Genomic DNA, 115,343 nt, shown 5'->3' with positions numbered 1-115,343 from the left:
TCACCTGCGGAAGTGAATTTAAAATTCCTGTATTAAAGTTTTTTGAGGCACTTGCATGCAATACATTACTATTAGCAGAGGCCAATCAAGATATTTATGAATTGGGTTTTAAGGATGGGGTGCATTTTGTAGCATGTAATAAAAGTAATTTTTTGGAAAAAGCAATGTATTATAAAGAAAATAGGGATGAACGAAGAAGAATTTCGAAAAAAGGATATAAATTTGTTCAGAAGTATCATACAAATAATGTTCGAGCGAAACAATTTGTTCAATATATCAAAGACTTTATTAAAGAGAATAAGAAAAATTAATGTTAGAATAAAGAGGTAGTGAAGTATGTGGCTATCAGAAATTGAATCACTAAAAAATTATGTAAGTAAAGATTGCGAAATAGATAACTTAGGCCCCCTTGATTCTACTTTGCCGAATTGTCTCACTTTTGCTGAAAAAGATTTTCAGATCAATCGTGCAATACGTAATCCAAATGTAGCGGCTATCATCATCTCACAAAATCATAAATTTTTTATGGACGAATACCCTTCAACAAGTTGGATCGTCCACCCTGATCCTAGAATGTTGTTTTTTAAAACACACAATTTTCTAGCTAAAATGACCGATTTTTATAATTTTGGAAGTAAGTTGCCGCAAATATCGGCAAAAGCGCTGATCGATCCCACCGCCTATATATCCAATATTGGTGTTGTAATTGAGGATGATGTTATCATTGAGCCTAAGGCTGTCATTTTAGATAATGTGACTATAAGACGGGGAAGCATTATAAGGGCAGGGGCAGTGATAGGTTCAGAAGGATTTCAACATATCCGTGGGAGCAATGACATTTTAACGGTTCGCCATGCGGGAAGAGTAGAAATCGGACATGAAGTTGAGATCGGGTACTCCTCATGTATTGATAAGGGATTATATCGAGAGACAACCCTAATTCAGGATCAAACTAAAATCCATAATTTAGTACAAATAGGTCATTCCGTACGAATCGGGGAAGGAACTTTGATCGCGTCAAATGTTGTTATAGCAGGAAGGGCTGTTATTGGAGATCATGCATGGATAGGACCAAGCGCATGTATAAGTAACCGAATAACAATCGGAGATCATTCAAACATCCATCTGGGTTCGGTTGTGATTAGTAATGTAAAAGATGGAGAGCATGTCTCAGGTAATTATGCCATTCCACATCAAAAATTTTTAAGCTTTATGAAATCCATTTTATAACATCCGATAAAATGCCCTTACTTGATTGATATACAAATATAAAGACACTGACCGTGTTAGGGTAGTGTCTTTACTTTTGTCATTTTTTCAATAGATATCTTTTTATTTTCCCGGAGTTTGTCTTAGGAATACTATCAACCCATTCGAATATTTGTGGTATCTTATAGGATTCAATTTTCCCTTTTAAAAAATAGGCGATTTCTTTCACTGAAATTTTTTCGGAATCTCCAACCAAACAGGCTTTAACAACTTCTCCTGAGAAGCCGTCAGGATCTGCTACACCTATACAAGCACAATCAAGAATATGAGGGTGTTTTATTAATGCTTCTTCCACTTCTGCAGGAGAGACCTTTCTTCCTCCAACATTAATGATATCCGTTTTTCTGCCAAATAGATAAAAGAATCCTTCTTTGTTTTTGAAACCCATATCTCCTGTCAAAAACCAACCATCTACAAAAGATTCCTTAGTTAATCGATCGTTATTAAAATATTCCTTCATTACGTTACTTCCTTGAATCGCAATATGCCCAACTTTGTTATCCGGTAGAATGTTGCCCTTATCATCTAAAATCTCCATCTTGATGGAGCCGACAGGTTTTCCAATGGAATCAAGATCTTTTGAAGAAGAATGAAACTCAATAAATGCTGATCGCGAAGCTTCCGTTAGACCATAATGCATACAAATACGTGTAGTCGGCAGTAAACGCATTAACTCTTTCTTAAAGTCAACGGTCATTGGAGAACTGCCAATTTCTATATAATTAAGATTCCTTAGTAATTCGCCTGCTCGATCACCCATCATATTAAATAAAAGAGACAAGCCGGTAGGAACGGAGCTGAAACCGGTGGCATTCCACTTGTTGATAGCCATAATAATGGATTGAAGGTCCAAAAAACCATCTGTTATTATCAATGTTGACCCGCTTAACATATTGCATCGTAACCTTCCTAGACCAAAAGAATGACTTAAAGGAAGAGGTACAACTTCAACATCTTCTGCTCCATTACCAATAAACATATTAATATTTTTGGCAGTGGAAATAATACTGCTATGAGTTAGGACAACACCTTTGGGTTTACCTGTCGTGCCTGTAGTAAACATGATATCAGCAACAGTATCACAATCAGGAAAATTTTGCTTATCCCTTATTTTAGGTGTTTGTTCAACAACAAGATCTTCAATTGACCTTGAGTTTGAAATTGGTTGTGACATAAAAATAGCTTGAGGCAGAACAGTGCGTATAATGTAATCGAAATTGTCCTTTGTAATATTGGGATCAATGGGTACCGATATTGCTCCCAATAAATGAGTTGCAAAATATCCATATATAAAAGAAAGTGAATTAGAAGCCGAAAGAACAATCTTAGCTCCTGGGTAGACTCCAATACTTGTAAGGAATAATGACGCCGATACTATATTCTTATAAAGTTCACAGTAAGTTATTGTCTTCTCTCCTTTAATTAAAGCCACTTTATGCGGATTATGTTTTGAATGAATGTATATCGCTTGTATTACAGTAAGTGGTTCTTTCAAGATACCTCCACTCCTTTATTTCCTAAAAGCTTTTTTATATCTAAAACCGTTTTAATTATCATTATTTCTTCAAAGGCTATTGATATTTGATATGTTTTTTCTATTGCAATGAATAAACGCATATTCCCTAATGAATCCCATCCATCCAGTTGTCCAGGACCGTGTGTATCCAAAACATTTATATCGTCTTTTAAATTAAACGTATTTTTAATAAGGGATTCTAGTTTCATTCCGATAACCCCCTGATATCAAAGATTATAAAAAAACAGTTAACATATGAATACAATTGAATGTGAAAAAGCCATTTATTAACTGTCTTTATCCACTTGTTAATAGTCAGCCAGAATAAATTAGCCATTCGACAAAACCTAACAACCCGGTATCGCCCACTTATTTTTAAATGGACTGAAACTTTGCTTTTAATAACCTACCGCCGAACTGGCCGCAAATTTCTCCGTTCGGATTTTGGATCGTGCGAACATTAACGTAGGCATTACCTCGCTCGAATTCACGGATCAGGTCTCGAATCGTTCTGATAAGTCTTCACTCCCTTTCATCGTATTACCTGTAGTTTATGCGTTGAGAAAGATAGCGGTATGTTCGATGGTCCATGGACGTTTTATTTCGGTGTAAGGTACGAACGCCGTTACAGTAAATAAACCTATACATAAAATGAGGAGGAAGTGTTCTTAATCCCAACTTGGCAGGTGAGAAACATGTCGAAACGAAGTCCTGCGAGTCCCGTTAACAGAAAAAAGAGGAGAGGATCCTTGTCCCCGATCATAAATGCCGAGTTTCCGAAGGTATCCGTCATCATTCCTGCCATGAACGAAGCGAAGACCATTGCGGCAGTCATTCGGCAAGCCAACCAAGTGCACGCCAACACAGAGGTTATCGTTGTTGCCAATGGTTCAACGGACGGTACGGCAGAAATTGCTCAGAGCACCGGAGCGAGGGTGATCCACCTGCCGTTTCCGCTCGGTCATGACGTGGGACGAAGTATCGGCGCTGCAGCGGCTAGAGGAGACATCTTGCTGTTTACCGATGCAGACATCGTAATCAAAGCAAGTGATATGACCCCTTTGACAAAAGCCGTAGAAGAGGGGGTGGACGTGGCTTTGAACAAGTATTTGGGTCCGACCGATAAACATCACGTTCACAGCGTTATCCTCGCTAAGCATACGTTAAACATTTTGGTATCCAATCCCGATTTGAAAGGAGCTTCACTTACAACCATTCCACATGCAATGAGCCGAAAAGCGGTAAATCTGATTGGTATCGACAATTTGGCCGTTCCTCCGAAAGCTCAAGCAATGGCCATTTATAATGGCTTGAAGGTACGGGGGATTCATTACGTGGATGTAGGAAAAAGAAATCCCAGGAGGGGTAGAACCAGAGGGAATGATCCCCTTGAAACCCTGATTGTGGGGGATCATTTGGAAGCAATAGATTGGTTAATCTCTCAATCCGGCATGCGGGGAAATCGATCGGATCTCGCACGAAAAAGAGAAAGCGTGTGGTGATGAGATGGTGCGAAGAAAGCGGAGACGAGGTATGATACCCGCCTCAAGTTCTTTAAGGAGAGCAATGAAACGCATAAATAAAAGAGCAAGGACCAAGAGAAAACGGAGCGGTCATAAATTAGGGGCTCTTATGTTCAAGAATCGCCGGATTTCAAACGGAGCGGTCGACAATTGGAATGAGAGAGCTTATGCTGCCGGTTATCAGCAAGCGGCCCATGAAGTTTCAACAACGGCGGATACACCCCCACATATCAAAGTGAACGAGAGCTGGAATCGCTGGTACCATTCAGTCAAACCGCTGCCATGGACGGTTTACCACGCAGCGGCGTCCAAATTTGTGGAAGGACACAGTAAGCATTCCGGAATATATCTAGGAAATGCCGTTCTCCTGCCGACGGACAAAAGGGTAGCGGCGATCGTCTTGGTGATGAACGAGAAAGACACGATTATTAAATTGCTGGAGCAGCTTCATCGGCTGCCGCTTCATGAAATCATTTTTGTGGTGAACGGATCCACCGATGAAAGCTTTGAAATGATCCGAAACCAATCGAAAGCCATCATTGTACACTACCAACAAGCTTTGGGACACGATGTTGGCAGAGCGGTCGGGGCGAAGTTAGCCGATTCTGAAATTCTGCTGTTCCTTGATGGAGATGTTCCGATATTAGCAGAGCATCTCGTACCTTTCATTGATGCCATTGAACAGGGTAGCGATATTGCCTTAAATGATATTTCTCCATTGATCGGGATGTTTTCCAGCAGAGACTACGTAACCATAGTGAAGGAGTTTATTAACCGATCCATGGGCAGGGCGGATCTCGAAGCCAATTCGCTTACCGCGGTACCTCACGCGATAAGGAAGGAAGCTGCCCAAATCATCGGATACGCCAATTTATCTGTCCCACCGAAAGCGCAAGTCATCGCCCTTGAAAAGGGTTTGAAAATAAATGCACCAGCCAGCGTAGACGTGATTACGAAAAATCGGCTCCGAGCTCGAAATGTCGGACAACAAAATGCAGTTGCCGATTTGATCATCGGAGACCACATCGAAGCTCTCAAAACGGTATTCGACATAAAGGGGCCGCGGCTATCTTTTATGGATCAGATTAGACAAAGGCAGCTAACCAAGGTTTAGAAGGTGGTAGCTATGAAAAAAACAAGCATCATTATTCCGACTTTCAATGGCAGGGAGCTGCTAAAGGATTGCATTTATTCCATTAAACGCCATACGAATGAGCCTTACGAGATCATCGTTGTTGATAATGGTTCCTCCGACGGCACCGTTGACATCTGCCGTCAGGAGGGGATTACCTTCATTTCGTTGGCAAACAACATTGGCTTTCCAGCTGCATGCAACAAGGGTTTGAAAATTGCAACCGGCGATACGCTGCTCCTGCTGAATAATGATGTCATCGTCACCCGCAATTGGTTGCAGAATATGTTGAATTGTTTGAACAGCGAAACCAAGATCGGAATCGTCGGGCCGCTTACCAACTATGCAAGCGGAAAACAACAGATCGATATGCCTTATACCAGCTTAGAAGAGATGTCGAACCAGCTGAATGAGCCGGATGCCAGTAAGTGGCTTCAAGTGGATCGAATCGTAGGCTTATGTTTCCTGTTTAAACGGGAATTGATGGATCGCATCGGACTGCTGGACGAACGATATTCACCAGGTCATTTTGAAGACGATGACTATTGTTACCGGGCCAGGAATGCGGGGTATACGTTCAGGATCGCGGGCGATGTTTTCGTTTTTCATCATGGGAGTGCCAGCTTTGCCAAGCAGGACATGAGCCAAGTGAAGCATCTTATCGATACAAACAAACAAAAATTCATGGATAAATGGGGCGTCGATCCAACGATCTATGTATAATCATCTATTTTGCGAAAGGAAGGATTATATGAAGGGCGTCATTCTGGCAGGAGGTACGGGTACCCGGCTTTATCCACTGACCAAAGTCATAAATAAACATCTGCTGCCTGTCGGGAAGGTTCCGATGATATGTCACGGAATCGAGAAATTCAAAAAAGCGGGCATCGAGGAAATTCTCATCGTGATCGGCAAGCAATCGGCTGGTCTGTATACAGACCTGATCGGCAGCGGAAAAGAATGGGGAGTAAGCGTCACATTTAAAATCCAGGAAGAAGCCGGGGGGATTGCCCAAGCATTATACCTTGCCGAACCGTTCATAACACCTGGCGAAAAGTTCGTTGTGCTTCTTGGCGATAATCTGTTTGAGGATCATCTAATCACCTTTGTGCAAGCTTTTGAAAAACAGGCCGCTGGAGCGCGCGTGCTTCTGAAGAAAGTTCTTGATCCGAAGAGATACGGTGTTCCCGTCTTGGAGAAAGACAACATCGTCATGATCGAAGAGAAGCCGGAGGAGCCTAAATCCGATTATTGCGTAACCGGTATTTATATGTATGATTCGACGGTGTTTGAAACGATCCGAACCATAAAACCATCGGCACGAGGCGAATTGGAAATTACCGACGTGAACAATGTGTATGCATCGAAGGGGCAGCTTACCTATGACATATTAGACGGATGGTGGACGGACGCCGGAACCTTCCAGTCCTTGTACCAAGCCAGTGGCCGATTGTGGTGAACCCTATTTCGGGAATGAATAAATCCGGAGGCCTGACCGCATGAGAACAATGAATGAGCATTTGCTGCTTCAGGGGGGAGAGCAATCCGCCCAGTTGGAAGGATACAGAAATGGTTACTCAGTGGGACGGAGAGAGGGATACAGGCTCGGTTTTTCCGATGCGGTAATAAGGTCCTTACCCAAGGAAGAGGAGCAGGTCCGCGATCTCCGTATTCTTTATGTCACTGCAGGCATTGGCGTTCCTTATCCTGCGCTGGATCAGGCGGTGACTGACGCATTAAAGGGACTGGTCAGAAGTCTCTCGGTTGCGAGCCCTTCAGAAGATATCGTCCTTTTGGCTAAGAAATTCCAGCCGGACCTAGTACTTGCTTTAAACGGTGTCGTTTTGGAAGCCGATACGCTCAAAGCGCTCCGGGATAGCGGATTTAAAACGGCGATTTGGTTTACGGATGACCCGTACTATACGGACTGGACGGTTTCGATCGCTCCCCGTTACGATTATATCTTTACGCTTGAATCCAACTGCGTATCATTTTATCGCGATTTAGGTTGTCAGCATGTGTATCACTTGCCTTTTGCAGTCAATCCGAACGTATTTTATCCGAAGCATGTGCCGACCTCCAATCAGACCGATATTTGTTTTATCGGAACGGCCTATTGGAACAGAGTGGAGTTAATGGATCATCTGGCCCCGATATTGAATAATAAAAAAGTCGTCATTTCCGGATGGTGGTGGGACCGGATGAAACATTACGCCCAGCTGTCCGACAAGATTAAGCTCGGCGATTGGATGACGCCGGAGGACACGGCAACGTACTACAATGGAGCCAAGATCGTCATCAACCATCACCGTTCATCCGATGACGATACAATCAACGCCAACAGCAGAAAGGTAAAGGCGCTTTCCGTCAATCCCCGCACGTTTGAAATATCCGGCTGTGGCACGCTTCAGTTATCGGATATCCGCCACGATATGGATCAGTTATATTCCCCAGGTACGGAAATAGAAACCTACGGCTCTTATGATGAACTGATGGATAAAATCGACTATTACTTGCGTCATGAGGAAGAGCGACAGCGAATTGCTTTAAATGGCTTGATAAGAACAAGAAAGGATCATACCTACCATAAACGATTGAGCACGATGCTTCGTATCATTTTTCCTTGAGTCAAGCCAAATTGGATTGTTATACCCGTTTCCTAATGAGTTCCAAAGAATATATTGTGCGTAAGACGGGGTGATCATCATACGGCAGCACTTAGAGAAAAGAAGACACAGGCCGGTAAAGAGGCGACATAAGCGAAAAGTTATTCTTCAGAGAACAAAAGGCCAAACGCCAAGCGACTGTACCCAGAAATTGCTGGAACAAGCGGCAGCTTCGTTTAATGAAGGCTTTGATACCGGCTACGACCAGGCGATGATGAGGTCGCGGCCTTCGGAACCCGAAACGATGGCAAAACCAAGCTCGGGAGAGGAGTACGCGAAGGGATTATATGAAGGAGGAGAAGGGATCGTGGACTCGATACTCCCGGAGCTAGAGATTCTTCCTGAAATTTCGGTTCGCCAGATTATCGAAGCTGGTATGGAACAAATGAGTTCTCAATATTATCGTCTTCTAAGCGCGGCGGAGGTTGCAAGGAGGCTTAACGAAGCTTTGGATTCAAGCTCCCCGTTGTCCGTTATCCGCTTAGGGGATGGGGAACTGCTTACGCTTGCGCAGGAGTTGGTTTTGAACACGGACGAAGTGCGTAAAGAAGGACATTTTTTAAGTTATGCCGGTGTTCGTTTACCTGATCTAAAAGCAAGAGATATGTTGGCAGCCTCCGTGAGAAAGGCCGATATCGTTGGCATTCCCAAACTAAGATTGCCGAACTTTCAACCTCTGGGCTTTTCGGTTTTTAAAGCGCATGGCATTGATTATCGAAAGTTGCAACTAACGTTATCGACGGTCAACTATGCATTGCATTTGGAAGGTTTACTGGGAGGGATCCTTGCAGGACGTCGAGTTCTCGTGGTGGGCAATTCCGCTCCCGGTCTTTCACGGGTGCTGTCGGGCCGCGGAATCAAGGTGGCGGGCACGGTGGCCCCCGTGGAAGGTATCCACGATATTCCCAGAATCATGGATGAAATTCGAGGGCATCCATTCGACATCGCGCTGGTGGGCGCCGGCATTCCGGCTGTTATCATTACAGAGCGAATTGCCTCCGAGCTCGGAAAGGTCGCTGTCGATTTCGGGCATCTGGCTGATTCCTTAGCAAGCGGGGAAGCAACCTTATGAACCGTATCAGCCATCATAAAACGGACGGTTACAACGACGGGTTTAACAAAGGCTTCCATTCCGGCTACAAGGATGGATACAGCCGGGGGCGGCATATGGGAATATCCCAATTCAGGAATGTTTTTGAGGGTACAAGTATCATTATACCGACCTATAATCAGCTTCCTTATTTAAAAGAATGCATTGAAAGTATCGCTCAATATACCGGCACGCCGTATGAACTCATTATTATTGATAATGCATCCGATGACGGAACTGCGGAATTTCTCAAATCTTCCCAAGGGCTTCGCTTTCGAATCAATGAAGAAAATTTAGGCTTTGCAGGAGCTGTAAATCAGGGACTGATGATGGCAAAAGGAACAACGTTGATGATCTTAAATAATGATTCCGTTGTAACGACCAACTGGCTCACGAATTTACTCGTCTGTCTGCACAGCGACCCGCAGTTCGGGATTGTCGGTCCGGTGACAAATTATATCAGCGGAGAGCAACTTATTCATGTAAGCTACCACGATACCGCGGAGATGCAGCAATTCTCCAAATCATACAATCACTCTAATGCGCACAGCTGGACCGTTACAGAACGCTTGACAGGTTTTTGCATGTTGATTCGGCGTGATGATTTTTACCGATTGGGTTATTTTGACGAGGGCTTTGAGATCGGCAACTGTGAAGATGACGATTATGGGCTGCGTGCCCGTCTTCTTGGAATGCAGCTCATTATCGCCAAGGATACGTTTATTCACCATTATGGCAGCGTCAGCATGAAGACGTTAAATTCCAGATTCGAACAAGTGTATGCGAATAATCTTACTTTCTACTCCAGCAAGTGGGAAGATCCTCATGAGATGTTGTCCCTGAAGTGGCAGCGGAGCTTAAACCGGGACATGAAGCTGCGGACCGTTGATATGTATCCGACGTGTGTCTTCGTGACAGGGGCAGACTCGGTAATCTATTGGATTGAGAACGGAATCAGGCATACGATTCATGGAGCCGTCGGCATTCAGGCAGTACGGGTTTCACAGGTTGATCTCCGCTGCTGGCCGCTCGGGGATCCCATGGCTGCGGAGGAAGCCGTTGGGCGTATGAGGACTGTGTATTTTCCATCCACGGAATCTTGGGAGCAAGAAGGCAAACTGATCAAGCATAAGAACGGCAGCGTTTATCAGTACAAGGGGAATCGGCTGCAGCGATTCCTGAATCGGCTCGTCTTAGCGGCTTGGCGCCTTGATTTTTACGAGCCGCTGCTAGTGAACGAGCACGAAATCCAGCAATATGGGGAGGAAATTCCAATCATTTCTCCTCCGGTGATTAAGGCGGATAACATTTAATTAAAGAGAAAAGGGTGAGACGGATGAGAGCAAGGAAAAAAAATGGCGGTGCTGCGTTGAAGAGAAAAGGAATCCGTGGAAGAGGCTTAAGAGGGAAGGGGGCGAATCGAGTTTTTGGGGGAAAGAGAAGAAAAGGTCCAGGAAGAATAGCTCCGCGACAAACGGCTGCCGAATACAATCAATCCTATGATGCGGGGTTTGATAAAGCGTATAACGAAGGATTTAACGTTGGTTATGCGGAGGGTATGGAGGCCGGTCATCAAGAAGCTTATAAAGGAGAAGGATAAGATGGCTTTAAGAAAAAAAATAAGGCCTCGAAAGCGAGCTGGAAAACGAAAACACCATCCTGTTCGTCTTAGCGCATATCAAAAGGGCAGTTTAGACGGTTTCCAGCGGGGAAAAGAGGAAGGGCTCGCTCAAGGGCGCGCCGATGCCCAGAAAAGGTCCCAAACCGCTGTTGCCGTCATCGAGACGGCTCTGCCCAAGATGGACGTTCTGGTTATCGCGGCAGGCATGATACCGTCGCTTGAAATCGGCGTTATCCAGCCCCTCCAAACGCTGAATAAACAAGAGAACCTGCAATTCGACGTGAAACTGGAAACCGACGTGACCCACGAAATGATTGCGGCCGCGAACACGATTGTATTCGTTCGCAATGTGGAACCGGCGGCCTATGCATTACTAGAGCTGGCCCATCAGCTGAATAAAAGGACGGTCTATGTTATTGACGATAATTTCCTGGAGATTCAGCCAACAACTCCGGTGGGCGAATATTACAACGATCCGATCCGTCGAGAGACGTTTATTAAGTTTTTGAAAAATACGCAAATCATTAAAGTCGATGCTCCTGATCTCGGCACCTATATTCATGAGCGGTACAATAGACACGTGATTTACTTCCCTGCCAGCATCGATTTCGAGTGGCTGGACCAGAACGAGAAGGCGGATAAGGATCAGGGGCAAGTGGTCATCGGTTATGCAGGAGGGGACAAAGAGGAAGATTTCGTGCCCGTCATTTCAGCGTTGAACAAAATTTTGGATTATTACGGGGGGTTCGTGAGATTAGAATTTTACGGCTACCTTCCGCCTTCGCTGGCTGATCATCCAAGCGTCAAATATGAAGGCGGGGGGATGGAATACAAGGAGTTTTTGAAAAAGCTTAATAAGAGCAACTGGAACATCGGGATTGCGCCGCTTGCCAACAATTCATTTAACAAGGGAAAAACGAATACCAAATTCCGTGAATACGGTGCCTGCGGCATTCCGGGCATATACTCGAAGTCTCCTGTTTATACGCATTGGGTCGAGCAGGGCGAAACCGGCTACTTGGTTGAGCATACCGAGCAGCATTGGTATGAGGGAATCAAGGCCATGATTGAAGATCCGACGATGCGGCAGAGAATCAAGGAGAATGCGCATAGGTCAGCCCGGCAGCATTTTTCGCTTCAGACATGCATCGATAATTGGAAGAGATATATCTTCAAAACGTAAAATCGGGGGAGAGAGCGGGAACATGGGGAAAAGAGGGAAAAGAGGGGATATAAACGTACTCATCGTCGGATCGGAAAAAATCGCATCCTATAAAATCGGCATTGAGCAGCCCCTCCGCCATCTGGAGAAGATGGGAGTTTGCGACTTTGACGTCAGATCCGATGATGAGATGGACAGATCAAGGCTGGCTGAAGCGGATATCGTCCTCTTCTTCCGAACGGTTCAGCCCGAAGCTTATAAGTATCTGGAGATGGCCCGGGAGATGGGGAAAAAGACGGTGTACGTGATCGACGACCATTTTATCGCGATGTCTCCGGGTTCGGATATGGGACGATATTATCATGATTCTTCACGAAGAAAGACGTATGTTAAATTTCTGAAAAACGCCCAAAGCGTAAAGGTTGCTTCCAGTTTTTTTGCCAAACATCTTGAAACGCATTTTAGTCCCCAAAAAATAATCTATTTTCCGGGAAGCGTTGATTTCTCCGTTTTTTCCGGTTTGAAAAAGAACCGTAAAGAAGAAGGGAAAGTCGTAATCGGGTATGAAGGCGGAAAAAAACAAGTGGCTTTTGAACCCGTTATCGGGGCATTGCACAAAATCATTGGGAAATACGGGGATAAACTCAGAATCGAGTTCTGCGGGTATGTTCCCGATGAACTCAGGGAGAAGCCGCAGGTGTTTACGGAATCCTACGATGAGAACTATAAAAACTTTCTGAAGCGCCTTTACCGTTCCAACTGGGATATCGGGTTAGCGCCGTTGGAGCGAACGCTGCTGCATGATTGCAAAAGCAACAATAAATTTCGCGAATATTCCGCTTGCAGGATTCCGGGCATCTATACATCTTCTCCGGCCTACGATGAATGGGTTGCCGGGAAGGAAAACGGCCTGATTGTTTCCGGTGAGAGCGATGATTGGTACGAAGCCATGGTCCAACTGATCGAACAGCCGGAACTACGGCAGAGCATCGCGGAGCGTGCGGAACAAGTAGCATGGGCGAATTTTTCAGTGGAAGCTTGCGCCGAACGATGGCGTTCACAAATTCTAATGTCGGAATGACGTGGGATTATGAAAGGAGAGGTTCACTTGGACCATAAGCTGATACCCGTTCTTCAACCGAGTATAGGTCAAGAGGAGATCGACGCTGTAGCAGATGTTTTACGGTCAGGATGGCTTGGACTTGGCCCCAAAACGGAACAGTTCGAGCAGGAATTTGCCAAGTATGTCGGCAGCCGTTTCGCGGTTGCGCTCAATTCCGGTACGGCCGCGCTCCATCTGGCCATGGACATTTTGGGTATTGGGCCGGGTGACGAGGTCATCGTGCCTTCCATCACGTTCATATCCACAGTCCATGCGGTTAGCTATGTGGGAGCAACGCCGGTTTTTGCGGATATTGAACCCGATACGATGAACATATCGCCGGAAGATATCAAGCGGAAGATAACAGATAAAACCAAGGCAATTATCGTCGTTCACATGGGCGGGCATCCCTGCGATATGGATACCATCCATGAGTTGGCGCATGCCAATGGAATCAAGGTAGTAGAAGATGCTGCGCATGCATGCGGCGCGGAATATAAAGGCAAAAAGATCGGCTCCGTCAGCGATATTACCTGCTTCAGCTTTCATGCCGTCAAAAATTTGACGAGTGGTGAAGGCGGCGCAATTACCTGCAATACCGAGTGGATGAACCGTAAGCTGCGTGAGAAGAGGTGGGTAGGCATTTCCCGCGATACGTGGATACGGTCGTCACATGAGAAGGTGTATGCCTGGCAGTATTTCGTTGATGACGTAGGATACAAATATCATATGAACGACATGCAGGCTGCCATCGGGCTCGTTCAGTTAAATAAGCTGAGCCAATTGAACGGAAGACGAAAAGAAATAGCGGCTCGTTACCAATCCGAACTGAAGGATTTGGAATGGCTGGAACTTCCTCGTGAACAGCCGTATGCTCAAAGCTCCTGGCATTTGTTCCAGGTTAAATTCAGCAAGGAAAGCCAGAGGGACCGTATGATTGGACACTTGCAGGAACACAATATCGCGACGGGCGTCCATTATTATCCGTGCCATCTGCATCCGAGCTACCTGCATCTCAAAGCGATCGTGCCGCTCTCCTCGGAGATCTGGAAAAGAATTCTGACCCTTCCTATTCATCCGAACATTACGGAGGAGGACTTGGATCGGATCATAACCCGTATAAGGGAGTTTAAGCCATGAGAAAACTGTTGGTTCTAGGTGCGGGAATCTCCCAGCTCCCATTAATTGAAACCGCGAAAAGAATGGGATTATACGTTATTGTTGTGAGTCGACAAGGAAACTATCCCGGGTTTGCCAAGGCAGACAAGGTTTACTACGAGGATACGACCCATATGGATAAGATTGTCGAAATCGCCCGGCATGAAGGAATTCATGGAATCTGTACAACGGGTACGGACGTGGCCGTCAAGTCGATCGGCAGAGTCGTGGATGAATTGGGAGTAAGCGGATTGAGTTATGAATCCGCTCTACTCTCCTCAAATAAATGGAAGATGAAACAGGCTTTTATGAAACATGGCGTACGAACGGCACGATTTCTGAAAGTCCAAACCTTGCAGGAAGCTTACAGCGCTTTCGAAGTATTGTCGCCGCCGCTTATCTTTAAGGCAGTGGACGGGGGAGCAAGCAAGGGCATTGTGAAGGTTGCCGATATGGCCCATGTGGAATACGCATTTGAAACCGTGCGCAAGGATACGAAACTGGATTTTTTCATCGTTGAAGAGTTTATTGAAGGAACCGAGTTTGGCGCACAGGCATTCGTCTACGATAACCAAATTCAATTCATCATGCCGCACGGGGATTTCGTCTTTTATGGGGATACCGGTGTTCCCATCGGTCACTATGTCCCATATGAATTGCCCGAAGAAGTGCAGCAAGATCTGTTTTCCCAGTTGAAACAAAGTATCGAAGCGTTGGAATTAAATCATTGCGCAATCAATGCGGATTTTATTTTGAAAGACGGGCATGTGTATGTTCTTGAAATCGGAGGCAGAGCAGGAGCTACATGCTTGCCCGAACTGGTGTCCACTTTCTATGGATTCGATTACTATGAGCAGATCATCAAGGCTGCTCTTCGCATGAATCCGTCATTTCCCTCTCATACTTCACAGCCTTGTGCGTGTGAATTACTGATCTCCGATAAAGATGGGGATATTACTGGACTTGAGAACGGAAATGAACAGCATGAGAATATTATTCAAATATCATTTGATTATCATATAGGCGAGAAGGTAAATAAATTCAGGGTTGGCACTGACCGAATCGGCCAGATCATCGTGAAAGGGGACCGTTTGGAAGAAGTGCTGAGCCTGCTGGAAGAAGTTAAAGAGAAGATAAGAATCGATTTAGGTTAGATCTTATATATATCATTGCGAAATCTCGATCTGCAGCGGCGATCGGGATTTTTGCATGGGGGAGCGTATGCCTATATCCTAATTGGGGATTAGACATATAAATAATCGAGAGAGCGGCAACCGATGTTTTCGGTAAAGCTCTCTCAAATCCATGTACCGGAGGCAGCAGATGAAAATCACGGATACAAAGCTCCAAGGCGTGAAACGGATTGAACCGGCCGTTCACCAAGACCATCGGGGATTTTTTATGGAAAGTTTCAATGATCGAGTTCTTAAAGGATGCGGCATTAACGACCATTTTATTCAGGACAATCACTCGATGTCACGTGAGGCAGGTGTTATTAGAGGGCTGCATTACCAACTGTCTCCCGAGGGACAGACGAAATTGATCCGCGTTGTAAGCGGGGCGATCTATGATGTGGTCGTTGATATTCGGTCGGGCTCCCCTACCTATGGACAATGGCAAGGTTTTATCTTATCCGCAGCCAATTTCATTCAACTTCTCGTTCCCAAAGGGTTTGCCCATGGTTTCTGTACCCTTGTTCACGATACGGAGGTCATATACAAGGTCGATGCTTACTATTCGCCAGAGCATGATCGGGGAATAGCCTGGAACGATCCGGATCTCAATATCGATTGGCCTGTGAACAAACCTGTTCTCTCTGAGAAAGATTCAAAGCATCCTCGATTGGCTTTGGCAGAAAATAACTATATATACGAGGGGTGAGGTCGCATGAAGATCGTTGTCACAGGCGGTGCGGGATTTATAGGCAGTAACTTTATACGATATATGCTGTCTCAACATCCGAATGACGAATTTATTAATGTGGATAAACTAACGTATGCCGGCAATTCAGGAAATCTGAGCGAGGTGCGGACGAATCCCAAATATCGTTTTGTGAAAGCGGATATCAGAGACCGGGCAGCTTTAGAACCCCTCTTTAAGGAGGGGGTTGATGCGGTCGTTAATTTTGCGGCTGAGTCCCATGTCGACCGCAGCATTTTGCAGCCTGAATTGTTTGTCTTGACGAATGTGGCAGGAACTCAGACGCTCCTCGATCTGTCGAGGCAATATGGAGTCGTCAAGTTTGTCCAGGTCTCTACTGATGAAGTCTATGGCACGCTGGGAGCCACCGGCCTATTTACCGAAGAATCACCGCTTCAACCGAACAGTCCGTATTCTGCAAGCAAAGCAGGCGCCGATTTGATGGTTCGAGCTTATTATGAAACGTTTGGATTACCGATCAATATCACGCGCTGTTCAAATAATTACGGCCCATATCAGTATCCAGAAAAGCTAATACCGCTTATCATTTACAATGCTTTGCATAACAAGCCCCTTCCGGTATACGGCGACGGTTTGAACGTTCGCGATTGGCTGTACGTGGAAGATCATTGTCGAGCTGTTGACCTGGTTTTGCGCCAGGGCGTCGACGGCGAAATATATAATATCGGAGGACATAATGAACGGAATAATTTGCAGGTTATTCGAACGATCCTGTCTGAACTGAACAAACCCGAAACCTTGATTCAGCATATCCAAGATCGTCCCGGACATGACCGCCGTTATGCGATAAATGCAGATAAGATAAGGAAGGAACTCGGTTGGGCTCCTCAATATCATTACGAAAGCGGCATTCGTGAGACGATTCGATGGTATCAGGAGAACATGGCTTGGGTGGAACAAGTGCTTGAAAAGTCAGCAGACAGCGGTCATTAAGAAGGACTTCTTTAATTGAATGATTAGTTAATGAAATGATCGCCGATGATTCCATCGGCGTTTTTTGTGCATAAATGGCCTGTAGCGCATTTTTCTCCATGTTAAAACCTTTCAGCATACCGCCTCTGCCGCAAGGTCATCCTATACGATGTTAACACACTCATTATAGAGATGGAGGATGAAACATGATTAAATCCAAGGCCCTCAACCTGACCGTCTCCGCGGCATTACTGCTTAGTATGGCTGCAGTAGCAGGATGCGGTAACGCCAATGACGGCAACACCACACGTACGAACAATGTGGACGGTGGCCGTGTCGGTGTGAAATCCGTGCGCAATAATAACCTGCAAGTGCGAAACACGCAGCAGCATGACCTGACGAACCTGAAGTACAGCAAAACGCTGTCCAAAAAAGTGTCGGATATCAGTGGCGTGGGACCTGCGCATGTTTTCGTGACGAATCACACTGCCTACGTTTCGCTGTCCAAAGATGGCGCAAACACCAACAGTATTGACGGGCATGTCACAGGCTTGAGCACTCCAAACCGTTATACAGACGGCCGGACGACGACAGGCATGAACAGAACAAATGTTAGGAACCGTACGTTCGGAACTTCGAGCACGGGCAGCGTGGGCCTGCTGAACAACATAGCTAGGGGTACAGAACGTGTCGTGGGAAATACCACGCGTGCTGTAGAAAACACAACAGGGCTTGGTCGCACGGCTGATAACCGTGGTTTCGGCGTTAATGGAACGACAACCCATGGCGGATTTGGCGGCAGCAATTATAATACGTTAAACGGAACACGCACGAATGGACTTATGGGTACTAACGGCACACGTACTGATGGACTTATGGGTACACGCACTGATGGACTTACGGGTACTGACGGTTTACGAACCAACAGCCTTACAGGAACTAGGGGAACGACTAATGACACCTATATGGGAACAGGCATCAATGGCGTTCCTTATGGAACTTACAACAATAACAACATGGGTATGATGAGCACTCGTGAAGAGGTTCCTCAGCATGTTCATAATGAAATAACGAACAAAATTCGCAAAACCGCTCCACATATCAGTCAAGTATATGTTTCCGCAGATGAAGGATTTTATCAGCATGCCCGTCGTTTTGGAACGGATGGTCATGCAGCGAACACGGTTGGTACGCTTTCGCGTGATTTCGGCTCTTGGATCAACCGCGTTTTCCCGTTGAACCTTGGCGGCCGAAACGGCATGAACGACACCCGCGGCAACCTGATGAAGAACGATACGGACGACGGTTGGTTTGGCGGCAATCGAAACAGCCGGTAAAACCCTTATACCAAAAGGAGCTGCCCATTAGGATTGAAGTCATCCTAACTAAGGCAGCTCCTTTGCTTATTTGCAATGCGTGTTAAGGTAGCGGATTAATGCTTGCGTACTCCTTGAATCCAAACGCCTTGCAGCTCCAAGTCGCTGGAGAGCACCAGGACGTCGGCAAGTTTGCCGGACTCAAGGGATCCGGTGCAGTCATCGATGCCGATTTTTCTGGCGGGATTGAGGCTTCCGACCCGGGAGGCCTGCTCAATGCTCAAACCGACCTCTCGGACCAGCAGCTGGAATCCTTTGATCATCGTCAGCGTACTCCCAGCCAGGCTATCCCTGTTGCTCTTAAGCGTGGCGATGCCGTTCTCGACAACGACCGGCAAATCGCCAATCGTATATTCGCCGTCAGCCATTCCGGTAGCGGACATTGCATCGGTGATCAGAATCAGGTTGTCGTCCTGTTTCATGCGGGCCAGAATCCGAATGGCAGCCGGGTGAACATGGATGCCGTCGGCGATGATTTCGCAGCTTAGGCGATCATCGCCCAGCATCGCACCCACCACGCCAGGCTTGCGGTGATGCAGCCCTGTCATCGCATTAAACGTATGCACGCCATGGCTCAGTCCTGCCTCCACGGCGGCCTCCACTTCTTCGTAAGTGGCATCCGTATGACCCAGTGCGGCCACGATCCCGTGGCTGCTGAGCCAGGAGATGGCCTCCAGCGCTCCTTCGCGCTCCGGTGCCAGGGTCACCTGCCGGATCAGATCCGGGTATGTGGACACCCATTCTTCCAGCCAGTCGATATTGGCATGGACGATATGCTCCGGATTTTGTGCGCCTGGCCATTTCGGACTGATGAAAGGGCCTTCCAGATGTGCGCCTACCAGCTTGGTATAAGGCATGCCTTGGCTGCGGTACTCGTTAACTTCGCGAAGCACGTGGTCGATGGCTGCCTTCGGCGCCGTCATCGTGGTGGCGAGCATGGACGTGGTTCCCTGGGAGCTGTGGAACGACGTGATTTTATCCAGGACATCCTTGCTTGCATCCATGAAATCTTCGCCGTTGCCGCCGTGCACGTGGATATCAATAAATCCGGGAATAATGTAGCCGCCGGGTTGGTTGATCACTTCCGCTGCAGCCTGCTTAAGCTCGGCTGGGAGCCCGGAAACATCTCCGGCGTAAGCAATGTCCTCACCTTTGATCGCCAGCACGCCGTCTGCACAGAAGCCGTCTGGCGTCAAGACTTGACCGTACAACAATTGGACCGAATCTTTGCGTTCGCTGCTCATACCAGCAGTCTCCCTGCGCCTTGATCCAGAAGGACGACTACGTTCGGATGACATTGAAGCAGCGATGCCGGACACTCTGTGGTAATCGGCCCCGTCAATGCGCGGTGTACGATTTCCGCTTTATCCTCTCCTCGAACGAGCAGGAGAATTTGGCGGGCCTTCATGATGGTGGCAACGCCCATGGTAATCGCGTGGGTCGGTACATCGTCCAGGGTCGGGAAGAATCTTGCATTGGCGTTGCGTGTTTTCTCTTGCAGCTCAACCACATGGGTACCGCCGCTTAAGGAGTCCCCAGGCTCGTTGAAACCGATATGTCCGTTATGTCCAAGGCCGAGGAGCTGAAGATCAACCGGGCCGTATTCTTCGAGCATTTTGTCGTAATTCAGGCATTCTGCTTCCGGATCGGCAGCATTGCCGTTCGGCACATGGGTGCGATCCATCTGGATGTCGACATGATTGAAGAACTTCTCATTCATGAAAGTGCGGTAGCTCTCGGGATGATTCTCCGGAAGGCCTACATATTCGTCCAGATTATACGTCGTGGTTTGGGCGAAGCTGACCAGCCCCTGACGGTTCATTTCAATCAGCTTGGCATAGAGCCCGACCGGCGTGCTTCCCGTAGCCAATCCAAGCGTGGCGCGCGGATTGGTGTGCAGCAGGCTGGAAATCAGGTTAGCGCCTGTTTGCACGAATTGTTCTTCGTCGCGGAATGTGTAAATATTCATTGGTTATTGTCCTCCTCGGCTTTTGCGATAATTTTGAACATTAAGATATGATTGCTCCAGACGGGGGACATACGTGGAGAAGTCCCGGCTGGCCATTCCCATGAACAGGATGTCTATAATGTGAAGCTGAGCGATACGCGAAGCCATATCACCCCGGCGCATACCTTCCTCGAGCGACGATGAATACAGCGTAATATCCGCCAGGGCGGAGATCGCGCTGCTCCGGTAAGAGGTGATGCTGATCGTGAAGGCGCCGGCGTCTTTGGCACAGGCCAATGCATCGATGGTCTCCGGCGTTTCACCGGAGTAAGAAACGGCAACGGCCACATCGCTAGAGGTCAGTGTAGAGGCTGACGTGATCTGCATATGGGAATCCGCAAAAGCGGTGCAGTTTTTTCCGATCCGGATCAGCTTCTGGTAAAAGTCCTGCGCCACGATGGAAGAGGTCGCCACGCCGTACAGATCAATGCGTTTCGCGCGGCACAGGGCATCCACGGCGCGCTCCAGCTGACCCAGATCAAGCAGCTCCGTCGTATCGCGGATGGAAGTCAGATGATTGGATTCGATCGCCTCGACGATCCCGGCCAGCGGGTTGCCCGCCACGATGTCCTGATAGCGCGTGTTTCCCGTGCGCGAGGCCATTTCGGCATGAGCGATCTCGGCCGCAAGCTTGAGCTTAAAATCAGGATACCCCTTACACTGAAAATTCTTACAAAAACGGGTTACGGTGGCAGCGCTGACCTCGCACTGATCGGCAAGATCCTTAATGCCCATATGCACAATCTCGGATGGGGCTGTCAAAATGAATTCCGCGAGCCGTCGTTCCTGACGGGGCAGACTTTCCTTTTCGACAGAAATAATATGCAAGATTGGTGTCATCACAAGCCTCCTTCAAGGTTCCCGGTGAGCTTATTGCCTGGGCATAACGAATGGGATTCCGTTCTGAAAATTATTTTTAAAAATATGAAAAAATGAAGAAAATAATTTTAACACCCCCATCATAGACCAACAAGCGGTGGGAAGCAAGGATAAAAATCGCTGATACGGGCCAAACGCCCAATTTATTCGCCTCTTTCGCACCTTCCCCCCTGATCTGACATAAGATGAGTTGACTGTATCCCTTAACCTTGTTAGACCACACATACCCGGGCAAGGAGGGGTGACACCATTGAAGGGGACCGACCATAACAGCAAGTTCTTGTTAACCCACCGTGAACGCGAAGTGTTTGAATTGCTTGTGCAGGACAAAACGACTCGCGATATCGCCGGGCAGTTGTTTATTAGCGAAAAGACGGTGCGTAACCACATCTCCAATGTCATGCAGAAATTAAACGTCAAGGGCCGTTCGCAAGCTGTCGTTGAGTTGATAAAACTCGGTGAGTTGAAGATCTGACACCATGCCGGTTGCATGAACGAAAGCACAGCGAAAGCCTTCCTTCCCGTTAGCTCGGGAGTGAGAAGGCTTTTTTGTGTTTTGGCTCCAAGAATCCGGTTATCGATGGTGACGGATAATGAGCAGGAACCTCTATTAACAATGAAGATATGGTAAAATGTTCGCAGTTGGTATTGGAGGCAGTACGATCGTTTGGGTCGAGCTTGGAATGCAAACCTGCATTTCGTTTTGTAGCTGTTTTGTACAAATAGCCTGCACATGTCGGAGGTGGAATAAACATGGGGTGGATGATCGGGATTACGGCCGGCGCCGTTTTGGTCCTCTTGGTATTGATTGGGTTTGGACGCAAGCGAAGCAGCGGAAGAAAGGGCAATGTCATCCAGCTGAAATCCAAAACGCGAGCGAGCAGCGGGCAGCGTGGACAAGCCTGCAGCAAGTGCCGCCGCAAGCGCCCGCTGACTTTTTATGCGGATGATTCCGGTGCCGTAAGAGGGCTGTGCACCGATTGCAAAAAGGAGCTGGTTCGTCATCAGGAATTGTATCCCGTATAGCGGAAGTTTCAGCGGTATATAAGAGGAAGTGCGAGGGAAAAATAACCTGCCCGCACTTCCTCTTTTTATAGTAATAAAGTACATATAGCTTCCGCCCCTGCAGATGAGCGAGGACTCCCTAACTTCTTCAAGATTGTGTATAGTGAATTACAGTTCCAAGCGAAAGGGAGGGTAAGAACGTGAACAGGTTTGGCAGGCTGAATACGCTGCGGAATCAAATCTTCCTCGGGTTTATGCTGGTGATGATCATCGTGTTGGCATTAGTCGGGGTTTTTGTATATGACCAGGTTTCCGCCCTTCTGCGCAACAGTGCCGAGAAACATATCCAGCAGACGGCCGTGCAGGCCACGGGCAAGCTGGATGCGCTGCTTAAGCAGGTGGATACGCTGACGGCCCAAGTGTCCACGAACGCAACGGTTCAGCGTTATCTCGCGCAGGAGACCGCAGGTCATCCGATTACCTTCGGAGAGCGGCAGTCCCTGCAGCAGGAAGTGCGCAAGTATGAGGCATACGCTACGGGCATCCGGTCGCTTGAATTGTATACAACGGATTATCGGCGGCTGTTCCCGCTCGACGAAGGCAGTCTGACCAGCCGGGTCGGGGTCGATTGGATTATAGCGGCTGACAAGGGCATGGGGAAGCTGGTATGGTTCGGCCAGGATCCCCGGGATCCGGACGTGGTGGTAGCGGTACGCCGAATCCGGCTGATCGACCATTCTTTTGCGCATGGCGGATACCTGCTCGTGAAGCTGGAGAAGGACTATTTTGCGCTAACGGATTCTGCCGGCGGCATGGGCAGCGATTCGCGTGAAACGATGGGGCTGTTTGATCAGGCGGGCCATGAAATCTCGTCGGATTTTGCGACGGCGGTGGATTCGAGGGCGGTTCTGCACCGCGAAGGAGAGACCGTTACGGTCGGCGACGAGGACTATATCGCCGTACAGAGGCAGTCTGCGGCAACGGGCTGGAATTTGGTCATCCTGACGCCAGTAGACTATACGACCGAAGGGATATCGGTGCTGCGGACCGCGATTATCGTATCCGGAGCCGTCGGTGCGCTGCTGTTTCTGATCTTGAGCTTTATACTGACGACGATGATCATCCGGCCGATTCTGAATTTGATCAAAGCCATGCGCGGCGTGAGGCTGGGAACGCTGAAGCCCATTGCCGTCACCTCGAAGACGATGGAGATCAATGAGCTTAACAATTCGTATAACCAGATGGTGGATTCCCTGAACGAATTAATCGAGGTCGTGTATCAGAAGGAGATCATACAGAGCCGGACGGAGCTTAAAGCGCTGCAGGCGCAGATCAATCCGCATTTTCTTTTTAACACCTTGGAAGCGTTTTACTGGGCGCTCGACGATCAAGGCGAAGAGGAACTGGCCCAGATCGTGGTTGCCATGTCGGGATTATTCCGCTACGTGATCAACCGCAAAGACGAGGATGAATGGGTATCGGTGCGGGACGAGCTGGATCATGCCGAACGTTATTTGATGATTATGAAAATGCGGATGCTCGACCGGTTATCCTGGAGAATCGAGGCGGACGAAGCCAGCAAGAACGTGCCGATTCCGAAGCTGCTGATCCAGCCGATCGTGGAAAATGCGATCCTGCACGGCGTTGAGCAGCGACTGGGACCAGGCACCGTCATTGTGCGCGCGCAAGCCTCCGATCAACCGGGTTACACGGTTGTTTCGATTGCCGACGACGGGCCCGGGATGGACGAGGAGACCGTAGCCTCGTTATATTCCTCCATGGAAAAAGGGTATGCGGAATCCGCTAAAAAAAGCGGCGTCGGCATAGCCAATGTCGAGCAGAGAATCAGGCTGTATTACGCTTCCGAGCAGGCCGGCCTGCGCATTCACAGCGTGGTCGGTCAGGGGACGACCATTTCATTTCAAATACCGAACGATTTCCCGGCTATCGACGGGGAGGGGGAAAAGCATGAAAACGATACTGATCGTGGATGATGAACCAAGAACGAGGGAAGGGGTAAGAAAGACCCTGGAGGCGTGGTCGTCCGGCCGATGCAAAATCGTGACGGCTACAAGCGGCGTAGAGGCGCTGGAGTGGCTGCAGGAGCAGGTGGCGCATCTGGTGGTAACGGATATCCGCATGCCGGAAATCGGGGGGCTGGAGCTGATTGAGCGATTGCATGAACTGGAGCATCCGCCAGTCATTATCGTCATATCCGGCTACTCGGAGTTCGACTATGCCCGCAAAGCGCTGCAATACGGGGTCGTGGATTATCTGCTGAAGCCGCTGGATAAGCGGAAGCTGGTAACCGCGGTTGAATCGGCGCTGGAACGGCGGGAAAAGATCGATCGGATTGAGCGGATGGAGAAACTGGTCGACCCCAAGCTGCTGGAGGCGGCGCAGCAGGATAAGGGATACAGCGTCCAGGTGCAGGAAGCGCTGAAGTACGTGGATCAGCATCTTCAGGAACCGGTATCGCTGAAGGAAGTGGCGGAAGTGCTTCATCTGAATTCCAGTTATTTCAGCGTGCTGTTCAAAGAGCAGACCGGGCTCACGTTCAGCGAGTATCTGACGCGTCGCAGGGTGCAGCGGGCCAAGGAACTGCTGGCGGGGACGCCGCTGCCGATCTCGGAAATTGCGGAGAAGGTCGGATATCAGACGGCGAAATATTTCGTGAAAGTGTTCCGGGACCTTGAGGAAGTAAGCCCGAGCCAATATCGCCAAAGCGTATCCGATAACGGAGAGGAAATCCAATAAAAGTGGAATTAGTCCCAATCATTATGACCTTATACAATCTTCCCCTCACTGATAAAATTTGATTAAAGCGGTTTCATAACGCGAACAGCATACTAGAAAAGGGGTTGTAAACGTGTTCAATAAAAAATGGACGGTTCTGCTTTTGACATTGTGTCTCGCTCTGGTTGCAGCCGGCTGCGGATCGAACAGCAGCAGCACGGGAGAATCGGGCAGCGGCGCTAGCGAAGGCGATAAAGTTACGGTAAACTTCATGCACTTGTGGCCGGCGGGCGTCTCCGCGGGACAGAACAAAATCGTGAATCAGATCATCGAAGAATATCAAAAAGAGAATCCGAACGTGACGATCAAACAGGAAGTTCTGGATAATGAGCAATACAAAAACAAACTGAAGGTGCTTTCCGCATCGAACGAGCTTCCGGACGTAGGCGTGACCTGGGCAGCCGGATTCCTGAAGCCGTACGTGGAAGGCAACCTGTTTGCACCGGTCGACGATTTGCTGGACGGCCAGCTGGGCGACAAGTTCGTGGCGGGCACGACCGAGGCTTATGCGATTGACGGCAAAACGTATGCGCTTCCACTCGAGTTCAATATCGCTCCGGTTTACTACAACAAGGCGATATTCGAACAACACAACCTGGAGATTCCGCAAACCTACGAAGAATTCAAGACGGTCGTGAAAACGCTGTCCGATAACGGAATTGCTCCGATCGCGCTCGGCAACAAGGATCGCTGGACCGGTTCGCTCTGGTACATGTACCTGGCAGACCGGATCGGCGGACAAGAAACGCTGGCCGGTGCAATCAGCGGCTCTGGCTCGTTTAAGGACGAATCGCTCGTCAAGGCAGCCGCCGAAGTTCAATCGCTGGTCGATGGCAACGCGTTTGTCAAAGGCTTCAACGGCTTGTCCAACGAGGAAGCGAAGTCGGAATTCCTGAACGGCAAAGCGGCCATGTACATGATGGGTACCTGGGAGCTGCCGAACTTCACGACGAATGAAGAGATTCCGCAAGAATTCCGCGACAGCGTCGGATTCTTCAAATTCCCGACCGTCGAAGGCGGCAAGGGCGATATTAACAGCTGGGTAGGCGGACCGGGCGTCGGCTTGTTCATCGGCGAAAACTCGAAGGTGAAGGAAGAGTCCAAGAAATTCGTGGAGTATTTCGTGACCAAGTGGGGCGAGCAGTCGGTAACGGGTGCCGGCGTCATCCCGGCAACCAAGGTGGATACCTCGGCGCTTGAGCTTCCACAGTTGTACATCGATCTGTTCGATGAAATGAACAAAGCTAGCAGCATTACCTTGTTCGCGGATGTGCAAATGCAGGCGAATGCCGCCGAAACGCATCTGAACATGATCCAGGCGCTCTTCGGCAAAGCCGTCACACCTGAGAAATTCTCCGAAGAGCATGACGCAGCGATTTCCAAAGGGAACTAAGACTCGGGACAACGATGAAACAGGATGCGATTTATCCGGCAGCGATGCCGGATAAATCTTTCCTCAAGACCATAGGAAGAAAGGAGTCGGACACTTTGGATAAAGTGATGTCCAACAAAAAAATCATCGCGCTGTATGTTCTGCCTGCACTGCTTGTGATCATGGCTGTCGTGTATATCCCGATCATGCTAACCGCCTATTACGGACTGAACGAATGGAACGGAATCGGTGCGATGACCTTTATCGGGCTGGATAATTACCAGGCCCTGCTCTCGGACGGCAAGTTCTGGGACAGTGCGTGGCACTCCCTGCTGTTAGCCGTATTCTCGGCTGCAAGCCTGATGATTTACCTGGCCGTGGCGATGGTGCTGGCCTCCAAGATCAAAGGCGCCAACCTGTTCCGCAAAATCTATCTCATTCCGATGCTGCTGTCCTCCGTTGCCATCGCGCAGCTTTGGCTGCGCATCTATCACCCGACGAACGGGATCGTGAACAGCTTCCTGGAGTCCATCGGGATCACGAACCCGCCCGCATGGCTTGCCGAGCCGTCGCTTGTATTATTTGCATTGTTTATTCCGATTTTGTGGCAGTATGCCGGTTTTTATATCTTGATCTATTATGCAGCCTTGAAGAATATCCCGGCCTCGCTGGTTGAAGCAGCTAAAATCGATGGGGCAACCTCCTTCCAAATAGCGTTCCGAATCAAGCTTCCGCTCATCATGGAAGTGATCAAGGTGACGATCGTGCTGGCGGTGGTAGGTTCTTTGAAATACTTCGACCTCATCTTCGTCATGACGGACGGGGGGCCTAACGGCGCGAGTGAAGTTATGGCGTCCTACATGTATCATACGGCTTTCCGCGCTTATGATTTCGGTTACGGCAGCGCGATCGGGTTCTTCCTGCTTGTGATCTGTCTGATCGTAACGTGGGTCATTCGGAAATTAACGGCATCGAAAGAAACGATCCAATATTCATAAGGAGGGATGCTTCATGATATCCGGAGCCACAGGACAGCTCCAAGAAGGGCGCGCCCGTTCCGGAAACGGAGCGGGAGGCAGGATTGGATACGCGCTGTTGTACATCGTGCTGATCGGCGTAGCCGTATTCCAGCTGTTCCCGCTCGTATGGCTGCTGCTGTTCTCTTTGAAAAACAATCAGGAAGTATTCGATCTTCCGCCTCTGTCCCTTCCGATGAATCCGCGCTGGGAGAATTACGAGAAGGTATGGAGCGCCGGCAACATCAGCGTTTATTTTCTGAACAGCGTGTGGATCACAGTTGTCGCGACTGCGCTTACGGTCATTCTGGGAAGTCTCGTCACCTTCGCGATTACGAGAATGAAATGGAAGGGCAGCTCATTCGTGCTCGGGTTGTTTATGGTGGCCATGATGATTCCGGTTCACTCTACCTTGATTCCGCTGTTCAGCATTTTTAACAAGGTCGGTTTGACCGATCATCCGGTTTCTTTGATATTGTCGTACGTGGCTTTCAATATGCCGATCACGATCATGATTCTGCTCGGATTCTATTACACGCTGCCGAAGGAAGTGGAAGAGGCGGCGGTCATGGACGGCTGTTCGGTTCACCGGGTCTTCTTCCGGATCGTGCTTCCGATGACGGGCTCGGTGCTGGCGACGACTGCCATCATTAACATGATTTATAACTGGAACGAATTTATCTTCGTGAACACGTTCATCAGCTCGGATATGTTCAAGACGCTGACCGTCGGCGTCCAGAACTTTATCGGTCAGTACACGACCGATTGGGGCGCTATCGGCGCAACCCTGATGATCAGCATTTTGCCGATCCTGCTGATGTTCCTTTTCCTCAGCGATCGTATCGTGGAGGGCATTGCGGCGGGTTCTGTTAAAGGTTAAGTTTCTTCGAACTCATTAATATTCGGATAAAAAAACGAGCCGATTCAAGGGATTTCTTGGAGCGGCTCGTTTTCTATTGCATAATGTTTGGCTTGCAGGGCCGCTTGCCATAAAAAAGGCATCCAAGGTTGGATTAACCTTGCGGATGCCCCGTACATGATGAAACTAACTTTTGCCTGCCGAAGCCTGTCGTTTAAACCCATCCCAATGCCCGCGCCGCCTGGGCGACCAGGAAGGTCACGCCGATGGCGATGGCCGTCGGAATGGCAAAGGACAGGAACGTCCACTTCGCGCTTTTCGTTTCCTTCCAGATGTTGACGAGCGTGGTTCCGCAGGGGTAATGGAGCAGCGAGAACAGCATCATGTTCAGCGCGGTCAGCCAGGTCCAGCCTTGGTCCAGGAAGATTTGCTTGAGGGCAAACATATCCTCCACCTCCGTCAGGGAGCCTGTTGCCAAATATCCCATCAGCAGGATCGGCAGCACGATCTCGTTCGCGGGAAGCCCGATGATAAAGGCCATCAGAATGAAGCCGTCAAGTCCGAGCGCGCGTGCAAACGGGTCAAGGAAGCTTACAAAGTGAATCAGGATGCTGGAATCCCCGACGTAGATATTGGCCAAAATCCAGGTCAGCACGCCTGCGGGCGCTGCGACGATGATGGCTCTGCGCAGGACATAAATCGTTTTGTCGAGCGTAGACCGGAGTATGGTATTCAGGATTTTCGGTTTGCGGTATGGCGGCAGCTCCAGCGTGTAGTGGGAAGGAACGCCTTTCAATGCCGTCTTCGATAATCCCCATGACACCGTAAGCGTGACAACGACGCCGATCAACACCATGCCCATGACAACGGAGGCGGTCACGAGCGTCTGGGCTCCTCCCGAAAAGCCGGCCGCCATGAACAAGGAAGCCAGCAGGATCAAAGTCGGCCAACGACCGTTGCAGGGCACGAAGTTGTTGGTCAGAATGGCGAGCATCCGCTCCCGCGGCGATTCGATAATCCGTGTCGACATAATGGCGGCCGCATTACAGCCGAATCCCATCGCCATGGTGAGGGACTGCTTGCCGTGCGCTCCCGTTTTTTTGAACAGTCGGTCCAGGTTAAAGGCTACCCGCGGCAAATAGCCGTAGTTCTCGAGCAGCGCGAAGGCCGGGAAGAAGATGGCCATGGGTGGCAGCATCACGCTGACAACCCAAGCGGTTCCCCGGAACAACCCGAGTATCAGCACGCCATGGAGCCAGTCGGGAGCATGGATGGCCTGAAAAGCCATGGTCAGGTATCCTTCAACCCAGCCAAAGAAACTGGCCAGCATGGAAGAGGGCACGTTTGCCCCGGCGATCGTCAAGTAAAAAATAACGCCGAGCATGGCCAGCATGATCGGGAATCCCCACAGCTTGGAGGTGAAGATGCGGTCCAGCCGCTCGGAACGGTACAGCAGCTCCCGGTTGGTTACGGTGACGGCGTCGCTGCACAGCTCCCGGGATTTTTTGAATAACTCGCCCACGATGTCTTCCCGGACATCCTCAACCTGATCAGAAGGAATGGCCGCTGTTAGAGCTTCCAAGCGCTTTAGCTGTTCCAAGTGAAATCCCCCCTTTATCCGCGGCCTCTAATCTCTCTTTCAACGTCGCAATCAGCTTGCGGTCTCCGTCGAGAAAGCGGATGGCCAGCCATCTGGCCGGATATTCGTCTCCGACAACGTCTCGTAATTGGGACTCTAATCCCGAAATTTGCGCCTCCAGCTGTTCGTTGTATTTCATCCGGTAGGGCTTAGTCGGAGTCTGTCCCGAGGACATCAGCAGCAGCTGTTCGGACAATACGTCCAGCCCCTCGTTGTTTCTGGCCGATATGGGAATGACGGGAACGCCGAGCTGATCCGCCAGCTTGCGCGCGTTAACCTGAATTCCTTTTTTCTTCGCTTCGTCCATCAGATTCAGGCAAACGATGACGCGGTCGGTCATTTCCAGCACTTGAAGGGCCAGGTTAAGGCTGCGCTCCAGCGCGGTTGCATCCAGGACCAGAAGGGTGACGTCCGGTTTCTCGAAAATAATATAATCGCGCGCCACTTCTTCATCGGCCGAGTTGGAGAACAAGGAGTACGTCCCGGGCAGATCGATGAACTGGAAGCGGGCGTCTTTGTATTCGTAATGGCCGCTCGCGAGACTGACCGTTTTGCCGGACCAGTTGCCGGTATGCTGCTTCAAGCCGGTGAGCGCATTGAAAAGCGTGCTTTTTCCCGTGTTCGGGTTGCCCGCCAGCGCGACGGTATACGTTCTCATGATGATATCACCTTACCCCATATTAACTGGCTCTCTTCTTTTCTTAACGCAATGACGGTGCCTGCTACTCTATAAGAGGTAGGATCTCCGAGCGGGCTGGCCTTCAACACTTCGATGACGGAACCCGGAACGAAACCGAGGTCCAGAAGCCGCCGTTTATGTTCGCCGCGGATATCCACCTGTTCAATCAAAAATCGCTCTCCGAGAGCTGCCTGATGCAGATGCTGCCGATGTTTTGTCTCATCCATAAAGTTTAACCTCTCCCTAATAAATTGGGCCGAGCATATATTGTTTCCTTGAAGCAACTTTATGCCTATAGTATGACCGAATGCGTGTATTGTCAACTGGATTCATCAGATATTTATTCCAGTTTCATGCGGATGGTCCCCATGCAGCTTCCCTTGGAACTTCCATTTTATGCTTGAAAGGGAAGCAAGATGCGAGTAATATGTATATATGAGCAACTATTCATATAAATAAGGGGGATTCCTATATGGTTTGGGATGTTATCGTAATCGGAGCGGGACAGGCGGGATTGGCATCCGGCTATTGGCTGCAGCAGGCGGGGATGAAGTTTCTGATGCTGGATCGGGGATCGGAGGCGGGGGAGGTTTGGAAGACGCGGTATGATTCCCTGAAATTGTTCACGCCCAGAACGCATAGCGCGCTATATGGGATGACTTTAGAGGGGGATCCGCACGGGTTCCCGGATAAAGATGAAGTGGCTTCCTATTTGAAATCCTATGCGGCACGGTTCAGGCTGCCCATTCAGTTCGCGACGAATGTAACATCGGTCCGCAAGGAAGGTGGAATGTTTATCGTCGATACCGATCGCAAAAGCTTCCATACCAAGGCGCTTATTATCGCAACCGGACCGTTTCAGCAGCCTAGAATCCCTGCGTTTGCAGCCTCTGTTCCGGGGGATGTTCTCCAGCTGCACTCGTCCGAGTACAAGAGGCCTTCCCAGCTTCAAGAGGGCGATGTGCTTGTCGTTGGCGGCGGAAACAGCGGGGCCCAGATCGCGGTGGAATTGTCCGGGGACCGGGAGACGTATTTGGCGCTTGGGCAGCCGCCGCGGTATTTGCCAATGACTCTTTGGGGGAAGGGGATGTTCTGGTGGCTGGACAGGCTCGGCGTTCTCTCAGCCAGCAGTTCCTCCTGGGTGGGACGCAAGCTGAGGGGCATGGGGGACCCGATTTTCGGATATGAATTGAAACAAGCGGTCAAGTGCGGTAAAGTGGTGTTGAAAACGAGAGCCGTTGGTGCCGGCGCTTCCGGCATGCGATTCGAGGATGGGACGGCGCTCAAGGTCCGGAACATCGTCTGGGCTACCGGCTTTGCTGCCGGCTATGATTGGCTTTATATAGAGCAAGCGTTGGATCGCAAGAAGGCACTTATTCATACACGCGGCATCAGTCCGGTGAAGGGGCTGTATTATGTAGGTTTGCCTTGGCAGACGCATCGGGGCTCCGCGCTGCTGGCAGGAGTTTCACGGGATGCCCGCGAAATCGTTCAAGCCATTATGGAGAAGAGGGGATAAGTTTATGGAAAAAGAACACCATGAGCTGCTGCACGAAGACCAGGCCATGGAAGCGTCACGACTCCTGAAGGCCATTTCGGATCCGACGCGGATCCGGATTCTTCATTTGCTCTCACAGGAAGAATGCCCTGTTGGCCATATTGCCGAGGTGCTTGGCATGAGTCAGTCGGCGGTATCCCATCAGCTTGGCTATCTGCGAAGTTTGAGACTGGTCAAATACCGAAGGGACGGAAATATATATTATTACACGTATGAAGATGAGCATGTTATCGGGATTTTGCAGCAGGTGCTGGACCATATCGCTCATTAGAACATCCCGTCCTATTGAGGCTTGACATTCCGGCCGCACGGCTGTAATGTATTGGAAAATGAAATTCCGTGAATAACCATCATCAAGGACATGAGAATGCAAGATTCGGCGAGACAGAGAGGAAGCCCACGGCTGAAAGGCTTCTCCCCGCCAGGCTGCATTCTTCCTACCTTGTAGTTGCCCGCCGTAACCAAGCGGCGCCGGTTTGGCCCGTTACCGCCGCATGAAGCATCTTGCTAGAAGCGTCCAGACGGTCTGCAAGATGGAATCAGGGTGGTACCACGAGCACATTCGTCCCTAGGAGGCGAATGTGCTTTTTTTGCGTGCGGCTGGTGCTTATTCATGGATAGTAGAAGAAGGAGTATGAGGAAGATGCGGCAAAGCCAATTATTGATGACCACGATGCGCGATGTGCCGTCCGAGGCGGAAGCACTGAGCCATCAATGGATGCTCCGCGGCGGATATATCCGTCAAACGGCGGCAGGGATCTATTCGTACCTGCCGCTGGGCTGGCGGGTCTTGCGGAAGATCGAAGCGATCATCCGGCAGGAAATGGACGCAGCAGGCGGGCAGGAGCTTCTCATGCCCGCTGTCCAGCCCGCCGAGCTGTGGAAGGAATCGGGCAGATACGACGTATACGGCGCGGAGCTGATCAGGCTCCATGACCGCCATGACCGTGAATTCGTGCTTGGACCAACCCATGAAGAAGTGATTACGTCCATCGTACGCCAGGAGATTTCCTCGTACCGGAAGCTGCCGGTCAACCTGTACCAGATTCAGAGCAAATACCGGGATGAGCGACGCCCTCGTTTTGGCCTGCTCCGGGGCCGGGAATTCCTGATGAAGGACGCGTATTCCTTCGATCGGGACTGGGAGGGACTGAACGCGTCCTACCGGAACATGTATGACACGTATGAGCGAATCTTTAGCCGCTGCGGTCTGATGTTCAGGGCGGTGGAAGCCGATGCCGGCGCGATTGGCGGACAAGGGGAGACCCATGAGTTCATGGCGCTGGCCGACATAGGGGAGGATACCGTTGTATCCTGCAGCGATTGCCGTTATGCGGCGAATTTGGAACGTGCGGAGTCTGCGTCTCCGGGAGAGCCTGATGCCATGCGGGATTCCGTAAAAACCGGCGGCAGCTCAGCTATGGAGCGCATATTCACTCCTGGAGTGAAGAGCATTCAGGAACTGACGGATTTCCTCCAGGTCGGTGCGGAGCAATTGATGAAGACGCTGATTTACCGCGTGGACGGTGAACTGGTTGCAGTGCTTGTCCGTGGGGACAGGGAAGCAAACGAGACCAAGGTGAAGTCCTACTTGGGAGCAGAAGCTGCGGAAATGGCGAGTGCCGAAGAGGTCAAACAGGCGACAGGAGCACCTGTCGGGTTTGCGGGACCGGTTGGCTTACAACTAAAGATCATGGTCGATCATGAAGTGGCCGCCATGAAGGAGGGCATTACCGGTGCCAATCAGGAGGACACCCATCTGAAGGGGGTCCGTCCGGGACTTGATTTCTCGCTGGATTACGTCGGCGATTTCCGGAATGTGACGGAAGGAGAGCCTTGCCCGCGCTGTGGAGCACCGCTGCAGTTTCATCGCGGGATTGAGCTCGGGCATGTTTTTAAGCTGGGAACCAAATATAGTGACGCCATGAACGGCAAGTACCTGGATGCCGACGGCCGGGAAAAACCTCTGATCATGGGATGCTACGGTATCGGCGTTTCCCGCGTCATGGCGGCCATTGCCGAACAGCGAATTTCGGATGGACGTTTGGTCTGGCCGATGTCCGTCGCTCCGTTCAGGGTCCACATCATCCCGGTTGCGGTGAAGGATGAGACCCAGATGCAACTGGCCGAGCACATCTACCGCGAGCTGAGCGGTGCTGGTCTTGAGCCTCTTTTGGACGACCGGGACGAACGGGCCGGGGTCAAGTTTAAGGATGCCGACCTTGCGGGCGCTCCGCTGCGCATCATCGTCGGGCGCGGTGCGGCTTCGGGGGAGGTTGAATGGATGGGCGAGGATGGAATCAAGTTTAGCATGCTTGCCGAGGAAGCAATCCAGCGTTCCCGCGAGGAGGCAGACCGTCAGCTGAAGTGAATGCTGTAGAGCCTCTAAGTATGAGGCCAAGTATTCATGAAGTTGGAGGATGATGAGAAGGAATGAACTTGGAAGATCATGAAGTTGCAGAACGTGCAATTCCCGGAGAGGGATTTCGTGAATCGAAAACAGAAAGTGCACATCTTTCAAGTCTCTAATAACGACTTACAGGATGGATAATGGAGCGTACGCAGCTAGCTCTAGAGAACCTACGGTTTCCGTAAATGGAGAAGGCCTCCTCAAGGTTGTATGACCTTAGGGGATGCTTTTTCGTTTATGAAGATGGTTCGTTTGATGAACAAGCACGAAGCAGCGGAGCGGACGAATCGATTCCGGAAAAGCGGCAGCGGTCGCCTTTGCCATCGGATTTTTACAATAGATATATACAGTAAGAAAAATCCGAGGGCAACAGCGATTGGAGGAACGATACGTACGCGCAGCGTCCTTTATTGGAACATACTAGCTCACTCAATTCATAATGCGGCACGCTAGCAATCTATCATTCAAAAGGCACAGATTGTCGATAGCCCCCGCAAACAAACCACCGCAGCCTTCTATACATATCCCGATTACAAGCTTATGATGAAGGAGTCGGATAATAAGTCATACTGCGGACGGAGGTTACATCTACGATGAATCAGGAAGAGAAGGGCTCCAGCCCGGATATTCATTATATAGAAGAGCATCAGCTCAGTCAGGTGAAAATTGCACTGTCCAACCCGTTACGATGGGTGAACAGCTATGTGCTGCGGGGAGATGACGGGGTGACCGTCATCGATCCGGGGCCGCGCACGGCTTCCTCGGAGCGGGAATGGTTGGCGGCGATGGAGCAGTTGGAGATGGATTTCAGCGACATCGTCTCCGTCGTGCTGACCCATCATCACCCGGACCACTACGGGCTTGCCGGGTGGTTTCAGGAACGCTCGGGCGCGAAGGTGTGGATGTCAGAGCGGGCGCATCGGGAAGCGATGCTGATGTGGGGAGCGGATTCCTCGATGGATCGTGCGCTCCCCGCGTTCTTTCGGCAGCATGGCATGCCGGAAACCAAGCTTGCCCTGCTGCCGGAGCATCTGAACAGCTTCTTTCCCCAAGTCACGCCGCAGCCGGAGATCTCGTTCATCGGGGAGGACCTGCCGTTCCGGATGGGGAACCGGATCTGGATGCCGGTGCAAACGGCCGGCCATGCTCCGGGGCATCTGTCATTCTTCCATGCGGACAGCGGCGTCCTGTTATGCGGCGATGCCGTGCTGCCGCAAATCTCGCCTAACGTGAGCCTGGTGCCCGGCAGCGACGCCGAGCCGCTGGCACTCTTCCTTGCAGGGCTGCGCCGCCTGCGGGAACTGCATGTCCGGACGGCGTATCCCGGACACCGCCACCCGTTCACGCATTTCCGTGAACGGATCGACGCGCTCCTCCTCCATCACGAGGAGCGCCTGACCACCATCGCCGGCATGCTGAGCGCTGCCGGACGGCTCACCGCCTACGAGGTCTGCACCGCCCTCTTCGGCGATAAGCTCGGCATCCACCAGCTGCGCTTCGCCATGTGCGAAGCGCTGGCCCATCTCGCCGAGCTGGCCCGGCGCGGAGAAGCCGCGATGATCGAAACCGGGGACGGAATGTGCTATTTTTCTGTACGGAAACCGCCGCATTCCTGATATAATCAAGACATGAATAAAACCGTCTTCTTGTACGTTGGCTTCCATCATGCGTAGAAAGGGCGGTTTTTTGTTTAATAGATTCAGAAGGCTACATAATGGAGCATCCGATATTTTGAAGTGGCCCTTAGGCTGCTGGCGTAACGGCCGCGATCAGGATGCTTGGCAAGTGTCTCCACGGCCTTTTTTTAGAGAAGAGAAGGCAGGAATACCTAAGATGGGGGCGGCCTTCCCTCATTCGAGTCAGAGTTTCTCTCTACCCCGCATATAGTTGATGTACCTTTGCTGTTTGGCAAGGCATTCCCTCAAGCGCTTTTTTCTTTAACACTGATCACCATGATCCACCCGCCATTTTTCGTATCGAAGCGTTCCCTTGGTTCACTCTGCAATTTTCATGTTATAGGATTCGTATCTCATTAAGCCCCTCAAAGGAGAATCTGTCATGAAGAAAAAAGAAGTAGTCGCGATGCTGCTCGCAGGAGGTCAAGGCAAACGGCTGAAGGGCCTGACCAAGACGCTGGCCAAACCGGCCGTTTATTTTGGGGGTACATACCGGATCATTGATTTTCCGCTGAGTAACTGCTCCCATTCGGGAATCGACACGGTCGGGGTACTCACCCAGTATGAGCCTCTGGTTCTGCATTCCTACATTGGCGTAGGAAGCGATTGGGATATGGATCGGCTGAATGGGGGCGTTTTCGTGCTCCCGCCGCATGAACGCGAGGACGGGACGACCTGGTACCGCGGGACGGCGGATGCGATCTTCCGGAATCTCAAGTTTATCGACCAGTACGATCCCGAGCACGTTTTGATTTTGTCGGGTGATCACATCTATAAGATGGATTACGACCGCATGCTGGCTTACCACAAGGAGAAAGATGCCGATTGCACCATCTCCGTCATCGAAGTAAGCCTGGACGAAGCGAAACGGTTCGGCATGGTGAACACGGATGAGGACTACCGGATTTTCGAGTTCGAGGAGAAGCCGACGCATCCGAAGAGCACAACGGCTTCCATGGGCGTTTATCTGTTTCGCTGGAAGCTGCTGCGTTCTTATTTACTGCAGAATGCGGACCTTCCGGATACGAGCCATGATTTCGGCAACGACATTCTGCCGAGGATGCTCACGGACGGCAAAACGCTGTATGCTTATCCGTTCGAAGGGTACTGGAAGGACGTCGGCACCATCGAGAGCTTGTGGGAAGCCAATATGGATCTGCTGAGCGAGCAGCCCAAGCTGGATCTGAACGATCCGCTGTGGCGCATTTACACCCGGAATCCGAATCAGCCGGCAGAGTATATTTCTCCGAACGGCGTCGTCCGGAACAGCATGATCAACGAAGGCTGCACCGTGTGCGGCGAGGTCGAGCATTCGGTCCTCTTTTATGGCGTGGAGGTGGGGGAAGGCAGCGTCATTACCGATTCCGTCATCATGCCCAAGGTACGCATCGGCAGCCATGTTCGCATTCACCGGGCGATCGTGACCGAGGACATGGTCATTCAAGATCATGCCCGGATCGGTCCGCCGCCGGAAGATCCATCCCAGATTGTGCTTGTAAGCGGTCATGATGAAGACGTCCTGAAGCTGCTTCAATCGTCTTCGTCCCACAATAATCAAGGTTAGGACGGGTGCGCAGATGAGAGAACTCATGGGTATTATAAATTTGGAGCATGAACGGGATGTGCTGAGTGAATTGACGTATTACCGGTGCGGGGCCGCCGTCCCTTTCGCGGGAAGGTATCGTCTGATCGACTTTGTGATGTCCAATATGATGCATGCGGGCATTGAGGATATCGCCCTGTTCGTTCGCAGGAAATACCGCTCCTTGATGGATCATCTGGGCGAAGGCCGGCCGTGGGATATGCATCGCAAACGGGGCGGCCTGTTCATTCTTCCGCCGGATTGGAACGATGAAACGGATGTGTCCGCCGGCGAGCTGCGGCATATTTATAACAATCTCGATTTTTTTGAGCGGGGGGCGGCGAAGTTTATCGTGCATTCCGGCAGCCAGCATATCAGCACGGTGGATTTGAACGAGGTGTACGAGTACCATCTGGAGCAAGGCGCCGACGTAACGCTCGTGTATACCAGGGTGAATGCACCGAGGGAGGAGCATCGTTCCTGCGCCCGCCTGGAAGTTGACGAGGACGGCATGGTCACGGACATTCATTATGAACACAAGCATGATGCGGTATACATGGAGATGTTCGTGATGGAGAAATCGCGCTTTCTCGAGATGGCCGATCATTGCATCGCCCATGGCGGCAACAACTTTTTTCGGGACGCGATCATGCAAAACCGGCACAAGCTGAACATTGCGGGATATGAATACCTCGGATATCACGCAGTGATCAACTCCCTGGAAAGCTATTACCGCACGAGCATGAACCTCCTGAATCCGAAGGCGTATAACAGCTTGTTCCGCAAGCAGGCGGTCCACACCAAGATCAAGTACGAGGTTCCCGCCAAATACCTGAATTCGGCCGATGTAAGCAATGCGCTGGTTGCCAACGGATGCCAGATCGACGGGGAAGTGAAGAACAGCATTCTGTTCCGCGGGGTCCAGGTGAAGCGGGGCGCAAGCATCCATAACTCCATCATTATGCAAAAATGCGTCATCGGCGAAAACGTAAGGCTCGAGAACGTCATACTCGATAAAGATGTGTTCATCTCTCGCGATCATAAGCTCCAAGGCGATTTTCGCAAACCTTTTGTCATTGCCAAGGACATTTCGATCTGATCCTAAAATAAAACGATCCGTCAGGAGGAACTTTCTTTTGTTTAACAACAAGGAAACATTCAAGCAGGTCTTTACGGAGCAATTGGTGAGTCGGTTGGGGAAGGGACTTGAGGAAGCAACGGCTGAGGATGTTTACAAAATCATCGGCGGCATGATCCGGGAATATGTCGGACGGGAATGGGCCGATGCCAACCGGATATACCGGGATACCGGGCAGAAGCAGGTGTATTATTTCTCGCTTGAATTTTTGATCGGCCGGCTGATGGGCAACAATCTGCTGAACCTGGGCGTGCTGGATATGGTCCGCAGCGGCCTTATGGAACTGGGATGGAATTTGAATGAGATCGAGGAGCAGGAGCCGGACGCGGGCCTAGGCAACGGGGGGCTCGGACGCCTTGCAGCGTGTTTTCTCGATTCGTTGGCATCGCTTAGCTATGCAGGCCATGGCTGCGGCATCCGGTATAAGTACGGCCTGTTCGAACAGAAGATCATCGACGGCCATCAAGTGGAGCTGCCCGACAACTGGCTCCAGCGGGGGAACGTCTGGGAAGAACGTCGGGCAGACAAGGCGGTGGAAGTTCGCTTCTGGGGCCGCGTGGAGGTGGACGTGCAGGAGGGGCGGACCGTGTTTCGCACGGCGGACTACGAACGGGTCCTGGCCGTGCCTTATGACGTGCCGGTCATCGGTTACGGCGAGGGGCAGGTGAACACGCTGCGGCTGTGGAGCGCCGAGTCCGCCTCGGATATATCCAGAATCCGTTCGGCCCATCATCATAACAGCTATTATAAATTTTTGGAATACAACCGTTCGGTCGAATCGATATCGGAGTTTTTGTACCCGGATGATTCGGCATACGAAGGCAAGCTCCTTCGCCTCAAGCAGCAGTACTTCCTCTGTTCGGCCGGCGTTCAGAGCATTCTTAGAACGTTCGACAAGCTGGGCAAAACCTATCATGAGCTTCCCGAACATGTTGCCATTCATATCAATGATACCCACCCGACCTTGGTGATTCCGGAGCTGATGCGAATTCTGATCGACGACAAGGGCTTCGGCTGGGATGAGGCGTGGGACATCACGAGCCGGACCGTATCGTATACGAACCATACGCTGCTTAGCGAAGCGTTGGAGAAATGGCCTGCCGGCATGGTCCGTGAGCTGCTGCCGCGCATTTACATGATCATCGAAGAGATCAACAAGCGCTTCTGCGGCATGCTGCTGGACCGTTATCCTGGCGATCATGAGCGCATCTTCCAGCTCGCCATCTTGGAAAGCGACCAGATCCGCATGGCCAATTTGGCGATCGTGGGCAGCTATCACGTGAACGGCGTGGCCGCACTGCACACGGAGCTGCTGAAGACGCAGGTCATGAAACCATTCTATGAGCTGTATCCGGAGCGTTTCAGCAACAAAACGAACGGGATTACCCACCGGCGCTGGCTGATGCACAGCAACCCCGGCCTGAGTCAATGGATCTGCGATGGTATCGGCGATTCATGGATTACGGATCCGCGTCGATTAATTCAGCTCAAGGGACTGAAGAACGACTCCGCCTTCCAGCAGGGCATTCAGCGGATCAAACGGAGCAATAAAGAGCGGCTTGCCGATTATATCGCGAATAAACAAGGGATCGCGGTCAATCCCGATTCCATATTCGATGTGCACGTGAAGCGGCTGCACGGCTATAAGCGGCAATTGCTGAATATTTTACGCGTCATGCATGTGTATAACGAGATTAAGGATCAGCCGGGCATGGATCGCGTTCCCCGTACCGTCATTTTTGGCGCGAAGGCAGCGCCGGGTTACTATCTGGCCAAAAGCATCATCAAACTCATTAACGTCGTTGCGGATGTCGTGAATAAGGATCCGCAGGTCAATGACAAACTGCAGGTGCTGTTTCTTGAAAATTATTCGGTCTCACTCGCGGAGAAGATTATTCCGGCAGCCGATGTAAGCGAGCAGATTTCCACGGCCGGCAAGGAAGCCTCCGGCACGGGAAACATGAAGTTCATGATGAACGGCGCGTTGACCATCGGAACGCTGGATGGGGCTAACGTGGAAATGTTCGAGCTGCTCGGCAGAGAGAATATGTTCCTCTTCGGATTGGAGCTGGAGGACGTGTTAGCGTATTACAGGACGGGGGCTTATGTATCCAGGGAGCGGTATGAGCAGGACCCGAGAATCGCCCGCGTGCTGAATCAGTTGATTTCCTCGGGCCCGTTCTGCTGCCACGAGCTGGAGTTCGGGCAGATCCTGCAGTCCCTGCTGGACCATAATGACGAGTTTTTTGTGTTAGAGGACTTTGCCAGTTATGTCGCAACCCAGTCGGCCATTGATGATGCTTATTTGAATGCCCGGTCCTGGACCGAGAAGTCGATCGTCAATATCGCGCACTCGGGACATTTCTCGAGCGATAATACGATTCACCGCTATGCCTCCGACATCTGGAATGTTTCGCCTGTGAAGGTTGGCCTGAAGGGATAGTCAACGATATCGATGCATATAAAAGAACCCCGCCATAGAAATGGCGGGGCTTTCCATAGATCCTCTATTGGATTGTGCTTCAACATAACATATGATCGAGACTCGTAAAAATGAATAGATAGATTTACCGATTGATGTGAAGGGGCCGCCCGATTTTTCATGCGGTGACCAGCCTTCTTATAAAGGAAGAAACTCAGCACTCGGGTCCGAATCCCGGCTGCGTTTCTACCTGCTATCGTCTATGATTCTTTGAAATCAGCCCGTCGGTTCGAAAATGGTAGGTCGCGGTTGCGGATAAGCCGCAATCTTCCGGCAGGCTGGAAAAGGGAGATTCGCACACTGAGCGAATCTCCCTTTTTGAAGTGGTTTATTCTTTTGGAAGCTCTTCGGTCGTACCGTACAGCTCGATCTCCCGGTCGGCTTGCTTGCGATGGGCGATCCGGCTGCTGGCGGCTGCGGCAACCGCGCCGACGATGTCGTCGAGAAAGGTATGTACGCGGCCGCTCGATTTATCATTCAATTGCTCAAGAATGCCGGGTTTGAGTTTGTCGATATACCCGTAATTGGTGAAGCCGATGCTTCCGTACACGTTAACGATGGAAAATGCCAGGACTTCATCCACGCCGTATAACCCTTCGTCATTGGCGAGCATTTCTTGAAGCGGGGATATGAGATTGCCTTCCTCGGCTAAAATGTCCAATTGAATGCCGGTTAACACCGCGTTTTGCACTTCACGTTTGCTGAGTACGGCATCCACGTTCTCGATGCACTCTTCCATCGTCAAATTCGGGTAGTATTTTTTCTGAAGGATCATCACCAGCTCCGCGATTTCCTCCAACTTGATTCCACGCTTATGCAGCAGGCTCCGTGTCGCTTCCGCTACCTTCTTGCTGTTCAGGCTGTATGGAATGTTTGAATCGTTTTCTGCCATGATGGAACTCACCTCATTTTCGTGGTTGATGAAGATGCTTACGACGATTGTACTTTTTCCGCACCCCTTTGTCCAGAAAGGGCAAAACTGAGAGTTATTTTTTTGGAAAGGGCTCGTATACATAGGAGTACAACCTGTACAAAAAAATGTTAGGGAGGAACAATACATGAAACGTAATCCACGTACTCTTCGCAGGCTTTCCGCCGCCGGGCTGCTTGCTGTTCCGATCGTGATGTCCGGCTGCGGCATGTTATCCGGGAAGCAATCGGAAGCGATTGACCCGCCGCCTGCGCAAGTGGAGAAGCAGATGCTGAACACGGCCGGATCCACGGCGGCTCAAGGAGACATCGGCATGCAGACAACGGTATATCTTGCGGATGCACGGGGGATGCTGGCACCTGTAACCTTGGGCATTCCGAAGGTGGAGGGCGCCAGCGTGGTGAAGGAATCCCTTGAAGTGCTGGTGAACGGAGGCCGTTACGCGGGCTATGTTCCACAGGGCTTCCAGGCGGTATTGCCTGCCGGTACGCAGGTCCATAACGTGACAGTCGATCCGGAGAGCAAATTGGCGGTCGTCGAATTCAATAAATCATTTGCGGAATATAAAGCGGCAGATGAACGGAGAATCCTGGAGGCGTTGACGTGGACGCTGACAGGACATGAAGGCATCGAGCAGATGCAGGTATGGGTGGACGGCGTCAAACTGACGGAAATGCCGGTCAATCACACGCCGCTGGACCGTCCGCTTTCACGTTCGATGGGAATCAATCTTCAAAAAGCGGATGATGCCTTGTACACGAACTCTTCACCGGTCACGGTCTATTTCTCGTCGGTGACGCCGGAAGGCATTCAGTACTACGTGCCGGTCACAAGACTTGTTCCAACCGGACAAGACGCGGTGAAGGCGGCCTTAAACGAGCTGATTCGCGGACCGCAGTATGGCGACGGACTGGTTGAGGTCATCCCGGATGACACCACCGTTGCGGCGGTTGAAAAAGGGGAGGACGGAGCCGTAACCGTATCGCTTCAGGACAGCATGTTTGAACAGGGAGAGCAGGTTCCGACCGAGCTGCTGCAGGCCGTCGTGCTTACCGTAGCCGAGAATGCGGATGATGCCAAAGTGAAAATCCGGATGAACGATCTCACGGAGGTGGTTGGAACGGATAGCCGAAATTATAGCGAGCCCGTCAGCCGTCCGGAGTTCATCAACGAAATCTCGATCTGACCGATTCTCCGCCAGCTTTGGGAAATTTCCCCCGCAAAAGGTGCTTTTGTGCCTGCACTTTGGTAGAATAGGGAATGCTAATCAGGATTGCGATAAGAAGTAGGAGGCAGAAAACATGAGATCTAACGGACGTAAGAGCGATGAGCTCCGACCGATGAATTTATCGACCCATGTGAATAAATATGCGGAAGGCTCCGTGTACATCGAGATGGGAGACACCAAGGTGCTGATTACGGCAACCGTGGACGAGAAAGTTCCCCCGTTTCTGAAAGGACAAGGAAAGGGCTGGGTGACGGCTGAATATTCAATGCTGCCGCGCGCAACACAATCCCGCAACCAACGGGAAGCCAATCGCGGTAAACTCAGTGGCCGGACGATGGAAATTCAGCGGCTGATCGGCAGAGCGCTCAGGTCTGTTGTGAATCTGCATGCTCTTGGCGAGCGGACGATTACGCTGGACTGCGATGTAATCCAGGCGGATGGCGGAACGCGGACCACCTCCATTACAGGAGCATTTGTAGCTTTAGCCATAGCTGTAAATAAAATTGCAGAACAACATAAATTAGCGGTATTCCCGATCACGGACTACCTGGCATCCATTAGCGTGGGCATTGCCGGCGGACAGGCGCTGCTGGATCTGAACTATGAAGAGGATTCCAAGGCGAAGGTGGACATGAACCTGGTCATGACCGGAAGCGGCAAATTCGTTGAGGTTCAGGGAACCGGCGAAGAGAGCCCGTTTTCCCGCGAGGAGCTGGATCAGATCCTGGAGCTGGGAGAACAGGGAATCCGCGAGCTTATCGAGCGTCAGCAGGAGGCGCTTGGCCCGATTGCGGCCAAGATCGGTTCCGTGAATGCGAGCACCGGAGTCTGATTCCATGAAACTGACACTTGGAGATACACTCATTGTAGCTACACGCAATCAGGGGAAAGTCAAGGAATTCGCGCATGCTTTTGCTGCTTTCGGCACGGATGTAAAGAGCATGTACGATTACCCTGATCTGCCTGACGTCGTTGAGGATGGAGCAACCTTCGCAGCCAATGCATTCAAAAAAGCCAAGGAAGTCGGTGACGCACTGGGATTGCCTGTGCTAGCCGATGATTCCGGATTGTGTGTGGATGCGCTGAACGGCGCGCCCGGCGTTTATTCCGCCAGGTATGCGGGTGAGCATGGCGCGGACGAGGACAATAACGAGAAGCTGCTCGGCGAGCTCGAACGGTTAAGGCTCGGCGAGGACACTGAGCAACCCCTGCTAAGTCCGGCCCGGTTCGTCTGTGTTCTGGTGCTGTATGATCCGGTCTCGGGAGAAAAGCTCGAGGCGGAGGGGAACGTTGAAGGCTGGATCACTTCGGATCCTGCCGGAGCGGGCGGTTTTGGGTATGACCCGCTCTTCTATTTGCCAAGCCATGAGAAGACGATGGCCGAGCTTTCCCTGGAGGAGAAGCAGGAGATCAGCCACAGGGGAAAAGCGCTGCGAAAGCTTGTAGCGGACCTGCAGGCGCTTAATTGATATACCATTCGCGAAAAAACCATACCGGCATATGCCGGTATGGTTTTTTTGATTTGTCGCAGTCCATAGGACTTAACGGATGGATACGTTATATTCTTTGAGCCAGAAATGAACCTGGGCCAGGTAGGCAAACAGCTGCGGACCTGACATCAATTGGCCGAACCAAGGCAGATTGGAGGAAGCATCCGGCGAAGATGCCAGCTCCCGGATCCGGGCGGTATCGATGAGCGGCAGGAGCGGCGAAGAAGAGTCATCCAGAATGGACAGCACCTGCGCTTTGACGGCCGCCAGATAGTTCGGATTATGGGTTTTCGGATACGGGCTTTTTTTGCGGTACAGGACGTCATCAGGCAGCACGCCTTCAAGGGCCTTGCGCAGAATGCCCTTCTCCCGGTCACCTGTCGTTTTGATGCTCCAAGGGATGTTCCACACGTAATCGATTAGGCGGTGATCGGTATAGGGTACCCGGACTTCCAGTCCAACGCCCATGCTCATCCGGTCCTTGCGGTCAAGCAGGGTTGGCATGAAGCGGGTGATATTGAGGTAAGACATGATCCGCATTTTGGCCTGCTGCCCGGTCTCCCCGTCCAGCTTAGGCACTTCGGCTACCGCATCGGAGTAGCGGTCCCCGAGGTATTCCAGCGGCTTGATCCAGTCCCGGATTTCGGCAGACAGCAGCCCGGCTCTCATATCCGGCGCGACGGACCACGGAAAGGTACCGGAATTGAGCATTTCTTCCCGGTGGAACCAAGGGTAACCGCCGAATATTTCATCAGCGGCTTCACCGGATATGGCGACGGTTGCGCCTTTTTTAATCTCGCGGCAGAAGAGAAGCAAGGAAGCATCCACGTCGGCCATGCCCGGAAGATCCCGTTTTTGCGTGGAGACATCCAGTGCTTCTACCAGTTCGGGCGTGTCGAATTCGATCCAATGGTGGTTCGTGCCCAGTTCCTCGTGCATCCGTTTAATCCATGGCGCATCCGCTCCCGGCTGGAAGGAATGGGACTTAAAGTGTTTGTTGTTGTCCACATAATCCACGGAGTAGGTGTGCACTTGTCCTTGGCCCGTCCGCTTGTAGTAATCGACGGCCAGCGAGGAAAGCGCGCTGGAATCGAGCCCGCCGGATAACAGGGAGCAGACCGGTACGTCGGAGACCAGCTGACGCTCCACGGTGTCGCGGAGAAGATCGCGAAGGAAGCTTGCCGTTTGGTCGGCATCATCCTCGTGGGGTTTGCTTTCCAGCTTCCAATAAGTATACTTGCGCAAGCCTTCCCGGTTAAAGATCATGGCCATGCCGGGCCGGAGCTCCGATATGTCCTTGTAGACGCCATGTCCAGGGGTACGCGCCGGGCCGATAATAAATACTTCCGCAAGCCCTTCGGCCCCTACGACGGGCTCCACCTTCGGATGCTGCAGCAACGCTTTCGGTTCCGAGCCGAATACAAGCGTTCCGTCAATATAGCTGTAGAACAGGGGTTTCACTCCCACCCGGTCCCGAGCCAAAAATACCTGTTCCCGGACGCTGTCCCAAATAGCGAAAGCAAATATTCCATTGAGGCGCTCCAAACACTCGGGGCCCCATTCGATATAGGAGACTAACAAAACTTCCGTGTCACATTTGGTATTGAAACGATGACCGCGTCGTACCAATTCGTCTTTAAGCTCCGCAGCATTATATAATTCCCCGTTATATACAATGGCATAGACTTCCTCTTCCTGATGAATGATCATCGGCTGAGCGCCATTTTCGGGGTCGATCACGCTGAGTCTTCGGTGACCGAATGCGCACGGGTTGGAAATCCAGGTGCCGGATCCGTCAGGTCCGCGGTGAGCCAAACTTTCTGTCATTTTTACCAGCAGCTGCGAGTCCTGCGTCAAATCGCCGCTCCATTGTATAAAACCGGTTATTCCGCACATGACGGTTCATCCTCTCTTTGTCTTTGTCATACGCTGTCCACTCTTTTTCATCCTACGTCGCCAAAGTGATACAGATATATGCCGAAGGAAGGCATAAAATGTCTGTCCTTTTACGAAAACTAAGAAAGAGGACGAATATCAAAGAGAAGGAGAGATGCGTCCATGGAGAAGTCAACCTATTATGTTTCCGTGCAGAGCCGGTCCGTGCTGACCGAGCAGGGAGCGAGCGCTTATGAATGGGAGATCGAAGCAACGCCTGAAGAGGCCGATCAAGTTCGGATTGAACTGGATATGATGCAGGAGAAGGACGAAGAAGCGACAGGCTACATGTTTCCTTGGCCGGATACGCCGCAACAAAGCGCCAACGCCCTGTTTCAATCTTCCTTGGACAAGGTGTATCGAACCATTTATCAATTGGGTACGCCGGCTACGCGCCAGCAAATGGAAGAGCTGCGGCTGCTCTCCGATTTGACATGAAAATATGAAGGATCGTGCTGTCCCAGTACATCTTGATGAAGGAGAATGTATGATGTATGCAATCAGAGATGCAAAAATCCGCCGGATTACGGAAGTAAACGGCGCCCCGTGCGCAGAGGTAGAAGTCTATCCTGCCGCGGAAGGAGAAAGCGCATTGCTGGCTTATCTGACGCCATCTTCCCCATTGGGAGGCTACGAGCTGGTGAAAATTGTCCGCAGCAACGCCAGCATGGAGGTGGACTGGTTCGACAACAGCATGCATGATGCTTTTGTGGATGCCACGGACGAAGCATTCGAGAACAACGTTCAGTCCACGGCAGAGGAAGACCGCGATGCATTCAAGCAGCAGCTGCTTTCGACAGGCCAGCTATATGAGCAGCTGAACCAGCGGCTCAGCGAAGGCCCTCAATATTTCTAGAGCTTTGACGAACGAAGAGATCTGACCGGATACCATCGGCAGATCTCTTTTTGCATGTGCAGGTTCATCTATGAAAGATTGCATGGGGTTTTTACGCAGTTCTGCAAAAAAGGTCGAACAAAGATAGGTTTCTTGTCGATTTCGATTTCGCTGCGGTAGGGAGTATGGACCATCCGGTATCCTTGTTTACGAAATAGATACAAATAGGGCTTTTCCTCTATATGATTACTGGAGAATCCTCCCTATAATGTTGGATTAGTGTCATCTACTAACATAATGGACAAGGGGAGATTGGAATTGGGCAGATGGAATAAACATATCGTCAAGCTATGGGGAGCGGGATTCCTGGCGTTGTCGCTTACCTTGGGATCCGTGCAAATGCCGGCAAGCGCCGAAGCAACGCAGAACGTTACGGTTCTTGAATCGTCTCATGAGCTCGTGAACGGCAAGATGCGCGTGACGGCGGACATTCGCAACGGAGGAACCGGAGCGGAAGCGGGATTCTATGTTGTCGGTTACGATGCAAACGGCCAAGCGCTCGAGGCAGTCGGTGATTCCGAATATATGATGAGCGACGAAATCGGTACATATGAAGTGGACCTTGACAGCGGCAGCAGCGTCAAGCGGGTGGAAGTGCTCCCGGCAGGACCGGCTGGTGATCAGGCGCGGCTGCTGGCATCCGGATACTATACGAGCAACGGCGTGGTCAACGTTTCTGGCGTCGTGCAGAATTCTACGGTCGGGCACAATGTGGGTATGCTCGCCGTAGGGTATGATGCTACCGGCAAAGCGGTCGAAGTGACATCGGCGGACAGCTACTTTGGCGGCAGCGATGTCGGCACCTTCGTCGTAGAGCTTAAAGCAGCGAAGCTGATCAAGAGCGTAAAGGTATCGGTCGTTGATCCGGTTGAAGATGCCGTGAAGCTGCTGCAATCCGGCAGCCGCCTGGAGAACGGAAAGCTTATCGTTACCGGTTCGATTCAAAACCGGAATAAAGGCGGGCAGGCCGGCGTCATCGTTGTCGGCAGCAACGCCAGCGGCAAGGTTCTGGAGGTCAACACGACGTCCGGATATCTTTCATCCAACGAAATCGCGAATTTCCAGGCCGAGCTGGAAGGCGGCAAAGCCATCAGCGACCTGAAGGTGTTCCTGACAGGCAACAGCCAGACGCCTAAAATCATAGCCGAGGGCAGAACGACCATCAACAACAAGCTTGTCGTTACGATCGGCGTGGAGAACGGGGATGTGTCGCAACGGATTACCGTGAAATCGACGGCGTACGATGCGAAGGGACGCTCCTTGGGAACCGATACGGACTCCATGTTCATGACCGCCAATGAAACGACGACCTTGCGCATTGATTACGATACTCGGGTCAAAAGCGTGAAGCTGAAATATTATGACCAATCCGGCAGAGAAATCGGAGAAGCGCCGATCCGCATCAAAATCAACGGCCAGCTCCAATCCTATGCGCAGTCGCCGGTGATGGTCGGAGGAAGCGTTCTTGTGCCTATGCGTCCGATCTTCGAATCCCTCGATGCTTCGGTCAAATGGGACCAAAAGACGCAAAGCGTATCCTCCTCCAAAGGCTCGACCCAAATCAAGCTGAAGATGGGCTCCAAGCAAGCGGTCGTTAACGGGAAGACCGTCACGCTGGATTCGGCGCCACGGATGGTGAAGGGCACCACGATGGTACCGCTGCGTTTCGTGGCATCCGCGCTGGGCTGTGAAGTGAAATGGGACGGCAATGAGAAAATGGTATTGATTACGACCAAATAATGCGAAAAGGACCATGCGGTAAGCGCATGGTCCTTTTTTATAGGGTAAGTTCAATAAGCGTGCTCCCTCAGCACCTGAATGCCCATGATCACGTTATACACAAAAGCCCCGAAATAGATGATGCCGAACAGAATGAGGTATCCGATGACGGAACCGAAGGAGCCCGAGGTCACGGCCATGTAGATTAACGGGATCGCTGCTATAACGGGGAACAGATGGGAGAACAGGGCGCGGCGTGCGTGCTTGGCTACGTAGGCGTCCGGAGACAGAATCCATACAAGGACAGGGAGGATGAACGGTGCAAAGAAGATGCTGAAATACGATAAAGAGGATAAAAGCTGTCTCATGGTATCACGCTCCTGAAGTCATTCTCATGTTTACATATTACCCAGTAAGCAGGCTCCTGATTCGGTTAGGAGATCAACCCGAAAAAAAGTACTTTGAAAAAAACAAAAGATGCGATATAATATACTTCGTTACTGTTTAAAACATTTTCATACATATATGTCCCAGTAGCTCAGCTGGATAGAGCAACGGCCTTCTAAGCCGTCGGTCAGGGGTTCGAATCCCTTCTGGGACGTAAAAGAAAGAAGCTGCCAATCCTGGCAGCTTCTTTGCGTATTCCAGAAGGGTAATGAACCCCAATTGGGGGTTCGCCTGCGCATACGCTTCGTTAGGATTACATCGCAGTCGGCCTGGAAGGCCGCATCCCGACTGGGACGAATGAGGATGAGAACCCCGAGTTGGGGTTCGCCTGCGCCTATGCTTCGTTAGGATTACATCGCAGTCGGCCTGGAAACCGTATCCCGACTGGGACGAAACGTCCCGTGAGGATGAGAACCCCAATTGGGGGTTCGCCTGCGCCTACGCTTCGGTAGGATTACATCGCAGTCGGCCAGGAAGGCCGCATCCCGACTGGGACAAAACGTCCCGTGAGGATGAGAACCCCAATTGGGGGTTCGCCTGCGCATACGCTTCGTTAGGAATACTTCGCAGTCGGCCTGGAAGGCCGCATCCCGACTGGGACAAAACGTCCCGTGAGGATGAGAACCCCGAGTTGGGGGTTCGCCTGCGCCTACGCTTCGGTAGGAATACATCGCAGTCGGCCAGGAAGGCCGTATCCCGACTGGTACAAAACGTCCCGTGAGGATGAGAACCCCAATTGGGGGTTCTCCTGCGCCTACGCTTCGTTAGGATGTCGGCCTGAAGGTTTTCTTGCAAACGAAAGGTATTCGTGACACGATTAGAAACAGTGGAGGGATACATGGGATGAATGACATCACTATGACTTTGGTAAGAGAGACTCACAAGGATCTTCAGGAGCTCATCGCGAAGCTGGACGATTACTTATCGACGTTATACCCGGCGGAAGGGATATTCGGGCTGGATCTGGCCGATCCCAAAGTAAACGAAACGCTATTCGTGGTGGCTTACCATGATGGCCAGCCTGTCGGCTGCGGAGCCATCCGGCCGCTGGATGCAGAATCGGTTGAAATTAAACGGTTTTTCGTGGATGTCCCGTATCGAAATAGGGGAGTAGCTTCCCGGATCCTGCTCTTTCTGGAAGAACAAGCGAAGACGCGGGGCTATCGTTTCTCGCGCCTGGAAACAGGCGAACCGCAGAAGGAATCCGTTCATTTTTACAAGAAGCTGGGGTATGCCCAGATTGAACCGTTTGGCGAATACATCGGGTGCGAATATAGTTTATGTTTTGAGAAGAGTCTGACATCCTAGCCATTTGGTCTTATAATAGAAGAAAAAATATTTTACGAACCCTATCGAGGAGGCATCGAGCATGCAGCTTACTAAAATATCACAGAATACCGCCATTCTATTGGAGCATGCCAGAAAATCGGGGCTGACTTCTTCCGATCTGCTGGAGGCTGTGCGCTCAGGAGACGCAGAGAGATTCCAGATCGCCAATAACGGTCATTTTCACTATGAGGAATTATTCTCTTACGCAAAAGAGCATGGGGAAGATTTGGAGAAAGCCGTTAGCGAGGGGTACCAAATTACGTTTAATACCCGGAACGGGTTGAAGATCTGGCTGGAGGAAGCCTTCCGCATCAGCTCGGAATCCGATTTCAGCGTGGGCGAGGGCATCATTGAAGGATTGAAGCTCCAGAAGGAGCAGTTGGCTCGCTTGAAGGAAGCGCTGGCTGTCAACTGGACCCTGCAGGAAGAGCCGGCGTCAGACGGCGTTCAGGTCAGATTGACCGTCAGAGGATTGCAATAAAATAAGATAGCCACCGTACTTGATCAACATAATAGTACGGTGGCTTTTTTATTAGGCATGATCCGCTCATTCATCAGAGTGAATTTACATCCGGCTCGGAGTAGGCAAACCCAGCACCTCCAGCGCTTCGCCAAGGGTGTTCTTGAATAAGGAAGTGAGCCATACGCGAAATTGGAGCACTTCCTCCTTCGCCTTCAGAATCGGGCATGCCGAGTAAAAATTGTTGAACAGGGAGCACAGCTCATAGGTGAAGTTGCAAATGGCACTAGGAGATAGATCCCGTCCGGCGGCATATAAGGTATCATGCCAGGTGCTGATATGCCGCAGCAGCGCATGTTCCGCTTTTTCCATGGCAGGGAACCGGGCAGGCACAGACGGCGTAACCTCGGCTTCTTGAGCCTTATTAAGCACGCTGAGTGCACGCGCGTAGGAATAGAGCAAATACACCCCCGTATTCCCCGATATTTCAGTGGCCTGCTTCAGATCGAACACCACCTCGGTTTGCAGTGCAAAGCGAAGCAGGTAGTAACGGATGGAGGCGGTTGCGATCGCATGGCTGGACAAACCGTTTTTATCGGATCGGGTGTCCTCGATGACCTTGGCTACTTGATGAATAAGCTCGGTGATTTTGATCCCGATTCCCTGACGTCCGGACATCGCATAGGATGCCTTACCGTCGGAAGTATCGATGCCGAGATCTGCTGCAGCGGAAGGGCTTAACGAGACGACGCCGTAACTGACATGGCGCAGCTTCTCAGCCTCTTGTTGGAAGCCCAGGCCTTCCAAAGCCTGCTTCACCATCGCCTGCGGGTACTGCTGCCTGTAATCAATGACGTTGATGACCATGTCCGCTTTGCCGTAAGAACGCTCCTCGCCGTGCGAGCTCGTCGTCCAAACCTCGTCGGTGAATTTTTTATATACAAAATCATTGGAAAGCACGCCGTATTTCCACAAGTGGTAGGCGATGTCCTTGGCGGTGTAAGTCAGGATGCCATTGGAGCGCACCAGCACTTTATCGATGCTGTGGTCCGACTCCGCCTCGTCTCCGGCTTCGGTTCCTGATTGCTTGAGCACCCAGCAGCCTGCAAGTTTACCCTCGGTTTCCTGATGGAAAAGCGGGGTATTCTTCAACAGCTCGAACGCGGACGCCCAGAATCCCTCCCTAACAATGCTGCTCTCCCATACAAGCAGATCGTATTCAATGCCGAACTGCTTCATCTCCTCAAGATGCTCCTTAACGATTCGCTCGGCAACAAGCAGTCCAATCCAGGAAAGGTTCTGATTGCCCTCTTCCAGTGCGTGCAGAACCTCGGTCCGATGCTGAACCAGCCCCGGCTCCCTTTCGTAGGCTTTATTGGTGCTTGAATACACGTCCCAGCAGTAATCGCCGAACCGGGCATGCTCCTTCGTCAGCGGCGTGTGGAGCAAGCCGACCACCGTATCCGCCAGCTGATTGCCCAGGTCGTCGATATAATTATGCACCTCGACCTCGTAACCCAGCTTCCTCATCAATCTCACGAGCGTATCTCCGATACAGGAATTTCGAAGATGCCCGATATGGGCGGACTTATTCGGGTTGATGGACGTGTGCTCAATGACGATCTTTTCGTTAGCTGCCGGGGGGAGTTCAAAATGGTGGCTCGCCCAATACTCCCAATCGATGCGCAGATTCATAAAGCCCGGAGCGACAATCTCAGTCGAGCGGACGAGCTGTTTGTAGGATGCGTCCTGCTCCAGCTCGGCTTGGATCAGCTCGGCGATTTGCAGGGGAGCCTTGCGGAGCACCTTCGCAAGCTGCATCGCAACGTTGGTTGCGTAATCCCCATGCTCCATGCTGGCAGGCTGCTCGATCCGGATCGGAGTGGACTCCGGCAGTTTGGTGCCGTAAGCTTCGCAGACCTGGTTCACGGCTTGTTGAAGGCTCGAAATAATCTTATGACTTAACACGGTAAATCCCCCTTTAAAAAATAAAACGACTCGGAAAACCAAAAAAGCCCTCATCTCCAAAAGAGACGAGGACTTGTGCTCGCGGTACCACTCTTGTTGTTAAACCCCGCAAGGGTCTAACCACCTTCATACGATAACGGCGTAAGCCGGGGCTCCCTACAGCATGTTGCTTCGGAAGGCCATCTCCTGGGTCCGCTTCACGGCCGACTTTGTACCGGTTTCCACCCTCCCGGCTCGCTTGGACTAAAGTCAGTGCAGTTACTCTCCCAATCAACGAAAATAATATTCTCAAGTTTTTTCATATTATAACCATTCTATTTAGAAAAGCAACCCCCCAATGGCTAAATCTTTTCTGCAAATACTCGCAGGCGCCGGTAATCCGCGTAGAAAGCATCCTCTTGCCATAGCGTCGATTGAGCAGCTAGGCTGATGCGAGCGATCGCTTCTTCCTTCGATTCAGCCGAGAATCCGGCAAAAAAGCAATCGCCAAAATGCAGCAGCCAATGCTTTATGCCGTCCTTGCCTTCGGATAATCGCGTGGGACGGTCGAAATGATGGGCGAGATGCACGCGGAACCCTTGGGCTTCAAGCAGGCTGGCATACTGCCCAAGACTAGGAAAATACCACGGATTCCGGGCGTCCGCATCGATTCCATAATGATCGGCGAACACGGTTTTCAAGGCTTGGTAGATGCCGTCAATATTCCCTTTGCCTCCGAACTCGGCAACGAATCGGCCGCCGGGCTTAAGGGCTCCATGTACGGAGCGTACCACGCCTTCAGCATCCTTCATCCAGTGCAGGGCCGCGTTTGAGAAGACGGCATCGTATGGCGTTTCGGTTTCGAAGTTCTCGCCATCCCCGGTCAGAAACGGAAGTCCAGGATATTTGCTTTTGGCCCGCTCAATCATCTCGCTGGAATAATCCATGCCGGTTACATGTGCGCCCGATTTGGATATTTCATGAGTCAAGTCGCCGGTTCCGCAGCCCAGATCGAGAATCCGTTCTCCGGGTTGAGGCGCCAGCAGCTCTGCAGCTCCTTTTCCATAAGCAGATACAAACGATAGCTGTCGATCGTAATCGTAAGGTTTCCATACTTGCTCTGACATAACAACACCCCTCCACGCATGATTTATCCTCATTGTGACATGATCGGCTTATAATTAGAAATATATAAATTCGATAACATTGATAGGTTTAACTAATAAGAGGGAGGACAAAAAGCCGCTTTGTCAGCGGTTTTATGCAGAGGACTATTTAACGGCAACAAGAAGCGCGCCAACGGCAATGAGTGCAACGCCGGCTGCGTTAATCCAGGAGATCTTCTCACCCAGAAACACAAAGGCCAGGATCACGGCAATAACCACGCTCAATTTATCGATAGGACCTACCTGCGATACTTTGCCGTATTTTAACGCCAGAAAATAAAACAGCCAGGACAACGCGCCCGCGATGCCGCTGAGCACAATAAAGCTGAGTGCCTTTTTCTGAACCAGAATTTCTCCGAGCTCCGAGAATTTCCCCTGAACCGCTACGACCCCCAGCAGAAACAGGGCCATAATGACGGAGCGAATGGCCGTTGCCGAATTGGCATCGATGTTCTGCAGGCCTATTTTTCCGAAAATGGCCACAAGTGCAGCCGTGACTGCCGACAGCAATGCGTATACAAGCCATAATGGCATGCGTACCTCTCCTCTTCGACAAGATAAAGTCTCTGATTAATGTACCGGATTCCTTTATAATAGTATAGAGCAATTTGAAGGATCTCATGAATGTTCAAAGGATTGAACGACTTGGAAAGGGCTGGATGAAAAATGACACATCATATCGCGGCTTATACGGAAGCTTACCATGATCAGCTGGTGGAATTATGGCTTCGTGCCGTATCCCAAACGCACGATTTTTTGACGGAGGAAGATATCCGGTTCTATTATGGCATGATGCAAAGCGGGGCACTGAGGTCCGTGGAGATATGGATGTGCTTGAATACGGAACAGGAAGCGATTGGATTTATCGGACTGGACGGCTCCAAAATCGAGATGCTGTTTGTGGATCCCCTTCACCACGGCCAAGGGACGGGAACGAAATTGATCCGGCATGCCGAACGGCTGAAGGGGCCCGGACTTCAAGTGGATGTGAATGAACAGAACCCCAAGGCCCACGCTTTTTATAAAAAATACGGATTCGTGCAGATCGGCCGTTCGGAGCTCGACGGTTCCGGAAAGCCGTTTCCGCTTATTCATATGCAGCTGCGGTAATGTCATGGATCGGCACAGCCGAGTCCACGATAATCGCGAGTATAGTATTTTCGAAAAGCAGCCTATCTTTGGGTGAAAGAACAAACATCGATAGACGGTATGTTTTAACCTATCCAATGAAAAAGGGAGTGCAGCTAAACTGGAGGAGTCAATGAAGTTTTTTCCGAGCAACCTGTCGTTTCGCTATCCTTGGCGCTCCTATCAGAGGCGCGTGCTCCACGGGCTTGACCATCATCTGAAGAATCGCCAATTGCATCTGGTGGCGCCGCCCGGTTCGGGGAAGACCGTTCTTGGATTGGAGGTCATGCTTCGGATTAATCGGCCGACGATTATATTGGCTCCCACCATCACCATTAAACAGCAATGGGCAAGCCGTCTGGTGGAGCTGTTTCTTGACGAAGATGTCCAGCCGGAGTGGGTCTCGACCTCGCTCAAGCGACCGGCATTGGTAACGATTACGACCTACCAAGCCCTACACAGCCTGATTAGTGCAGCAGGGCAGCCGACTTCTGCGAAGAAGAAGGTCATCGCGGGGATGGTGCAAGCGGACCAAACCGGTGATGAGAATCAGGAGTTTTCGGATACGGGCATGGAAGACGCTGAGGCTGAACCGGCCGGGAGGGACGCTGACCGCGAGGACGATATCACGGACGGCACCGAGGCTCAAGAAGCTCTGGATCTGTTGAAGCAGCAGGGATATCATACGCTTATTTTTGACGAGGCGCATCATCTTCGAATGTCTTGGTGGCAAAGCGCCATGCAGCTGTGCGAAATGCTGGACGAGCCGACCAAGATTGCGCTTACGGCCACTCCGCCATACGATGTCAATCCGAGGGAATGGCAGCGGTATATCGAGCTTTGCGGCCCTATCGACGAGGAGATCAGCGTGCCCGAGCTGGTTCGCCATGGGGAGTTGTGTCCCCATCAGGATTATATCAGCCTGACAAGGCCAACTCATGAAGAGGCCGCTAAACTGCGGGAATTTCGAATGCAGGCACAACAGGTCAAAGACGAGTTGGTCCGAGATGAGTTTTTGGCGGATTTGATCGTACATCACCCCTGGATAACACGGTCCGAGGCGTACATGGAGGACATTTTGTCCTCCCCGGGGTATTACTCCAGCATGGTGCTCTATCTGCGAGCGGCCAATCGGCCGATCTGGAAGGAGGCTGTGAAGCTGCTCGGCATGGAAGAGAAGGAAGCGCCCGACTTAACGGAGGAGTGGCTGCAGGAACTCCTTGGCGGCATGCTGTATAAAGACGCCCATATTGATCGCGGACTGCCGGAGTTAAAGGCGTTGCAGAAGAGGCTCAGCCGATTAGGGATGATTGAACGGCGGAAGGTGTATATGAGATCGACGCCTGCGATTGATAAAATGCTGGTCCAGAGCGTCTCGAAATTGCACAGCATCGGCCGCATTCTTGAATTCGAGCGCTCCATGCTGGGGGAGAGCATGCGGATGGTAATCTTGACCGATTATATCCGCAAGGAGGACCTGCCGAAGGATGCGGATGACGAGAAGCCGCTGAATCGGCTCGGCGTTGTTCCGATTTTTGAGCTGATCCGCAGGCAGCTAGCGGAGAAAAGCGGGTCACGGGGCGATCGCGAGTTGCCCATCGGTATTTTGACAGGCTCCTTTGTGGTGCTCCCGGTGACGGCTATACCTTTGGCCAGGGCTTGCGCCGATCGACGGGGCCTCCGCTTGTCGGAACGTCCCCTTGCCCATGACGGCCGTTATGTAACGATGGATGTTCGCGATGCAAATCGCTCGGCTATCGTGGCTATTATAACGGAGGTGTTTTCAGAGGGGGGCATTCAGGTGCTGATCGGTACGGCGGCTCTCCTGGGCGAGGGATGGGATGCTCCCGGGATCAATTCCTTGATCATGGCATCGTATGTAGGCTCGTTCATGCTGTCCAACCAGATGCGGGGACGGGCGATTCGGGCCCAACGCGGGAACCCGGATAAGACCGGAGCGATCTGGCATCTGGCATGCGTCGATACCGCCCAAATCGATGGGGGCGAGGATTTGAGCTCGCTTGCGCGCAGATTTCGATCTCTCGTCGGTCTATCGATCTCGCATCAAACCATAGAGTCGGGCATGGAGCGCGTGGGACTTGATCTTCGGAAAAGCCAAACCGCAGAAAGCATCAGCGCCTATAACCGCGACACATGGGAGCGGGCGAGGCAGCGGCATCTTTTGAAGGAGCGATGGAATTCGGCGATTGCCCTTCACAGCTCCATGACGGAGGAACTGACGGTGGATCGGGAGCGTATTCCTAAGCCTTTGATTTTCTCGCATACGGTAAGGGCCGTGCTTGCTTTTGCCGTTGGTTTGGGGCTGGGCGCCTTCATGGAGACCTTAACGTCGCCGGTTTTGCTTCAATCGGACGCGCCGGCTTGGTTCAGCCTGCTATTCTCGGTCGCCATTGCCTTGATCGTATCCAGTCCTTGGATATTTACAGGCGTCAAAATGGTAATGCGTCATCAATCGCTGGAGCGGAGCATTCGAGAAGTGGCTCTCGTCGTGTATACGGCGCTATACGATATGGGGCTGGTCGAAACCGAGCCAAGCCTTCACCGGTTGAGGGCGGAGGAGGAAGGAGGAGCCGTCGTGTGTTGGCTAAAAGACGGAACCACCCAAGAGAAGACGCTTTTCCTGAATTCGCTGCAGCAGGTGCTGGACCCGATCGAGAACCCGCGTTATCTTTTGTACCGCGAATCGCGCGGCCGGTTTGCGACCAGACGGGATTACCATGCCGTGCCGGAGGAAATCGGACGTCGAAAAGAGCATGCTGAACGCTTTGCCCGGCTGTGGCGCAAGCATATCGGTCCGGCCGAGCTGGTCTACACCCGTACGCCGGAAGGCAGAAAAATGCTCCTGACCGCGCGAACGCGGGCTTTGTCCTCCATGTTCGTGAAGAAATCGGAGCGGGTTAGTGCTTGGAGGTAGAGGATCCGGAGTGTTCGCGGAATGTGGAGGGAGTCATGGGATGGGGTGTGATGCGCCGTGCTGCGCTGCCTTAACGGACCCAGGGGCCGTTAATTGAGGGAAAAACCCTCATACAGGTATGGTAGCGGACCAGAAGTCCGTTATTCATGAAAAATGAGGGTAATTTGACTGTGAATTAGCTAAATAACGGCTGTGGTGTCCGCTAATTTCTAAATCGGGCCGTTTTTGATGAAATAACGAACCTACGGTCCGCCAAAGTCATGTTAGGGTGTACGTCGTATTGGAATCGGCCATGACGTTCATATGTAGAATGTCGATAGTGCATCAGAAGGGATACGGCCCTTGGGGCCGATTGGGAATTGGTTCTACAGAAGCATATGCTCCAACAAACTCAAGTATGGGTTCATCACCCTTTTGGAATACAAAAAAAGCTACCGATGGTAGCGTCCCAGAAGGGATACGGCCCTTCGGCCGACTGCGAAGCAATCCTCCCGAAGCGTAGGCTCCGACGAACCCCCTCCAGGGGTTCTCATCCACACGGGACATAAAAAAACACCGTCATGTGACGGTGTCTTCTTTTACGTCCCAGAAGGGATACGGCCCTTCGGGCCGACTGCGAAGCAATCCTCCCGAAGTCTATGCTTCGACGAACCCCTTCTAGGGGTTCTCATCCTCACGGGACATAAAAAACACCGTCATGTGACGGTGTCTTCTTTTACGTCCCAGAAGGGATACGGCCCTTCGGGCCGACTGCGAAGCAATCCTCCCGAAGCGTAGGCTCCGACGAACCCCTTCTAGGGGTTCTCATCCTCACGGGACATAAAAAAACACCGTCATGTGACGGTGTCTTCTTTTACGTCCCAGAAGGGATTCGAACCCCTGACCGACGGCTTAGAAGGCCGTTGCTCTATCCAGCTGAGCTACTGGGACATAGAAATTTTTCAAGCAAAAAATATATTATCACATGCACAGGAGAAATTCAATCATTATTTTATGACATAAAGTTTTTCGGATTTGCAAGATTATTCGAGTATCATATCGGGTTATATTGATAAAATATACGCCCGAAAACTGGGGATCGCCGTCTTTATGTTGCCAGGGGCATGATGCACGCAAGCTGTTACGCCATTTTTTAAACTTGGCAGTACATATGCTATAATCAACGAATACGAAAAACAGGACCAGAAAGGAGGTGTCCTTATCAAGGACTCTTACTCCCAAGAACAAGAGGATAAGAACATCATCCTGTTTCCGAAGACGCTGGATTATTACCAGATTCAGCTTACGGTTATGCTCGAGAACGAACGTTACGGTGAAGCGATGGAAGTGCTGCGTTTTCTGCTGAAGTGCGGGGGACAGAACGAACGGCACTATGAAGAGTGGAACTCGCTCCTCGAATGGCTTGAAGCCGCATTTCCGGAACAGGCCATGCCCCGTTCGGTCGATTTCGATGCTGAGGCTGACGAGGATGATCCGGACGAGTCCGAGATGGCTAGGCAGATGGTCAGGGACAAGGTTGCCCAGGATGCCGGATACGCCGACAAGCTGCTGGCTTCGGTCATGACCGGGCCGCTGACGGAGCAGACCATTTTGGCGCTGGAACAGCTCGCTTATCTGGACCGTCCGGAGATCGACGCGATTCTGGTCGAATGGCTGCATGATACGCCGCTTCATCCCCTGCTGCAATTCCGGGTGCTGCAAACGCTCCGGAGAAGAGGGATGGAAGGGCACGTAAGCCTTCATCGCGGGCAGGAAGCCGTCGAGATCGAGATCGATACGGTTCCCTTGGATCCGGGAGGCTTCCCGGACGCGATTACGAGGATTTTGGAGCGCGTTGCGGATCAGACCGAGGTTCATGAGCCGACGCTGTTTTATTTTGCCCAGGAATTATGGTCCCAGTTCATCATGGCGATTTACGGCACGGAGGACTACCATTCCATGCTGGACGAAGAAGAAGCCACGCTCGATATATGGGCCGCAGCGCTGCATGACATCGTGTCGGAGAGCCTGAAAGGTTTTCGCAATGAGGAGGAAATCCGCCCGCTTTACGGCATCACGGACACCATGCGGTTCCGCTATGAGGGAGCCTATCGGTCTCTCAAGCAATTCGTCGCTGCAGGCGTGGAAGATTAGCCAGAGCTGGAAAACGTTTACAGTATCGCGGCATAAGGGTTCGCCCTTGAAAAAGGATTTAATGTTGTTTATACTATAGTGGTTATTCGGTACGTGATACATTATTGCGTCGACCACGTGAATTATTTTGGAGGGGAAAGCATAAATGAAAGCAACTTGGGAAAAAATAGAGAAGAACCTTGGCGTTCTTGACGTTGAGGTTGATGCGGAGCGCGTTGCATCCGCTCTCGACAAGGCTTTTAATAAAGTAGCTAAAAAAGCAAATGTACCTGGATTCCGTAAAGGTAAAGTGCCTCGGCCGATCTTTGAAGCGCGTTTTGGCGTAGAGAGCCTGTATCAGGATGCAATCGACATCCTTCTTCCGGAAGTATACAGCGAAGCTGTGGAACAAGCGGATATCTTCCCTGTGGATCGTCCGGAAGTGGACATCGAGCAGTTCGCTAAAGGCGAAACTTTCAAGTTCAAAGCTAGAGTAACCGTGAAGCCGGAAGTTAAGCTTGGCGAATACAAGGGCGTCGAAGTTGCTGCAGTAGCTGCAGAAGTTTCCGACGAGGAACTGAACGAAGAGCTTGAGCGTCTGCAACAACGTCATGCTGAGCTTACCGTTATCGACGAAGGTGCTTCCCAGTCCGGCGATATCGTTGTAATCGACTTCGACGGTTCCGTCGACGGCGTTCCTTTCGAAGGTGGACAAGCTGAGCGTTATTCCCTTGAGCTTGGAAGCAACACGTTCATTCCAGGCTTTGAAGACCAAGTCATCGGTATGGCTACAGGAGACTTCAAAGACGTGGAAGTGACCTTCCCTGAAACTTACCATGCTGAAGAATTGGCTAACAAACAAGCCGTCTTCAAAGTGAAAGTGCACGAAATCAAACGCAAACAGCTTCCTGAGCTGGATGATGAATTCGCTAAAGACGTTAGTGAGTTCGATACGCTTGATGAGTACAAGGAAGATCTGAAGAAGCAATTGCTGACTCGCAAAGAGCAAGAAGCCCAAGGCGTTCGTGAGAACGAAGCCGTTGAAAAAGCAGCAGCAAACGCTGAAGTTGAAATTCCGGAAGCCATGATTCAATCCGAAGTTCAAAACATGATGCGCGATTTCGACAACCGTCTTCGCCAGCAAGGCATGAACCTGGAAATGTTCCTGAGCTTCTCCGGCCAAACCAATGCCGATCTGGAAGGCCAAATGAAGGACGATGCTGAAAAACGCGTTCGCAACAACCTCGTGCTGGAGCAAATCGCGAAGGAAGAGAAACTCGAAGTATCCGAAGAAGAAATCAACAAAGAGCTGGAAAACATGGCTGATACGTACAAGCGTTCCGCTGATGAAATCCGCAGCATCCTCGGTGCTAACGGTTCCCTCGACAGCCTTCGTGAAGAACTGCTTCTTCGCAAAACGATCGACTTCTTGCTGGAAAACAGCGTAGAAGGCGCTCCTGTTGAGAAAAAAGAAGCAACTGAAGAATAATAAATAGGCGGCTGCGAAAAGCTGCCCTCACATTAGATAAGGCACGTACATTTCATGCGTGCCTTATTTTTAACTAAGAATAGCCAATTTACTACTAAATGTGACATGAATTGGTTATAAATTTCGACATACATAATGAGACAAGTTGGCAGGATATAATTCTTGGCAAGTTCATAGAATGTAAACAGGGTTAAAAAATGACATCGTGCTTTGAACATGTTAGAATAACTTTTGTAACGCTGTAGTATATTTTTCAAGGAAAAGAGGTTGGTCGCATGAGTCTTGTACCTATGGTTGTTGAACAAACCAGTCGAGGCGAAAGATCTTACGATATCTACTCAAGATTACTGAAGGATCGCATTATATTCCTCAGCAGTGCGATCGATGACGATGTTGCCAATCTTGTTATTGCCCAGCTTCTGTTTCTGGCTGCGGAAGATCCGGAAAAAGACATCTCTTTGTACATCAATTCCCCTGGCGGTTCGGTAACGGCCGGGATGGGTATATATGATACGATGCAGTTGATCAAGCCTGATGTATCCACGATTTGCGTCGGCATGGCCGCCAGCATGGGATCATTGTTGCTTACTGCAGGAGCGCCAGGCAAACGATATGCTCTCGAGAACAGTGAGGTGATGATTCATCAGCCGCTCGGAGGCATTCAAGGTCAGGCATCCGATATCCAAATCCATGCAGATTGGATCATCAAGACCAGACAAAAACTGAATCAAATCTATGTGGAGCGCACGGGTCAGCCCCTTGAAAAAATCGAACGCGATACAGACCGCGACTTTTTCATGAGCGCGGAGGAAGCGAAGGCGTACGGTATTATTGATGATGTTCTGTCTTCACCGACCAAATCTTAAGGGGTGGTAATAGCATGTTTAAATTTAACGATGACAAAGGGCAGCTGAAGTGCTCCTTCTGCGGCAAATCGCAGGAGCAGGTCCGCAAGCTGGTTGCGGGGCCCGGTGTTTATATATGTGACGAGTGCATCGACTTGTGTTCGGAGATCGTAGAGGAAGAGCTCGGACACGAGGAAGAAGTGGATCTGAAGGATATTCCGAAACCGCGTGAAATCCGCGATATCCTGGATCAATACGTAATCGGACAGGATCAAGCGAAGAAATCCCTTTCGGTTGCCGTTTACAATCACTACAAGCGCATCAACACCCAGAGCAAGATCGAGGACGTCGAATTGCAAAAGAGTAATATTTTGCTGCTCGGACCTACAGGTTCCGGTAAAACCTTGCTTGCGCAAACGATGGCCAAAATTTTGAACGTGCCGTTTGCTATTGCAGACGCAACCTCGCTGACCGAAGCCGGTTACGTGGGTGAGGATGTTGAGAACATTCTGCTGAAGCTGATTCAAGCTGCGGATTATGACGTGGAAAAAGCAGAACGCGGCATTATCTATATTGATGAGATCGACAAAGTGGCCCGCAAATCGGAGAATCCGTCCATTACGCGTGACGTCTCCGGTGAAGGGGTTCAGCAGGCTCTCCTGAAAATTCTGGAGGGAACCGTTGCTTCCGTGCCGCCGCAAGGTGGACGCAAGCATCCGCATCAGGAATTCATCCAGATCGATACAACGAACATCCTGTTCATTTGCGGCGGTGCGTTTGACGGTTTGGAGCAGTACATCAAACGCCGGATCGGCAAAAAGGTCATCGGCTTCAATGCATCCGGAGAAAGCCAAAAGGATCTTAAGCCAGGTGAATACCTGACGATGGTTCTGCCGGAGGATCTGTTGAAATTCGGATTGATTCCGGAATTCGTCGGCCGTCTGCCGGTCGTGTCCACGCTCGAGCCGCTGGATGAGGCGACATTGGTCCGTATTCTGTCCGAGCCTAAAAACGCGCTGACCAAACAGTACCAAAAGCTGCTTGAGTTTGATAACGTGAACCTCAAGTTTGAGCCGGGCGCACTTGAAGCGATTGCCCGCGAAGCCATTAAGCGCAATACGGGTGCACGCGGACTGCGTTCCATCATCGAAAGCATCATGCTTGACGTGATGTATGAAGTGCCGTCCAGGGATGACATCAAGGATTGCGTCATTACGGAGCAGGTCGTTCGGGATAAAGTGATTCCTGAGCTTCAAACCAAAGCTAACGAAGACGACAAGAAACAAGAAGAAAGCGCCTAATGCGTTATAGCGTTTTAGACGTGGAATAAATCTACGCTGATTCTCCACTTCCAGTTATGCCCAAACGGGCTTTGCTGGAGTGGAGCTTTGGCGTTATATGGGAGAGATCGTACCATGTTTTTGAGACAAGACACACGGCCCGTCAAGGTGGGGAACCTTACCATTGGGGGAAAGAACGAAGTCATTATTCAAAGCATGTGCACCACCAAAACAGCAGACGTGGAGGCAACCGTTGCCGAGATACTGCGCCTGGAGGAAGCGGGATGCCAGATCGTCCGGGTAACGGTAAACAATGAGGAAGCAGCTGCTGCCATCAAAGAAATCAAGAAACGCATTCATATCCCGCTCGTGGCGGATATTCATTTTAACTATAAGCTCGCCCTGATGGCGATCGAGAACGGTATCGATAAAGTCCGGATCAATCCGGGGAACATCGGTAAGCGCGAAAAGGTCGAAGCCGTCGTGAAGGCATGCAAGGAGAAGGGGATTCCGATTCGGATCGGGGTGAATGCCGGTTCCCTGGAGAATCACCTTCTTGAAAAATACGGGTATCCGACACCGGAAGCCATGGTAGAGAGCGCCTTGTATCATATCGGCATCTTGGAAGAACTGGACTTCCACGATATCATCGTTTCGCTTAAAGCGTCTGATGTGCCGATGGCCATTGCGGCGTACACCAAGGCGGCGGAAGTGATTCCGTACCCGCTTCATCTGGGGATTACCGAAGCGGGCACCCTCTTCTCGGGTACCGTGAAGAGCGCGGCCGGTCTTGGGGCGCTCTTGTCCCTAGGCATCGGCAGCACGATGCGTATTTCCTTGAGCGCCGATCCGGTCGAAGAGATCAAGGTTGGCCGGGAGCTTCTAAAATCCTTCGGTCTGATCTCGGATGCGGCAACCTTGGTATCCTGCCCGACTTGCGGACGGCTGGATATCGATTTGTTCTCCATCGCCAATGAGGTGGAGGAGTACATCTCGAAGATTAAAGTGCCGATCAAGGTTTCCGTCTTGGGCTGCGCCGTGAACGGTCCCGGTGAGGCCAGAGAAGCCGACATCGGTATTGCCGGCGCTCGTGGGGAAGGTTTGCTCTTCCGTTACGGAGAGATGATCCGCAAAGTTCCGGAAGCCACCATGGTGGAAGAGCTTAAGAAAGAAATCGATCATATCGTGAAGGTGTATGAGGAAACCGGCGAAATCCCGGGGCGCAAGCACAAATCCACGGTCTGAGCTTGATCACTAAGTTATTGTAATAACCACTTATATTGAAACGGCAGTCTCTGGCTAATTGAGACTGCCGTTTTGTTTGTTTTTAGGAAACAAAAGGTCCAAGGACGTCCAAAGTCTGTTTCTTACATTTTTGTTTGAATGTATTTTTAAGGAATAAGGTATAACAATGTCAAACAAAAGAGCGGTCTACTTATTAGTACAAAGTTGCAAAGAGGCGTTCTGTTGTCCCAAGTATATTGGCTCTTTATTGAGCTTCTGATAAATGTAGTTCAGCTCTCCCCTCTCCCCACCCCCCACGATGAAGAAGGATGCCATGCGCCGCACCAGCGGAGCGGACGAATCGATTCGAAGCGGTCGGCTAAAAGTTTACCGCAGGAAAACTCGCATCGGAAGGATAAGCTGTTGCCGAGTTTCTACATTACTATCCTCATTCATGAAATTCGGAAACAACAGCGATCGGAGGAACGATACGTACGCGGAGCGTCTCATTGGAGCGTCTCACCTAAGCGTCTCCATCCACTTTTTGATACTTTTCCGCCTCCTGCGTTTTACCATCCGAGGAATCGGCAATACTACCATGTATTAACGTTTGGATGAAGACATAATGGAGTACAGGAGGAATGACTTGTGAATTTAAGTATCGTGATTATGCTGGTGCAGCTGTTTTTTGCAGTCATCATCGGCATTTATTTTTGGAATTTATTGCGTGGACAGAAGACAAGCAAAACAGCGGTGGACCGGGAATCGCGCAAGGAGCTGGATAAACTCCGCAAACTCCGGTCGGTATCGTTAACGAAACCGCTCGCCGAGAAAACAAGGCCGCAAACCATGGATGACATTGTGGGGCAAAAGGACGGCTTGCGCGCCTTAAAAGCCGCGCTATGCAGCGCGAATCCTCAGCATGTCATCGTATACGGTCCTCCGGGAGTCGGTAAGACCGCTGCTGCCCGCGTGGTGATGGAGGAAGCCAAGAAGAACCCGCAATCGCCGTTTAAATACGACGCGAAATTCACGGAGATCGACGCAACGACGGCCCGTTTCGATGAACGTGGAATTGCCGATCCGCTCATCGGTTCTGTTCATGATCCGATTTACCAAGGCGCCGGTGCCATGGGGGTGGCAGGCATCCCTCAGCCGAAGCCGGGCGCGGTGACCAAGGCCCATGGGGGAATCCTGTTTATTGACGAAATTGGGGAATTGCATCCCATCCAGATGAATAAGCTTTTAAAAGTGCTGGAGGACCGCAAGGTGCTGCTGGAAAGCGCATATTATAATTCAGAGGATGCCAATACGCCCGCTTATATTCACGATATTTTTCAAAATGGGCTTCCGGCGGACTTCCGCCTGGTTGGTGCTACGACACGTTCGCCGGAAGAGATTGCTCCTGCACTTCGCTCGCGCTGCATGGAGATTTTTTTCCGTCCGCTTCTGCCTGAAGAGATCGGCAAGATTGCGGAGGATGCCATTCAGAAGATTGGCCTGAATGCTCCGCCGGAAGCGGTAGAAGTCGTGAAGCAGTACTGCTCCAACGGCCGGGAAGCGGTCAATATGATTCAATTGGCGGCCGGTCTGGCATTGACCGAGAAGCGGGATGCCCTCCGCGCGGCGGATGTTGAATGGGTAGCCAGCAGCAGCCAGCTGCAGCCAAGGCCCGACCGGAAAATACCGGAGAAGCCGCAGATTGGGGTAGTTAACGGATTGGCCGTATATGGCCCGAATATGGGGGCTCTGCTAGAAATTGAAGTATCTGCGGTTCCTGTCGAGGAGGGCCGGGGTACCTACAATATCACCGGGGTAGTGGATGAAGAGGAATTTGGCGGAGGCTCGCGCAAGCTGCGCCGCAAGAGCATGGCCAAAGGCTCGATCGAGAATGTGCTGACCGTGCTGGGCTCGATGGGCTTTACGCCCAAAAACTATGACCTGCATATCAATTTTCCCGGAGGAACGCCGATCGACGGCCCTTCCGCCGGCATTGCGATGGCTACGGCCATCGTGTCGGCCATCAAAGGGGTTGAAGTCGATAACAAGGTAGCGATGACCGGCGAGATAAGCATCCATGGAAAAGTGAAGCCGATTGGCGGAGTCATCGCCAAGGTGGAGGCGGCATTCCAGGCAGGCGCGACCCGCGTGATCATCCCTAAGGACAATTGGCAGACCTTGTTCCAGGATTTGAGCGGGGGCTTGCGGGTGATTCCGGTGGAATCGGTGGATGAAGTTTTCGGGCATATCTTTGGCGGTACGTTCGCTCCGGAGGTGATACAGCTTCCCGGAAACGAGGTATTTCCATCCTCTTCCGCTTCATTGCTGCAGGCCACGCCTCCGCGCAACGGAAAAATAACGGATGCCGGAGGATGTTAAGCCTCGTATAGTTGGTTTTTTATACGCAGATTTGATAAAATAGGAATAGTGTCAACATTGAGAGCCATTGGAGGTGCGAAAGCGATGGGACCCAGTAAATCCAAAGGTCGTCGTTTTCCTTTACTGCCTTTAAGAGGTCTTCTGGTCTATCCAAGCATGGTGCTTCACTTGGACGTAGGCCGGGAGAAATCGGTAAAGGCTTTAGAAAAGGCGATGGTTGAAGACAATTTGATTCTCCTATGTTCTCAATCGGAAGTGAACATTGAAGAACCGACGCAGGATGATATTTTTCGGATTGGCACAGTTGCGAATGTACGCCAGATGCTTAAGCTTCCAAACGGTACCATACGTGTGCTAGTGGAGGGTATGGAACGGGCGGAAGTTATTGAATATACGGATCAAGAGGAATACTACGAGGTCATCGCTCGGGAGCTTCCCGAAGAGGAGAACCATGATCCTGAAGTCTCCGCATTAATGCGAACCGTACTGTCTCAGTTTGAGAATTATATCAATCTGTCGAAGAAAGTGACGCCTGAGACACTGGCGGCCGTTTCCGATATCGATGAGCCAGGACGGCTGGCGGACGTCATTACGAGTCATTTGTCGCTGAAGATCAAGGATAAGCAAGAAATTCTCGAAACAATCGACGTTCGCAAACGGCTCGAGAAACTTCTAGATATACTGAATAACGAGCGCGAAGTGCTGGAGCTGGAGCGTAAGATCAACCAGCGGGTCAAGAAGCAAATGGAGAAGACCCAGAAGGAATACTATTTGCGCGAACAGATGAAGGCCATCCAGAAAGAGCTTGGCGACAAGGAAGGCCGTGCCGGGGAAGTAGAGGAACTCCGAAGCCAGCTTCAGGAGCTTGAACTGCCGGAACGCGTCCAGGAGAAGGTAGAGAAGGAAATCGACCGACTCGAGAAAATGCCGGCGAGCTCTGCGGAAGGCGGCGTTATCCGGAACTATGTGGATTGGCTGCTGGCGCTGCCGTGGACGAACAAAACCGAGGATGATCTGGACATCGTCAAAGCGGAGCAAGTGCTGGACGAGGATCATTACGGTCTCGAGAAGCCGAAAGAACGCGTGCTGGAATATTTGGCGGTCCAGAAGCTGGTGAAGAAGATGAAGGGGCCTATTTTGTGCCTGGTCGGCCCTCCGGGCGTCGGTAAAACATCGCTTGCCCGGTCCATCGCCCGTTCCCTGGAGCGCAAGTTCGTTCGCGTCTCGTTAGGCGGGGTAAGGGACGAGGCGGAAATTCGCGGTCACCGGCGCACTTATGTCGGAGCTATGCCGGGACGGATCATTCAAGGCATGAAAACAGCGGGCTCGATGAATCCCGTGTTCCTGCTGGATGAAATCGACAAGATGGCATCCGATTTCCGCGGGGACCCGTCTTCCGCACTGCTTGAAGTGCTCGATCCAGAGCAGAACAATACGTTCAGCGATCATTTCGTGGAAATTCCTTTTGACCTGTCCAACGTTATGTTTGTCACGACGGCGAACGTGCTTCATAACATTCCAAGACCGCTCCTGGACCGGATGGAAGTGCTGAACATTCCGGGGTATACGGAGCTGGAGAAGCTCCAAATCGCCAACCGTTACTTGCTGCCCAAGCAGAAGAGCGAGCATGGGCTTGAGCCTGAGCAGCTGATTCTGGACGAGGAAGCGCTGATGAAGGTGATCCGGGAATATACCCGTGAATCCGGCGTGCGGAATCTAGAGCAGCAAGTGGCGGCGCTGTGCCGCAAAGCCGCCAAGCAGATCGTGACCCAGCAATCGGAATCCATCGAGATCAAGGCTGCCGATATCAAGGATTATCTCGGCATTCCGAAGTTTCGTTATGGCATGGCCGAGCTTGAAGATCAAGTGGGTACGGTCACGGGGCTCGCATGGACGGAAGTGGGCGGCGAAACGCTGACCATTGAGGTAACCGTGGTGCCTGGTACCGGCAAGCTGACGCTGACGGGCAAGCTTGGTGACGTGATGAAGGAATCGGCTCAAGCCGCCTTCAGTTTTACCCGCTCGAAAGCGGTAGAGCTGGGCATTGATCCGGATTTCCATGAGAAGCTTGATGTCCATATCCATATCCCGGAGGGAGCCATACCGAAGGATGGCCCTTCAGCCGGCATTACGATTGCGACGGCTCTTATCTCATCTTTAACCAAACGGCATGTAGCCCGTGACGTGGCCATGACGGGTGAAATTACACTTCGGGGACGCGTACTGCCGATTGGCGGCTTGAAAGAGAAGTCGCTGGCAGCCCACCGTGCCGGGTACAAAAAAATATTGCTCCCTAAGGATAACGAACGCGACCTGCGTGATATTCCTGACAGCGTAAAGAACGACGTGGAGTTCGTTCCGGTATCCCATATGGATCAGGTTCTGGAGCATGCGCTCGTTGAACAAGCGGGAGTGCACTAGAGAGGAAAGTCTACATTATGAAAGTTACGAAAGCCGAGTTTGTCATCAGCGCTGTCGTACCTGCCCAATATCCTGAAGACGCCTTGCCGGAGATTGCTCTGGCAGGGCGTTCCAATGTGGGCAAGTCATCGCTGATTAACCGTATGATATCCCGTAAGAACCTGGCTCGTACAAGCGCCACGCCGGGGAAGACACAGCAGCTCAACTATTATCGGGTGAACGACGACCTGTATCTGGTCGATTTTCCCGGCTATGGTTATGCGAAGGTATCCAAGACCCAGCGTGCGGCATTTGGCGAAATGATTGAAAGATATTTGCTCAGCCGGGAAGAACTGAAGCTTGTATTATTGATTGTGGACATGCGTCACCCGCCTTCAAAAGACGATATCAGCATGTATGAATGGCTGCAGCATTACAACCGGCCGGTGTGCGTAGTCGCGACCAAGGCGGATAAAATTCCGAAAACGCGCCGCCAGAAGCATGTGAAGATCGTGAAGGAAACGCTCGGTTTCAAGCCCTATCATTCCTTTGTCATGTTTTCATCCGAGCTGGGTTTGGGTAAAGATGAGTTATGGGCCATTATGGAGTCCCATATGGGAACGAAGGATCATGAGGAAGAGCCGCACCCGGGTTCGGAGAATGACAGCAACGAGCATGTCTGATCCGGATGGGTTTGTGATGTTTTTTCAAGGGTGCTATAGGGAATCGGTGCATTCTTTACAGGAAAGTGAGCATCTTGCGGGAAATATCGCTCTGATTCCGGCTAATTCCGTTTTTTTATGAAATATGATGGATATTCTCATTCGAACGGCAGGAAAGACCGCTTGGATCTGCTGTATAATGGTAGTAAGTTAAAAGAATTGAGGGAGATTTTTATGGCTCAGCGGTTAGCCACAGAATATGTTAATGCCACAATGCAAATGACGGATATTCAAATGGATCAATTTCTGCAATATACCCAAGCTTTCCGGGTCACTAACCGGGTAAAAGTCATGGATAGCGGAGAGCAGGAGTTCGTGCTCGAAGATGAAAGCGGGGAAGAAGTTCATTTGCCCTTTGAACGCAAGAATGGCTTGTACGTCTGTGAGCTGTCATGCCGATTGGTTACTCCCCATCTGACGAATGCCGTACGCAAACTGTTTGCGGCTTTTAAGGGATCAGGTAAAGTGAATCGGATTTATCGCGGCTTTACGATGAGCTACGACTACCATGCGGGAACGGTGCATCGAATTACGCAAGTCGCCGGGAACGACAGCATTGTCATTTATGAGTACAAGAATACGGCAGGCGAGCTGCAGCGTCTCTTTAACAGCAATGAAGCAGAGAAAGAGATCGAATCCATTCAGCATCATATCAACGTGCTTCTGGACCAGCGGATTGCAGCAGGGAATGATAAACTGATTACGAAGACGATAGACGAAAGGCTGCGACGGTTTAATCAGCGCCTGTTCGTGCTTGAAGCTTAGGGAGGGCTGCCCCGCAAGGGGCGCTTTTTTTATGTGTATTTATCGTTAAAAATTCGGTTTCATGCATGTTTATGTAACATAGAGCGGGTGATATTTATTTCGTGGGCCGGAGACACCATGTGGTTCAAATGCACATATATTGAGCTGTAAAATATTTATGGGTTATTTTCGAAAAAGGTGTTGCATTTAAGCGTCATAGATGTTATTTTTAATCTCGTTGAAAAGAAAATAGGAACCAGGATTCACTCAGGACATGTAATGTTGCGAGAGATTATTCCCTCGGGAAGTGAATGACGTAGGTCCTAGCGGATGAAATTTTCAAACATTTTATTCCTAGGAAGGGGGAAACCGGAAGATGGAATACTCAACTTTCGGAAGACACGTTGCTGTTGATACTTGGGGAGTCGATTTTGAACTACTGAACAGTGCAGAATTTTTACAAGCTCAGATGGTGGAAGCCGCTGAAGCATGTGGAGCAACGGTATTGTCCGTCCAATCCAAGCAGTTTGAACCACAAGGTGCGACTGTGCTGGTGTTGCTGTCGGAAAGCCATCTCTCGATTCACACATACCCTGAGAGAGGTTTTGCTGCGATTGACTGTTATACCTGCGGGGAGACAGTAGATCCGCAGTTGGCTATTGACTATCTGGTATCCGCTTTGAAACCTGAAAAATGCTATGCTAAGAAACTCGTGCGCGGACTCGGCGAAATGACCGTGGAAACGCCTGAGATGAAACAGGCTGAGCTCGTTTAATCCAGCCCTTAAAAAAACGCGTATTCTGATAACCATGGATATTTCCATGGTTATTTATTTTGTGAAGACGGGAAAGTTTCATGAAGATTCCATGCCGTCGTTCTCTGAAATGAGATTTCGTAGAAAATAATACGTATATCTAGGGTGTTCTATATCCACAATAGTAAGGTGCGATCTAGAGGAAGGAATGTTCAAGAATGGCATGAAGAAGTATGGGGATTTCATAAACATTTCATAAAATAGACAAGGCTGCCCAGCATACTGTGATATAATGAACAGGGTCAAGGCAGTCCGTTGTGAACGGCAAAACTACTCGGAGAAATAGGCAGGTGAACATGCAATGCACATCGTCGTTGTTGGGTTGAACTATCGCACGGCGCCCGTGGAAGTCAGAGAACGTTTTACATTCTCGGAAGAAGACATGCCTAAGGCGTTAGAGCAGCTTAATTCGACCAAGAGCGTATTGGAGGGCGTCATTGTCGCTACCTGCAACCGTACTGAGATTTATGTTGTGGTAGACCGCCTTCATATGTGCGGCTACTTTATCCGCAGTTTTATGGAACAGTGGTTCGGCATTAATCGTGAAGAATTTACGCAGCACCTCTATATATATGAAGACGAACAAGCCATTTCCCATCTGTTTAAGGTTACCTGCGGTTTGGATTCCATGGTCATTGGAGAGACGCAGATCCTGGGACAGGTGCGCAATGCTTTTTTGACGTCGCAAAAGCATGATGCCACCGGAACTTGGTTCAACATGTTATTCAAGCAGGCCGTTACGCTCGGCAAGCGGGCGCATTCGGAAACTTCGATCGGAGAGAGCGCGGTTTCGGTCAGCTATGCTGCGGTGGAACTGGGTAAACGGATTTTTGGCGCATTTAACGATAAAAAAGTGATGATACTCGGTGCAGGCAAGATGAGCGAGCTTACCGTGAAGCATCTTTATGCCAACGGCGCGGCCGAAGTGATCGTGGCCAACCGCACGCTTGGCCGTGCCGAGGAACTGGCTCGCAAGTTCAAAGGAACGCCGTGCACCATCGCCGAAGCTAAGAATTTGTTGAATGAAGTCGACATTGTGATTAGCTCCACAGGCTCGAATGAATATGTTCTGAATGCGGAGCGGGTTAAAGAGAGCATGAAGAAACGCCAGTCCCGCCCGTTGTTCATGATTGATATCGCGGTTCCGCGGGACATCGATCCGGCGGTCGGGGAGCTCTCCAACGTATTCCTGTACGATATCGATGATCTGGAAGGCATTGTGGAAACCAATCTGGAAATGCGCCGAGTGGAAGCAGCCAAGATCGAAGTGATGATTCAAGAGGAGATGGATGCATTCCACACATGGCTGAAGACGCTCGGTGTCAGACCGGCGATTCGGGCCTTGCAGGAGAAATCGAACGCCATTCATGAAGAAACGATGGAAAGCTTGTTCAACAAGCTGCCGGAGCTGGACGAACGCCAACGTAAAGTCATCCGTCGTTTGACCAAAAGCATCGTCAACCAGATGATGCACGATCCGATCAACCGGATCAAGGAGATGACGGGCGGCAAGCAGGGCGGCGAGGCATTGGATTATTTTTCACAAATCTTTGCGCTGGAAAGCTTGATCCATGAGAATGAGCAGGAAGCCCGCGGCCGCAACAAGAAAGCAACTGCACCCGTTAAAGCTGAACGGACGAAGAATGCTGTAGATCAGCAGGCAGAAGAGAAGCCGCTCAAGGTGTCTCTGGCCCCAGCCACCCTTTGAGGAGGGTGAGTATAACCCATGCTGTTAAACATAATTTATATCACCGGCATTTGTATCTATGCCCTGAGCCTTCTGTTTTATATCTCGGATTGCATTTCACGCAATTCGGTGGCGAAGCGGATAGGCACAGGGCTTCTTGTCATTACCGCGCTGCTGCAATTCGCGGGCATCGGCATCAGGGCCATGGAGGGCGGACATTTCCACTTCCCGGTATTTACGCTGTTTGATTTCCTGTTCCTGCTGGCCTTCTGCATTTCGATCACTTCGATTGCCCTGGCGTATATGAAACGCTCGGAATTTGCCGTCCTGCTCATCAACCTCGTCGGTTTTTGCGTGATGCTGGTCAATCGTTTGTGGTTCACGGCAGGAGATAATGCATTGTACAGCTGGGAGACGGAACACCGTCTCTTGCTGATTCATATTGCCCTGGCGAGCATCAGCTTCGCCGCTTTGACCGTCGGGGCCGTGTTTGCGGCGATCTACATGTTTCTCCATCGGAAGCTGAAGCACAAGCAGTGGAATGATACGGTCCGCAGGCTGCCGAGTCTGGAGAAGCTGGATGTGTATTCTTATAAAGCGCTGATGGCCGGTACGATTATTCTGGTCATGTCGCTTGTCTTGGCCGTAATGTCAGTGGCCATGGCCGGGCGGTGGACCCTGTTTTTGGATATCAAAGTATTGTCTACGCTGACGGCGCTAGCGATGTATATGGTGTATTTCATCAAACGCCGACTGTGGAGAAGGTCCGGCAGGGAGGCCGCCATATGGGCTTTAATCGGGTATGGATTCATTATATTGAACTTTTTTCTGAATACGTGGTCCGCTTTCCACAGTTGGTCAGGAGTGTGACGGCTGATGACGCATGACCATTATGTGCCCGTCCTGCTGAATTGCAGGGGACGTTTATGCTTGATCGTCGGCGGAGGCAAGGTGGCGGAACGCAAAGCGCTCACCCTGCTGAACGCCGGGGCAAGCGTACATATTGTAAGTCCTGTACTAAGAAGCGAGACGCTCCGGCATTTGGCGGGAGAGAAGGCCCTTCAATGGACGGAACGGAAGTACCGGCCAGACGATCCGGCAGGCGCGTTTATGGTCCATGCGGCAACGGATGACGCCAAGCTGAACCTGAAGATAGCCGAGGACGCCGATCGCCTTGGCGTGCTGGTTAACGTAGCCAGCGATGGCGATGCCGGTACGTTTATCAATCCGACGGTGCTGCGGCGGGGAAGGCTTATGCTGGCCGTGTCCACGTCGGGAGCAGGGCCGATGGCCGCACGCGATATACGCGATGAGCTCGAAGAACGGTTCGGACCGGAGTATGAGGATTATCTGGATTTTTTATATAGGATACGTTCGATGATCAAGGATGAAGTAAAATCCGCCGACGCGCGCAGGCGGCTGTTGCAAAAGGCATACCGCATGGACATGCTCGGGGAGATTCGCCGCGGAGGTTATGTGCCGTGGAGTCCGGACGAAATCAAGCAGTGGATTGAGAAGAATCAGGAGGAATGAAGGATGCGCACAATCGTAGTTGGCAGTAGACAAAGTGCTCTGGCACTGACACAGACAGGACAGGTTATCGATGATTTGAAGCGTTTGGCCAAGGAGCACGGATTGGAATATGACTTCGCGGTCAAGAAAATCGTCACCAAGGGCGACCGCATACTGGATGTTACCCTTTCCAAAGTAGGCGGCAAAGGATTGTTTGTCAAAGAAATCGAGCAGGCCATGTTGGACGGCGAAATTGACATGGCGGTTCACAGCATGAAGGACATGCCTTCCGTACTGCCTGAAGGACTGGTTTCCGGGGCGGTGCCCGCAAGAAAAGATCCTCGCGACTGCCTGATCTCCAAAGAAGGGACAACGCTGGATGACCTTCCTCAAGGTGCCAAGGTAGGGACAAGCAGTCTGCGCCGGTCCAGCCAGCTCAAGGCCTATCGGCCTGATCTGCAGATCGATTGGATCAGGGGAAACATCGATTCCCGGATTCGCAAAATGGAGGAAGGCGAGTTTCAGGCCATCATTCTGGCAACTGCGGGCCTGCAGCGCATGGGCTGGGAGGATCGGATCACGTCGTACCTGCCGGTTGAAGTCAGTCTGCCTGCCGTAGGCCAAGGCGCTCTCGGCATTGAGTGCCGTGAAAACGATGAAGAGCTGCTGCATCTGCTCTCTCTTTATAACGATGAAGTAACCGCGCGGACCGTCGCCGCGGAACGCAAGTTTCTAAGCGAACTGAACGGCGGATGCCAGGTCCCGATCGGGGCTTACGCCGTCATGAAGAATGTGGAGGCAGGAGATTCCCGCGGCGAACAAAACGTTATACAATTAACAGGAATGGTAGGTTCTCCTGACGGCGAAATCGTCTTGAAGGAAAGCGCCGAAGGAACCGACCCTGAAGCGCTCGGAGTGGAAGTGGCCGCAAAGCTGAAAGCTAAAGGAGCGGAGAAGATACTGGCACAAGTTAGGGGTTGAGGGGATGGCAGGCAAGGTTTATCTCGTGGGAGCAGGTCCGGGCGATGCGCGCCTGATTACGATCAAAGGCAAAGAATGCATTGAAAAAGCGGATGTCGTGGTGTATGACCGATTAGCCAGTCCTCGGCTGCTGCGCTGGATGAAACCCGGAGCAGAGAAGGTCTACGTGGGCAAGCTTCCGGATCGGCATACGATGAAACAGGAACAGATCAATCAACTGCTGGTGGATTATGCTTTGGAAGGCAAGACGGTGGTCCGTTTAAAGGGCGGCGATCCCACGATCTTCGGAAGAGTCGGCGAAGAAGCGGAGCTGTTATATCGTCATGGCATCATGTACGAGATCGTCCCGGGGATCACCTCGGCGATCAGCGTGCCGGCTTATGCAGGAATTCCGGTGACGCATCGCGATCATGCCTCATCCTTATCCATCATTACAGGACATGAAAGCCCCGAGAAGCTGGACCGCATGATTCAATGGGATAAGGTGACCCATGCGACGGGGACTTTGATTTTTATGATGGGCGTGGCGAAGATCGGTTATATCAGCCGTCAGCTGATGAAGCATGGAAGGCCTCCGGAAACGCCGGTGGCTCTAATAAGATGGGGAACCCGGGCGGAGCAGGATACGCTGACGGGAACGCTGGCAGACATCGAGGACAAGGTCAAGGCAGCGAATTTTCAGCCGCCTGCCGTCATCGTCGTTGGCGAGGTGGTGCTTCAGCGGGAGCACTTGAAGTGGGCGGAACGGCTGCCCCTGTTCGGCAAAAGGATTCTGGTCACGAGGGCAAGGAGCCAAGCCAGTTCATTGGTATCCCAAATCGAGGAGCTTGGCGGGGAGCCTTATGAGTTTCCCGTCATTGAAACGGTGATGCCCTCGAAGGGCGAGGTGCTTGCCGGGATTCAAGAAGCGCTGGACAAGCTGGGTACGTATGATTGGGTGTTCTTCACCAGCGTAAACGGCGTCGAGTTTTTCTTCCGCCACCTGAAGGAGCATGGACGCGATATTCGCTCCTTGGCCTCGGCGCGCATCGTCGCGGTAGGTCCCGCAACAGCCGATGCTCTTGGGAATTTCGGTATAACCGCCGAAGTGATCAAGGAGCGTTACCAGGCGGAGGGCCTTATCGATGCTTACGGTCCGGAGCTTCAGCCGGGCCAGCGCGTGCTGCTGCCTCGCGGGGATCTCGCGCGCCGATGGCTGCCGGAGAAGCTTATGGAAATGGGACTGCATGTGACGGAAGCCGTGATATACGAGAACATGCTGTGCGGCGAGGACGATGATGAGCTGCTGAAGCTGCTTCAAGACGGCGGCATTCATGCGGTCACGTTCACCAGTTCTTCTACGGTTACCAATCTGCTGAAAGTGCTGAAGGGGATGGGCGTGGCAGAGCCTGCCGATTTGCTGAAGGAATCGACGATTGCTTGCATCGGACCGCTGACCGCGCAAACCGCGGAGGAAGCCGGACTGCACGTATCGCTCCTCGCCGAGGAAGCTACGGTCGACAGTCTGGTCAAGGCCTTGTGTGTTTGGAACGAGAGCGATCCACGCCGTATAACGACGCCATAATATCCTTATCTTTTAAATACATGATTTAAATTACATCTTATGGAGGTACAACGTCATGAGTTTTCCAATCGTACGCCATCGCCGGCTGCGTCAAAATGCCGGCATTCGCAGCATGGTCCGGGAGACCGTGCTTCATACGGAGGATCTGGTCCAGCCGATCTTCGTGACCTATGGCAGCGGTGTGAAATCCGAAATTTCCTCGATGCCTGGCGTATATCATTTTTCGCTGGATACCCTGAAGGAAGAAGTGGACGAAATCGTAAATCTAGGGATTCCTGCCGTGCTCCTGTTCGGGATTCCTGAGACAAAAGACAGTGTAGGCACGTCCGGTTTCGCGGATGACGGAATCGTCCAAGAGGCCACCCGCCTCATTAAGTCGTGGCATCCCGATCTTCTGGTCATTGCGGACACGTGCCTGTGCGAATTCACCGACCACGGCCACTGCGGCATGGTCCATACCTTCGAGCGTGACGGTCACACCTGCGGCGACGTATTAAACGACGAGTCGCTGGAGCTGCTCGTTCGCACGGCGGTCTCCCAGGCGAAAGCGGGAGCGGATATCATCGCACCTTCCAATATGATGGACGGCTTTGTCCAAGCCATTCGTACCGGACTCGATGAAGCCGGATTTTATAATGTGCCGATCATGTCGTATTCGGTTAAGTATGCTTCGGCTTTTTACGGTCCATTCCGCGAAGCCGCAGACTCCGCTCCGCAGTTCGGCGACCGCAAAACCTATCAAATGGATCCGGCTAACGTAAGGGAAGCGCTCCGCGAGGCGGAGACGGACGTGCTGGAAGGCGCGGATATGCTGATGGTGAAGCCGGCGATGGCTTACCTCGACGTTGTCCGATTGCTCAGAGACCAGTTTGATCTGCCGATCGTCGCTTACAACGTGAGCGGCGAGTATTCCATGATCAAGGCGGCGGCTCAGCAGGGATGGATCAGCGAGCAGGCGATCGTGATGGAGCTGCTGACGGGAATGAAGCGTGCCGGTGCGGACATTATCATTACGTATTTCTCGAAGGATGCGGCACGCTGGATGCGCGGCTAGCAACGATTAACGACTAAAGAGTTAGGAGTGCATAGAATGAGCCAAGATTTGCGAAAAGAAGAGTTGTCGCGTTCTGCTTTCGAAGAAGCGAAGTTATATATCCCGGGCGGCGTCAACAGTCCGGTACGTGCATTTAAATCTGTAGGACTCACGCCGATTTATATCGATCGCGGAGAAGGCAGCCGGGTATACGACATCGACGGCAACAGCTTTATCGATTATGTAGGTTCCTGGGGACCGCTGATTATGGGCCACGCACACCCTGAAGTCGTTGAAGCGCTTCAGGAGACTGCTGCCAAAGGGACCAGCTTCGGCGCGCCAACCCTGCTCGAAACGAAGATGGCGAAGCTCGTGTGCGAGCGCGTGCCGTCGATCGAGGTGGTGCGAATGGTGAATTCCGGCACGGAAGCCACCATGAGTGCCATCCGTCTGGCGCGCGGTTATACCGGGCGCAGCAAAATCATCAAATTCGAGGGCTCCTACCACGGTCACGCGGACAGCCTTCTGATCAAGGCGGGATCCGGCATAGCGACACTAGGCCTGCCTGACAGCCCGGGCGTGCCTGAAAGCGTGGCGTCCAACACCATTGCGGTTCCTTATAACGACTTGGAATCGGTACAGCTTGCCTTCGAGCGTTTCGGCGAAGAGATCGCGGCCGTCATCGTTGAGCCGGTGGCAGGGAATATGGGCGTGGTTCCGCCGCAACCAGGATTCCTGGAAGGCCTCCGCAAGGTCACTTCCGATTATGGCAGCATCCTTATTTTCGACGAGGTGATGACCGGATTCCGGGTGGACCTCAACTGCGCTCAGGGACGTTACGGCGTTACGCCTGACTTGACATGCCTGGGCAAGGTGATCGGCGGCGGATTGCCGGTCGGCGCATATGGAGGCAAGCGTGAGCTGATGGATCAGATCGCTCCGGCAGGACCGATCTACCAGGCGGGAACGTTAAGCGGAAATCCGCTGGCCATGGCAGCCGGATACACCACCCTGAAGCTGTTGACGCCTGCCGTTTATGAGCAGCTGGAGGAACGGGGGGCCCGCCTTCAGGCAGGATTCGAGCGCAACGCCAAGGAATTCGGCATCCCGCTTACGATCAACCGGATCGGCTCCATGGTATGCCCATTCTTCACGAATTCGCCGGTCGTGAATTTCGATACGGCCAAGACGAGTGACCTGGACCGTTTCCGCCGCTATTTTGCGGCGATGGTGCAAGAGGGAGTCAGCGTGCCTCCTTCCCAATTCGAGGGCATGTTCATCTCGGCGGCCCATACGGTGGAAGATATCGATGCTACCATCGAAGCCAATTACAACGCCTTCAAAAGCCTATGAGCTACGGGGGCAGCTGGAGTAAACGCGGCGAATGGCTCGAGATGACGCCCGGCAAAGTGCTGTTGGGCCAGCCGGATCGGGATGAGGCCGCCGCCAAGTGGCTTCTGGAAACGGTCGGTATGCCCGAGAAGCTGTATCGCAAGCTTCATCATGAGCAGGGGATACAATGGAGAGGGGACCGGCTTCGGCTGGTCCTTTTTCCTTATCGGGAATACGGCATCGAACCGAGGTGGCAGGAGCTTCAGGTGTTGTACGAGGACGATTTCTGCCTGGTCGTGAACAAACCGGCCGGTTTGGCGGTCCATCCGGACAACGAAAGCCGGGAGACAACGCTGAATCATGTCGTGGCCGCCTATTACGAAGCAGAGGGGATTCACGCGGCAGTCCGTCACATCCATCGGCTGGATAAAGATACGACGGGGCCTGTGCTGTATGCCAAGAACGAATATGCGCAGCTGAAGCTTGACGAGGCCATGCGCGAGAAGAAGATCGTTCGAATGTATGCGGCTATCGTTCAAGGGAGGGTATCGCAGGAGCTGAAGCGAATCGATCTCCCGATCGGCAAGGACCGCTATCACGCAAGCCGCCGGAGGGTTTCATTAACGGGACAGGCCGCGATCACGCATATTCTCTCAGCCGAAGCGTATCCGAAAGCCAGTCTGCTGCACATTCGCCTTGAAACCGGCCGTACGCATCAGATCCGGGTCCATCTAAGCCATATGGGACATCCGCTTCTGGGGGATGTTTTGTACGGGGGACCCGGGACGTTTGCGCGCCAAGCGCTGCATGGCGAACGCCTGTTGTTCCATCATCCTTTTACGGGCGAGAGCATTGAGGTGCCGGCGCCGTGGCCTCAGGATATGATGGAGTTACGAGAGCGAATCATAGAGGGAGCGAACCGATAGGGGATGCTGCAGCGGCCCTGAATGCCCGCTAACTTCCATGCGCAATTCGCAAAAAAGTCATGCTCTCCTGTTTTCGGCATATAGATAAATTGAGTGGCAAAAATTAGGCTCATGCCGTGATGACAGATCACGGATAGTATATGCCAAAAAGGAGGACATTCCCGTGTTTGACCAGTCCTACGGATTGCGGTTCGATATTTACGAGCGTATTAATTTGACGGAAGATTTGCCGGGAATCGAAGAATTGGAAGAGGCGGAGTTGATCCCGCACATTCAGGTGATCAGCCAGCAGGACCAGGCCACGCTTCGGGGCCATTTGCTTCTAGCAGGCCTGTATAAAGGGGATACCGAAGCAGGAGAGACGGAGCCGCTCGAGCATTGGATTCCGGTCGAGATCACGGTCCCGCTGAACCGCGTATCGTCATTGGATGACATCGCGGTCGAGATCGAGAATTTTGACGTGGATCTGTTATCCAAGCGCAGCTTGAACATAACGGGGGTTTTATCGCTCAAAGGAATCCAGGCGGCGGCTCCGGGAGCTCGTGACCAAGTATGGACCAATGAGGAATTCACAGTGGTACATGCTCCTGAAGCGAATGATATGTATGCAGGCGGAGAGCAGCAGTTCGCAGCCAATCCGTATGAACCGTATCAAGGCGGCGGAGCCAACGCTGAAGCGATTACGCCTTCGCCTTCTTATTTCAGCGAGGCTCAGCCTAGAGTCCAAGAGTCCGAGGCGGATGCGCGCACGCAGCAGTATCTGGCATCTTGGGCGGAATACGAGAATCAAATTCAAGATACGCAGGACTCGGACCGAACGGTAAGCATCTCCAGTACCCCTGAAGCCCAAGATACGGTCGAATATGCCTTACATAATGAGACGGAATTTCAGTCAGCTGAGCCGTCGACTCCGAGTGTATGGCAGTTCGAACGGGCTGCGGCCCAGCCGGAGCCGCAGCAGGAAGAACCGGCAGCCGATTTCCCGGGCGTAACTGAGCGCAATGGCGAAGAGGTTCAAGCCCTGCCGGTATTGGATTCCCCGGAAACGGAGGAAGCCGAGCCTGTTTTTGCCGAGGAAGCCGAGCCGTTGGAGGAGATAGAGGAGGAGGTTTCCGTTCAAGTCGAAGAGGCTCCGTCCAAACCGGAGCTAAAGGTTGCCTTCAACGCAAAGAACAGCACCACTAACACCGCTTCGGGCGTGGGCTTCTCCTCATTGCTTCAATCGAGCAGAACGGTTCAGGATCAGGAACAAGCTGCTCGAGACGAGGAAGAGGCCGTCGAAGAATCGGTGGATGCCGTTTCGTCCGAGGATGTGGAATGGAAGAGTCTGTTCCTGGGCAACCGCCGGGAGGAAACGCCGTTCCGTAAGGTCCGGATGTGCATTGTTCAGCGTGAGGAGACACTCGACGTGATTGCCGAGCGTTATCAACTGACGCCGCGAGAGCTCTTGTTGTATAACCGCATGTCCGAGCAGAATGTGGAAGAAGGCCAGGTATTGTATATTCCCCAGTAACCCGGGAAGTCGTCATGGGGCAAGAATGAAGCAGGCCGAGGCAGGCAGCCTTGGCCTGCTTTTTGTGCTGCGGGGAACCGGTTTGGAGGATAGAAAGCGCAGCGAGCTTGGATAGGATGTTGCATCGAACAAGGATTAATTCGAATCGGCAGGTATGATGTCTAAATCGTTCGGAAACACTCGAAATATTGACTATATGGAACAACCACGTTATATTTGAATAGTATATGTACAGGTATTCCAAAAGCTAGAACAACGTTGAACGGGAAGAGTAGGAAGGTATGGCCTTCAGAGAGCGGAATTGCTACCAAGCGCTGTGAGATTCCGCAGGAACCAGCTTGCCGAAGTCGCCCCGGAGTTGCGGACTTGAGATAGAGTAGGATCGATTGCTACCCTGGTTAGAGTTCGCCGGCCGCAGCCGTTATCTGCGTAAAGTGTCGTGCTTGACCGAAAGCCTTTCATGTTCTTCATGGGAGGACAACGGTTGCTGAACCATGTAAGCACGAAACAAAGGTGGTACCGCGAGAGAACAGTCTTTCGTCCTTTGAGGACGAAGGGCTTTTTTTGTTTCACGCCAACTATGATATCCACGAACACGCCCGGAGGCTAAAACGTTTCGGGTTGGCAAAACTGATTAACAGTATCGGAGGTACGAAAATATGGATCAAAAACAAAACCAATCCCAGTTAGAAATGCCGACGACGTATGATCCGAAGGCAGCCGAACAAAAATGGTATCCGTACTGGAAGGAAGGCGGCTTTTTTGAAGCCGGCAAGCGACCGGACGCGGAGCCTTACACGATTGTTATTCCTCCTCCTAACGTTACGGGCATGCTCCATATCGGCCATGCGCTTGACTTTACGCTGCAGGACATCCTGATTCGCGTGAAGCGGATGCAGGGCTACGATGCGCTGTGGCTCCCCGGTTCCGACCATGCGGGCATCGCCACGCAAACCAAAGTAGAGCAGAAGCTTCGCGAAGAAGGCGTTACCCGTTACGATCTGGGACGCGAGAAATTCCTGGAGAAGGTGTGGGAATGGAAGGACCTGTACGCAAACACGATCCGTGATCAATGGTCCAAGATCGGCCTGTCCCTCGATTACTCCAGAGAACGTTTCACGCTCGACGAGGGATTGTCCGAAGCCGTACGGGAAGTATTCGTCAAGCTTTACGATAAAGGGCTCATCTACCGCGGCAAACGCATCATCAACTGGGACCCGGCTGCCCGCACGGCTTTGTCCGATATTGAAGTGGAGTACAAAGAGGTCAACGGCCATTTGTATCACCTGCAATATCCGCTGAAGGACGGCAGCGGCTCCATTACCGTGGCAACCACCCGTCCGGAGACCATGCTCGGCGATACGGCGGTCGCCGTTCATCCGGAAGACGAGCGCTATAAAGACATGATCGGCAAGACATTGGTGCTGCCTATCGTGGGCCGCGAGATTCCGGTTATTGCGGATGAGTACGTGGAGAAGGACTTCGGCAGCGGTGCGGTTAAAATTACGCCGGCGCATGATCCGAACGACTTCGAGATGGGGCTGAGACATGACCTGCCGCAAATTACCGTAATGGATGAATCCGGAACGATGAATGAGTTTGCCGGCAAATACCAGGGCCTTGACCGTGCAGAATGCCGCAAGCAGATCGTCAGCGACATGAAGGAATCGGGCGTATTGCTTCGCATCGAAGACCATGTCCATCAGGTAGGCCATAGCGAAAGATCCGGTGCGGTGGTCGAGCCTTACCTGTCGACGCAGTGGTTCGTTAAGATGCAGCCGCTTGCGGAAGCAGCCGTGGATGCGCAAAAATCCGGCAAGGGCGTGAACTTCGTGCCTGACCGGTTCGAGCGAACCTATCTGCACTGGATGGAGAATGTACGCGATTGGTGCATTTCCCGTCAATTGTGGTGGGGTCACCGGATCCCGGCGTGGTATTCCGAATCCACGGGCGAAGTGGTTGTTGCCATGAATGAAGAGGAAGCCCGCGCGAAGCTGGGCAAGGATGATCTGAGACAGGACGAGGATGTGCTGGATACCTGGTTCAGCTCCGCACTCTGGCCGTTCTCGACCATGGGCTGGCCGGACCAGGACAGCGAGGATTTCAAACGTTATTATCCGACCAGCGTTCTCGTAACGGGTTACGACATCATCCCGTTCTGGGTGTCGCGGATGATTTTCCAAGGACTTGAATTTACAGGGCAAATGCCGTTTAAGGACACGCTGATCCATGGCCTGGTTCGGGATAGCGAAGGCCGCAAGATGTCCAAGTCGCTGGGCAACGGCATTGACCCGCTCGAAGTTATTGAACAGTATGGCGCAGACGCTATGCGTTATATGATATCGACCGGCAGCACGCCGGGTCAGGATCTTCGATTCCGCTGGGAACGCGTGGAGCAAGCGCGTAACTTCGCTAACAAAATCTGGAATGCGTCGCGGTTTGCGCTCATGAACCTGGAGGGCTTCACGGCGGCGGATATCGACATTTCCGGAGAGCTGGGAACAGCGGACCGGTGGATTTTGCACCGTTTGAACGAAACTTCCCGCGACATTACGCGTCTAATTGATGCCTACGAATTTGGCGAAACCGGTCGACTGCTCTACAATTTCATCTGGGATGATCTGTGTGACTGGTATATCGAATTTGCCAAGCTGTCCCTATATGGCGAGGATCAAGCAGCCAAGAAAAAGACGCAGTCGGTGCTTGCCTATGTGCTGGACCGCACGATGCGCTTGATTCACCCGTTCATGCCGTTCATCTCCGAAGAGATCTGGCAGCATTTGCCGCATGAAGGCGAGACCGTTATGCTGGCTTCTTGGCCGACCTATGATGAGGCGTTTGAGAATACGGAAGCTGTTACCGAAATGAACCTGCTGATGGATGTGATCCGTGCCGTACGTAACATCCGGGCGGAAGTGAACGTGCCGATGAGCAAAAAAGTAGAACTGCAATTGAAACCGGTAAGCGGGCAAATTGCCGGCATTATCGATCGCAATTCCGATTATATTCGCCGCTTCTGCAACACGTCGGAGTATGAGTCCTCCCTTGCGCTTGAGGCGCCGGATAAAGCGATGACCGCCGTGGTGACAGGTGTTGAGATGTATCTGCCGCTTGCCGGACTGATCGATATCGCTCAGGAGATCACGCGTCTGGAGAAGGAAATTCAGCACTTGAACAGCGAAGTCGAGCGTGTGGAGAAGAAGCTGAACAATCCTGGTTTCGTATCGAAAGCACCCGAGAAGGTGATTGAGGAAGAACGGGCGAAACTCGCGGATTACTCGGACAAACGAAGCAAAGTGATTGCGCGCATCGAAGAATTGAGAGGCTAATGGGCAAGATGAATCTGGACCAGAAGGTGAGAACGATGGTTGATCAATCGGCAGCTGCAGCGGCAGCTCCGTTCCATACCTATGAGGAAGCGGTAGCTTGGATCAATGGGCTGATTCCGTTTGGGATCCGCCCTGGCATGGATAGAATTCAGCGATTGATGGAGCTGCTCGGCCATCCGGAGCGTCGATTAAAATTTATCCACGTGGCCGGAACGAACGGAAAAGGCTCCACATGCGCTTTTTTAACAAAGGTTCTGCTTCAAGGGGGATTCACGGTAGGCACCTATACGTCCCCCTATATTACGAAGTTTACCAATCGGTTTCAGTATAACGGCGAAGACATACCGGAAGAGACGCTGCTGGAACTCGCGAATCGCTTAGAGCCGCTTGTTGCCGAAATTGCGGGCTCCGGGCTTGGATCGCCCACGATGTTTGAGGTGTCCACGGCTCTTGCGATCCTGTATTACGGCGAGGTGTCTTATCCGGACGTGGTGGTATGGGAGACCGGACTTGGCGGTCGTCTTGACGTGACCAATATCGTTCATCCCATCATTTCGGTGATCACGAACATCGGCATGGACCATACCGACGTTCTGGGCGATACCATTCAGGAGATCGCCATGGAGAAGGCCGGCATCATCAAGCCCGGAGTGCCCGTGGTGAGCACGGTCACTCAGCCTGAGGCTGTTGAAATTCTGAAAGAAACGGCCGCCAAAAACCGTACAAGTCTGTACCTCGTAGACGAGCAATTCTCTTATGAACGGCTGCGCGGGAACGAAGAAAGCCAGACTTTCCGTTTTAAGGGACCGTTCCGGGATATGGATTTGGATATTTCGATGCAGGGCGAGCATCAATGCGCCAATGCCGCGGTTGCCATGATGACGCTGGAGGTGCTTCGCCAGTACATGGCCTTTATCGTGGATGAAGAAGAATTGCGTGCCGGGTTTAAGGATACGTTCTGGGCGGGAAGACTGGAGCAAGTGCAGTCCTCCCCGCGGATTGTTCTCGATGGCGCGCACAACCCCGAAGGGGCTGAATCCTTGGCCAAAAGCTTGCCGCAGATCTATAAGTATCGGAAACTGAACTTAATGATGGGAATGCTGGCAAATAAGCATCATGAATCGTATTTGCAGCATATACTGCCAATAGTGGATACGCTTATCCTGACTGAACCGGATTTCCGGAAGAAACTGGACGCCAAGGCGCTTGGTGACATCGTAGAGCAGGTAAGGGAGAAATACGCCAAACATACACTGCAAATCATCATAGAACCAAATTGGAAAAACGCACTTGAAGAGTTGAAGTCACGGACGGAAGCGGAGGATCTTGGGGTGGTGTCGGGCACGTTGTACCTGATTGCCGACGTGCGTTCCAACCTCCTGGGCCTTTCCGATTCTGAAAAAGGTTGGTGATATCTGTTGAATACATCAGAACATGTTCATTTTATAGGAATTGGCGGCTACGGGATGAGCGCCATAGCGCGAGTAATGCTGGAGATGGGTTATAAAGTCACGGGTTCTGACGTGGCATCGCAAGAATTGACAGAAAAGCTGGCGGCCAAGGGCGCCAAAATATACATTGGACATACCGCCGAGCAAGTCCAAGGCGCGGACCTTGTGGTGTACTCCACGGCATTGTCCAAAGACAACGTGGAGCGGGTCGAGGCAGAGAAGCTGAACATTCCTGTCCTTCACCGTGCGCAGATGCTGGCGCGTCTTTTGAACGAACGCAAAGGCGTGGCCGTAGCGGGAGCGCATGGCAAGACAACCACTTCATCCATGATTGCGCTCGTGATGGAAGAATGCGGAGTCGATCCGACATTTATCATCGGCGGGGAAATTATGAACGTGGGCACGAATGCCAAAGCGGGCGAAGGCGAGCATGTGGTAGCCGAAGCCGACGAGAGCGACGGTTCATTCCTGCAATACCATCCATGGCTCGGCGTCGTTCTGAATATCGAAGCCGATCACCTGGAGAATTACGAAGGGGATTTCAATCGTCTCAAAGCCGCCTACGTGCAATTCCTCAGCCAGATCAAGGCTGACGGTACAGCCGTGGTTTGCGCCGACGATAACAACATTCAGGCGATTTTGCCTGACCTGAAATGCAACGTGACCACATACGGCATTCATGCGGATGCGGAGTATACGGCAACCAATCTGGTGCTGGGCGACCGTCACGTCAGCTTCACGATGCTTCATAACGGCATGGAGCTGGGCACCGTCGAGCTGTCCGTGCCGGGCAAACATAATGTCTACAACGCCATGGCCACGGTGATATGCTGCTTGAAGAGCGGCATCTCGTTCGAGGCGATTGTAGAGGCCATCGTCAAATTCAACGGGGCTAAGCGCCGCTTCCAGGTGCTTGGCGAAGCTGAAGGCATTCTGGTGATTGACGACTATGCGCATCATCCGACCGAGATCGAGGCGACGATCAGTGCCGCTAAAGCTACGGGCAAACGGATCATTGCCGTATTCCAGCCGCAGCGGTATTCGAGAACCTTCTTCCTGCTGGATGCGTTTAGCCGCGCGTTCGGGGAAGCGGATGAGGTGATCATCACCGATATTTACTCTCCTGCCGGCGAGAAGCAGATCGAGGGCATCAGCTCGGGTAAGCTGGTGGAGCTGATCGTTCAGAACAGCAATGCCGGTGCCCGCTATTTGCCTACGAAGGAAGATGTCCTGAACGATCTCAAAGGTCGCGTAAAAGAAGGCGACCTGGTTCTCACGATGGGAGCGGGCGACATCTGGAAGGTCGGCGCGGCTTTAGCGGAGTTCATTAAGGGCAAGAAATAAAGGTTGCCTGCTTCCTTTGCTGCTTCGCTGCAGCAGGGGACTGCATTGGCTTTGCCTCTTATGAGGGGACAAAGCCAGCATCGATAACGATACGAAGGGCTGATCAAGATCATTTCTTGGTCAGCCCTTTTGTTTTTCGCATACTCATAAGTTGCCAAGCTTGATCATATAGCTAGGTGTAGAAGGACAAGTGAGGTGTATGGATATGAATAAAGCACGGATGACGATACGTTTCGATCACGATCCGCCGAAGGGCAGGAACAAAGACCATGCGCGAGAGGAACACGACGCGAACCAAAACGTTCCGGCGGGCCAAAACCCCCGGGTCTACGACCGCCATTCCGTCTTCGACGAATATGACACAGCGACAGCAAATCGGTTTACCGATACGGACACTTCGTACGAACCTCAGAGGAGCGTTCAGCAGGATCATCTGCGCGTCGTTCCGCCGCTCCGGGAGGAGCGGGATACCCGGGACGTGGACGATCGTGGCTGGAGACCATCGCGCAATCATCGGTCCAGGGGACGGCTGGCTGAGGAAAGACGGCGCCTGGACCATGATAACGGCTGGCCGTACGACGATGCCCCTGATGCCCCTGTAGAATCGGATACATACCATCACGTGCACGAGGAGCTCTACGACCTCCATGATGATGCATTTTCCGGGAGAATGACCCCCGAAGCGAACGACCCCCATTGGAATCTCGGGCCCGAGTCGGATCTATATGAGACATCTGCCGGAGATTACGGTTATTATCGCTCACGCAAACCCACCTCCTTCTGGAAGATGGCGGTGTCCGTGACCGCCGCCGTCATCACGGGCCTGCTGTTCGGGTACATGGTGCTGTCCATGTTTAACGGCGGCGACGCCGGCGAGAACCCGGCAACGGGGCAGCTCGAGAGCAGTGATCCAGGGAACTTAGCGCCGACCGATCCATCCGGGGGAGCGGGGGCATCACCGACGCCTGATATGACCGAATCGGCTGTTCATATACCGGAGCAAAACTTTTATCTGCTTCAATACGGCGTGTTCAGCACGCCCGAGCGGGCAGCGCAGGCGATCGGGGAACTGCAGCAATCCGGTATTGCCGCCGGCGGCGATCTGGACGAGGAGAACCGCGTGTATGCGGGCATCTCGCCCGACCGCGAGCAAGCGAAGCTGCTCAGCAATCAGCTTAAGGCCGAAGGGGTTGAATTATACGTTAGAGAGATCGCGCTGCCGGGCATAGAGTCAGCGGCATTTGCTGGCGAGGAGCAGACGCTGACGGACTATTTTACGATAAGCGGGGAGCTGGTATCGGAGCTTAGCCAACTATCGGCATCCTTGCTGGGCATGCAGGAGCCCGGCGCAGCGACGTCGGAGCATATGAATACCATCACGAATCTGCATCAGCAATGGATCCAATCGGTCAAGCAGCTGGCCGCAGGCTTGGGTCCGGAGACCGGGGCCGCGCTGCCGGCCATGGAGCAGTCGATGAACAGTTCGATCACGGCGCTCTCCGAATACAACAAAAATCAATCCAAGGGGCATTTGTGGGAGATTCAAACAGGCATGATGAACTATGTCATGGGCCAAAAGAAACTCCTGGATGGCCTATAAATTCAAATTTACGTAAAATCCGGCTTGGAACTGGAAATAGTTCCCCATGCCGGATTTCTGTTTGTATTGCTTATCGATTCACCGTATAATAATTAGGGTGTCAAAAAATGGCGAGGGAAGAGGATGCATGAAGAAAAATAAAGGAATGCTCATCTTGTTTTTGCTGCTGGGGTGGCTGACGGGAACATGGCTTGCCAAGGCGCTTCAACCGGTCAAGGCTCTGTCGTTTCTGACGTCTACTACACCGATCAAGTGGTCGCCTTCAGCTGATTTTGACATTATTCGTTATGACATTAACCTTGAACTTAACTTTTGCCTGCTCAGTCTGCTCGGCATTATTGCTGCCGTCTGGTTATACCGCAGGCTCTAAGACATGACAAAGGAGATTATCCCCCTTGAATGAGAAGAGAAACCGCCGCATTATATTGGCTTCCACCTCTCCTCGGCGTCAGGAATTGATTGCCTCCCTTCGTATCCCATTCGAGATTATGCCAAGTGAAGCTGACGAGGACACGCCGCAAGGGTGGTCGCCAGAGCGAATTGTGGAGTCACTGGCGCTGCGCAAAGCGGAAGCGGTTCTCCGAAAGCTGACGGATGATCCCGGAGATGGTATCATTGTGGGAAGCGACACGATTGTGGTCGTAGATGACCATGTCCTCGGGAAGCCGGAGGATCAAACTGATGCTGCAAGGATGTTGTCCATGCTTCAAGGACGGGCACACTTCGTTTACACGGGAGTGGCTTGCATCGACCGGCGTTCCGGTCGGGCCAAGGTATCTCACCGCGTGACGACCGTAAAGATGAAATCGTTAAGTGATGATGCGATCGCGGCTTACGTAAAGAGCGGGGAACCTGCCGACAAAGCAGGCTCGTATGCGATTCAAGGCCTGGGTGCAACCATCGTGGAAGGAATCGAAGGCGACTACTTTAACGTTGTCGGCCTGCCGCTTTCTCTGCTCTCGGACATGCTGTCTGAAATGGGGATGGATGTACTCACCGATTCATAGATATAGAACACGGCATCCGAAGCCAACGGAATCATGGAAGCTTCGGTGACCTGCTGATTTAAATCTTAGAAAAGAGGGGAATATATGGAGTCGCCAACGCTATTGCTGCGCGACATCCCCCATGATGAACGACCAAGAGAGCGCATGATGCAATATGGGGCGAGCGCTTTAAGCCATGCAGAATTGCTGGCGATACTGCTTCGGACCGGTACCCGCCAGGAATCTGCCGTACATATAGCCCAGCGGCTGCTGGGGGAAGCAGGCGGCATCCGGCAGCTCGTTGATCTTAGCATCGAGGAAATTACGCAAATCAAAGGAATTGGAACCGCCAAGGCTGTTCAGCTGAAGGCTGGCATCGAGCTTGGACGGCGCTTGGCCGCATCGAGACATGTAGAGCCGGTTATTATCCGCAGTCCGCATGACGCGGCAGAACTGCTCAGTGAACAGATGCGGTATTTACAGAAAGAGCATTTTGTCTGTGTATTTTTAAATACGAAAAATCATGTCATTGCCCAGGAAACGCTATCGATGGGGAGCCTTAACGCCTCCATCGTTCATCCCCGCGAGGTGTTCAGAGCGGCCATCAAATGCAGCAGTGCATCCCTGGTGTGCGCGCATAACCATCCGAGCGGAGATCCGACGCCCAGCCCGGAGGACATTTCGCTGACTGCACGCTTAGTGGAGGCAGGACAGATTGTCGGGATCGACGTGCTGGATCATCTGATCATCGGGGACGGATCGTTTGTAAGTTTGAAGGAACGGGGCTTGATGTAATATAATAGTTCAGATTGACGAAGAAAGGGAGATACATCATGTTAGGTGGTTTTACGAAAGATTTGGGAATCGATTTGGGGACGGCAAATACGCTGGTTTATGTCCGTGGAAAAGGAATTGTCGTAAGAGAGCCTTCCGTGGTTGCTCTGCGTACAGATACAAAGAGCATTGAAGCCGTCGGAGAATCGGCTAAGAAAATGATTGGACGGACGCCAGGCAACATTCGTGCCATTCGTCCGATGAAAGACGGCGTCATTGCCGATTTTGATACAACGGCTACGATGATTAAATACTTTATTCGTCAAGCGCAGAAGCAGCGTTCCATCTTCCCGCGCCATCCGAACGTGATGGTATGCGTACCTTCCGGCATTACGGCGGTCGAGCAGCGTGCGGTTGAAGATGCGACCAAGCAAGCGGGTGCACGCGAAGCCTACACGATCGAGGAGCCTTTTGCAGCGGCAATCGGTGCAGACTTGCCCGTGTGGGAGCCTACGGGCAGCATGGTCGTAGATATCGGCGGAGGCACGACCGAGGTTGCGGTCATTTCCCTTGGCGGGATTGTAACCAGCCGCTCCGTGCGCGTTGCGGGCGATGAAATGGATGAGTCCATTATTTCTTATATCAAACGCCAATACAACTTGATGATCGGTGAGCGCACTTCCGAGCTGCTCAAGATGGAAGTAGGCTCCGCGATGCCGCTGGAGACCGTGGAAACGATGGAAATTCGCGGCCGCGACTTGGTGACGGGTCTGCCGAAGACGATCACGATTACATCGGATGAGATCAGCGAAGCGTTGGCAGACACCATTAATGCCATCGTTGAAGCCGTTAAGGTTACCCTTGAGAAATGTCCTCCGGAGCTTGCTGCGGATATTATGGACCGGGGCATCGTGCTTACGGGAGGCGGCGCATTGCTTCGCAACCTGGACAAGCTGCTTGCCGAAGAGACCGGCATGCCGGTCATCGTTGCGGAGAATCCGCTGGATTGCGTGGCCATTGGCACAGGTAAAGCGCTCGAGAACATTCACTTGTTTAAATCCCGGAGCAGCTCTGCCGTCCGTTCCAAACGGTAGAAACCAAAATAAAAGTGTAAACCCCTAATGTTGGGAGAGAAAACAGTAAGTTAGAGGGTGTTGCAACTGTTTAAGCTGCTAGGCAATAAGCGTTTGTTCATTATGCTCATCGGGCTGGTAGCGTTTATCGCTATTATGGGGTTTACGCTCGGCCCGAGAGCTTCTTTATCTTGGCCTGAAAAATTCGTCAAAGATACGGTCGGTTTTGTGCAAAGTGTGTTTTATAAGCCCGCTGCTTATATAGCGGGTTTCTTTGAAGATGTACGGAACATGAAGGGAATCTATGAAGAGAATGAGGAACTGCGAAGAGCGGTAGCCCAATATTCTCGGGAGAGCGCTTCCTACAATACGATGAAAGCCAATTACGAAGAACTTCAAGATATTCTTGGATTTACGAAGAACCAGAAGGAACGTTACAAATACAACTACCGTACGGCGCAGGTGCTTAGCGTCAACTCGGATCCGAATAACCGGACACTGGTCGTCGATCTGGGCGAGCGCGATGGGGTTCGTCCTAATATGTCGGTCACGACTGTCGACGGCATGGTAGGCATCATTAGCAGCGTGAGCAATTTCACCTCCACCGTGAAACTGCTGACAACGATGGACGCCCAGGATCCGAATCCGCAGCCGATTTCGGTCACGGCCATCGGCAAAGAGGATAAAACGTTCGGCGTGGTCGAGAGCTATGATGAGAAGACCAACACGCTGCTCATGACGCGGATTTCGGAAGATGATCCAATCAAGAAAGGCGATAAAATCATTTCATCCGGTGCCGGAGGCGTTATTCCTCAAGGTATGATCATCGGTAAGGTCCTCAGCGTTCAGACCAGCCAATACGGTCAAAGCAGAACGGCTACGATCGAACCGGCGGCCAAGTTTGATGATTGGAAGTATCTGATCATCGTCTTTACGCCTGAGGAGCCGGAATAGTATGGCACGTAAACAGATTCTGGTCCTGCTGCTGTTCGTGCTGTTTATTCTGCAGGGCACGGTGTTTTTCTGGTTAACGCCAAGCTCGCTGCAGCTTCAGATTTATCCTAATTTCGTGTTGGTTTGTTTGTTTTTTGTATCGATTTATTACCATCGCCACACGGGGCTCGTGCTCGGACTCCTATTCGGCATGCTTCACGATATCGTGTATTACGGCGAGATGATTGGCACTTATTCGTTTGCTATGGGCGTATCCGCATATCTGGTGGGGCTTGTCTTCAAGTCCCCGCGGGCGCCGCTGCCCATGATGATGACCATTGTCATTCTGGGAAGCTTGTTGTTTGACAGTACGCTTTTTGGCATATATAAGGTATTTCGACTCAACCCGACTTCTTATAATTGGTCACTGCTTCATCATATGCTTCCCAATCTCCTTGTTCATTTTGCCTTTGCTCTGGCAATTTACGTTCCTTTACGCAAGCAGATTGAGCTGGTAACGAAGAATCAGAGAAGGAAGGCAACCTGAACCCTCTCCAATATGACATTTTACTAGACTAGCAGGAACTTGTAGGTTTGAGCGCGAAATGTATAGGGATGGGAGGGACAGGCTTATGGCTGTAAAATCCAATCATGTGACGATTAAGGGCATCAAAGATGGCCTGGTATTCCTGCTTGACGATCAATGCGAGCTGGAGGAATTGCTTGGCGAGCTCCGCTATAAGCTGGAGCATAGTCATCAGAATATTCTGACCGGACCCATCATTCATGTGGATGTGAAGCTGGGTTCCCGGCAAATTTCCGAAGAAGAGAAGCAGACGATTCTTGACATATTGAAGCAAAAGGGCAACTTGCTGATACGCAATGTGGAATCGCCGCCGCTTGCGTCCGAGCTCGTTCCGGAGGAAAAGCTTGCGCTTAAGACGGGGATGGTGCGTTCCGGACAGGTGCTGCATCATGACGGCGATCTCTTGTTCCTCGGCGATGTGAATCCAGGCGGGACGATTACGTGCACCGGCGACATTTACATATTGGGCGCTCTGCGCGGAACCGCGCACGCCGGTGTAGAGGGCAACGAGGAAGCGATTATAGCGGCTTCGTATTTTGCCCCTACCCAGCTTCGTATCTCCCAGATGATCAGCAGACCGCCGGATGAATGGGAAACGCGGGAAACGGTCATGGAGTTTGCGTATTTGAAGGACGGAAGCATGGAGATCGACAAGATCAGCAACATCTCACGTTTGGGTCGGGATTTTAATGTGTTTAAAGGGGTGTAGAACATGGGAGAGGCAATCGTCGTAACTTCAGGTAAAGGCGGAGTCGGTAAAACGACGACATCGGCGAACATCGGCACAGCTTTGGCACTGCTCGGAAAAAAAGTGTGTCTGGTTGATACGGACATCGGTCTTCGCAATTTGGATGTCGTGATGGGCCTGGAAAACCGGATTATATACGATTTGTGCGACGTTGCGGAAGGGCGATGCCGACTTAACCAGGCGCTGATCAAGGACAAGCGCTTCGATGAGCTGTATATGCTTCCTGCAGCCCAGACCAAGGACAAGAATGCCGTTTCTCCGGAGCAGGTCAAAGATATCGTACTTGAATTGAAAAAGGAATTCGAATACGTCATTATCGATTGTCCGGCCGGAATCGAGCAGGGATTCAAGAATGCCATCGCCGGCGCGGACAAAGCGATTGTCGTTACGACGCCCGAGAATGCGGCCGTAAGGGACGCGGATCGGATTATCGGCCTGCTGGAGAGCTCGCATGTCGAGTCTCCGAAGCTCGTGGTGAACCGGATTCGCCCGAATATGGTGAAATCCGGGGACATGCTCGAAATCGAAGATGTGCTGCAGGTGCTGAATATCGATCTGATCGGTATCGTGCCTGATGATGAAATGGTCATTAAAGCGGCCAACATCGGGGAGCCTACGGTGATGAACCCGGATTCCCAGGCAGCCATCGCCTATAGAAACATCGCCCGGCGTATCCTTGGCGATACCGTTCCGCTGATGCAAATCCATCAGAAAAAAGGAATGTTCACCAAATTCAAAAAGTTTTTTGGAATGGGTTAAGGGTTTCGACCAAGAACCGGTGCCGGGAGGCATCGGTTTTTTTGTTTTTCTCCTTCGGCGGTCTGAGCGGCTTTCGTAGAACCCGTCCGCCTCTTCATCAGGGCTTGTTCTAAATCTCTCTCATCTCCTCATAGGATAGAGTAAGAAAACAAGCCCCAAGGGGGAGAGAACAATGGACATCAAAACTTCCGTCAAGAACCGAAGAGAAGCCCGCATTCGCGAACTGCTGGAAGGGGAGCAGTTCACGGCGCAGGACGATAAGCCGTCTTGGACGGCGCTTCCCGATAGAACACCCGCTAATCCCCATAATCCAAAGCCAGGCTTCATCAAGGACAACATAGCGAACCCGTCCCCACGTTACGCAGAGCATGAACCGGATCCCGAGCGGCTTTGGAAGCAAGGGCATCGCGGTTGGTATGATACGCTGGATCCCGGTGCTCCGGGAGAACCGCCCAAAAAAGCTTCGTTCCTGTCGGGCTTGATCCGCCGCGTCGCCGTCAGTGCGCTGGTGTTTGGATTGGCATGGGGCGTATTTTCGTTTCAGCAGCCGTGGGCCCTTCGCGCGCAGGCATTCATCATTGAAGGGCTGAGCCATGAGATGGATTTCCAGGCGGCCCAGGTATGGTACGAGGAGCATTTTGGCAGCGCGCCGTCCTTTATTCCGATTTTTGGACAAACCGACGAGCATTCGACGAAGGTGAATGCCGGGACCTCTTTGGTTCCTCCGCTTTCGGGAAGGGTGGTTCAATCCTTTGCCGTTGATCTGAAAGGCATCGTTCTGGAAGCCGGAGGGGGTTCTTTAGCCGACCGGGCGGTTAAAAGTATAGAGACCGGGCGCGTCCTTGAGGTTAAAGAACATCCTGAGAACGGGATTACGGTACGCATACAGCATACGGGAGAGCGAACGGCGACATACAGCAGGCTGGCGGAAACCGGGCTTAAGGCGAATGACTGGGTCCAAGGCGGAGATATTATCGGGACTTTGGCATCTTCAGGCACAGGCAGCCCGCCCTCCCTTTATTTCGAACTCAAAGAGGGGGATCGTGACGTCGATCCGGCGGAAGTGATTCCGTTTGATTAAGTTTAAGGGAACGGTCTTGTCGCTGCATCCGCTCTTTGTCATTGTCATGCTGGCATCCGTATTCACCGGTCGCTTCCTGGAGTTGCTGACCCTGTTTATTATCGTGTTTATTCATGAATTGGGACATGCCGCCGCCGCGGCAGCGATGGGGTTCAAGGTACGAGCCATTCAGATGCTGCCGTTCGGCGGCGTTGCTGTCATTGAAGACGACGGCAGGATGACTGCGATGAAGGAGATCATCATTGCGCTTGCGGGACCGCTGCAAAATGTCATCATGATCGGCATTACCCTGGCCTGCCAATGGGCGGGGTGGGGTGACGAGCAGCTGCTGTCTTACATCATTCAAGGGAATCTCGTCATCGCGTTGTTTAACCTGCTTCCGATTCTGCCGCTGGACGGCGGCAAAGTGCTGCAGGCCGTCATCAGCCTGCTCGCTCCTTATCATGCCACCTTGCTGTGGGCTTCCCGCGCAGGCATTTTGTGCAGTTTAATTATGATCGGTTACGGATTGCAGCCGTTATTCTCTGGAGACGGCATTCGTTTAAATGTGCTGATGATCGGCCTTTTCCTGGCGTATTCCAATTTCGAAGACTATCGGAACGTCCATTACCGGTTTTTAAGATTTTTGGTCAATCGGAGCGAGGTTTATGAACGGAATTTGGACGGACTCGGTCCTGCCCAGCCAATCGTTGCAGATTCTTCGAAACCTTTGGATGATATCATGCGTCTATTTAAACGAGAGAAGTATCATTTGATTTATGTCATGAGCGGACGCGGCAGCCTGCTTGCCGTTGTTCCGGAGCAGCATGTGATCTCTTCTTATTTTGCATCAACTGGTCCGCCCTGGTATGCGTAAATCGTAAAACATCATGAGGAAGACGGGGGGCGGGCCAAGTTTCTTTATCCATTCATGTCATCAGAGATTGTGTTAGGATAAAACAATAGAATATCGTCTTCCATTTGAGAGGTGAAGCCATGAGGCAAATGATAGTTCATTGTGAACATGAGACCATTCAGATGGCCCTCATCGAAGATGGGAGGTTAGCCGAATTCGCCGTTGAGCGGAGTCGTGAGCAAAGTGTTGTCGGAAGCTTTTATAAAGGCAGGGTCGTGAACGTGCTGCCGGGGATGCAGGCGGCTTTTGTAGATATCGGGCTGAAAAAGAACGCGTTTTTATATATCGATGATGTGCTCCATCCGCATTTAGAGAAGCAGCCCAAGCAGAAGCCTTCGATCTCGCAGCTGCTGACGGCGGGGCAGGAATTGATCGTGCAGGTCATGAAGGAACCCAGAGGCGGCAAGGGAGCGAGGGTGACGACGCATTTTTCGCTTCCGGGCAGATGCATGGTGTATATGCCGACTGCGGACTATGTTGCCGTCTCCAAGAAAATCGGACGCGATGCGGAAAGGGCCCGGCTGAAGAGCATCGGCGAGCAGCTTCGCACAGATGAAGAGGGAATCATCATCCGAACGGTGTCGGAGGACGAGCCCCTGGAATTCATAAAGGGAGATCTGGAGTATCTGCGAAAAGAGTGGGCCCGGATTCTCGACAAGGCGGAATCTGCGCCCGTTCCGGCGCTGCTGCATCGCGATTTAGGCCTGCTGCAGCGGTTTCTGCGCGATGCCTTTGATCCGCTGCATGACGAGCTTGTGATCGACAGCAAGCAGAAAGGCGAGGAAACCAAGAGTTATTTGAAGGAAACCGTTCCGGGAATGGAGCCTAAGGTTACATATTACTCGGAAGGAGGCCCGATTTTTCAAGCGTACGGGTTGGACGAGCAGATGAGAGCCAGCTTCGCAAGGAAAATCACGCTTCCCGAGGGCGTGACCATCGTCGTAGACCAAACCGAAGCCATGACGATCATCGACGTGAACACAGCCAAATATATCGGCGGGGATAATTTCGAGGAAACGGTACTGAAGACGAATCTTCTGGCTGCGCAGCAGATCGCAAGGATCCTTCGCCTCTGGGATATCGGGGGCATTATTATCGTGGATTTCATCGATATGGATCATGAAGAGCACCGGCAGCAGGTGGTTTCTGTCATGGAGGCCGTTATGCGCAAAGACCGCACGAAGAGCTTTGTGGTCGGTTGGACCAAGCTGGGACTGCTGGAAATGACCCGCAAAAAAGCCCGGGAAAGCTCTTCTCTCCCCTTTGCCAAACCTTGCGGAACCTGCGGAGGCCGGGGCGTGGTTATCGAAGAATGATGTTGACGGTGAACGGGGAATATGATATTATCATTGGGTATGTGTCTAGTGATAGGTTGCTGCACATGCTGTAACCGCTCCGGTTGGGTTCACAAGAACGTTCCTTTTGGGACGGACACCTTTATACCAGGCGAGTCTGAGACATAGGGAGGTGCAAGCAAATGTACGCTATTATCGAAACAGGCGGTAAACAATACAAAGTTCAAGAGGGCGACGTATTGTTCATCGAGAAGCTGACTGCAGGTGACGGCGAGAGCGTGACTTTCGACCGTGTACTGGCCGTTTCCAAAGAGGACGGATTGGTAGCAGGAACTCCGGTTGTTTCCGGTGCGACTGTAACTGCAAAGGTAGAGAAGCACGGTAAAGGCCGTAAGGTCGTTGTATACAAATACAAGCCGAAGAAGAACTACCACAAGAAGCAAGGTCATCGTCAACCTTACACTAAAGTAACCATCGAGAAAATCCAAGCGTAAGAAGGTGCGGTAATTGATTACTGTACAAGTACTGCGCGGGGAAGATGGACGGATCCATAGCTTCAAGGTAACGGGGCACGCGGGATATGCCGATCCAGGTGAAGATATTGTATGTGCTGGAGTTTCCAGCATTACCGTGGGAACGGTGAATTCCATTGAAGCGTTAACCGGAACCGTTATGGAGACCCGGATGAAGGGCGGCTTTCTTAGCGCGAATCTTCCGCCTACGGCAGATGATTCCGTCTCCGGCCAAGTTCAACTGCTTCTCGAATCCATGGTTGTTATGTTACAGGGAATTGCCGATTCGTACGGCAAGTATATAAGAATACAAGAATTGACTACTTGAAGAAGGAGGTAGACAACATGTTGAAATTGGATCTTCAGTTATTCGCATCGAAAAAAGGTGTAGGTTCCACAAAGAACGGTCGTGACAGCGAATCGAAACGTCTTGGCGTGAAACGTGCAGACGGTCAAGCAGTGACTGGCGGCAGCATCTTGGTTCGTCAACGCGGAACGAAAATTCATCCAGGCACGAACGTGGGTATCGGTAAAGACGATACTTTGTTTGCGAAAGTTGACGGCGTTGTGAAATTTGAACGTTGGGGTCGTGATCGCAAGAAAGTGAGCGTCTACCCGGTTGATGTCGCTCCAGTAGCGGCTGCAGTTGAAGCTTAATCGTTTCTTATGCTGCATACAGAAGAAGCCTTTCGGCATCGTTGCCGGGGCTTCTTTTTTTGTAAATTGCGCAAAGAATGATCATCCAGGGGATGAACCGTCCTGAAAGTCTATGATATACTGGGATTTGGTGAATGTAACCAATTGCTGTTGAAAGACGAGGAGAAGCGATGAAATCCTGGAAATGGATAGCAGCTGTGGCGGGGTTAACCTCCGTAATACCGGTGGCATGGATGGTATGGAAACCATCCTTGGCTGCAGGAGCAGTGTTGACGGCTTGGGCTGTCGCCGCGTCTGCCTGCGGAGCGTGGCTTGTCCGTAAATCGGACGAGCGCAGGCAGCAAGCCATCATTCGGAATATGGAGCAGACGGCGATTCAGATGTTGAATCACCATCGTCATGATTGGATGAATGAGCTTCAAATTTTGTACGGCTACATTCAACTGGGGAAGCATGATAAAACCGTGGGTTCTGTGGAAAGAATAAAGGACAGGATGGCGACGGAGAGCAGGATCTCCAAGCTTGGCATTCCTTCACTGGTTTTTTATTTACATTCATACCGAACGTACAGCAGCAACCTGCAGCTCTGCGTTGAAGTGGTGGACCAGGTACAGCTGGAAGACAAAGTATCGCCACAAACGGCAGAGTCTTTTACCGAAGCGATCATTCAAACGGTGAGAGCCTTTCAATTGAGCGGAACGGCGTCATGGGGGGATACCCGGCAGTTAACATTAACATTTATGCAGCAGGAGCAAGAGCTGATCGTATGGGCTCTAGGAGAAGGTTCCTTTGGAGACCCGGAGGGCTTGAAGCTTCAGATTGAACAATCCGTAAAAGGCGAAGGCATTCGGGTGGAGCAGACGGAGCCGGGGGAGACCTCGTACCGCTTGTATCTGCCGTTTGTGACTTGAGGAAGGTGATTTCATGTTTGTAGATAAGGCAAAAGTATATGTAAAAGGCGGCGACGGCGGCGATGGGCTCATTGCGTTTCGCCGTGAGAAATACGTTCCTGAAGGCGGACCTGCCGGCGGCGACGGCGGCAAGGGCGGCGACGTGATTTTCCGGGTGGACGAAGGACTGCGCACGTTGATGGATTTCCGTTACCAGAAGCATTTCAAGGCCAAGCGCGGGGAAAAGGGCCGCAATAAGAGCCAGCATGGGGCCAATGCGGAGAGCATGATTGTCCGTATTCCGCCGGGTACCATCTTAACGGATGACGATACCGGTGAAGTGATTGGCGATTTGACCCGTCACGGTCAACAGGTTGTTGTTGCCAGAGGCGGCCGCGGGGGCCGCGGAAACATCCGCTTTGCCACGCCGAACAATCCGGCGCCCGAGCTTGCCGAGAATGGAGAAGAAGGCGAAGAACGCTACGTAACCATGGAACTTAAAGTGATGGCTGATGTAGGTCTCGTCGGATTCCCGAGCGTAGGCAAATCCACCCTGTTGTCTGTTGTATCGGCGGCTCAGCCGAAGATCGGGGCATACCATTTCACGACCATCACGCCGAATTTGGGCATGGTTGAGGTCGGGGACGGGCGCAATTTCGTCATGGCTGACCTGCCTGGCCTGATTGAGGGTGCCCATGAAGGCGTGGGACTTGGCCACGAATTCCTCCGGCACGTGGAACGAACCCGCGTCATTATCCACGTCGTGGATATGGCAGGCACGGAAGGACGGGATCCGTTCGAGGATTGGCAAAAAATCAACGATGAGATTAGGCTCTATAACCCGGTTCTGATCGAACGGCCGCAAATCGTAGCCGCCAATAAAATGGATATGCCGGAAGCAGAGGAGTACTTAACGGCCTTCAAAGAGAAGGTGAAGGAGATTCGCCCTGACATCGAGGTGATGCCGATCTCCTCGCTGACCCGTCAGGGGATCCAGGAACTTCTTTACCGCACGATCGATGTGCTGGAGAGCATTCCGGATGAGCCGGCGATTGAAGAAGTATCCGAAGTTTCCGAGCGCAAGGTGTATAAATTCAAAGCGCAGAACGACAATTCCTTCACCGTCACCAGAGACAATGAAATGTATGTGGTGCACAGTGAGCGAATTGAGCGAATGCTGAAACGGATGCAGATGAATTCGCATGATGCGATCCTGAAGCTTGCCAGAACGATGCGTCATATGGGCATTGATGAAGAGCTGCGGAAACGGGGCGCGACGGAAGGCACCATCGTACGGATCGGCGATTTCGAATTCGAATTTGTCGAAGGCAGCAGTTACTATTGATGTTCAGATGAATATATGTATAACAAAAATACCGCAAGGTCTGTCTACAGCAGGCTTGGCGGTATTTTTTTTCGTGAGCGAAGGGGGCTTCCCATAAACGTGAATCAAGCGTGCGCAGCCGTATATTCCATTGGCTGGGAGTCTGGCTCGAAATGCCGGATCGCGCTTTCCAAATTTTGCATCCACTTATCGGGTAAATCGTATACAATAGTAGTACAATAGTACCTTTTCCATAGATCTCAGGATGGAAGGAACGGCGCAAAAAGGAGAGTAGAACTATGGCTATTATTGAAGTCGTAAAATACGAAGGCCCGCCGGATGTGTTTGCCTGGCGTTATCCGAATCAGGAGTTAGGCACCTGGACCCAGCTTATTGTTCATGAGACGCAGGAGGCGATCCTGTATAAGGGGGGGCAGGCACTGGACTCTTTCCCGGCAGGGCGGCATACGCTGAGTACGGCAAACATCCCGATTTTATCCAATGTCATCAATCTTCCATTCGGAGGGAAGTCTCCCTTTACGGCAGAAGTCTGGTTTGTGAACAAACTTCGTTCGCTGGACGTGAAATGGGGGACCAGCTCGCCGATCCAGCTGCAGGATCCGAAATACAACATCATCGTATCGCTCCGAGCCTTTGGCCAATTCGGCGTTCAAATCAGCGATCCGCGAAAGTTTCTGGGAACCATGGTCGGTACCCTGCCAACCTTTGATCAGGGAACGCTGGTCAAATATTACCGCGGCGTGCTGATGTCCAACATTACGGAAATCATATCCTCCTATATCGTTCGGAAAAAAATCAGCGTTGTGGAAATCAATGCTTACATAGCGGAAATATCCAAACACATCATGGAAGCGATTGCGCCTTCATTTGAAGAGATGGGGATTACCCTGCTGAATTTTTATGTGGATTCCATCAACATACCGGAGCATGATCCTGCAGCTGTCCGAATCAAGGAAGCGTTGGCAAAAAAAGCGGAGATGGATATCATCGGTTATACCTACCATCAGGAAAGAACCTTTAATACGCTTGAGGGAGCGGCGAAGAATCCCGGAAGCCCGGCTGCGGCCATGGGGACGGGGCTGGGCATGGGACTCGGAATGGTCGGTCCGATGTATGAGACCGTCGGCCATATGTTTGACCATGCCAAGCCTCAAGAGAAGAACGATAAGCAAATCGAGCAGAAGGCATGCACCAAATGCGGAATGCTGAACGGGGAAGAAGCGCGGTTCTGTTCGGGCTGCGGCCAGTCGTTTCAGATTCAGGCCGATGAAGTGCCGGCGAAAGCCATCCTGTGCAACGATTGCGGGCAGCCCCTGGCTCCGAATGCAAAGTTCTGCCTTCACTGCGGCGACCCTTACCATGCATGCCCGAAGTGCGGACATGATCACCCGGCTGGCGCTGCCGAATGTCCGGATTGCGGTGCACCGCTGCCGATGCCTTGCCGGGCATGTGGAGAATTGGTGGATGCCGAAGCCAAGTTTTGCCCGCACTGCGGGTCGAGTCACGCGCTGACATGTCCGGGGTGCGATCATGAGATCAAACCGGGCCAGAAGTTTTGCATGGAGTGCGGTCATAAATTGATGTGAAGCGAAAGCGGGGGAATCAGGTGAATACAAGAACCAAGGATCGAAACGGGGCATGGCTGTCAGCCATTGCGCTTCCGTTTGTCACGATCCTCTTATTTGGATGGGTCGGCGGGATGTTTCAGCCGAATTCTTGGATATCGGGGGTTGCCGTCGGATGCGCCGAAGCGGCCGTTCTCCTATTTATCGGCTCTGTCATCGGCAGGGGGAAGGCAGCTTCGTCAGGCACCCCATTTTATATTGCTTCCGGCATCATAATTGGTATCTATACGGTGTCCGTTGTGCTGGAGGTTATTTTGCTGGGATACTTATTTAAGCTGCCTGTATCCTCGTATTTCATGATTCATCTGATTACGCTTTCTGGATTTTTCGTTGTTCTTGGGCTCGTATTCCTGGCGGCAAAATATGCGGGCGCACAGGAGCGAAAGGAAAGCGATCATCTCGCGGTCAAGAGAGAGACTGTAGCCTGGATCGGGGAGATTCGCAGAAAGCTAAGCGAACTGCCGGGAGAGAACATGCCGTCGTTGGAACGGCAGATCGCCGAGCTTGAAGAGACGCTGCGTTATAGTGATCCCATATCACATACCTCCTTATATGAAGAGGAGCAGTTGATTCAGCAAAAAATTGCGATGCTGGAGGACCAAGTAACGTTGATCGGCGAGGCGCAAGCTGAACATCGCAAGGAACTGGCAGAGCAAACCGTTCCTATCATCCGCGATATTCTCCGAACGGTGCAGGATCGCAATACGGTGCTTCTGAAGGCAAAGGCGGGATCAACCTAATGCAGATGATAGAGGGGATAGCATATGGGAGCTTCTAATCTGAAGCGTTTTAAACTTAAGTTCACGAAAATGGATTATTCGATCATCGCGTTGGCCGTGCTTTTTTTTCCGCTGGCCATCGTGCTGGCAGCCGTTCGGGTCCTTGTCACCCATCGGCACAACCGTTGTAAGGGGAGGAACAACCGTCTCTTCGGCTGGGTGCTTGCCATTACCTATGGAATCATAGAATTGCTCATGATTCTTGCGACGATTGATGACAAAGATATCGAAAGCCTCTATTCGGCCACCGTCGTTTGGGGCGTAATCATTCTGGTTCCAGCCATGATCATGCTGGTGATCGCCAATAAGGAAGACAAGAAATTCGGCAGCTTGCTTCAATTCTATTCGAATGCCATCCTGCATCGAGGGCTCGTCCAGGTCGAACATATTGCCCGTGAGGCGAGACAATCGCCTGCACACGTGATCCGGGATATCACGTTCATGTTTGAAGAGCGTATGCTGCCTAACGGAAAGCTCGACAACGGAGTTGTTCTCATCCCGTCCTTGCACAGAAAGTCCGAAGCGTTCCGTGGCGAATTCGTTTCGCGCAGCGGGCAGCGCGTGCAGTATTCATTGGGCGATACGACTGCAGGTCCGGCCCCCATATCCCGAACCGAACCTGCGTCCGATCCGGCTCCTAAATCCGTGGAATGCCCCGGCTGCGGAGCAAGAACGGTCGTAACGCATGTGGAGGGGAAGGAATGCGAGTATTGCGGTACCGTGATTGTGGCATAGCACGTCGGATGTACCATTTAAAAGAGAAGAGACTGGGGAGAACTTCGTATGAGCGTTCCGGTAAAGCCTTTTAAATCGCAATTTACCTCATTCGATTATTTTATTATTGGACTGACGTATGTGTTTTTTCCATTAGCTTTGATTATCGCTGCGTTTCGTATTCTGCCCACGCAGCAGCATCACAGTTATCAGGGAAGGAACCTTAGATTGGTCGGATGGGTATTGTTCGGCACTTATATTGTTATCCTGGTAATCAATTTAGTGACGAGCGAATCCAGCGAGCAGTTCTTAAACGATAATTTAGCGATGGCGTTGTGTATATTAATCCCCGCGTTGTTTTTGCTGGTTGCTGCCGACTTCTTAGACAAGAAATTCCGGAAGCTGCTCGGAATTTACAGGGAGGCTGTCTTGCAGCGGCGGCTAATTTACATCGAGCATATCGCGATCGTTGCGAACCAAAGTCCGGCCCATGTGATGCGGGATTTGAACTATATGTTGAAGGAGCGCATGCTTCCTGCCGGGAAGATTGAGGATGGCGCGTTGGTGATCCGTTCGCTGCATAGAGAGCCGGTAAACCCCGTTGAATCTCAAACGAAGACGGAATCCAAGTCTGTGGCATGTTCCGGCTGCGGCGCAAGAACCGTGATTTCACGGCATGAGGAAAAAGAGTGCGAGTACTGCGGCTTGACCATGAGATACACCAGTTAGCTTGAAGTGATCGGCAGTCTCCGGAATACCGGGGGCTGTTTTTTTAACGCATCATTTGCAAATTTGACTTGAATACCGATGAGTTCCGTTTCGAATTGCGATATAGTATAGGCTATAGGGTTGGCCCGGAAATATCGGGCTCGCTAAAAATGGGTCACTTATGTATTGCCCTTACGGGGTATATCCAGTATAATGTCCACTATACGAATACAGTAGTCTTTGAGGAGAGGACGTTTGTGAAGGAACGCTACTATCTGGTCCGGGAAGACATCCTTCCCGAGGCTGTAGTTAAAACGATGCAAGTGAAAAAACTGCTGGCGTCGGGGGACGTGAGGACGGTTCATGAAGCCGTCGAGCAGGTAGGGCTTAGCCGCAGCGCTTTTTACAAGTACAAGGACGGCATCCACCCTATCAATCAATTGGAACGTGATGAAATCGTAACGATTTCCATCGATATGGAACATCGCTCGGGCATGCTATCCGAGGTGCTGGGGCTGGTAGCGGGTGAAGGCGGGAACGTGCTGACCATTCATCAGAGCATCCCGCTGCAAGGAATCGCGAATGTCGTTATTTCCGTCGAAGTTTCCCGGCTGAATGAGGAGCTGGATGATCTGCTTGACGGATTGAGGCGAATAGCCGGAGTCAGAAGAGTGCAGATGATAGGGCAAGGTTAGGGTAGAAACGACGAATAAATAGATATCTATGTGATGGGATACAGGAGGTAGTTATTAATGAAACCGGTCAAAGTAGGGCTTTTGGGATTAGGAACCGTAGGAACAGGCGTTGTCCGCATCGTTGAGGGGCATCAGGAGGATTTGAGCAGTCAGGTCGGTTCGCCGATTACGATCGAGCGCATCGCCGTCAAACATTTGGAGAAGTACCGCAGCGTCAATGTGGATCAGAGTAAATTAACGGAAGATCCCTGGGCGGTCATTCGCGATCCCGAGATTGATGTCATCGTTGAAGTGATGGGCGGGATCGAGCAGACGAAAACCTACATCCTCGAAGCGCTTGAGCGCGGCAAGCACATCGTAACCGCCAATAAGGATCTGATGGCCCTGCACGGTGCCGAAATATTGGCCAAGGCGCAAGAAAAGCAGTGCGACGTGTTCTACGAGGCAAGCGTAGCCGGCGGCATTCCCATTATCCGTACGCTGATTGAAGGCTTCTCATCGGATCGTATCATGAAAATCATGGGGATCGTGAACGGTACGACCAACTTTATCTTGACCAAGATGAGCCAGGAAGGCGCCTCCTATGAGGATGTCCTGGCAGAAGCTCAGGAGCTGGGGTACGCGGAAGCCGATCCGACATCCGATGTGGAAGGCTTGGACGCGGCCCGCAAAATGGCAATACTCGGTACCCTCGGTTTCCGCACGAACGTTGAGCTCCAGGATGTATCCGTCAAGGGCATTTCGCAGGTTACGAAAGATGATATCGCTTATGCCAAACGTCTGGGCTACGAGATGAAACTTCTCGGTATCGCGGAGCGTCAGGACGATGAATTCAGCATCAGCGTCCAGCCGACGATGGTTCGCAAAGGTCATCCCATCGCCGCCGTGAACGGCGTATTTAACGCGGTGTATGTATACGGGGAGGCCGTCGGCGAAACGATGTTCTACGGAGCGGGCGCGGGCGAGATGCCAACCGCGACATCCGTTGTGGCAGACCTGGTGGCGGTCATCAAGAATCTGAAGCTCGGCGTTAACGGTCTGAAAGCCATCGTTCCTTATAAACCGAAGAAGCTCAAAACCGATGAGCAGATCATGTACAAGAATTTCATCCTGCTTCATGTGGACGATAAAGCAGGAGTGCTGGCGCAAATAACGCAGGTGTTCGCTCAATATAACGTTAGCTTGGAGTCCGTTGTTCAGCAGCCGAACGAGCACAACCCGGACGCAGAGATAATCATCGTTACGCACAATGCGAGCAAAGCCAGCATGGACGAAGTGCTGAATCACTTTGAAGGCCTGGAAGTCATTCGCCGAATCAAAAGTGTTTACCGCGTTGAAGGATAAGGATTAGCATCCATTAAATCAACATATATAATTTTTTCATAAGAAAAGGAGAACATGAGAGATGCCGTATGAAGGATTGCTGCAAACCTACAGAGAATATTTGCCGGTAAATGAGCGTACCCCGCTGCTAACGCTTAAGGAAGGGAATACCCCGCTCATCAAAGCCGTGAATCTATCCGAAGAGCTCGGAATCGATTTGCATTTCAAATTCGAAGGGCTGAACCCGACAGGTTCATTCAAAGACCGCGGGATGGTCATGGCCGTCGCGAAAGCAATGGAAGAAGGAAGCCGTACCATCATGTGCGCTTCGACGGGCAATACATCGGCTGCGGCTGCTGCTTATGCCGCTCGCGGCGGATTAAACTGCATCGTGATCATTCCGAACAACAATATCGCGCTGGGCAAGCTCGCGCAGGCGATGATTTACGGAGCGAAGGTGATCGCGATTGAAGGGAACTTTGACCGCGCGCTGGAAATCGTTCGCGAGATCACGGCCAAGCACCCGATTTCGCTGGTAAACTCCGTGAATCCTTATCGTATCGAAGGCCAGAAGACGGCTGCATTCGAAGTCGTTGACCAGTTGGGCAAAGCTCCGGACGTACTGGCCATTCCGGTCGGCAATGCGGGGAACATCTCCGCTTACTGGAAAGGATTTAAAGAATACCACGCAGCGGGTAAATCCACTTCCCTGCCGAAGATGCTTGGGTTCGAGGCGGAAGGCGCCATGGCTATCGTCAAGGGTGAGCCTATTCCGAATCCGGAAACGGTAGCGACGGCCATCCGCATCGGGAACCCGGCCAGCTGGAAAACCGCGGTTGCCGCGGCTGAGGAATCCGGCGGACAAATTAATTACGTCACGGACGAGGAAATCTTGGAAGCATACCGCAAAATCGCATCGCGTGAGGGGATTTTTGCCGAGCCAGGATCGGCCGCCTCCATCGCAGGCGTTTATAAAATGAAGCGAGAGGGATATTTTAAAGGTGGGGAGTCCGTTGTCTGTGTGCTGACAGGACATGGGCTGAAAGATCCGAATATCGCGATTTCTACCGTGAACGCCGAACCGCTCGTCGTATCGGATACGGAATCGGCCGTAATGGATGCGATTGCTAAGCTTGAAGGAGCTGCGCGGGTATGAGTTTGTCCCAAGGCGTCCGGGTGAAGGTTCCGGCCAGCACGGCTAATTTGGGACCCGGATTCGATACGCTCGGCATGGCATTGTCCCTGTATTCCTGGATCGAGATGAAAGCGTCGGAGAAGACCGTGTTCCATCTTCATGGCGATGAGATGGGCGGTCTGCCGACCGATAAGAGCAACCTGATCTATAAGGTGGCTCAAATGGTTTTTGAAGAAGCGGGACAGGCAGTTCCTGATCTCGAGATTTCCATGTATTCCGAAATTCCGCTTACCCGCGGCCTTGGCAGCAGCGCATCGGCGATCGTAGGCGCGCTGGCTGCAGCCAACGCTCTAATCGGGTCACCACTGCCGGATTCCAAGCTTTTTGATATGGCGACGAATCTTGAGAAGCATCCTGATAATGTGGGGGCTTCTTTATTTGGAGGAATCATTGCGGCCGTATGGGATGGAGCCCATGCGGATTATATGCGCATTGAACCTCCGGCGGACCTTGGAACGCTCGTGGTGATTCCCGATTTCGAGCTGGCGACATCCAAAGCAAGGGAAGCGCTGCCCGCCCAGGTCAGTTTAGCGGATGCTGTATATAATATTAGTCGGTCCTCCTTAATGACCGCTGCTCTTTCGGCAGGCAGACTGGACTTGATTCGTGCCGCGATGAAAGACCGGATTCATCAGCCATATCGTGCGCCGCTTGTACCGGGGATGTCCAAGATTTTGGCCGAAGCGCCTGATCATGGGGCAGTCGGCATCGCGCTGAGCGGAGCGGGTCCGACGATGATTGCGCTGGTGGACCGGAACGAACCGCGTGCAGAAGAATTGGGCGCGTATCTCACGGAGACGATGAAGGCGGAAGGCATCCAGTCTTCGTGCTACCCATTGAATCCAGTTGCGGAAGGCGTCCAGCTCTTGGATGATACTAATAATAGATCCTTTTTGGATATGATTAGAGGGGAAGTTACCGCATGAAAAAAATAGCCTTGTTGCCCTCAGGATCGGTATCTCATGAAGCGATACTTTATCTCCTAAATGGTGAGCCGGTGGAATTTGTCCACCATAAACTGATCTCTGATGTATTTATGTCAACAGTAGAAGGAAAAAGCGATTACAGCGTGATCCCGATCGAGAACACCATTGAAGGCTCCGTAAGCCTTCATATGGATTGGCTGGTCAATGAGGTGGATCTGCCGATGCAGGTGGAGTGGGTCTATCCCTCCATCCAGAACCTGATCGGTAATGCTGCCGAATTCCGTTCAAGTGACGGAACGATGGATTACAGTCAGATTAAAAAGATCTGGTCCCACCAAGTTGCGACAGCCCAGTGTCGTCAGTTCCTAGCGAAGGCTGCACCGCAGGCTGAGTTGGAGCAAGTGGGCAGCACCTCCGAAGGGGTTAAGATCGTAAAGGAGAACCCCGGCCGGGGATGGGCGGCAATCGGCACTTCGCTAGGCGCGGCCACCCACGAATTAAACGTGCTTGCTGAGCGTATTACCGACCATGATAACAATTACACACGGTTTGTGCTGATCGGACGCGAGCCGATATTGGTCAACCGTTCGCCGGAACATATCAAGACCAGCATTCTCGTAACGCTTCCCGAAGACGTGCCGGGAGCGCTGCATCAGGTGCTTTCCGCTTTTGCGTGGCGTCGCCTGAACCTGTCGCGGATCGAATCCCGTCCAACGAAGAAGAAGCTCGGTAATTACTATTTTTATATCGATGTCATGGCCGCAGCGGATTCCGTTCTGTTGGTTGCCGCCATGGGAGAGATTGAAGCGCTGGGATGTCTGGTTCGAGTGCTGGGCTCTTATCCGGGTTACGCCTATGAGAGTGAGAAAATGGAGGTTAAGTAAATGTCGGAGCAATGGATCTATCTAGATGGAGAATATGTCACGAAAGAGAATGCTAAAGTATCCGTTTTTGACCATGGGTTTCTGTACGGAGACGGCATATTCGAAGGCATTCGAATATATAACGGCAACATCTTTAAGTGCAAAGAGCACTTGGACCGGCTGTATGATTCCGCCAAGTCCATCGATTTAGTCATCCCCCTGGCATATGAAGAACTGCTGGAGGCTATGGCCGAGACCATTCGACGCAATGACATGCGGAATGGGTATATCCGTATCGTGGTATCCCGCGGTGCCGGCAACTTGGGGCTGGATCCGCGCCGCTGCCCTAAACCGACCGTGTTGATCATTGTGGAGCAGCTGGCGATTTATTCCGAAGAAGCTTATCTCAATGGCCTGAAGGCCGTCTCCGTTGCCCAGCGGCGTAACATACCGGATGCGCTTAACCCGAAAATCAAATCCTTGAACTATTTGAACAATATTCTCGTGAAGATCCAATCCAACTTTGCGGGAGCGGATGAGGCTATTATGATGAACGCGCAGGGATATGTGACGGAAGGCTCCGGGGACAACATTTTCATCGTCAAAAACGGCGTAGTCACTACGCCTCCGTGCTATCTTGGCGCACTTGAAGGCATTACGCGCCAGGCTATTATCGACCTATGCGAGAAACTCGGCATTAAACTGAAGGAAGAGCCGTTCAGCATGCATGACGTATATATTGCGGACGAAGTATTTTTTACGGGCACGGCTGCTGAGGTCATTGCGGCCCGCGAAATCGACGGACGGATCATCGGAAAAGGCCAGGCTGGTCCCGTTACGCTGCAATTGCTGGAGGAATTCCGCAAAATTGTGGATCAAGACGGTTATAAAGTATGGGAATCCTAGGGTTTCAGGACAACTAAATAAACGACTTAAACCATCCTTTCATGTCGATGAAAGGATTTTTTTTGCCTAGAGGGATGTCAATCGCCTATTCCGTGCATAGGATGTAGTAACGAAAGCGGGCGAATTACATGACGCCTAGAAGAGTGTAGGAGGTTTTAGCGGCGTGAAGATACACATCGTCAAGGAAGGCGACACCCTATATGAGCTGTCCAAAAAATACGACGTACCTTTAGCGAAAATCATCGATGCCAATCCACAGCTGGTGGATCCGAATAAGCTCGATGTCGGTGCCAAGATCAAAGTTCCGACCGAGCCCGTTCAGGTCCCTGACGGCAGCCAACCCATTATCCATAAGCATACGGTAAAGCAGGGAGACTCCCTCTGGAAACTGTCCAAGGCATGGGGAGTCACTCTGAAGGAAATCATCAATGCCAATCCGCAGCTTAAAAATCCGAATGCCCTGCTGGTGGGAGAAGTCGTCAACATCCCTTCATCAGGCGGTTCTATGGAGTCCGGCGTTGATGACGGGGTTTCCATGAGCAGTGGCAGCGGTGCAGCTGCAGGCAAGAAGAAACCCGGCAGCAAGGATTACACCGGAGTTAAGGAAGAAATAACAGCGCCGATCGAGCAGCCTCCGGTCGTTCCTGAGGTTAAGGAGCCTGAGCCGCCGATTCTGCCGAAGCTTCCGGAGATTTCGCCTTTCCCCGAGGAGCCTAAGAAAATGGAACCGGAATACAAACCGGAGATATTACCTGAAATCAAGAAGCCGATCATCATGCCGGAAATCAAGAAACCAGAGATTATGCCAGAGGTGAAAAAACCGGAAGTGATGCCGGAATTTAAAATGCCCGTAATCATGCCAGAGTTTAAACCAGAATACAAACCAGAATACAAACCAGAATTCAAACCGGAGTTCAAGCCAGAGTTTAAACCCGAATTCATATCTCCATATAAACCTATGGAGCCGGAGTATACGTATCCTGTCAAAACCATGCCGTTACCGCATCCTGTTCATCCCATAGCCGAACCATGTCCGCCTTTTGCCCAGATGCCGATGCAGATGATGCCTCATCCGTGTCCGGAGTTTCCTTTTAAAGAGGCACCCGCATTTGCAATGCCTCCATTCGGTCTTCATGAAGGCCCCTGCGGGTGTCATGAGCCTATGAAATGGCCGGGCGCCGATTATGGCAATGCCGTCCATCCGTATCACAACATGCCGCAGGAAGCGATGCCTGTTTCCTACAATGAAGGCTGGGAAAGTACAGTTTCAGGATATCCGGGTCTTTCTGAACAGCCGATGAGCATGGACTATTCCCAGTTCTCGATCACGGAATCTTATACAGGGAATATGGTTTCCGACTACCATCCATATCCTGAGCATCATCATACCGCAATGACATATGGTTATGTTCCGTCTCCTTGCGGATGCCACGGGGGAGAAGTGGGTTCACACCATCACATGCCGCATTTCGGGTACCCACAACATGGGCATCGTCCATACGCGCCTGACATGGGGGCATCGTATCAACCGTGGCAGGGGGGAATGAACTACAATGCTGGTGCATACGGCTCTCCGTCTGTACCTATGGGAACACATGGAGCCTATCCTTCATTTGT

106 protein-coding genes, 2 tRNA genes and 2 other annotated features (2 of these 110 only partly in view) are annotated in these 115,343 nt (G+C 51.7%); of the genes, 92 read left to right on the top strand and 16 right to left on the bottom strand.

Annotated features, from left to right (window positions below):
- Together JNUCC32_RS18180 and JNUCC32_RS18175 are read left to right on the top strand one after the other, a co-directional pair.
- Positions 1 to 311: the 3' end of a glycosyltransferase gene (locus tag JNUCC32_RS18180; RefSeq protein ID WP_192569365.1), read on the top strand. The gene continues 670 nt to the left of window position 1, outside the view; only the last 311 of its 981 coding nucleotides appear in the window; its start codon lies beyond the left edge, outside the window; its stop codon occupies positions 309 to 311.
- A gap of 25 nt (positions 312 to 336) precedes the next feature.
- Positions 337 to 1,230, top strand: a complete 894-nt coding sequence (locus tag JNUCC32_RS18175) for a UDP-3-O-(3-hydroxymyristoyl)glucosamine N-acyltransferase (RefSeq protein ID WP_192569364.1) — start codon at positions 337 to 339, stop codon at positions 1,228 to 1,230.
- 79 nt (positions 1,231 to 1,309) lie between these two features.
- Here the strand turns inward: JNUCC32_RS18175 and JNUCC32_RS18170 are convergent, their stop codons facing one another.
- From JNUCC32_RS18170 to JNUCC32_RS31605, 3 genes are all read right to left on the bottom strand, one after another.
- On the bottom strand, positions 1,310 to 2,764 hold the full coding sequence (locus tag JNUCC32_RS18170; protein ID WP_192569363.1) for a class I adenylate-forming enzyme family protein: 1,455 nt from the start codon (positions 2,762 to 2,764) through the stop codon (positions 1,310 to 1,312).
- Entirely contained in the window at positions 2,761 to 2,994 is a 234-nt protein-coding gene (locus JNUCC32_RS18165; protein WP_192569362.1) for an acyl carrier protein, read from the bottom strand. The genes JNUCC32_RS18170 and JNUCC32_RS18165 overlap by 4 nt, the downstream gene beginning before the upstream one ends.
- A 166-nt stretch (positions 2,995 to 3,160) precedes the next feature.
- Complete coding sequence (locus tag JNUCC32_RS31605; protein WP_228469005.1) at positions 3,161 to 3,280, bottom strand: CHRD domain-containing protein; 120 nt, start codon at positions 3,278 to 3,280, stop codon at positions 3,161 to 3,163.
- A gap of 200 nt (positions 3,281 to 3,480) precedes the next feature.
- Between JNUCC32_RS31605 and JNUCC32_RS18160 the strand changes: the two genes are divergently transcribed.
- From JNUCC32_RS18160 to JNUCC32_RS18090, 15 genes are all read left to right on the top strand, one after another.
- On the top strand, positions 3,481 to 4,287 hold the full coding sequence (locus tag JNUCC32_RS18160; RefSeq protein ID WP_192569361.1) for a glycosyltransferase family 2 protein: 807 nt from the start codon (positions 3,481 to 3,483) through the stop codon (positions 4,285 to 4,287).
- 130 nt (positions 4,288 to 4,417) lie between these two features.
- On the top strand, positions 4,418 to 5,422 hold the full coding sequence (locus JNUCC32_RS18155; RefSeq protein WP_228468777.1) for a glycosyltransferase family 2 protein: 1,005 nt from the start codon (positions 4,418 to 4,420) through the stop codon (positions 5,420 to 5,422).
- A 12-nt stretch (positions 5,423 to 5,434) separates the two neighbouring features.
- Positions 5,435 to 6,163: a glycosyltransferase family 2 protein gene (locus JNUCC32_RS18150; protein WP_096775351.1), complete on the top strand. Its 729-nt coding sequence runs from the start codon at positions 5,435 to 5,437 to the stop codon at positions 6,161 to 6,163.
- A 28-nt stretch (positions 6,164 to 6,191) separates the two neighbouring features.
- Positions 6,192 to 6,899 carry a sugar phosphate nucleotidyltransferase gene (locus JNUCC32_RS18145; RefSeq protein ID WP_192569359.1) on the top strand — a complete coding sequence of 236 codons (708 nt, stop codon included), beginning with the start codon at positions 6,192 to 6,194 and terminating at the stop codon, positions 6,897 to 6,899.
- 40 nt (positions 6,900 to 6,939) lie between these two features.
- The gene (locus JNUCC32_RS18140; RefSeq protein ID WP_192569358.1) at positions 6,940 to 8,067 is read left to right on the top strand and encodes a CgeB family protein; all 1,128 of its coding nucleotides are present in this window, start codon (positions 6,940 to 6,942) and stop codon (positions 8,065 to 8,067) included.
- 346 nt (positions 8,068 to 8,413) lie between these two features.
- Positions 8,414 to 9,178, top strand: a complete 765-nt coding sequence (locus tag JNUCC32_RS18135; RefSeq protein ID WP_228468776.1) for a GT-D fold domain-containing protein — start codon at positions 8,414 to 8,416, stop codon at positions 9,176 to 9,178.
- Entirely contained in the window at positions 9,175 to 10,509 is a 1,335-nt protein-coding gene (locus JNUCC32_RS18130) for a glycosyltransferase family 2 protein (protein ID WP_192569356.1), read from the top strand. Before JNUCC32_RS18135 ends, JNUCC32_RS18130 begins: the two co-directional genes overlap by 4 nt.
- A gap of 23 nt (positions 10,510 to 10,532) precedes the next feature.
- Positions 10,533 to 10,796 (top strand): hypothetical protein, encoded by a 264-nt coding sequence (locus tag JNUCC32_RS18125; RefSeq protein ID WP_041621943.1) that lies wholly within the window; start codon positions 10,533 to 10,535, stop codon positions 10,794 to 10,796.
- Position 10,797: 1 nt separating this feature from the next.
- The gene (locus tag JNUCC32_RS18120) at positions 10,798 to 12,000 is read left to right on the top strand and encodes a glycosyltransferase (protein WP_192569355.1); all 1,203 of its coding nucleotides are present in this window, start codon (positions 10,798 to 10,800) and stop codon (positions 11,998 to 12,000) included.
- A 22-nt stretch (positions 12,001 to 12,022) separates the two neighbouring features.
- Positions 12,023 to 13,060: a glycosyltransferase family protein gene (locus JNUCC32_RS18115; RefSeq protein WP_192569354.1), complete on the top strand. Its 1,038-nt coding sequence runs from the start codon at positions 12,023 to 12,025 to the stop codon at positions 13,058 to 13,060.
- Positions 13,061 to 13,087: 27 nt separating this feature from the next.
- A complete protein-coding gene (locus JNUCC32_RS18110) occupies positions 13,088 to 14,221 on the top strand; it encodes a DegT/DnrJ/EryC1/StrS family aminotransferase (RefSeq protein WP_228468775.1) in 1,134 nt (377 codons plus the stop codon).
- Positions 14,218 to 15,393 carry an ATP-grasp domain-containing protein gene (locus JNUCC32_RS18105; protein ID WP_192569352.1) on the top strand — a complete coding sequence of 392 codons (1,176 nt, stop codon included), beginning with the start codon at positions 14,218 to 14,220 and terminating at the stop codon, positions 15,391 to 15,393. Before JNUCC32_RS18110 ends, JNUCC32_RS18105 begins: the two co-directional genes overlap by 4 nt.
- 169 nt (positions 15,394 to 15,562) lie before the next feature.
- Positions 15,563 to 16,120 carry a dTDP-4-dehydrorhamnose 3,5-epimerase gene (gene rfbC, locus JNUCC32_RS18100; RefSeq protein WP_192569351.1) on the top strand — a complete coding sequence of 186 codons (558 nt, stop codon included), beginning with the start codon at positions 15,563 to 15,565 and terminating at the stop codon, positions 16,118 to 16,120.
- A 6-nt stretch (positions 16,121 to 16,126) separates the two neighbouring features.
- Complete coding sequence (rfbB, locus tag JNUCC32_RS18095) at positions 16,127 to 17,113, top strand: dTDP-glucose 4,6-dehydratase (RefSeq protein WP_192569350.1); 987 nt, start codon at positions 16,127 to 16,129, stop codon at positions 17,111 to 17,113.
- A 185-nt stretch (positions 17,114 to 17,298) separates the two neighbouring features.
- Positions 17,299 to 18,429 (top strand): YhcN/YlaJ family sporulation lipoprotein, encoded by a 1,131-nt coding sequence (locus tag JNUCC32_RS18090; RefSeq protein WP_192569349.1) that lies wholly within the window; start codon positions 17,299 to 17,301, stop codon positions 18,427 to 18,429.
- A 95-nt stretch (positions 18,430 to 18,524) separates the two neighbouring features.
- On the opposite strand, the gene nagA is transcribed toward JNUCC32_RS18090, so the two are convergent.
- The 3 genes from nagA to JNUCC32_RS18075 are packed head-to-tail and all read right to left on the bottom strand — an operon-like array spanning position 18,525 to position 21,316.
- Positions 18,525 to 19,712 (bottom strand): N-acetylglucosamine-6-phosphate deacetylase, encoded by a 1,188-nt coding sequence (nagA, locus tag JNUCC32_RS18085; protein ID WP_192569348.1) that lies wholly within the window; start codon positions 19,710 to 19,712, stop codon positions 18,525 to 18,527.
- Entirely contained in the window at positions 19,709 to 20,437 is a 729-nt protein-coding gene (nagB, locus tag JNUCC32_RS18080; RefSeq protein ID WP_192569347.1) for a glucosamine-6-phosphate deaminase, read from the bottom strand. The genes nagA and nagB overlap by 4 nt, the downstream gene beginning before the upstream one ends.
- 3 nt (positions 20,438 to 20,440) lie before the next feature.
- Positions 20,441 to 21,316 carry a MurR/RpiR family transcriptional regulator gene (locus JNUCC32_RS18075; RefSeq protein WP_015733966.1) on the bottom strand — a complete coding sequence of 292 codons (876 nt, stop codon included), beginning with the start codon at positions 21,314 to 21,316 and terminating at the stop codon, positions 20,441 to 20,443.
- 289 nt (positions 21,317 to 21,605) lie between these two features.
- Here JNUCC32_RS18075 and JNUCC32_RS18070 point away from each other — a divergent pair, with 289 nt between their 5' ends.
- From JNUCC32_RS18070 to JNUCC32_RS18040, 7 genes are all read left to right on the top strand, one after another.
- Positions 21,606 to 21,830, top strand: a complete 225-nt coding sequence (locus JNUCC32_RS18070; protein ID WP_006208732.1) for a helix-turn-helix domain-containing protein — start codon at positions 21,606 to 21,608, stop codon at positions 21,828 to 21,830.
- 278 nt (positions 21,831 to 22,108) lie between these two features.
- Positions 22,109 to 22,381, top strand: coding sequence for a hypothetical protein (locus JNUCC32_RS18065; RefSeq protein ID WP_192569346.1), 273 nt, complete (start codon positions 22,109 to 22,111; stop codon positions 22,379 to 22,381).
- 179 nt (positions 22,382 to 22,560) lie between these two features.
- Positions 22,561 to 24,354 (top strand): cache domain-containing sensor histidine kinase, encoded by a 1,794-nt coding sequence (locus JNUCC32_RS18060; protein WP_192569345.1) that lies wholly within the window; start codon positions 22,561 to 22,563, stop codon positions 24,352 to 24,354.
- Positions 24,329 to 25,117: a response regulator transcription factor gene (locus tag JNUCC32_RS18055; RefSeq protein ID WP_192569344.1), complete on the top strand. Its 789-nt coding sequence runs from the start codon at positions 24,329 to 24,331 to the stop codon at positions 25,115 to 25,117. Before JNUCC32_RS18060 ends, JNUCC32_RS18055 begins: the two co-directional genes overlap by 26 nt.
- A 112-nt stretch (positions 25,118 to 25,229) precedes the next feature.
- The gene (locus JNUCC32_RS18050) at positions 25,230 to 26,549 is read left to right on the top strand and encodes an extracellular solute-binding protein (protein WP_096775369.1); all 1,320 of its coding nucleotides are present in this window, start codon (positions 25,230 to 25,232) and stop codon (positions 26,547 to 26,549) included.
- A 95-nt stretch (positions 26,550 to 26,644) separates the two neighbouring features.
- The gene (locus tag JNUCC32_RS18045) at positions 26,645 to 27,526 is read left to right on the top strand and encodes a carbohydrate ABC transporter permease (RefSeq protein ID WP_090910779.1); all 882 of its coding nucleotides are present in this window, start codon (positions 26,645 to 26,647) and stop codon (positions 27,524 to 27,526) included.
- A 13-nt stretch (positions 27,527 to 27,539) separates the two neighbouring features.
- A complete protein-coding gene (locus tag JNUCC32_RS18040) occupies positions 27,540 to 28,424 on the top strand; it encodes a carbohydrate ABC transporter permease (protein ID WP_096775370.1) in 885 nt (294 codons plus the stop codon).
- 193 nt (positions 28,425 to 28,617) lie between these two features.
- On the opposite strand, the gene JNUCC32_RS18035 is transcribed toward JNUCC32_RS18040, so the two are convergent.
- From JNUCC32_RS18035 to JNUCC32_RS18025, 3 genes are read right to left on the bottom strand one after another with little or no spacing between them, the layout of a single operon-like run.
- On the bottom strand, positions 28,618 to 30,003 hold the full coding sequence (locus JNUCC32_RS18035) for a nucleoside recognition domain-containing protein (protein WP_009591592.1): 1,386 nt from the start codon (positions 30,001 to 30,003) through the stop codon (positions 28,618 to 28,620).
- Complete coding sequence (locus tag JNUCC32_RS18030) at positions 29,954 to 30,700, bottom strand: FeoB small GTPase domain-containing protein (RefSeq protein WP_192569343.1); 747 nt, start codon at positions 30,698 to 30,700, stop codon at positions 29,954 to 29,956. Before JNUCC32_RS18030 ends, JNUCC32_RS18035 begins: the two co-directional genes overlap by 50 nt.
- Positions 30,697 to 30,948, bottom strand: coding sequence for a FeoA family protein (locus JNUCC32_RS18025; RefSeq protein WP_015733973.1), 252 nt, complete (start codon positions 30,946 to 30,948; stop codon positions 30,697 to 30,699). The genes JNUCC32_RS18030 and JNUCC32_RS18025 overlap by 4 nt, the downstream gene beginning before the upstream one ends.
- Before the next feature lie 245 nt (positions 30,949 to 31,193).
- On the opposite strand from JNUCC32_RS18025, the gene JNUCC32_RS18020 reads away from it, so the two are divergent.
- The 7 genes from JNUCC32_RS18020 (at position 31,194) to JNUCC32_RS17990 (ending at position 41,528) form a co-directional block, all read left to right on the top strand.
- Positions 31,194 to 32,240: a flavin-containing monooxygenase gene (locus JNUCC32_RS18020; protein WP_096775372.1), complete on the top strand. Its 1,047-nt coding sequence runs from the start codon at positions 31,194 to 31,196 to the stop codon at positions 32,238 to 32,240.
- A 4-nt stretch (positions 32,241 to 32,244) separates the two neighbouring features.
- A complete protein-coding gene (locus tag JNUCC32_RS18015) occupies positions 32,245 to 32,550 on the top strand; it encodes an ArsR/SmtB family transcription factor (RefSeq protein WP_009591630.1) in 306 nt (101 codons plus the stop codon).
- 372 nt (positions 32,551 to 32,922) lie between these two features.
- The gene (locus JNUCC32_RS18010) at positions 32,923 to 34,650 is read left to right on the top strand and encodes a proline--tRNA ligase (RefSeq protein WP_192569342.1); all 1,728 of its coding nucleotides are present in this window, start codon (positions 32,923 to 32,925) and stop codon (positions 34,648 to 34,650) included.
- A gap of 632 nt (positions 34,651 to 35,282) precedes the next feature.
- Entirely contained in the window at positions 35,283 to 36,305 is a 1,023-nt protein-coding gene (locus tag JNUCC32_RS18005) for an MBL fold metallo-hydrolase (protein ID WP_192569341.1), read from the top strand.
- A gap of 442 nt (positions 36,306 to 36,747) precedes the next feature.
- Complete coding sequence (locus tag JNUCC32_RS18000; protein WP_192569340.1) at positions 36,748 to 37,929, top strand: glucose-1-phosphate adenylyltransferase; 1,182 nt, start codon at positions 36,748 to 36,750, stop codon at positions 37,927 to 37,929.
- A 13-nt stretch (positions 37,930 to 37,942) separates the two neighbouring features.
- Positions 37,943 to 39,046, top strand: a complete 1,104-nt coding sequence (gene glgD / locus JNUCC32_RS17995) for a glucose-1-phosphate adenylyltransferase subunit GlgD (protein ID WP_096775377.1) — start codon at positions 37,943 to 37,945, stop codon at positions 39,044 to 39,046.
- A 37-nt stretch (positions 39,047 to 39,083) separates the two neighbouring features.
- Positions 39,084 to 41,528 (top strand): glycogen/starch/alpha-glucan phosphorylase, encoded by a 2,445-nt coding sequence (locus JNUCC32_RS17990; protein WP_192569339.1) that lies wholly within the window; start codon positions 39,084 to 39,086, stop codon positions 41,526 to 41,528.
- Positions 41,529 to 41,895: 367 nt separating this feature from the next.
- On the opposite strand, the gene JNUCC32_RS17985 is transcribed toward JNUCC32_RS17990, so the two are convergent.
- Positions 41,896 to 42,459, bottom strand: a complete 564-nt coding sequence (locus JNUCC32_RS17985) for a phosphatidylglycerophosphatase A family protein (protein WP_015733980.1) — start codon at positions 42,457 to 42,459, stop codon at positions 41,896 to 41,898.
- A 166-nt stretch (positions 42,460 to 42,625) separates the two neighbouring features.
- On the opposite strand from JNUCC32_RS17985, the gene JNUCC32_RS17980 reads away from it, so the two are divergent.
- The 3 genes from JNUCC32_RS17980 (at position 42,626) to JNUCC32_RS17970 (ending at position 45,195) form a co-directional block, all read left to right on the top strand.
- Positions 42,626 to 43,684, top strand: coding sequence for a GerMN domain-containing protein (locus tag JNUCC32_RS17980; protein WP_096775379.1), 1,059 nt, complete (start codon positions 42,626 to 42,628; stop codon positions 43,682 to 43,684).
- Positions 43,685 to 43,799: 115 nt separating this feature from the next.
- Positions 43,800 to 44,558: a ribonuclease PH gene (rph, locus tag JNUCC32_RS17975; protein WP_015733982.1), complete on the top strand. Its 759-nt coding sequence runs from the start codon at positions 43,800 to 43,802 to the stop codon at positions 44,556 to 44,558.
- A gap of 4 nt (positions 44,559 to 44,562) precedes the next feature.
- The gene (locus JNUCC32_RS17970; RefSeq protein WP_015733983.1) at positions 44,563 to 45,195 is read left to right on the top strand and encodes an XTP/dITP diphosphatase; all 633 of its coding nucleotides are present in this window, start codon (positions 44,563 to 44,565) and stop codon (positions 45,193 to 45,195) included.
- A gap of 72 nt (positions 45,196 to 45,267) precedes the next feature.
- Here JNUCC32_RS17970 and asnB read toward each other — a convergent pair whose 3' ends face one another.
- Positions 45,268 to 47,112 carry an asparagine synthase (glutamine-hydrolyzing) gene (gene asnB / locus JNUCC32_RS17965; RefSeq protein ID WP_096775381.1) on the bottom strand — a complete coding sequence of 615 codons (1,845 nt, stop codon included), beginning with the start codon at positions 47,110 to 47,112 and terminating at the stop codon, positions 45,268 to 45,270.
- 162 nt (positions 47,113 to 47,274) lie between these two features.
- Here asnB and JNUCC32_RS17960 point away from each other — a divergent pair, with 162 nt between their 5' ends.
- The 3 genes from JNUCC32_RS17960 (at position 47,275) to JNUCC32_RS17950 (ending at position 49,786) form a co-directional block, all read left to right on the top strand.
- Positions 47,275 to 47,589, top strand: coding sequence for a hypothetical protein (locus tag JNUCC32_RS17960; protein ID WP_096775382.1), 315 nt, complete (start codon positions 47,275 to 47,277; stop codon positions 47,587 to 47,589).
- A 52-nt stretch (positions 47,590 to 47,641) separates the two neighbouring features.
- Positions 47,642 to 48,007, top strand: coding sequence for a hypothetical protein (locus JNUCC32_RS17955; RefSeq protein WP_036662602.1), 366 nt, complete (start codon positions 47,642 to 47,644; stop codon positions 48,005 to 48,007).
- Between the two features lie 297 nt (positions 48,008 to 48,304).
- Entirely contained in the window at positions 48,305 to 49,786 is a 1,482-nt protein-coding gene (locus JNUCC32_RS17950; RefSeq protein WP_192569338.1) for a copper amine oxidase N-terminal domain-containing protein, read from the top strand.
- Positions 49,787 to 49,836: 50 nt separating this feature from the next.
- On the opposite strand, the gene JNUCC32_RS17945 is transcribed toward JNUCC32_RS17950, so the two are convergent.
- Positions 49,837 to 50,133, bottom strand: coding sequence for a magnetosome magnetite crystal formation protein family (locus tag JNUCC32_RS17945; protein ID WP_015733988.1), 297 nt, complete (start codon positions 50,131 to 50,133; stop codon positions 49,837 to 49,839).
- Positions 50,134 to 50,292: 159 nt separating this feature from the next.
- Between JNUCC32_RS17945 and JNUCC32_RS17940 the strand changes: the two genes are divergently transcribed.
- The 3 genes from JNUCC32_RS17940 (at position 50,293) to JNUCC32_RS17930 (ending at position 52,022) form a co-directional block, all read left to right on the top strand.
- Positions 50,293 to 50,366, top strand: a tRNA-Arg gene (locus tag JNUCC32_RS17940).
- Between the two features lie 689 nt (positions 50,367 to 51,055).
- The gene (locus tag JNUCC32_RS17935; protein WP_096775384.1) at positions 51,056 to 51,520 is read left to right on the top strand and encodes a GNAT family N-acetyltransferase; all 465 of its coding nucleotides are present in this window, start codon (positions 51,056 to 51,058) and stop codon (positions 51,518 to 51,520) included.
- 61 nt (positions 51,521 to 51,581) lie between these two features.
- Positions 51,582 to 52,022 (top strand): hypothetical protein, encoded by a 441-nt coding sequence (locus JNUCC32_RS17930; protein WP_096775385.1) that lies wholly within the window; start codon positions 51,582 to 51,584, stop codon positions 52,020 to 52,022.
- A gap of 84 nt (positions 52,023 to 52,106) precedes the next feature.
- Here the strand turns inward: JNUCC32_RS17930 and JNUCC32_RS17925 are convergent, their stop codons facing one another.
- The 3 genes from JNUCC32_RS17925 to JNUCC32_RS17915 all read right to left on the bottom strand — a co-directional run bounded on the left by JNUCC32_RS17925 (position 52,107) and on the right by JNUCC32_RS17915 (position 55,648).
- Positions 52,107 to 53,969: an arginine--tRNA ligase gene (locus JNUCC32_RS17925; protein ID WP_192569337.1), complete on the bottom strand. Its 1,863-nt coding sequence runs from the start codon at positions 53,967 to 53,969 to the stop codon at positions 52,107 to 52,109.
- 58 nt (positions 53,970 to 54,027) lie between these two features.
- Positions 54,028 to 54,252: a binding site (T-box leader), on the bottom strand.
- Between the two features lie 58 nt (positions 54,253 to 54,310).
- Positions 54,311 to 55,075: a class I SAM-dependent methyltransferase gene (locus JNUCC32_RS17920; RefSeq protein ID WP_192569336.1), complete on the bottom strand. Its 765-nt coding sequence runs from the start codon at positions 55,073 to 55,075 to the stop codon at positions 54,311 to 54,313.
- Positions 55,076 to 55,219: 144 nt separating this feature from the next.
- Positions 55,220 to 55,648, bottom strand: coding sequence for an EamA family transporter (locus JNUCC32_RS17915; protein ID WP_015733993.1), 429 nt, complete (start codon positions 55,646 to 55,648; stop codon positions 55,220 to 55,222).
- Positions 55,649 to 55,780: 132 nt separating this feature from the next.
- Here JNUCC32_RS17915 and JNUCC32_RS17910 point away from each other — a divergent pair, with 132 nt between their 5' ends.
- Both JNUCC32_RS17910 and JNUCC32_RS17905 read left to right on the top strand, forming a co-directional pair.
- Positions 55,781 to 56,224, top strand: coding sequence for a GNAT family N-acetyltransferase (locus tag JNUCC32_RS17910; protein WP_090910458.1), 444 nt, complete (start codon positions 55,781 to 55,783; stop codon positions 56,222 to 56,224).
- A 151-nt stretch (positions 56,225 to 56,375) separates the two neighbouring features.
- Positions 56,376 to 59,177: a DEAD/DEAH box helicase family protein gene (locus JNUCC32_RS17905; RefSeq protein ID WP_192569335.1), complete on the top strand. Its 2,802-nt coding sequence runs from the start codon at positions 56,376 to 56,378 to the stop codon at positions 59,175 to 59,177.
- 856 nt (positions 59,178 to 60,033) lie between these two features.
- Here the strand turns inward: JNUCC32_RS17905 and JNUCC32_RS17900 are convergent.
- Positions 60,034 to 60,107: transfer RNA gene (locus tag JNUCC32_RS17900), tRNA-Arg, on the bottom strand.
- 360 nt (positions 60,108 to 60,467) lie between these two features.
- Here JNUCC32_RS17900 and JNUCC32_RS17895 point away from each other — a divergent pair.
- From JNUCC32_RS17895 to JNUCC32_RS17650, 50 genes are all read left to right on the top strand, one after another.
- Entirely contained in the window at positions 60,468 to 61,310 is an 843-nt protein-coding gene (locus JNUCC32_RS17895) for a hypothetical protein (RefSeq protein ID WP_192569334.1), read from the top strand.
- 145 nt (positions 61,311 to 61,455) lie between these two features.
- Positions 61,456 to 62,778, top strand: coding sequence for a trigger factor (gene tig, locus JNUCC32_RS17890; protein ID WP_036662679.1), 1,323 nt, complete (start codon positions 61,456 to 61,458; stop codon positions 62,776 to 62,778).
- Positions 62,779 to 63,053: 275 nt separating this feature from the next.
- Positions 63,054 to 63,644, top strand: coding sequence for an ATP-dependent Clp endopeptidase proteolytic subunit ClpP (gene clpP, locus JNUCC32_RS17885; protein ID WP_009590407.1), 591 nt, complete (start codon positions 63,054 to 63,056; stop codon positions 63,642 to 63,644).
- Positions 63,645 to 63,658: 14 nt separating this feature from the next.
- Positions 63,659 to 64,924, top strand: a complete 1,266-nt coding sequence (gene clpX / locus JNUCC32_RS17880) for an ATP-dependent protease ATP-binding subunit ClpX (RefSeq protein ID WP_009590414.1) — start codon at positions 63,659 to 63,661, stop codon at positions 64,922 to 64,924.
- 114 nt (positions 64,925 to 65,038) lie between these two features.
- Positions 65,039 to 66,148 (top strand): flavodoxin-dependent (E)-4-hydroxy-3-methylbut-2-enyl-diphosphate synthase, encoded by a 1,110-nt coding sequence (gene ispG / locus JNUCC32_RS17875; RefSeq protein ID WP_009590416.1) that lies wholly within the window; start codon positions 65,039 to 65,041, stop codon positions 66,146 to 66,148.
- 648 nt (positions 66,149 to 66,796) lie between these two features.
- Complete coding sequence (gene lonB, locus JNUCC32_RS17870) at positions 66,797 to 68,506, top strand: ATP-dependent protease LonB (RefSeq protein ID WP_374705900.1); 1,710 nt, start codon at positions 66,797 to 66,799, stop codon at positions 68,504 to 68,506.
- A gap of 84 nt (positions 68,507 to 68,590) precedes the next feature.
- Positions 68,591 to 70,927 carry an endopeptidase La gene (gene lon, locus JNUCC32_RS17865; protein WP_090910454.1) on the top strand — a complete coding sequence of 779 codons (2,337 nt, stop codon included), beginning with the start codon at positions 68,591 to 68,593 and terminating at the stop codon, positions 70,925 to 70,927.
- 17 nt (positions 70,928 to 70,944) lie between these two features.
- The gene (gene yihA / locus JNUCC32_RS17860) at positions 70,945 to 71,589 is read left to right on the top strand and encodes a ribosome biogenesis GTP-binding protein YihA/YsxC (RefSeq protein WP_096775393.1); all 645 of its coding nucleotides are present in this window, start codon (positions 70,945 to 70,947) and stop codon (positions 71,587 to 71,589) included.
- Between the two features lie 213 nt (positions 71,590 to 71,802).
- Positions 71,803 to 72,393, top strand: a complete 591-nt coding sequence (locus JNUCC32_RS17855; protein WP_015734002.1) for a hypothetical protein — start codon at positions 71,803 to 71,805, stop codon at positions 72,391 to 72,393.
- 355 nt (positions 72,394 to 72,748) lie between these two features.
- A complete protein-coding gene (gene speD, locus JNUCC32_RS17850) occupies positions 72,749 to 73,147 on the top strand; it encodes an adenosylmethionine decarboxylase (RefSeq protein WP_006208786.1) in 399 nt (132 codons plus the stop codon).
- Between the two features lie 340 nt (positions 73,148 to 73,487).
- Positions 73,488 to 74,894 carry a glutamyl-tRNA reductase gene (gene hemA, locus JNUCC32_RS17845; RefSeq protein WP_009594030.1) on the top strand — a complete coding sequence of 469 codons (1,407 nt, stop codon included), beginning with the start codon at positions 73,488 to 73,490 and terminating at the stop codon, positions 74,892 to 74,894.
- Between the two features lie 18 nt (positions 74,895 to 74,912).
- Positions 74,913 to 75,743, top strand: a complete 831-nt coding sequence (gene ccsA / locus JNUCC32_RS17840; RefSeq protein ID WP_009594011.1) for a cytochrome c biogenesis protein CcsA — start codon at positions 74,913 to 74,915, stop codon at positions 75,741 to 75,743.
- Between the two features lie 6 nt (positions 75,744 to 75,749).
- Complete coding sequence (locus tag JNUCC32_RS17835) at positions 75,750 to 76,406, top strand: precorrin-2 dehydrogenase/sirohydrochlorin ferrochelatase family protein (RefSeq protein WP_192569333.1); 657 nt, start codon at positions 75,750 to 75,752, stop codon at positions 76,404 to 76,406.
- 3 nt (positions 76,407 to 76,409) lie between these two features.
- Positions 76,410 to 77,366, top strand: coding sequence for a hydroxymethylbilane synthase (gene hemC / locus JNUCC32_RS17830; protein WP_145038565.1), 957 nt, complete (start codon positions 76,410 to 76,412; stop codon positions 77,364 to 77,366).
- A gap of 4 nt (positions 77,367 to 77,370) precedes the next feature.
- The gene (cobA, locus tag JNUCC32_RS17825) at positions 77,371 to 78,930 is read left to right on the top strand and encodes a uroporphyrinogen-III C-methyltransferase (RefSeq protein ID WP_192569332.1); all 1,560 of its coding nucleotides are present in this window, start codon (positions 77,371 to 77,373) and stop codon (positions 78,928 to 78,930) included.
- Between the two features lie 55 nt (positions 78,931 to 78,985).
- The gene (gene hemB / locus JNUCC32_RS17820; protein WP_096775398.1) at positions 78,986 to 79,984 is read left to right on the top strand and encodes a porphobilinogen synthase; all 999 of its coding nucleotides are present in this window, start codon (positions 78,986 to 78,988) and stop codon (positions 79,982 to 79,984) included.
- Between the two features lie 36 nt (positions 79,985 to 80,020).
- Positions 80,021 to 81,316 carry a glutamate-1-semialdehyde 2,1-aminomutase gene (gene hemL / locus JNUCC32_RS17815; RefSeq protein WP_192569331.1) on the top strand — a complete coding sequence of 432 codons (1,296 nt, stop codon included), beginning with the start codon at positions 80,021 to 80,023 and terminating at the stop codon, positions 81,314 to 81,316.
- Complete coding sequence (locus tag JNUCC32_RS17810; RefSeq protein WP_192569330.1) at positions 81,313 to 82,221, top strand: RluA family pseudouridine synthase; 909 nt, start codon at positions 81,313 to 81,315, stop codon at positions 82,219 to 82,221. Before hemL ends, JNUCC32_RS17810 begins: the two co-directional genes overlap by 4 nt.
- A gap of 163 nt (positions 82,222 to 82,384) precedes the next feature.
- The gene (locus JNUCC32_RS17805; RefSeq protein ID WP_192569329.1) at positions 82,385 to 83,734 is read left to right on the top strand and encodes a LysM peptidoglycan-binding domain-containing protein; all 1,350 of its coding nucleotides are present in this window, start codon (positions 82,385 to 82,387) and stop codon (positions 83,732 to 83,734) included.
- Between the two features lie 249 nt (positions 83,735 to 83,983).
- Positions 83,984 to 84,282 (top strand) — a binding site (T-box leader).
- A gap of 111 nt (positions 84,283 to 84,393) precedes the next feature.
- Positions 84,394 to 87,063: a valine--tRNA ligase gene (locus JNUCC32_RS17800; protein ID WP_096775402.1), complete on the top strand. Its 2,670-nt coding sequence runs from the start codon at positions 84,394 to 84,396 to the stop codon at positions 87,061 to 87,063.
- 8 nt (positions 87,064 to 87,071) lie between these two features.
- Positions 87,072 to 88,475 carry a bifunctional folylpolyglutamate synthase/dihydrofolate synthase gene (locus JNUCC32_RS17795; RefSeq protein ID WP_096775435.1) on the top strand — a complete coding sequence of 468 codons (1,404 nt, stop codon included), beginning with the start codon at positions 87,072 to 87,074 and terminating at the stop codon, positions 88,473 to 88,475.
- Positions 88,476 to 88,481: 6 nt separating this feature from the next.
- Positions 88,482 to 89,858 (top strand): UDP-N-acetylmuramate--L-alanine ligase, encoded by a 1,377-nt coding sequence (gene murC, locus JNUCC32_RS17790; RefSeq protein WP_036662695.1) that lies wholly within the window; start codon positions 88,482 to 88,484, stop codon positions 89,856 to 89,858.
- Positions 89,859 to 90,063: 205 nt separating this feature from the next.
- Complete coding sequence (locus tag JNUCC32_RS17785) at positions 90,064 to 91,458, top strand: SPOR domain-containing protein (protein ID WP_192569328.1); 1,395 nt, start codon at positions 90,064 to 90,066, stop codon at positions 91,456 to 91,458.
- A 127-nt stretch (positions 91,459 to 91,585) separates the two neighbouring features.
- Positions 91,586 to 91,828 (top strand): DUF4321 domain-containing protein, encoded by a 243-nt coding sequence (locus tag JNUCC32_RS17780; protein ID WP_009594010.1) that lies wholly within the window; start codon positions 91,586 to 91,588, stop codon positions 91,826 to 91,828.
- A gap of 25 nt (positions 91,829 to 91,853) precedes the next feature.
- On the top strand, positions 91,854 to 92,465 hold the full coding sequence (locus tag JNUCC32_RS17775) for a Maf family protein (protein WP_192569327.1): 612 nt from the start codon (positions 91,854 to 91,856) through the stop codon (positions 92,463 to 92,465).
- Between the two features lie 84 nt (positions 92,466 to 92,549).
- Positions 92,550 to 93,239 (top strand): RadC family protein, encoded by a 690-nt coding sequence (gene radC / locus JNUCC32_RS17770; RefSeq protein WP_009593994.1) that lies wholly within the window; start codon positions 92,550 to 92,552, stop codon positions 93,237 to 93,239.
- 38 nt (positions 93,240 to 93,277) lie between these two features.
- Positions 93,278 to 94,312: a rod shape-determining protein gene (locus tag JNUCC32_RS17765; RefSeq protein ID WP_009593998.1), complete on the top strand. Its 1,035-nt coding sequence runs from the start codon at positions 93,278 to 93,280 to the stop codon at positions 94,310 to 94,312.
- A 57-nt stretch (positions 94,313 to 94,369) separates the two neighbouring features.
- Complete coding sequence (gene mreC, locus JNUCC32_RS17760; RefSeq protein ID WP_036673103.1) at positions 94,370 to 95,245, top strand: rod shape-determining protein MreC; 876 nt, start codon at positions 94,370 to 94,372, stop codon at positions 95,243 to 95,245.
- Between the two features lies 1 nt (position 95,246).
- A complete protein-coding gene (gene mreD / locus JNUCC32_RS17755) occupies positions 95,247 to 95,771 on the top strand; it encodes a rod shape-determining protein MreD (RefSeq protein ID WP_192569326.1) in 525 nt (174 codons plus the stop codon).
- Between the two features lie 85 nt (positions 95,772 to 95,856).
- A complete protein-coding gene (locus tag JNUCC32_RS17750) occupies positions 95,857 to 96,519 on the top strand; it encodes a septum site-determining protein MinC (RefSeq protein WP_015734015.1) in 663 nt (220 codons plus the stop codon).
- A 3-nt stretch (positions 96,520 to 96,522) separates the two neighbouring features.
- Positions 96,523 to 97,317, top strand: a complete 795-nt coding sequence (minD, locus tag JNUCC32_RS17745) for a septum site-determining protein MinD (protein ID WP_009594006.1) — start codon at positions 96,523 to 96,525, stop codon at positions 97,315 to 97,317.
- Between the two features lie 172 nt (positions 97,318 to 97,489).
- Complete coding sequence (locus JNUCC32_RS17740) at positions 97,490 to 98,398, top strand: M23 family metallopeptidase (protein ID WP_192569325.1); 909 nt, start codon at positions 97,490 to 97,492, stop codon at positions 98,396 to 98,398.
- Positions 98,391 to 99,254, top strand: coding sequence for a M50 family metallopeptidase (locus tag JNUCC32_RS17735; protein WP_192569324.1), 864 nt, complete (start codon positions 98,391 to 98,393; stop codon positions 99,252 to 99,254). The genes JNUCC32_RS17740 and JNUCC32_RS17735 overlap by 8 nt, the downstream gene beginning before the upstream one ends.
- 119 nt (positions 99,255 to 99,373) lie before the next feature.
- Positions 99,374 to 100,609, top strand: coding sequence for an Rne/Rng family ribonuclease (locus JNUCC32_RS17730; RefSeq protein ID WP_015734019.1), 1,236 nt, complete (start codon positions 99,374 to 99,376; stop codon positions 100,607 to 100,609).
- Positions 100,610 to 100,770: 161 nt separating this feature from the next.
- Positions 100,771 to 101,082 (top strand): 50S ribosomal protein L21, encoded by a 312-nt coding sequence (gene rplU, locus JNUCC32_RS17725; RefSeq protein ID WP_006208810.1) that lies wholly within the window; start codon positions 100,771 to 100,773, stop codon positions 101,080 to 101,082.
- A gap of 13 nt (positions 101,083 to 101,095) precedes the next feature.
- Positions 101,096 to 101,428, top strand: coding sequence for a ribosomal-processing cysteine protease Prp (locus JNUCC32_RS17720; protein ID WP_015734020.1), 333 nt, complete (start codon positions 101,096 to 101,098; stop codon positions 101,426 to 101,428).
- A gap of 17 nt (positions 101,429 to 101,445) precedes the next feature.
- Positions 101,446 to 101,757, top strand: coding sequence for a 50S ribosomal protein L27 (gene rpmA, locus JNUCC32_RS17715; RefSeq protein WP_015734021.1), 312 nt, complete (start codon positions 101,446 to 101,448; stop codon positions 101,755 to 101,757).
- Positions 101,758 to 101,927: 170 nt separating this feature from the next.
- Complete coding sequence (locus tag JNUCC32_RS31600; RefSeq protein ID WP_228468774.1) at positions 101,928 to 102,668, top strand: Spo0B domain-containing protein; 741 nt, start codon at positions 101,928 to 101,930, stop codon at positions 102,666 to 102,668.
- A 13-nt stretch (positions 102,669 to 102,681) separates the two neighbouring features.
- A complete protein-coding gene (gene obgE, locus JNUCC32_RS17705; RefSeq protein ID WP_192569323.1) occupies positions 102,682 to 103,992 on the top strand; it encodes a GTPase ObgE in 1,311 nt (436 codons plus the stop codon).
- Positions 103,993 to 104,270: 278 nt separating this feature from the next.
- Positions 104,271 to 105,578 carry an SPFH domain-containing protein gene (locus JNUCC32_RS17700; protein ID WP_192569322.1) on the top strand — a complete coding sequence of 436 codons (1,308 nt, stop codon included), beginning with the start codon at positions 104,271 to 104,273 and terminating at the stop codon, positions 105,576 to 105,578.
- 20 nt (positions 105,579 to 105,598) lie between these two features.
- Positions 105,599 to 106,357 (top strand): FlxA-like family protein, encoded by a 759-nt coding sequence (locus JNUCC32_RS17695; RefSeq protein ID WP_192569321.1) that lies wholly within the window; start codon positions 105,599 to 105,601, stop codon positions 106,355 to 106,357.
- A gap of 24 nt (positions 106,358 to 106,381) precedes the next feature.
- A complete protein-coding gene (locus tag JNUCC32_RS17690; RefSeq protein ID WP_192569320.1) occupies positions 106,382 to 107,131 on the top strand; it encodes a hypothetical protein in 750 nt (249 codons plus the stop codon).
- Between the two features lie 48 nt (positions 107,132 to 107,179).
- The gene (locus tag JNUCC32_RS17685) at positions 107,180 to 107,839 is read left to right on the top strand and encodes a hypothetical protein (RefSeq protein WP_192569319.1); all 660 of its coding nucleotides are present in this window, start codon (positions 107,180 to 107,182) and stop codon (positions 107,837 to 107,839) included.
- Positions 107,840 to 108,075: 236 nt separating this feature from the next.
- Entirely contained in the window at positions 108,076 to 108,513 is a 438-nt protein-coding gene (locus JNUCC32_RS17680; RefSeq protein WP_009594028.1) for an ACT domain-containing protein, read from the top strand.
- Positions 108,514 to 108,570: 57 nt separating this feature from the next.
- Complete coding sequence (locus JNUCC32_RS17675; protein WP_015734027.1) at positions 108,571 to 109,857, top strand: homoserine dehydrogenase; 1,287 nt, start codon at positions 108,571 to 108,573, stop codon at positions 109,855 to 109,857.
- 61 nt (positions 109,858 to 109,918) lie between these two features.
- On the top strand, positions 109,919 to 110,992 hold the full coding sequence (thrC, locus tag JNUCC32_RS17670) for a threonine synthase (RefSeq protein ID WP_009594024.1): 1,074 nt from the start codon (positions 109,919 to 109,921) through the stop codon (positions 110,990 to 110,992).
- Positions 110,989 to 111,957 (top strand): homoserine kinase, encoded by a 969-nt coding sequence (gene thrB, locus JNUCC32_RS17665; protein WP_192569318.1) that lies wholly within the window; start codon positions 110,989 to 110,991, stop codon positions 111,955 to 111,957. The genes thrC and thrB overlap by 4 nt, the downstream gene beginning before the upstream one ends.
- Complete coding sequence (gene pheA / locus JNUCC32_RS17660) at positions 111,954 to 112,841, top strand: prephenate dehydratase (RefSeq protein WP_009594007.1); 888 nt, start codon at positions 111,954 to 111,956, stop codon at positions 112,839 to 112,841. Before thrB ends, pheA begins: the two co-directional genes overlap by 4 nt.
- Positions 112,842 to 113,726, top strand: a complete 885-nt coding sequence (ilvE, locus tag JNUCC32_RS17655; RefSeq protein WP_015734030.1) for a branched-chain-amino-acid transaminase — start codon at positions 112,842 to 112,844, stop codon at positions 113,724 to 113,726. It begins immediately after the preceding gene.
- A 163-nt stretch (positions 113,727 to 113,889) separates the two neighbouring features.
- On the top strand, positions 113,890 to 115,343 hold the 5' portion of the coding sequence (locus JNUCC32_RS17650; RefSeq protein ID WP_192569317.1) for a LysM peptidoglycan-binding domain-containing protein. 289 nt of this gene lie beyond the right edge of the window; only the first 1,454 of its 1,743 coding nucleotides appear in the window; it begins with the start codon at positions 113,890 to 113,892; its stop codon lies off the right edge, out of view.

The organism is Paenibacillus sp. JNUCC32 (assembly GCF_014863545.1).
Lineage (GTDB): Bacteria > Bacillota > Bacilli > Paenibacillales > Paenibacillaceae > Paenibacillus_AQ > Paenibacillus_AQ lautus_A.
Note: the sequence above shows the minus strand (reverse complement) of the source record. Positions and strands in the feature narration are given on the sequence as shown.

Bases quoted from the DNA above. Each gene is read 5' to 3' on its own strand.
- yihA (WP_096775393.1), top strand. From the start codon at position 70,945: ATGAAAGTTACGAAAGCCGAGTTTGTCATCAGCGCTGTCGTACCTGCC.
- JNUCC32_RS17970 (WP_015733983.1), top strand. From the start codon at position 44,563: ATGAAACTGACACTTGGAGATACACTCATTGTAGCTACACGCAATCAG.
- JNUCC32_RS17785 (WP_192569328.1), top strand. From the start codon at position 90,064: ATGAATAAAGCACGGATGACGATACGTTTCGATCACGATCCGCCGAAG.
- rph (WP_015733982.1), top strand. From the start codon at position 43,800: ATGAGATCTAACGGACGTAAGAGCGATGAGCTCCGACCGATGAATTTA.
- JNUCC32_RS18040 (WP_096775370.1), top strand. From the start codon at position 27,540: ATGATATCCGGAGCCACAGGACAGCTCCAAGAAGGGCGCGCCCGTTCC.
- glgD (WP_096775377.1), top strand. From the start codon at position 37,943: ATGAGAGAACTCATGGGTATTATAAATTTGGAGCATGAACGGGATGTG.
- JNUCC32_RS18120 (WP_192569355.1), top strand. From the start codon at position 10,798: ATGGCTTTAAGAAAAAAAATAAGGCCTCGAAAGCGAGCTGGAAAACGA.
- JNUCC32_RS18015 (WP_009591630.1), top strand. From the start codon at position 32,245: ATGGAAAAAGAACACCATGAGCTGCTGCACGAAGACCAGGCCATGGAA.
- ccsA (WP_009594011.1), top strand. From the start codon at position 74,913: ATGCTGTTAAACATAATTTATATCACCGGCATTTGTATCTATGCCCTG.
- JNUCC32_RS17930 (WP_096775385.1), top strand. From the start codon at position 51,582: ATGCAGCTTACTAAAATATCACAGAATACCGCCATTCTATTGGAGCAT.
- JNUCC32_RS17945 (WP_015733988.1), bottom strand. From the start codon at position 50,133: ATGAGACAGCTTTTATCCTCTTTATCGTATTTCAGCATCTTCTTTGCA.
- JNUCC32_RS18160 (WP_192569361.1), top strand. From the start codon at position 3,481: ATGTCGAAACGAAGTCCTGCGAGTCCCGTTAACAGAAAAAAGAGGAGA.
- hemC (WP_145038565.1), top strand. From the start codon at position 76,410: ATGCGCACAATCGTAGTTGGCAGTAGACAAAGTGCTCTGGCACTGACA.
- JNUCC32_RS18175 (WP_192569364.1), top strand. From the start codon at position 337: ATGTGGCTATCAGAAATTGAATCACTAAAAAATTATGTAAGTAAAGAT.
- minD (WP_009594006.1), top strand. From the start codon at position 96,523: ATGGGAGAGGCAATCGTCGTAACTTCAGGTAAAGGCGGAGTCGGTAAA.
- nagB (WP_192569347.1), bottom strand. From the start codon at position 20,437: ATGAATATTTACACATTCCGCGACGAAGAACAATTCGTGCAAACAGGC.
- JNUCC32_RS17915 (WP_015733993.1), bottom strand. From the start codon at position 55,648: ATGCCATTATGGCTTGTATACGCATTGCTGTCGGCAGTCACGGCTGCA.
- JNUCC32_RS31600 (WP_228468774.1), top strand. From the start codon at position 101,928: ATGAAATCCTGGAAATGGATAGCAGCTGTGGCGGGGTTAACCTCCGTA.
- JNUCC32_RS17855 (WP_015734002.1), top strand. From the start codon at position 71,803: ATGGCTCAGCGGTTAGCCACAGAATATGTTAATGCCACAATGCAAATG.
- JNUCC32_RS18105 (WP_192569352.1), top strand. From the start codon at position 14,218: ATGAGAAAACTGTTGGTTCTAGGTGCGGGAATCTCCCAGCTCCCATTA.
- radC (WP_009593994.1), top strand. From the start codon at position 92,550: ATGGAGTCGCCAACGCTATTGCTGCGCGACATCCCCCATGATGAACGA.
- JNUCC32_RS17730 (WP_015734019.1), top strand. From the start codon at position 99,374: ATGAGGCAAATGATAGTTCATTGTGAACATGAGACCATTCAGATGGCC.
- JNUCC32_RS17935 (WP_096775384.1), top strand. From the start codon at position 51,056: ATGAATGACATCACTATGACTTTGGTAAGAGAGACTCACAAGGATCTT.
- rpmA (WP_015734021.1), top strand. From the start codon at position 101,446: ATGTTGAAATTGGATCTTCAGTTATTCGCATCGAAAAAAGGTGTAGGT.
- lon (WP_090910454.1), top strand. From the start codon at position 68,591: ATGGGACCCAGTAAATCCAAAGGTCGTCGTTTTCCTTTACTGCCTTTA.
- JNUCC32_RS17955 (WP_036662602.1), top strand. From the start codon at position 47,642: ATGTATGCAATCAGAGATGCAAAAATCCGCCGGATTACGGAAGTAAAC.
- mreD (WP_192569326.1), top strand. From the start codon at position 95,247: ATGGCACGTAAACAGATTCTGGTCCTGCTGCTGTTCGTGCTGTTTATT.
- JNUCC32_RS17740 (WP_192569325.1), top strand. From the start codon at position 97,490: ATGGACATCAAAACTTCCGTCAAGAACCGAAGAGAAGCCCGCATTCGC.
- JNUCC32_RS18065 (WP_192569346.1), top strand. From the start codon at position 22,109: ATGGGGTGGATGATCGGGATTACGGCCGGCGCCGTTTTGGTCCTCTTG.
- JNUCC32_RS18140 (WP_192569358.1), top strand. From the start codon at position 6,940: ATGAGAACAATGAATGAGCATTTGCTGCTTCAGGGGGGAGAGCAATCC.
- JNUCC32_RS18055 (WP_192569344.1), top strand. From the start codon at position 24,329: ATGAAAACGATACTGATCGTGGATGATGAACCAAGAACGAGGGAAGGG.
- JNUCC32_RS17960 (WP_096775382.1), top strand. From the start codon at position 47,275: ATGGAGAAGTCAACCTATTATGTTTCCGTGCAGAGCCGGTCCGTGCTG.
- JNUCC32_RS17750 (WP_015734015.1), top strand. From the start codon at position 95,857: ATGGCTGTAAAATCCAATCATGTGACGATTAAGGGCATCAAAGATGGC.
- nagA (WP_192569348.1), bottom strand. From the start codon at position 19,712: ATGAGCAGCGAACGCAAAGATTCGGTCCAATTGTTGTACGGTCAAGTC.
- hemB (WP_096775398.1), top strand. From the start codon at position 78,986: ATGAGTTTTCCAATCGTACGCCATCGCCGGCTGCGTCAAAATGCCGGC.
- JNUCC32_RS18030 (WP_192569343.1), bottom strand. From the start codon at position 30,700: ATGAGAACGTATACCGTCGCGCTGGCGGGCAACCCGAACACGGGAAAA.
- ilvE (WP_015734030.1), top strand. From the start codon at position 112,842: ATGTCGGAGCAATGGATCTATCTAGATGGAGAATATGTCACGAAAGAG.
- pheA (WP_009594007.1), top strand. From the start codon at position 111,954: ATGAAAAAAATAGCCTTGTTGCCCTCAGGATCGGTATCTCATGAAGCG.
- ispG (WP_009590416.1), top strand. From the start codon at position 65,039: ATGTTTTTGAGACAAGACACACGGCCCGTCAAGGTGGGGAACCTTACC.
- thrB (WP_192569318.1), top strand. From the start codon at position 110,989: ATGAGTTTGTCCCAAGGCGTCCGGGTGAAGGTTCCGGCCAGCACGGCT.
- speD (WP_006208786.1), top strand. From the start codon at position 72,749: ATGGAATACTCAACTTTCGGAAGACACGTTGCTGTTGATACTTGGGGA.
- clpP (WP_009590407.1), top strand. From the start codon at position 63,054: ATGAGTCTTGTACCTATGGTTGTTGAACAAACCAGTCGAGGCGAAAGA.
- asnB (WP_096775381.1), bottom strand. From the start codon at position 47,112: ATGTGCGGAATAACCGGTTTTATACAATGGAGCGGCGATTTGACGCAG.
- JNUCC32_RS17675 (WP_015734027.1), top strand. From the start codon at position 108,571: ATGAAACCGGTCAAAGTAGGGCTTTTGGGATTAGGAACCGTAGGAACA.
- JNUCC32_RS18145 (WP_192569359.1), top strand. From the start codon at position 6,192: ATGAAGGGCGTCATTCTGGCAGGAGGTACGGGTACCCGGCTTTATCCA.
- rfbC (WP_192569351.1), top strand. From the start codon at position 15,563: ATGAAAATCACGGATACAAAGCTCCAAGGCGTGAAACGGATTGAACCG.
- JNUCC32_RS17685 (WP_192569319.1), top strand. From the start codon at position 107,180: ATGAGCGTTCCGGTAAAGCCTTTTAAATCGCAATTTACCTCATTCGAT.
- JNUCC32_RS17765 (WP_009593998.1), top strand. From the start codon at position 93,278: ATGTTAGGTGGTTTTACGAAAGATTTGGGAATCGATTTGGGGACGGCA.
- JNUCC32_RS18025 (WP_015733973.1), bottom strand. From the start codon at position 30,948: ATGGATGAGACAAAACATCGGCAGCATCTGCATCAGGCAGCTCTCGGA.
- JNUCC32_RS17800 (WP_096775402.1), top strand. From the start codon at position 84,394: ATGGATCAAAAACAAAACCAATCCCAGTTAGAAATGCCGACGACGTAT.
- JNUCC32_RS17895 (WP_192569334.1), top strand. From the start codon at position 60,468: ATGCTCGAGAACGAACGTTACGGTGAAGCGATGGAAGTGCTGCGTTTT.
- rfbB (WP_192569350.1), top strand. From the start codon at position 16,127: ATGAAGATCGTTGTCACAGGCGGTGCGGGATTTATAGGCAGTAACTTT.
- JNUCC32_RS18010 (WP_192569342.1), top strand. From the start codon at position 32,923: ATGCGGCAAAGCCAATTATTGATGACCACGATGCGCGATGTGCCGTCC.
- rplU (WP_006208810.1), top strand. From the start codon at position 100,771: ATGTACGCTATTATCGAAACAGGCGGTAAACAATACAAAGTTCAAGAG.
- JNUCC32_RS17700 (WP_192569322.1), top strand. From the start codon at position 104,271: ATGGCTATTATTGAAGTCGTAAAATACGAAGGCCCGCCGGATGTGTTT.
- JNUCC32_RS17905 (WP_192569335.1), top strand. From the start codon at position 56,376: ATGAAGTTTTTTCCGAGCAACCTGTCGTTTCGCTATCCTTGGCGCTCC.
- JNUCC32_RS17810 (WP_192569330.1), top strand. From the start codon at position 81,313: ATGAGCTACGGGGGCAGCTGGAGTAAACGCGGCGAATGGCTCGAGATG.
- JNUCC32_RS18075 (WP_015733966.1), bottom strand. From the start codon at position 21,316: ATGACACCAATCTTGCATATTATTTCTGTCGAAAAGGAAAGTCTGCCC.
- JNUCC32_RS18020 (WP_096775372.1), top strand. From the start codon at position 31,194: ATGGTTTGGGATGTTATCGTAATCGGAGCGGGACAGGCGGGATTGGCA.
- JNUCC32_RS18150 (WP_096775351.1), top strand. From the start codon at position 5,435: ATGAAAAAAACAAGCATCATTATTCCGACTTTCAATGGCAGGGAGCTG.
- JNUCC32_RS18130 (WP_192569356.1), top strand. From the start codon at position 9,175: ATGAACCGTATCAGCCATCATAAAACGGACGGTTACAACGACGGGTTT.
- JNUCC32_RS17985 (WP_015733980.1), bottom strand. From the start codon at position 42,459: ATGGCAGAAAACGATTCAAACATTCCATACAGCCTGAACAGCAAGAAG.
- tig (WP_036662679.1), top strand. From the start codon at position 61,456: ATGAAAGCAACTTGGGAAAAAATAGAGAAGAACCTTGGCGTTCTTGAC.
- cobA (WP_192569332.1), top strand. From the start codon at position 77,371: ATGGCAGGCAAGGTTTATCTCGTGGGAGCAGGTCCGGGCGATGCGCGC.
- JNUCC32_RS17980 (WP_096775379.1), top strand. From the start codon at position 42,626: ATGAAACGTAATCCACGTACTCTTCGCAGGCTTTCCGCCGCCGGGCTG.
- JNUCC32_RS18115 (WP_192569354.1), top strand. From the start codon at position 12,023: ATGGGGAAAAGAGGGAAAAGAGGGGATATAAACGTACTCATCGTCGGA.
- obgE (WP_192569323.1), top strand. From the start codon at position 102,682: ATGTTTGTAGATAAGGCAAAAGTATATGTAAAAGGCGGCGACGGCGGC.
- lonB (WP_374705900.1), top strand. From the start codon at position 66,797: ATGCTGGTGCAGCTGTTTTTTGCAGTCATCATCGGCATTTATTTTTGG.
- JNUCC32_RS18165 (WP_192569362.1), bottom strand. From the start codon at position 2,994: ATGAAACTAGAATCCCTTATTAAAAATACGTTTAATTTAAAAGACGAT.
- JNUCC32_RS17920 (WP_192569336.1), bottom strand. From the start codon at position 55,075: ATGTCAGAGCAAGTATGGAAACCTTACGATTACGATCGACAGCTATCG.
- JNUCC32_RS18005 (WP_192569341.1), top strand. From the start codon at position 35,283: ATGAATCAGGAAGAGAAGGGCTCCAGCCCGGATATTCATTATATAGAA.
- JNUCC32_RS17780 (WP_009594010.1), top strand. From the start codon at position 91,586: ATGAAGAAAAATAAAGGAATGCTCATCTTGTTTTTGCTGCTGGGGTGG.
- hemA (WP_009594030.1), top strand. From the start codon at position 73,488: ATGCACATCGTCGTTGTTGGGTTGAACTATCGCACGGCGCCCGTGGAA.
- hemL (WP_192569331.1), top strand. From the start codon at position 80,021: ATGAGCCAAGATTTGCGAAAAGAAGAGTTGTCGCGTTCTGCTTTCGAA.
- JNUCC32_RS17910 (WP_090910458.1), top strand. From the start codon at position 55,781: ATGACACATCATATCGCGGCTTATACGGAAGCTTACCATGATCAGCTG.
- JNUCC32_RS18000 (WP_192569340.1), top strand. From the start codon at position 36,748: ATGAAGAAAAAAGAAGTAGTCGCGATGCTGCTCGCAGGAGGTCAAGGC.
- JNUCC32_RS17690 (WP_192569320.1), top strand. From the start codon at position 106,382: ATGGGAGCTTCTAATCTGAAGCGTTTTAAACTTAAGTTCACGAAAATG.
- thrC (WP_009594024.1), top strand. From the start codon at position 109,919: ATGCCGTATGAAGGATTGCTGCAAACCTACAGAGAATATTTGCCGGTA.
- JNUCC32_RS17835 (WP_192569333.1), top strand. From the start codon at position 75,750: ATGACGCATGACCATTATGTGCCCGTCCTGCTGAATTGCAGGGGACGT.
- JNUCC32_RS17795 (WP_096775435.1), top strand. From the start codon at position 87,072: ATGAATCTGGACCAGAAGGTGAGAACGATGGTTGATCAATCGGCAGCT.
- clpX (WP_009590414.1), top strand. From the start codon at position 63,659: ATGTTTAAATTTAACGATGACAAAGGGCAGCTGAAGTGCTCCTTCTGC.
- JNUCC32_RS18090 (WP_192569349.1), top strand. From the start codon at position 17,299: ATGATTAAATCCAAGGCCCTCAACCTGACCGTCTCCGCGGCATTACTG.
- JNUCC32_RS18155 (WP_228468777.1), top strand. From the start codon at position 4,418: ATGTTCAAGAATCGCCGGATTTCAAACGGAGCGGTCGACAATTGGAAT.
- JNUCC32_RS18125 (WP_041621943.1), top strand. From the start codon at position 10,533: ATGAGAGCAAGGAAAAAAAATGGCGGTGCTGCGTTGAAGAGAAAAGGA.